The following is a 115,343-nucleotide window of genomic DNA, read 5'->3' as shown; positions in this document are numbered from 1 at the left end:
CTTATCTTTAAAAGGAATTCCCGGCTTAAAATTGCAGGCGATGCCGCTTTTGTTCGTATTTCTGGCCTCGCCGAACCACATTCCTTACCTCATAGAACCCTACGCCTTGCCCTTACAGCAATTCATTGCTGAAGCATCAGGCTGGATATTACTTAAGATTGGTATCAACGTGAGAGTGGAAGAAATTTATCTGTACGTAAACGAGCGCATTGTAGAAGTTGCTCCACACTGTGCAGGCTTGAAAATGCTGTTTACCAGTCTTTACGTCAGCTTAATTCTGCTGGATTGGACGGGAGTTTGGAGTTCCCGCAAAAAAAGCCTTTTGTTTTTAGTGATTACATCCATTATTAGCATCACTTCCAACATTTTTCGCAATACTTTGCTAACTTACTTTCACGGAACCAACAGAGAGGCGCTTTTTACTTGGCTGCACGCCGGATGGGGCGGAGATTTGTATTCTGCTTGTATACTAGGGTTATTGGTACTTCTCCTCAACGGGATGGAAAAGTATTTCCCCAATCAGTCTGGCAATTAATGAAACAGATGATTTCAGCACAGAAACTACTGCGGCGGTATCAATTATCTAAAATTATGGTACTGGTGTTTTTGCTGGTATTAGTTGGGGCAGTAGCAATTCCCGGCTACGCGACGGGAAGATGGCCTTGGACAAACCCGCCAACCCTTGCCAACCTCAAGCAATTAAGAAGTGTGCGCCAAAACGGGATAAAAATTCCTGGGTGGCAGGTTATAGCCGTTCAGAATAACGTCCAAATTGGCGCTCACAAATGGTTAGTTGAAGAAATTAAAAAGGATAAAACAATTGCCATTTTATTGCTGTTGCCTCAAAATTACCCCAAAAACCAGCCCCAAGTGGAATGGCTAGATATCGATGGATTTCACCGATGGCAAACCGATTCTCATCGCACTTTGAGGTTTACAGTTAAATTAGCACCAATACCCGACCAGCCACCGCCTACTGTCGAGGCGAGGTTTTTCCGAAGCTGGACTCCCCAACAAACTTTTGCTGTCGTGCAGTGGTACGCTTGGCCTAACGGGGGTTCTCCAGCAACCAGTCGCTGGTTTTGGCAAGACAGCATTGCTAGACTCTCGAACCGCCGCGCCTCTTGGGTTGCTGTCAGTATCATCCTTCCCATTCAACCGCAGGGCGATATTAAGATAGCTCAACCATTGCTGGAATCTCTTGCCGAAAGTGTCCAGGCTAAATTAATTACAGAAACTTTTCGGTTTGAGTAAGCCGGTAGGTGCAAATAAATCAGCCTAGGGCGTGGGCGAGTTTTGCCAAAATCAACTGCTTCCTAGTAAATATCTGGATTAAACTCCCCCCGAAAATATCTTATTGTTTTTTGTCGTCGCTATATTTAGATGAAACTTACCAGTCAGAGCATTATTCAAAATGTTACTTTTTTAAATCCTCTGAAAATGCGGGAAAAATCCACTATTAAAAATCGCCTCGCTTTTTCCTTGGTAGGTCTGTATTCAACTGCTTGGACTCTATCTTTTGCTGCTGTATTCTGGGGTTTTAATAGCAAAATTTTTTCGGAAACGGCTTTAGCTCAATCTGTTGTTCCTGGTTCCGAGCGACTTGTGGCACCACCGCCATTGCGTGTACCGCCGCCGCCGCCTGCCAATTTCAACCGGGATATTAACCCAGCTTTTCGGAATCGGCCCTACCGCCTGGGCCCGGGAGACCAGATTTCTGTTCAAGTTCAGCGCTTCCCAGAACTAGGTTTTACGGGTGCAATCAGCCCTGAAGGGGTAATTGTACTGCCGCTAATCGGAACAGTAAATGTGCGCGGTCTTACCGTCGAAGAATCACAGCAGCGCCTCCGGGAGCGCTTTGGCCAATTTATCAAAAATCCTCAAGTCTCGGCTGCTTTGCTGGTTCAGCGCCCCGTAGTGGTGACGGTGACGGGGGAAGTGGCCAGACCGGGTTTTTATCCGCTGCAAACCCCTCAGCTTCCTGCGGCTTTGGCGGCTGCTGCTGGGACTAATCCTACGGCGGAACTGCGGGCGGTGCGGGTGCGGCGGACTCTGCCGGGAGGTGCTGTCGCGGAGCAAGTTGTTGATATTTTGACACCGTTGCAAACTGGTATTGCTCCACCGGATTTGCGTTTGGAAGATGGAGATGCGATCGTCGTACCGTATAAACAGGTTACGCCCGATCGCAAATCCGATCGAGATTTAGCATCCAGGTACAGCCTCGCTGCTGCTGCTGTCCCCGTCCAAATCACTGTCACCGGAGAAGTCAGCAAACCTGGTTTTTACACGCTCCCGGCGGGTTCGGGTCGAATTTCGGCTGCTTTGGTGCTTGCGGGGGGAGTCACGGGAAAAGCCGATTTACGGGAGGTGCGAGTGCGGCGGACGCTGATGGACGGCTCCTCGGTGGAGGAACCAATCGACCTCTACACTCCCCTAGCAAACGCTAACGATTTGTTCGATTTTCCTTTGGCTTCGGGAGATGTGATTGTCATCCCGGAATTGGACGCTAGTAGCAAAAACCTAGACTACGACAAAGCTCTGGTTTCGCGGTCTACTCTGATTAAGCCCAGGATCTACGTTCGAGTTTTGAGTTACGCTAGTGGTGGTTTGACCTCGTTCTACGTAGAAAATGGCAGCAGGTTTTTAGATGCTCTCAACAACTTGCCTGTTAATCTTGCTGACTTGCGGAAAATAGCCCTGATTCGGTTCGACGAAAAGCAAGGTAGAGCAATCAACCGTTCGATAGATGCTAAAGCTGCGTTGGAGGGCAATGTTTCTCAGAACCCGATGCTCGAAGATAATGATGTGATTGTGATTGGTAGAAATTTGGTAGAGCGCATTGGTTATGTACTCAACACTTTTACTCGACCATTTCGCGATACTTTGGGATTTATTCTGTTCTTTGAGCAGTTGAGAAATGGGGTGACAAATCTGTTCGGTCCGACTAATAATGACAGGTAATCATTAGTTATTAGGAAGGGTTATTGGTTATTAGTTATTAGTTATTAGTTATTAGTTAGGATTTCCTCAAAATCAACAGTCAACAGTCAACAGTCAACAGTCAACAATCATTATGACTTTATCAGTTGTTAAACGTTATTTAATTGCTTTCGACCAATACAAGTGGGTGGGACTGGCTACTCTCGCGGTGACGGTGGGGGTGTCGGGAGTAGTGGCCCTGCAGCCAAAGCCGGCGCCAGTTTACGTTGCAATAGGTACGCTGGCCTACGACAGACCGAGCGTGATTTTTTCATCGACTACTACTAAAATTCAACAGGAAGGACAAGAAATAACTAAAGATATGCTGCTGGATACAAGGGTGGTTGAACCAGCAGCAGAAAAACTCATCCAACCCGAAGAAAAATCAAACAAAGAAGAAGCGGCAGAAAAAGTACAAGCTTTGGCTAAAAAGCTGGGAAAAGATGTGCAGATAAAGATGCCCAGTAAGAATAATGACCCCAGCGCTTTGATTCAAGTATTGTACAAAAATGCCGATCGCAAAAAAGCAGAAGCGGTAGTAAAGACGCTGATGTACGAAATGGTGGAACACAGCAAAAGTATTAATACTTCTAGACTGCGTGAGACGATCGCCCAAATTAACCAGCGTTTGCCGAAAGTAACTCAGGAACTTAGAGAGACGGAAGCAAAACTTGAAGCCTACGAAAAACGAGAAGGAACTTCAATTTTAGCAGCTCAGAGCGGTGCACTGCCGCAAGCGATTACCAGCAGCCAACAGCAGCAGCGGCAACTCCGCGTGCAGTTGGGAGGAATTGAAGCTCAAATTAACAGTTTGCAGGATCGTTTGGGATTGAATGTGGAGCAAGCTTACGTCGCTCAAGCACTCTCTGCCGATCCAATTATTGCCCAACTGCGAGTGCAATTGTTTTCGATCGAATCTCAGCTCAAAATTCTCCGCAGCGACTTGCAGGAGGAACACCCGAAAATTGTAGAATTGCTCAAACAAAAACTTGCTTTTGAGCAGCAGTTGCAGCAGCGGCAGTCTGAGGTACTAGGCGGTAACGGGGTGGCGGCCCCGCTCAGAAGTGCCGATCGAATTCGGGTAGACTCTTCTTTAGATCCGGCCAGACAGCAGTTAGCTCAAACTTTGATTGCTTTGCAAACGCAGCGGGATACGGTGCAACAGCAACTCCAAGGAATCGAGAAAACTGAACAAGAATTGCGTCGGGAACACGCGACAATCCCCAACAAGCAGTTAGAACAAGCCCGTTTGGCCCAGCAAGTGGCGTTCAAAAAAGCTCTCTACGACAAGATGCTGTCGGCTTTGGTAGATGCTGAGGCGGCGGTAGCTGAGACAACGGGGAGTTTGAGAATCGCCCAATTGCCGCAAACGGATGACGTTGAGTCAAACAAGAGAGGTTTGCCCGTGATGCTGGCGGTGGGCGGATTTGTGGGATTGCTGCTGGGCGGGGGGTTGATATTTTTGCTGGGGATGCTCAACGGCAAGTTTTACAGTTGGGAAGAAGTGCGGGCGGCTTTGGTGGAAAAAGAGGTGCCGATACTGGGAGTTTTGCCTGAAGTGACGGTGTTTGATTCCTACGGCGATGAAATAATGCCTCTGGCCCTGGAGGCAAATTCTCCCTATTTGGAATTTTACGAGCGGTTGCGTACTAATTTGCGCCGGATCGGGAACAAACCGGTGAAGGTGGTGTTGCTGACTTCGGCGGCGCCTTTGGAGGGGAAAAGTTTTAGTGCTTACAATTTGGCAATTGCATCGGCTCGATCGGGTAAACGGACTTTGCTAATTGAAGCAGATTTGCGATCGCCTTCTAACGTTGAATCTTTGAAAATTGCTGCTGATCCTTTGGCGACTGTGGAACCTTTGCACTATTACGGCAATATTAGCGAGTGCGTCCTTTTGGTTCCAGAGGTAGAGAACCTATACGTCGTGCCGAGTCCCGGCTTTTTGCGGCAAGCCTCGGCCGTACTAGAATCAAGCGAAATGCGGAGATTGTTTGAGGATGTTCGCAACCGCTTTGATTTTGTGGTTGTGGATTCTCCGGCTTTGAGCGAGTGCAACGACGCGCTGACGCTGGAACCGTACACGGACGGTATGATTTTGGTGGCGCGGCCTGGTTACACTTTGTCTAGTATGTTGTCTGAGGCTGCGGATCAGTTGCTGGAATCTGAGGAGGACGAGTCGCATAAATCTGGGCCGCGGCTGTTGGGAGCGATTATTAACGGTGCTGATATTCCGGTGAAGTTCCGCAACGATCTTGATGAATTGGAGTTGCCTTTGAGTGCGATCGGCGATCGGGCGATCGAAGTGCGATCGAGGCAATTACCGCAGCACTCAAAGCCTAAAAACAAGGCTATTAATAGTAAATTGAGCTAATTTATCGGGCTTGATTCTTGTAAAGCAATCCTCAACGAAATATGAATATATTGTAGGCTACCACATAAGTAGCTTATGCCGAAAGCACCGTTAACAGCCAGTCGATTGTAGATTGTAGATTTTAGATTTTAGATTTTAGATTCGACTCCACCGATGAATCTGGGAAGCTGAACTTTGGTCTAAAACTTTGTAATCTGGGCGACTCCTGTCTTCAAGGAATTATCAGTTTTTGCGCGAGTTCAACAGTAAACAGCCAGTCGATTTTAGATTTTAGATTTTAGATTTTAGATTGAAAAATCTACTCCACAGATGAATCTGGGAGCTGGAACTTCGGTCGAAAATTTTTCGCTTGTCAACAGTCAACAGTCAACAGTCAACAGTCAACAGTCAACTCTCATTACTCATTACTTGAAAATTTGTCATCGCACTATTGATTGGATTCCGGGCGTTTCTGGTGTTTAGTCTGGATAAACTGTTCCAAATCGGCGATCGCATCTTCAAAATCCGACAAATTAATTTTCGCCGGTCTAGTCTTCTTCGGCAAACTCGAAGACTGACTCGAAGGCTTAGCCGGAGGCGGTGGAGATTTCGGTTGTGCAGCTTGAGTGCTGTTTGATTCTATAGAATCGAACAATTCATCCAGGGACTCAAAAAATGATTGAGCCGAGGCCCGGCGTAAATCTTTCTGGTCGTCGTCATCCGTCATAAGCCACTCCATAGGGTCTAAAATTTGCCAACAAAGTCTGTCCGCCCCGGCGCGTGCAGACATGAAAACCCGACTAAAACAAGCAAGCGGACACAATTTAACCGGACGGTGGAATGCCTGCTGCTGAACTTGCTGCCCCCTATAAAACTTGCAGCGGGCATTGTCAGCCTTCAAACTATATTTAACTCTACACCCGCCTACTGAGTGATTGGAGACTTGGTGCAGACCCAGCTCAAAATCATCGACCCTGAAAAAATCTCAGTTAGGGCTCTTTCGTTGTCTAATTAACCCTAGTCTAGTCGAGAATAAGGAGACAGGACTTATGCAACTATTACCGCTGTTCAAGGGTTGCGATGGCAACGCGCCACCTCGAAAGGACGGAGAGACGGTATTTTTTGCTTGAGTCCTAAGATTTCAAAGGCATTAGGAGATTTTAAGGTGACTCAGGGATTTGATTACGATTTAGCAATTATCGGCGCTGGCGTGGGCGGACACGGCGCGGCCATACACGCGGTTAGCTGCGGGCTGAAAGTGGCAATTATCGAAGCAGGGGACATGGGGGGGACTTGCGTCAACCGCGGCTGCATTCCCTCGAAGGCGCTGTTGGCGGCTTCGGGGCGAGTGCGAGATTTGCGGAATGCCCACCACCTGAAGACTTTGGGTATTCAATTGGGCAGTGTGGATTTCGATCGCGGGGCGATCGCCAATCACGCTAATACTATTGTTAGCAAACTTCGCGGCGACTTGACCAACAGCCTCAAACGTTTGAACGTCGATGTCATCCAAGGTTGGGGCAAAATTGCCAGTGCTCAAAAAATTACCGTCGAAACCGATAAAGGCGAGAAAACTATTACTGCCAAGGATATTATTCTCGCTCCCGGTTCGGTTCCCTTCGTCCCCCCCGGGATAGAAATTGACGGCAAAACAGTATTTACCAGCGACGATGCTGTGAGGTTGGAATCGCTACCGAAATGGATTGCAATTATTGGTAGCGGTTACATCGGTTTGGAGTTTTCCGATATTTACACCGCACTGGGCTGTGAAATCACGATGATTGAGGCTCTAGATCAGTTGATGCCGACTTTCGATCCAGATATTGCTAAGTTAGCAGAACGGGTGTTAATTGCACCCCGCGATATTGAAACAAAAGTGGGTGTTTTGGCTAAGAAGATTACTCCTGGTTCGCCGGTGATTATTGAATTGGCTGATTTCAAGACTAAGGAAATTGTCGAAATTTTGGAAGTTGATGCTTGTTTGGTAGCAACTGGTCGGGTTCCTGTCAGTAAGAATTTGGGGTTAGAAACTGTTGGCGTGGAAACGATGCGCGGTTATATCCCAGTTAACGATAAGATGCAGGTTTTGGCGGCGGGAGAACCGGTGCAAAATTTGTGGGCGATCGGCGATGTTAATGGCAAGATGATGTTAGCGCATTCTGCGTCTGCCCAGGGAATTGCCGCAGTAGAAAATATTTGTGGCCGTGCCCGCGAAGTTGACTATTTGAGTATCCCGGCGGCGGCGTTTACTCACCCGGAAATTAGCTATGTGGGAATGACTGAACCTGCGGCCAAAGAGTTAGGAAAAACTGAAGGGTTTGAGGTCGGTTCTGTCAAGAGTTATTTTAAGGGAAATTCTAAGGCTATTGCGGAGGGTGAAACCGACGGTATGGCTAAGGTGATTTACCGGAAGGATACTGGGGAGTTGTTGGGAGTTCACATTTTCGGTTTGCACGCTTCGGATTTGATTCAGGAGGCGGCAAATGCGATCGCCCAGCGCGATTCTGTGAACACTTTAGCATTCCGAGTTCACACTCACCCGACGCTTTCGGAAGTGTTGGATGAGGCGTTTAAACGGGCTGCTGGAGCGGGTAGTCATTAATCTGTAGGGGCTGTTTTCTTGTTTTATATCCCCGACTTGTTGAATAAGTCGGGGATTTCGGTATACTGTTTTAGGGCGGCGGTAGAGTGCCGATCGCATTTTCAGCTAATTCTAGAAATTCTTCAGCTTGGGCGATCGATTCTGCTGCTTGATCGCTCGTAACGGCATCAAGTTCGCCGTAATCTCCAGCATTTCGCAATTCTTGTGCTCTGATGAGGTATTGGTGAAACTTAACAGGAACTCTTCCTGTACGAGCAAATTCTCTGCCAAAGGCACTAATGACTGCGGAATGTTTAGAAAAAGATAGTCCTTCACCTTCGAAAAATGCTTCGGCGATATAAAACATAGTGTAGTAGGCGCGAGAGGCTGCATAATCCGGGTATTCGCCCTCTAACATTAACTTAGCCGCTGAAAGGCTTTGACGAGCTTTTGCGAGTAAGTTTAATTGAGCCGATGTCATATTAAAATTCCCTCTTTACGGATATTTCTGAGCAAAGGGCTTTGATAATTAGTGAATTTTTCTTCATTCATAAACTGGCAGCTAATCACTTCATCATTTTGGAGCGACAAATCTGCTACAATCTGAAGAGTTCTATCAATTTCTTCACCCGCTTGAACTGGCGCTTTCAGAACTACTAAAACATCTATATCTGAGTCTGGATGTGCATCGCCTCGCGCCTGGGAACCGTAGAGCACCATTTGGGTGAGGCGATCGCCGTAAAGTTGCTCGAAGTGCGATCGTAATTGCGTCAGTATGTTCTTAAGTTTATCGTTAACGATCATATTTGTGGTAAATGATTGGAGGGCGATTCCCTACGAGATAGCTTCGCTTCACGCACTTTAAGCAGAATGCGGCAAATTAGGCTGACTTTTGGCAACAACAAAAGGAGATTGGACATCCATATCAATCAGGCAGTTTTCATCAATAACTGTCTAATTCATATCTAAAATCAGAGTCAGTTCGCCAATTTCATCATCGCCATCATCGCTAGCTAAGTTGTTTTCGCTATCGGATAAATCAGCTTTGAGTAAAAATTTAAGCTTAATCCAGTGAGAAGTCGGATGGTTGTTGATGATATTTGTGCCAATAGATCGCCCGATCGACTCTGCACAGATGAGATGAATAAAAGCAATTTCTTCATAAAACTTATTATTGCTATCCCAGTAACCTCTTATTTTGTAATTACAGGATTCTAAATGTTGGGTTGCGAGGCGATTTATATCAAGAGGTGCTAAGATTTTAGCGATTTCATCCCAAATTTGATAATTTGTCAAAGTTACTGAATTCATCAGCTTAATTCTCCGTGTTATACTATTATTAGTATTGGTAAGTTAAAAACCATGTCGCTCACACTAACCCAAGTCACCTATACTCAAGCTCAAGCCAATTTTGATGAACTGTGCGAACAAGTCATCAGCGATCGCGATGCGATCGTCATCACCCGCAAAGATGGCGAAAACATAGCCTTAATTGCTTCTGACGAATTATCAAGCTTGCTGGAGACAGTATACCTGCTGCGATCGCCCAAAAACGCCGATCGCTTATTGAGCGCTTTGGAACAAGCAAAAGCCAGAATTGTCAAATAGAAGAGAATATTCCTCTAGTTTAATCCGTCAGATATAATTCAAATCCTCTGGATATGTATAATTATATGCTAACAAAATTTGGTTTATCAAATTTCAAGGGATTTAAGCAGCTTGATTCAATTGAAATTAAGCCACTGACTGTGCTTTGCGGTATCAACAGTTCTGGAAAAAGTTCAATAATCCAGAGCTTACTTTTGATGAAGCAATCAAATGTTGATGGCAGCAAGCTTCCTATTGATTATTATATTCAAGAACCTGTAGTTTTTAATGGGCTGTACGTTCGTTTAGGTGATTGGGCAGATGTAATTAACAATCATGCAACAGACAAAGAGATTGGATTTTCCTGGAAATTATCAGGGGATTTCGATCTAAGAGATACAACTGGATTTTGGGATCAAAGAAAATCTGTTCAAATTGATGTAGGAGTGGAAGTAAAACTCTCTTATCGAGAAAACAAAACATTAAATACGTCCGATAATAAAAATAAATTATTAGTTAGCAAGTTTATTTTTAAAGACATGATAACAGGGTTTTTATTGGAAATAGAGCGATTTGGAGAAGATAAATATTTACTTAAATTAAAGAATGTTAAATTGAGAGATTTATTATTTAGATGGATGTATTGTCCTCCTCTATACCAGCTCAATCGTATAGATACAAGAAATTTCACGGAAACCAAATTTTTCAAAGAGACGGCGATTGATGAAGTAGTATTCGACCGCGTACAAGTTCAATTTGATGGAATACTACCAATGATTCTCTCAATCAATGAATTTGCCAAACAAAGTTATGCCAATCTAAATAAAGTTAACCACGATTGCATCAGTAGCAAAACAAAAGTACCGAAACACTTATCGAAATTTATTGATACCACCCTCCGTGAATTGAACACCTATATTCATAAAAAACCTGCACCAGAAAAAAAAGAAGGTTTTCAGACAATTTATGTAAGTCTTCTCATAGAAGAATTTTTTATACTTAAGGAAAAGGAAGGAATTCCACTTATGCAATATTATGATTCTTATCAAGTCACAGCCACTTATTTAAGAAATTTATGGTCTAGTGTTAGATATATAGGGCCTCTACGTGAAGCACCAAAACGATTTTACTTATTTGACGATGTGAGAAGAATTGATATTGGAATTAACGGTGAATATACCCCCTTAGTTCTTGCTGTTGAACAAAATCAGAATATCCCCAAATATTACAGATGTATTTATGAAGGAAGACGGATAAAAGAGTATAAACTGCGAGAGTCTGACAAAATGCTAGAAGCAGTGAACTGGTGGTTATCTGAATGTATGAAATTACCTAATATCACTTCTGTCGTTGGTTTAGGTGGAGTTCCCGGTCAAGTTAAATTAAACTCATCTGGCGTAGAAGTATATCTCCCAGATGTAGGATTTGGTGTCAGTCAAATTTTACCAATTTTAGTAGAGTGCTTGCGAACCAAAGAAGAAGAAACAATTATTTTAGAACAGCCTGAAATTCATTTGCATCCTTCGCTACAGTCAAAGCTTGCTGATTTTTTCATTTGCATGGCTAAGTCTGGTAAAAAATTAGTTATAGAAACTCACAGCGAACATTTAATTAACCGATTGTGTCTGCGAATTGCCCAAGAAGAGTCTGGTGAAGTTAAAGAGCTTTTAAATACTCTTTTCGTGAGTTTTGATGACAAACAAAAAACTTCTGTTGTCAAACCAATTCAAATTAATGAGTTTGGCGAAATCCAAAATTGGCCAGTTGGCTTCTTTGATGAAAATGATGCGCGGGATTTAATGGAAGCAACTTTAAAAAAAAGGATGGCCAAGTTTAGTCAATGAGAAAATATCTAGATCCCGTCTATTTAGCGGTCAGCGAAGAAGCATGGCAATCCAGACGTTACTTTGAAATTTTTCAGTCACTTAACTCATTATTGACAGATATTGAAGAGATCGAAAGAGATACGGATAATTTATATCAACTGGTTAAGTTCAAGTTTAGCGAAGGGCTATTCGCAGAAATATACAGAAATAATCCTTTCAAAAATCAGCCAGAAGTTCAAGAGCATTACACGAAATTTTTTAAAGATAAAATCATCCCGGAATTGTTTAGAAGATTTGAACTTTGCCCTGGCTTATGCACTCCACAGTCTGAAAATAGCCAATTTTGCAAATTTACTAATGAGTTAGTTCCTGAAGATGTCCTAAATGAATGGAATCTGTTGCTGGAAAAATGCTTTTTTTGTAACGATCCTGACTTACTATGCTTGGTAAGTCCCGCTGCTTCTCAGACGGTAATGGTAGAACCCGATGACATTTCAATTACTGAAAAAATGTTGGTAGCTAAAGATGTAAAACAGCTATTTGATGTAACTGATTTTTTGTCCCAAAATATAGTTGATGACAGTCTCCGAGAAAATCGCATCAAACAAGCTATCGGAATTTGCTACAGTCAATCTGTTTTACGGGATAGATGGAATTCGGATTTGACACCACCAGATTATGAATTTAATGAAAATTTTTGGCAAAGTTTAACACGAGGGAAGTTATTAAATGAAACTCGTTCCTATCAAGAGCGATTTATCAGATCCATGACTCAAATTGTCTACGATTTAGATATAGATATCCGCAAGCACAAATACCAAGGTGATAAAATCGTAGTTGGCCGTAAAAAATACACTAAATATAGCGCCGATGTCTTCAAAATGGGACAAAGTAATATTGATAAAAGATGTTCGAGAATTTTTTACTGTAAAGTTAGTAAAAAAGTCCATTTCTATGAGTATGAACCCGATCGCCATGCAGGCGAGTAGGTTTCAACGATCGCACTTTATCAACATTTTTTTATAATGGAATCCCATCCAATTTATCAATCCATTCTTCAGCTTCCGAAGTCTCCCAAACTATCACAATTTCTTCTGCCCATCTGCCTAAACTTGCACTTGGACGCACCCAAAACAGTCCCCAAATTTGTCCTCCCTTTGCCCAATATTCCTCCAAATGTCCAGGAATACTTTTGCAGTTATCCGTTACCAATAACCTTTGCGATGATTCCAAATAGCTGATGATTTCTGGATCGAGGGTTCCTAATGGCGGTGCATTTGCGTCGCCCACCCGCAAAATATCTATCTCCGGCTGGAGTTTTAAAACAGCACTTTTAAGCTTAGGCGGCAAATTTTCATCGAGTAAAAAACGAACTTTCACTTGAGTAGAAGTAACTCCTGTTCTCGCTGTGCTTTGATTGCTCTTACACGCTTTACTACATCAGAAGGTTCCTTAGCCAACCATTCCTGATAGCGTTCTTCCCGCCACTTCGCCAGCCGCAACATATAAGCATCCATCTGCCTCCGATTTTGCAGATAATAAGTTAGCGTCGCGTAAATTTTCTCTAAATTCAAACTTGGTAATTCTTCCAGAATTTGGTCGGGCGAATATCCATCCAAGTAATATTTAATTACATCGTCAATGCCGATCCGATGTCCTTTGATGCGGATGTCATCGGGGTCGAGAAATTCAAAATATTCTTCTAGTTGCATCGGTTTATCTCCGAATACTTAGTTAATCGCATCTTATCATAAATTGAAAAGGGCGATCGACCTTATATAATAGAAACTTGTTGCGATCGCCCTTTATCCACCTATCATGCTTCAAATCCGCCGTCGTCCCCCCAGCACATCCGTCTCCGTACTCTACTTAGGCCGATCGCACAGCAGCAGATTCAGCAACAATTTCTTCATCTTTGTCGCTCAAACCAGTTCCAAATTCAGTATATTGTCGCACTTGAGGATGCCTAAAACCGAGTACAATATCTTCTTTAGGAACACCTGCCGCCAGTAAATCAGTCGCCACTCCTTCTTCAGTATCACCATATTGAATCCAGATTTTATCGCCGATTAAATCAAGGTGGATTGGTGTGGCGTGAAGGTACTGGTTCTCATTCCAACCAATATCCAAAACTAAATATCCTCCTCGTTCATCATCAAATAACATTTGAGAATGATAGCCATCAGGTATAGTATTGCGGAAGTTAGCGTGTTCCTGAAGTATGGTTTTGATAATTTCTTGGTATCTCAATCGGGTATCCATTGAAGTATTGCCTCACTTTTTTATCAAAAATAATCAGTTTAACTGTCTGATTTTTCAATAACACCTCCCCTAACTCTATAGAAAATACACTATTAAAAACCTCCTCAGAAATAGCCAGATATAGTTTTCTATCGCTCTGCATTTCATTAAGCACATGGCGGTAAAGAACGTACTGTCCCAAAGCCTGTTCCAAATCTTTTACATCCGATCGTCCCACAAAGCTCTTGACCTCAACAACAATTTTTTGGGTTCCTTTTTCGGCATTAATTAGACGCTCTGCACCAAGTCGGCAGATAAACGCTTGCGACCAATTTGCAGGGGAAATGGATCGTGAGTAATTGTCCAGCCATCCTTTTCTAAGGCACGCTTAACTGTATCGTGATATATATCTTTAGCTGACACGTATTAGCTCTCAGGCTAGGAGGATTTACTGTAACCATTATATAATATGTTGAAACTTGTTACGATCGCCCTTTATCCCCCTATCATGCTTCAAATCCGTCGCCGTCCCCCCAGCACATCCGTCTCCGTCCTCTACCTCAGCTACCAAATCGCCGTACCCGACGCCGAACCTCAGCACATCCTCGAAGAAATCGTCTGGGAAAAAGAAGCTGAAGTGGCCCAAAAGCGCGATCGCACTCCCTTATCCGAACTTCACAAAAAACTCCCGTTTGCACCGCCAACTCGCGACTTTCTTGCCGCCCTTAAAAACGGCAAAACCACACCAGCTATCATCGCCGAAGTTAAAAAAGCTTCTCCCAGCAAAGGCGTAATTCGCGAAGATTTCGACCCAGTGGCGATCGCCCTAGCTTACCAACAAAACGGCGCTAGCTGCATCTCCGTACTCACCGATGAAAAGTTCTTTCAAGGCAGTTTCGACAACCTCGCTAAAATCCGTGCCGCCGTCGATTTACCCTTACTTTGCAAAGAGTTTATTATCTATCCCTACCAAATCTATCTCGCCCGGATTCACGGCGCCGATGCTGTATTGTTAATCGCAGCTATTCTATCTGACAAAGACTTACAATACTTTGTCAAAATTGTCAAGACTTTGGGCATGACAGCTTTAATAGAAGTTCACACTCTCGAAGAACTCGATCGAGTATTAACCCTAGAAGGCGTTAACCTGATCGGCATCAACAACCGCAACCTAGCAGACTTTTCCGTCAGCCTAGAAACCACCAGTCAACTATTAGCCTCCCGCCAAACCGAAATCCAAGAAAAAGGCATCCTCATCGTCAGCGAGTCAGGAATCCACACTCCCGACGACCTCGCTAAACTTGCCAGCGCCGGCGCCGAAGCCGTCCTCATCGGCGAATCTCTGGTCAAGCAGCCCGATCCAGGCGCTGCTTTAGCCTCCCTTGCCGATCGCCCTCCCAGCCAGTGAAAGGCGAGACCGCTTGACAAACCACCCTTAATTCTGATAAAAAATGATTAAGTAGGTAAATAATGAGAATTTCTAGCCTGCATCGACTCAAGCGCTACTGTAAAAAAGAAATAGCACTGAAAGCTATATTGCATAGAAATATTTTGCCAGAAAGCAATTAAATCTATTCTGTAAGCCTGTCGATCGCAAAATTTAGCGTGTACAACGCCCCCAGCCCCGAATATTCGATCGGCAAAGCAGGGGTTATTGTACGGTTAGAAAACAAATAAAAAATCGGGCATCTAATGTTCACCGTGATGCCTCATGCAATTGCAATGGGGTATCGGTTCGCTGAGGTATGTTAGCTTTCATGGAGCCAATCCCCCTTCCTTCGTACATTCATTATGAATTGCTACTTCAATTGTTAGAACGCAAAACGATGTTTGCTGTCAGTCCACAATCGCCGCAGCAGCAACAAGTTCACCAACTTATTATTACACTGCGTAAAGCCCTTGCCATTCAAAAGCAATTAGAACAAAGCTGCGAGCGATCGAACTTAGCGGTAGAACATCGCTGGTCTCTAAATGAAATTAACCAGAAGGGAGTTAAAAGTTAAAAAAGTTAGAGTAGCGACGTGACGTATCGTATTTGATTTATTCTATATAACTCCCACAGAAAAACTTAGGACAATATCATGGACAACAAATTAATGCTGATGATTCCCGGCCCGACGCCGGTGCCTGAAGCGGCATTGTTAGCGATGGCAAAACACCCGATGGGCCACCGCAGCAAGGAATTTGACGCGATTTTTGCAGAATGTACCGAAAACCTCAAATGGCTGCACCAAACTAAAAGTGACGTGCTGAGTTTAACGGTTTCCGGTACCGGCGCGATGGAAGCTGGGATAATTAATTTCTTGAGTGCGGGCGATCGAGTTTTAGTCGGATGCAACGGCAAATTTGGTGAACGTTGGGCTGAAGTCGCCGAAGCTTACGGTTTAAACGCCGAAATTATTAAAGCTGAGTGGGGCCAACCTTTAGACCCCGAACACTTCCGCGAAAAACTCGAAGCAGATACAGAGAAGCAAATCAAAGCTGTCATCATCACCCACTCGGAAACCTCCACCGGCGTCCTCAACGACCTCGAAACCATCAACCGCCACGTTAAAGCCCACGGTGAAGCTTTAATTATGGTCGATGCTGTCACTAGCTTAGGCGCTGTCAATATTCCGATGGATGCTTGGGGAATCGATGTCATTGCTTCGGGTTCTCAGAAAGCTTACATGATTCCTCCAGGTTTGGGTTTTGTGGCCGTCAGTCCGAAAGCTTGGGAAGCTTACAAAACTGCGAAACTGCCCCGCTATTATTTGGATTTGGGCAAATATAGCAAAGACGCTGCCAAAAATACCACTCCTTTTACTCCCCCTGTCAATATGTTTTTTGCCCTGCAAGCATCGCTGCAGATGATGAAAACAGAAGGGTTGGAAAATGTTTTCGCGCGGCATAAACGGTTGATGACAACTACTCGCGCTGCTGTAAAAGCTTTAGGTTTGCCGTTGTTTGCTGCTGACGATGCCGCCAGCCCTGCGATTACTTCGGTTATGCCGCCAGAATCCGTAGATGCTCAAAAAGTGCGGACTTTGATGAGAAAGAGATTTGACATTGCTCTCGCCGACGGACAAGACCATTTGAAAGGTAAAATCTTCCGAATCGGTCATTTGGGCTTTGTGTGCGATCGCGATATTCTAGCAGCAATTTCCTCTTTAGAAGTCGTGTTGCGAGAATTGGGTCATGAAGGCTCCACTCCTGGTGCCGGCGTTGCCGCTGCTGCCAAATTCTTGGCTGAATCCTAATCCAAGTTATTAAAGGATTTTGGATTTTGGATTCTTTCTAAAATCTAAAATCCTTTTAATATGCTTCGGATAACCAATCAAAGATTTTATCCAACTGTTCGAGAGTGACTAAACCGTATTGCCACAGAACCATCGGCAAGGAATTCGGGTCTTGATCACGCTGCCGCTGTTTGTTATCGCCGACACGTTCGGCGACAGCAATTGACGCGGGCGAAATTGCCAAATCTTCTTGTAAAAATCGAATTAATCGAGTGTATTTAGCGGGTGCCATGTGATTTCACCTCTAAGTATAGGACACCATTTTCTGATGTGAACCTGATGTTTGTGATGAGTAATAAGCCAGTTTTAAATTTGTCTTGTTACCGTCGATAGGTTTTAAAACGCTATTAGCGGTTGAACTGCCAAACGTAATGCTGAGTGCGAGCGCACAAGCTAACCTTTCCCAAAAAGTGAAAGGTTTTGCAATTTTGCTGATGTCTGCCCGATCGACTGGTAATCGCGATCGAACTTAAACTGAATACCTCGGCATCTTTGCAGCGCGAATCAGAATAAATTCTGCTACCTAAAGACTACTAAACCAAGTTCAGAGTTTAACTTCATCTGCCAAAATGCAGAATCCGCAAATCTACTTCGGGAAAATTAGTTAGATATTTCGATCAGACCCGAAACTGCTACCAGAAGTTAAGTTTGCCAATTACCGCCAATTAACTTGGCTCGTAGCATATTACTTTAGATAGGTTTAGTAGATTTAGCTCGATCGCCAGAACTTCCAGAGAATTTCTTTTCGTGTTGCTACACCTTGAGGCTGAGTATCGTCTCTCAGGATTGGTAACGAGTCGCTGACTCGTCTCATACCTGCGACCAACAATCTACAGCTTCCGGAAACAAGCTCAAGTCCTGACTGACTGAGATCGACATCGTAGCAAATCTTTCGGTGTTTGTACTGAATCTTACATTAATATTCTAATAGATTTAATCAATTTTTGTAAAGTTTCTAAATTTTCGCCGGTATTCCGAAGGCAGGGGGATCTCTGGGCGAGGGAAACCGGGGGATTGTTTATTGATCGAGGTTTTCGTTAAAAAACTCGATTTCAATACGATCGCCCACTTTGACACCTAGTTCAGCAGCCCGCCCGCCCCGGAGTTCAATAACTCGATCGACAGCAGTATCGGGCCCGTAGGTAGGACAAGGATCTTCAGTACAAGGAGGTGCAGAAACTTCGATCGCCTCAACCACCCCATTTCGCAGAAAAATCATATCCAGAGAAATCTTGCAATTTTTCATCCAAAAATTGACCCGCCGCGCCGCTTTAAACTCAAACAGCATTCCTCTGTCATCCGGCAAAGAAGTTCTGTACATTAAACCCATAGCCTGCTGTTCCGCTGTTTTCGCCACTTCGAGTTCGATTGGGCGATCGCCTATCCGAGCTCTAGCAGAAACAGGCAGCACTTGACCCGATGTTGTCGCCGTCGGAGACTGATTCGCCAAAATACCAGTAGCACCAGCATTCGCGATCGGTAAAGTCGGCGAACATCCCAGCAAAAATATACTTACTCCAATACCGAGCAAATTAGTTAAATAATTCATAAAGATTTTAGATTTTAGATTTTAGATTTTAGATTGGGCATAGGGCATAGGGCATGGGGCATGGGGCATAGGGCATGGGGCATGGGCATTGTTGACTAATGACTAATGACCACTGACTAATGACTAATGACTAATGACTTCTTCAAGCTTCCCGCATCACATAGCCAACACCGCGCACCGTCTGAATCAAGCGCTTTTCGCCCTCATCTTCAATCTTGAGCCGCAGATAGCGGATGTAAACCTCAATCACATTCGACTCGCCCAAAAAGTCGTAACCCCAAACATTTTCCAGAATTTGTTCCCGAGTCAAAACCTCGCGGGGATGTTCCATCAAATACTTTAGCAGCTCAAATTCCTTCATCGTCAGGTCGATCGCCCGTCCGTTGCGTAGGGCCCGCCTAGAGGCCAAATCCAAAACTAAATCGCCAAACCTCAATTGTTCGTTGCTGCTGTTATCCGGCTGCAAATACAAGCGCACCAACTGCAAAAACTCCTCAGTGCGGTAAGGTTTGAGAAAATAATCATCCGCCCCAGCTTCCAGACAAGCTACGCGATCGTCCACTGTATCACGACCGACCAATAGCAACACCGGCACCCGATTGCCAATACTTCTGAGGTAAGAACACAGTGACAGCCCCGACTCAGGGCCAAGTATGCGATCGATTACAATCAAAGCTGGCTGCAATTCACGGGCTAAATGTTGGCCGGTGGCGGTATTAGAAGCTACTACCGGTTCATAGCCGGAGGATTTTAAGTCGAGACTCAAGTGTCCGGCGAGAACTTCGTCTGTTTCAACTAGCAGGACACAGGGATTGCGATCGAGAGTAATTGCAGCCATTGAATTGACCGGTGGAGACCATAACTGTTCTAGCACGTTTGAGGGTTGTTGGCGGTTGACAGTTGACTGTTGTCAGTTGACTGTTGTCAGTTGACTGTTGTTTGTTGGCTGTTGACTGTTGTTATTTGTTATTTGTTGTTATTAGGCTTCTCCTAAAAAGCAGATTTTGAACAGACAAGATGCCTGTTCCACGATAATTATGGGAGATGTCTATTCGTTATGGGTTATTTGCGAGTTGCTACCCATTACCAATTCCCAATTCTATAAGGCCTCATGCCCCATGCCCCATGCCCCATGCCCCATGCCCCATGCCCCATGCCCAATTTAAATTATGACCATCATCGTATTCGGCAGTATCAACATCGACCTAGCAGCAAAAACTCCCCGGTTGCCACAGCCAGGGGAAACTATCATCGGTAGCAATTTTTTCACGGCTGGTGGCGGCAAAGGAGCAAATCAAGCCGTCGCCGCCGCCCGTCTCGGTACTTCCACCCACATCATCGGTCGCGTTGGCAACGATAAATTTGCTGAAGAATTATTGACAAGTTTACAATCTTATGGTGTAAACACAGACAATGTATTAATAGACCAAAACACTCATTCAGGAGTGGCAATTATCGCCGTAGACGAGACAGGTCAAAATAATATTATTGTGATTCCGGGCGCAAATCACAATGTCGGTGAAGCAGATATAGAACGTCTCAAAAAACTGTTAACAGCAGCTACATCCTTGCTGTTACAGTTAGAAATTCCCCTGGAAATTGTCCAAAAAGCTGCGAAAATTGCTCATCAAGCGGGGGTGCGAGTTATTCTCGATCCAGCACCGGCGAGGGCGGATTTGCCGATCGAACTTTATCCGCTAATTGACATTATCACGCCGAATGAAGTGGAAGCTAGTCAGTTAGTCGGTTTTCGGGTGAATGACACGGAAACAGCGATTGTAGCTGCCAAACACTTGCAGGAGCGTGGCGTCAAGAATGTTATTGTCAAATTGGGCGATCGCGGGGCTGTTGCTGTTACGGCGGATGAAACCTTTTTTGTACCGGCTTTTGCTGTGGAGGCGATCGACACTGTGGCTGCTGGCGATGCTTTTAACGGCGGGTTAGCCTCTGCATTAGATGCCGGTCTGTCCTTGTCAGAAGCGGTGCGGTGGGGCGCAGCAGCGGGCGCTTTGTGCACAACTAAAGTCGGTGCTCAAGTTGCTATGTGCGATCGGGCAACTTTTGATAATTTTTTACATAATAGACTTCTTGCATAAATCTTTGATTGATAGGTCAACCGCAGATTTTAAGCAGATAAACACAGATGAACGCAGATAATTTCAAGAGATGAAAGTGAACGACCACAATAGGTCTATTTTCTGTAAAAAAAATCAAAATCTTGTGGGGTGGGCTTCTAGCCCGCCCCAAATATGCAAGAATTTAAATCTGTAAACGCTTGTCCTAATTTGGCCGCTGAATAATTGTTTCAACTACCCGCCGCTTGACTTTTGGATCGATACCAATCAGCCGCACGTATTCGCCGCCGTGTTCCGCCAAACAAGTTTCTAAAGATGCAACCACATCTTTTTCCTGTCCACTGTTAATCGTCGCGCAACTTTGCCAAGAACCAGTTTTAAATCGGCGATTGTCTGCATATTCCATGCCTATTTTGCAGCCTCTTGCTAATAACTGTTTTACTTGTTCCAATACCTCAGAACTCAGCCGCGCCGCATGACCGTTACCACCTTCAGAACTTGGCTCAACGTAAGCCTTATAATATTTAGATGACGGGTCGTTTAATTGACTTTGCGTTGGCATAGCAGCCGGGGCATTGGGGGTTCCTTGAACGTTGAACAGGCGCGATTGGTTGTATTCATCTACTAAGCGCATTTCCTGAATCCGCTTTTGTTGACCCACCATCAAACTGCCCATTTCTATTAAATGAGCGAGGCTGAAATTCGGGTTCTGGAAATCTGGCGCTGCTTCCAAAGTGTTTACCAAACGCTTGGAAACTTGCTCAATTCCTATTTTGTGAATAAATTCGCGGATTTGTTCGTCGTAAATGCGCGATCGCAAAGCACTAAAAAAGTCGATCGCCTGATCGGCAAAATTATCGACTAACGCCACAATATCGGTTTTTGACAATTTGTCAGACTCAAAAATTCCCCCAACAATGCCAATTTTATCATCCCGGCTGGGTTCCCAATAAAACTTTTCCATCCGCCCGTCGCGAATCAGCGGCGCGTACAGCGTAGAAAAATCATTTCCGGTGACAATAATCGGTACTCGGTGCAGCGGCGTACTGTCATAACTTCCTGGTAACTGCACGTTAGTTGGATTATCTGCAATATTCATCAGAGTGGCATTGACCATCTGAGTATTGACAGTATATTGAGTAGTAGTATCGAACCTGCCAGCACCAGCATCCAAATCGTTAATAAAGATGGCGCACATCTCGCCGCGCACCCTAATTTGCTCCGCAGCTTCCCGGTAGCGCAAGCGAATTAAACGCGCCGGATCTCCTGCATCCGGGCTTTCTAATTCCCCACCAGATATCATCACCGGTTCAAAGCCCATCCGCCGAAAAACCAGTTCGGTTTGAAAAGTTTTGCCTTCTCCTTTGCGGCCGTGAATTCCCAAAATTAGGGGAACTCTTACCCCAGGTAAATTTAAAAAGTTCTTAGTGACGTGCACCGCAACTTTATCGAGAAAGTTAGGAGAAATGTAATAACTCATCAGTAGATTTGTGAGGGATTAATTGAGGTTACTGTTATGATTTTATGACAAAACTAACAGCCTGCACCGCTAACCGGGATTTTTACCGTACAATCGAGGTCTGTATATTATGTGTTAAGGAGCGATTCGTGAGTCCAGAAACCTTACTAAAAGAACCAAACGTGCAAGCCGAAGCCAGTCCCTTCAGTTCTGAGAGCTTCGACAGCTATGTAATGTCAACTTACGGGCGTTTTGCGATCGCCCTAGAACGGGGCCTCGGCTGCCGCGTTTGGGATACCGAGGGCCGCGAATATCTCGATTTTGTGGCTGGTATTGCTACCTGCACTCTGGGACACGCCCACCCGGCAATGATTGCAGCGGTAACTCAGCAAATTCAGACCCTGCACCACGTTTCTAATCTTTATTACATCCCCGTACAGGGCGAGCTGGCAAAGTGGCTTGTAGACCATTCTTGCGCGGACAGAGCCTTCTTTTGCAACTCCGGCGCTGAAGCTAATGAAGCGGCAATTAAACTCGCCCGCAAGTACGCCCACGAAAAATTAAATATCTCGAATCCGACAATCATTACCGCCGTGGCGAGTTTCCACGGCCGGACTTTGGCGACAATTACGGCAACCGGACAGCCTAAATATCAGAAGGGTTTTAGCCCTTTGGTTCCCGGATTTCACTATGTGCCCTACAACGATATTAGTGCGATCGAAAGTGCGATCGAGCAACTCGACAAAGACGAACGCCAAGTAGCTGCAATTATGCTGGAAGCGCTGCAAGGCGAAGGCGGAGTTCGCCCCGGAGATATCGCCTACTTCCAGCGAATTCGGGAAATTTGCGACGAAAAAGGCATTTTGCTGATTCTCGACGAAGTGCAAGTCGGGATGGGACGCAGCGGCAAATACTGGGGCTACGAAAACCTCGGCATTGAACCGGATATCTTTACGTCTGCGAAAGGGTTGGGCGGCGGTATCCCGATCGGCGCTATGCTGTGCAAATCTTTCTGCGATGTATTTGAACCGGGAAGTCACGCCAGCACTTTCGGTGGCAATCCTTTTGCTTGCGCTGTAGCTTTGTGCGTTTGCCAAACTTTAGAACGGGAAAACCTTCTGGAAAACGTGCAGCAGCGCGGGGAACAGTTGAAAGCAGGGCTCAACAAGTTGGCGGCCGAATATCCGCATTTAATTGCTGAGGTGCGCGGCTGGGGTTTGATTGTCGGGATGGAATTGCAAGCTGACATCGAACTTACATCCGCTGATATCGTCAAATCTGCCATCGCCGCAGGAGTTTTGTTGGTTCCCGCAGGGCCGAAAGTGCTGAGGTTTGTCCCGCCGCTGATTGTCACTGCTGCTGAAGTCGATCGAGCTCTGCAGGCAGTGGAGTCAGCCTTGCGTTCTCAAGCGGTACAGTAAAATCTACTGAGTTGCTTTTTGTTAGCTGTAGCGCTGAAACTCGCGCAATATCCTAGATAACTCACTTAGTCCAGGACACACTCTTCCTCAGAAACCGGGTTTCTTTCGAGATTTCTCGTTACTAAACCCCATAGTTTTCCAGAAACCCGGTTTCTTAGCCTAAGTCCGATCAGGGTAAAAGTAAACCCGCCCCGCTGCAAGTCTGTCGGGGCGGGTTTGTCAAGTTTAGAACTGTCTGTGAAACCCGCCCCGACAGACTGACGGCGTTTTGAACTGCGATTTTACTAAAGAGCAGCGCGCAAAATTATACTATTAGCCATTGCAGGTGCTAGTTTCGCTATGTGAGTGCGTGTTGCGACTTGTGAATCCTGCTTTAACTATTTCGCGCCCTTCCAACTCAACTGAGTACCGTTATAGTGGGAAGGGCGGGTGACGATGATTGCATCCTCAAGTAATTTCGCGTATCGCTTTCAAGAGAGAAAAGATGTAATCCTCGTCACAAAATTTTTCCGTAATGCTTTGATCGTCAACTGTATATTGTGAGAGAATAGAAGAACCAAGGAGGTGATGTTGATTGCTACACAAGGCTATCCAAGTTCGTTTGTATCCTACCCACAATCAACAAATACAGGTAGCTTCAACTTTTGGGTGTGCGCGTTGGTGGTCTAATTATGGTCAAAATCAATCAATTGAAGTTTATAAAAAAACTGGTAAAAGACTTAGCTGCTCCGGGTTCAACACACTTTTACCTGCTCTAAAAAAAACCGATGGAAGTATATGCTTAGGTGAGTTTTACAGCAATTTTTTGCAATTTACTACGCTCAACTCAACCACTGCCTACAATTTTTTTTTGGATGGATTTGCTGGGTTTTATAAGTTCCCATCTCAAGATAAAAAACAGTTTTTTCAGTATCCTCAAAACGTGAAAATTGTAGCGGGTAATAGAATTTTCCGGTATAGGGAAATAACTAAGCCCAAAATAAATAGATATAGATTAAGTGAGGGTAAAATTCATAATTCAATTATTAGTAAAAAATATTCAGGAAAATATCTGGCATCTATACTGACTGAAATCAAAGCTGAGAACCAGACAACAAAGGAAGGTAGGATTGCGGGCAGTGATTTAGTATTGAAATACTTTGCTATTGTCCCTGATGATGAAAAAGTATCTAAATATGACTTTAATGCTAAGCATTTTGCCAAGCACGAGAAGAATTGGAAGCGCAAGCAGCAAAAGTTTACAGACCAGCAGCAAAGAAGTAATTATGAATACAAATATAGAAAAGCTGTTGTCAAGGTAGGGGAACGGTTTAGGAATTCGTGGCAATATTTTATACATAAACTTAGTTATAAGTTGGTCAGCGATCGGCTCGCGGACATAGTAGAAAAGTTTTATTTCTGGGACATGATTCGCAATCACAATTTGGTCAAAGCAAGATCGGATGAGGTTTTGGAAAGTTTTACCAACTTCTTAGCCTACAAGTTGGAACGCAAAGGCGGGAACTTAGTCGAGATTGATAGAGGGGTTTCCAGTTCAAAACTCTGTTCTCATTGTTTCTATCAAATGACCGAGATGCCATTAGATATGAGGGAAGGGACTTGTCCTCACTGTGCTACCGATCGCGATCGGGAGCGGGACGCAGCGATAAAGATAAAAGCAGAAGGTATCAAAATACTAAAGGCGGAAGGTTCAGTCGTTTCTGCTTTAAGATGCGAGGTAAGACCAAAGGTTGGACGAAAGTCTCAGCTAAGGCACTCGCCTATGAGTACAGAAGCCCCTACTATATTCGGTACTACGATTTAGCGGTGGGTAGTTCACTTGGTTGCACGGAAGCAGCGCTCCTATGGTTAATAGTTTGGCGGAATGCACGATGGACGAACAGCGTCGCAAAACTGATGTTAATATGCTCCAAGTGCTGCTGGAAAATCCTGGCGACTCAGGAATAGATTTGATTTTGAGTACGAACCCAAAGTCGATCGACTTTGGGTTCGTGCAAACGCTTTATGTGGAAGAAGTGGCACTGACGCGAGAAAGCTTGCTGAAAGCTGCAAAATTTTTCCAAAGGGCGATCGCACCCTTAGAATCTGCAAAAGGGAATTCTAAATTGCCCGCAACCGGGGCAGCATATCTGGCTTTTTTAGCAGAAGTATTACAGGCAGTGGCGCCTAGCGCTGATTCGCAGCACCTGTACTCGCTGCTGAGAAACAATTTAGATAAACTCGACCAGAATTTCGTACAACTGCTGCGCTGCTGGGCAACTTTGGTGTTTTCTGCTGCCAAAGAATCCGAGAGAAGGCGGATTGCAGCCCTGATCGGCAATCTGAGCAACAAAATTGGGCGGTTTCCCCTCGGCAGCAAGGCTAATAACTTGGAAATCGAAATTGCCGGTTACGAAACAGTTGCTAAGGTGTTTACCCGCAAAGACTTTCCCCAAGAATGGGCGGTGATGCAAAACAATCTGGGCAACGCTTATAGCGATCGTCCCAAAGGTGATAAGGCTCAAAATATCGAACAGGCAATCGCTTGCTTTGAAAATGCTCTAAAAGTACGCACTCCCGAACATTACCCGGAACAGTGGGCGACGCTGCAGAATAATCTGGGCAACGCTTACAGCGAGCGTCTCAGGGGAGATCCGCCAGACAATCTAGAACACGCGATCGCCTGCTATCAAAACGCGCTGCGAGTTCGCAGCCGGGAGGCTTTCGGGCAAGAGTGGGCGAGCACTCAAAACAATCTCGGCCGTGCTTACAGTCGGCGACTGCAGGGCAACCGAGCCCAAAATCTGGAACTGGCAGTCGCTTGCTACCAAAATGCTTTGCAAGTCTACAACCGCAAGGTGTTTCCCCGGCGTTGGGCCACAACTCAAAATAATTTGGCAAATGCTTACTGTGAGTTGCTGCGGGGCAACCGAGCTGAAAATCTCGAATACGCGGTTACGTGCTATCAGAGAGCTTTGCAGGTTCGGACTCGGGAAGCTTTTCCGCAGCAGTGGGCGACGACTCAAAGGAATTTGGGCCGGGTGTTTGTCGATCGCATCAAAGGCGATCCGGTGGAAAATTTGGAAATGGCGATCGCCTGCTATCAAAATGCTTTACAAGTCTACACCCGCATCAAATTTCCTGAAGCCTGGGCTTCGATCCAAACTTATCTCGGTAGGATCTACAGTCGGCGGGTGAAAGGGGAAAAAGCCGAAAATATGGAAATGGCGATCGCCTGCTATCAAAATGCTTTGCTGTTTTGCAACCGCCAAAAATCTCCAGAACGCTGGGCAATGCTGTGTGCCTACCTCGGCCGCGCTTTCTGCGAACACCTGAAAGGGGAAAAAAACCGCAACCTCAAAAGCGCGATCGCCTGCTATCAAAATGCGGGCGAAGTCTACACCAGGCAGGCATATCCCAACCGCTGGGCAATGCTGCAAATTTATCTCGGTAGGGCTTATTCGCAACTGACGGAGGCGGAAAAATTGTCCCACATGGAAAGCGCGATCGGCTGCTATCACAGTGCCTGTCAAGTCTACACTCGCGAAACCTATCCTCACCGCTGGGCTGAAATTTTATTTTATTTGGGTCAAGCTTACCGAGTTCGAGGCGACTTGCTTCGCGCCTACGGGGTTTTTACTGCTGCTGTCGATACTGTGGAATTCTTGCGTTGCGAAGTTGGGGTTGATACAGTCGATTTTGGCGATTCCCTACGGGATAGCTACGCTTCACGGACGAGTACCGCAAAAGTCAAATTAACCCGCACCTGGGCTGGACTCTATAAATGCCTGGTGCAAGTTTGCCTGGAACTCGGCGCCAGCCTACCTGAATATTACGCTAAGGCTCTGGAATACGCCGAACGCCACAAAAATCGGAATTTGGTAGAACTGCTGGTTAAATGCCACTTGACTCCGAAAGCCGAAATTCCTGCAGCGGTGCGAAGCGAGTTGGAGTCGCTGCAACTGGAAATAGCGGGGGAACAGCGGCACCAAGAACAGGCAGAACCTGAGCCCAACACGACCTTGATTTCTGAGGGCGATAGCCAAGGTTTGAACAGCGGTTCTCTACTGCCGAACATGAACTTCATGCACTTAAATCAATTGTGGAAGCAGTTTGATAGGTTGATTGCGCGGGAGGTACAGGCAAACGACCCTTTCTTCAGCCTAGCTCACAAAGTTGAACCGATCGCTTTCGAGCAAATTCGCCAATTGTTGCCTGATGCCAATTGCGCTGCTGTGGTGTGGGCGAGTTTGGGCGAGTTGCTGGTTGCTTTTGTGGTGGTAAAGAGTGCACAATATCCCGCCGTTCACCTGTGTTCGCCGGAAAATGCTTTGGCAGCCGAAAGTTGGGGCCAGGAGTACCTCACCGCTTATTCAGAACAAAAAGGTCGCTGGATCAATCATCTCCAGACTCGCCTCAAACGCTTGGCGACGATGCTGGAAATCGATCGAGTGGTGGCGCTGATTCCCGATAATTGCGATCGGCTGATTTTTGTGCCCCACCGATTTTTGCACGCTTTGCCACTCCACGCTTTGCCTTTGGCGGGGAGAGACGGGTTTGAGGACGGTGGGGGAATTTTTAGGTCTGGGTGGAGCGATCGCAGCGGTTTTGATGTGGAAACCTACAGCCTTTCGGATTTTTCTCAAAGTTCGTCTTTTGGCGACGTTGCAGCGCCTGCTGCTTCTTTGATCGATCGATTTACCGGAGGAATTCGCTATGCTCCTAGCTGTCAGCTATTGCTGTTGAGACAAAGTGCACACGGAGCGGCTATTGGTCGGTACAGACCCGGTTTGCAGCACCTTTTGGCAATTCCAACTTTCACCAGAGATGCGTTCTACAGCAACATTGAAATTGGCACTATTTCCCAGTATTTTGCCAGTACAGAAGTTGTGCGCCATAAGCCGGCAATTAAAGAGGCTTTTTCCCAAGAAATGTCTGCGAATAATGGGGATTTTCCCCAGCAAATAGGGCAGTTGCAGCAGAAAAAATGCGCTCATTTTGCTTGTTTTAGTTTGCTTAATTTGGCTTGGCCACTGAAATCCGCAGTCTTTTTGAGGAATGATTCTCTGAGTTTGGAGGAAATTTTTAATCTGGATTTTAGACAATATTTTTTAGTTACTTTATCGGGTTGCGAAATTGCCGCTGGCGGAGTTAGCGGTGCTGGAGGAGATTTTGTGGGTTTGTCGGCGGGTTTGTTGTATGCTGGCACGTCTAGTGTGGTTAGCAGTCTTTGGAAGGTGAATGATGTTTCTACCCTGCTGCTGACGAGCAAGTTTTATGAAAATCTGGGACGGTTTTCTCGGTTGCAGGTGGGAGATGTGGCGATCGCGCTGGGGGACGCTCAAAGGTGGCTGCGGGATTTGACTGGCGAGGAATTGGAGGTGTTGCTGGCGGATTTTCAACCTCAAATTTCGCAAATGTTCGATCGGCTTTCTCAAAGTTCTCGCCTGATTGCGGAGGCTTCTTTGCAGCAAATTCGCAACCGCAAACCCTATCCTTTTGCCAATCCTTATTATTGGGCGGCTTTTACTGCGACTGGGGTTTAGTGATTAGTCATTAGTCATTAGTCAACAGTCAACAGTCAACAGTCAACAGTCAACAGTTATTAGTCATTAGTTATTAGTTATTAGTTATTAGTCATTTAAAAACCCGACACTGACAACTTATTTAAAATTGTCAGTGTCGGGTAAAAATTCAACAAATTACAGCAAAAATTTAGGATTTTTTGCCGAAAATTTGTTCTTTCAAGGCTTGAATTTCTTGACCTAATTGTTGCCGATTGGACGATCGCAGCAAATAGCGGTAGACAAACCACCCGGTGTATCCGATACCAATTAGCTCGAATGTGGGTGCTAGCAGGGGGATGTCGTTGAGTTCGTCTACTATGCCCAAAAGCACTTTCAAAGAGATAATCGAGGCTACAATTACACCGATAACAGTCAGGGGACTTTTGTACTGTTCGTAAAAGCTGCCGATGTAAGCGGGAAACTCGGACAAAATTGAGATAATTTGTTCTTTGATCTGCTGGACCTGACTTGGCGGTTCTTCGGTAATTATGACTTTTGTTGTACCGCTTGAACTGTCTGCTTCATTTTCGGCAGGAATTTCGGTGATGATAACGGTTGTTTCTGGTTCGTTTGATGAAGTCATTTCTCCACTCGCAATAGTTTTTTGCTGGTTGGCTGCAGGTATTTCAACTGCTGCTGCGGCTGTTTCAACTGCCGAAATATCGACTGCTGAAACCTCGGTGCCGACTGTTTCCACAGGCGATATTTCGACTGCTGAAACCTCTGTTTCGGCTGTTTCCACAGGCGATATTTCGACTGCTGAAACCTCCGTTCCGGGTGTTTCCACAGGCGGTATTTCGACTGTTTCCACAGGCGATATTTCGACTGCTGTCACCTCGGCCGCTGCTGTTTCCACAGTCGGTGTTTCGACTGCTGGCTGTTCTGTAGCAGGAGTTTCGGCGACTGTTTCTGCGTTTGGTTGTTCTGAAGTAGGAGTTTCGGCCGCCACACCAACACCAGGCAAATTCAAGTTGCTAATGGCATCAAGCAAACGGGTTTTAGCCGTTCCTCGCTGGTGAAGGATTACCCAAGATTCTATCAGGTCGGGGCCGTGCATTGCACCTGTCAGAGCGGCTCTGAGCGATCGCATAATTAGCCCTTTGTTAAGATTTTTCTCTTTACTGAGCTTTTTAGTGATTTTCTGAGCTTCCGCTGATGTCAGGGATGAATGACTTTCCATCGCTTCTACAACTGCTTGTAAAGCCTGTGCAGCCCCTGGTTGCTGCAACTGTGCGAGTGCTTCTTCTTCGTATTCCACCGTGGTGGAGAAGAATACCTTACACATATCCACAGCATCGGTTAAGCGAACGAGACTCGGGCCGATTAAAGCAGCTATTTGTTCGAGCCAGGGGCGATCGGCCTCCAAGTCAAACTCATAACCGCCTTTCTGCCACCAATAAGGTATCAGCAAATCTGTCAATTGCGGCACTGGCATTTTGTGCAGGTATTGACTGTTTAGCCAATTGAGTTTATCCCAATCAAATTTTGCACCAGCTTTGTTGACTCGATAGAATGTAAATAATTCTGCTGCTTCCGACAGTGTAAATATTTCCTGCGTTGAATCCGGCGGAGTCCAGCCCAACAAAGTCATGTAATTAACTAAAGCTTCGGGCAGGTAGCCCATATCTTTGAAGTCAGAAATCGAGGTTACGCCGTCACGTTTAGAAAGCTTTTGCCCTTGCGTGTTTAAAATCAGTGGCGTGTGGGCAAATTCTGGGATTGTCGCGCCCAAAGCTTCGTAGAGCAATATTTGTTTCGGAGTATTGCCGATGTGATCTTCGCCACGAATGACGTGGGTGATGCCCATGTCGATGTCATCGACAACTACTGCGAGGTTGTAGAGGGGTTGGCCGATGACGCCGCCGCTGGATGCACGGGCAATCACCATATCGCCGCCGAGGTCGCTACCTTTCCAGGTTACGGTGTCGCGTACCATGTCGTTCCAAGCGATCGTGCGATCGTCGTCAATGATAAACCGAATCACAGCTTGTCGCCCTTCGCCTTCAAAAGCTGCGCGCTGTTTGCTTGTCAAGTTGCGGTGCCGGTTGTCGTAGCGGGGGGCTTGTTTGTTGGCTTTTTGTGCTTCCCGCATTTCGTCGAGTTCTTCCGACGTGGTGTAGCAGCGGTAGGCGAGTCCATTGTCGAGAAGGGTTTGGACTGCTTGGCGGTATATTTCCAGACGCTGTGACTGAAAACTCGGGCCTTCGTCCCAGTTCATACCCAGCCAGGTGAGTCCTTCGAGGATGTTATCGGTGTATTCGCTTTTAGAACGTTCTACGTCTGTGTCTTCTACCCGCAGGATGAATGTGCCGCCTTGGTTGCGGGCAAACAGCCAGTTGAATACGGCGGTTCTGGCAGTACCGATGTGTAGGTTTCCGGTGGGACTGGGGGCTAGACGGACTCTGACATTCATGTAGATTTTTGCTTTTAGATTGGGGGCGATTTGCTGGTTGGGGGAATAGCTGATGTTTAAGACTTTAAATTTTATTATATTTGGTTGCCGAATTAACAGTTGTGCTTGGCAGGTGCTTTGCCTCGATTTGGTTGATATTCGACTATCGGGCTATCGGGCGAAAGTCTCCGGCAACTCAGCAGAGGGCATCTTGATGATAATAGCTTGCGGGTGGCCAAGAGTGGATTCACCTTTGGGACTATTTTTCACACCACAAATAACTGCTTTAGGAGTACCCAAGGCGCACCTGATAAGTATTTATCCTTGTAAAATGTTTGTGTGCGATCGACGACATTAAAATATATTTCCCTATGTCTGCTGCTAAAACTGAGTTTTCCGAATCTGTTGCACCCTCACCCGAGTCTGCTGCGCCTGCTTGGCAGATTGAGTTGCTGTACGACGGTGAATGTCCTCTGTGCGTGCGGGAGGTTAATTTCTTGAAAAAACGCGACGCGGGGCGAGGTTTAGTGTCGTTTGTGGATATCGCGGATGATGGCTACAACCCGGAGGCCCACGGCGGAATCGACTACGAAACGGCGATGGGTCGGATTCACGCGATATTACCCGACGGTACGGCAATTAAAAATGTGGAGGTTTTTCGTCGCACCTACGAGATTTTAGGGATGGGCTGGGTTTATGCTGTGACTAAGTTACCAGTGATCGGGGCGATCGCCAATTGGCTGTACGGAATTTGGGCAGACTGGCGGCTGATGTTGACGGGAAGGCCGGATTTAGCAACAATTATGAGCGATCGAACTCAGCGGATCGAGTGCGAAAGTCAGGGCCGCTGCCAACCCAACTCAAAATGAGTCATATTTAATAAGTGCGATCGACCTATCAGAAGATGTCAGCAGAAACAGACTGCAACTAACATTAAAGATGGACTACTATTAAAGGTCAAAAAAAATGCAAGATGCAGGCTATACAGTCTTCATGGGCTTCGGTGGTCTCTGGATAGTTATGGGAATTGCCGCTGTGATTTTCTTGTTCAAATCGGACGGTCAAAAACTTAGGTTTGGCAAATGGGGACTGCTTGTTGCGATTCCGATTCTCGTGCCCATCGTCCTGGTTTTGACATATCAGATCGCCCGACCCTTTATTTCCTCACACCTTTGATCGCTGCTGGGAGTCGATCGTCCGTGGGAGAAAGGAATTAGTTAAATTAAGTTTAGTATTATTGCTCATTTTCGGGCGATCGCAACTGCTCGATCGCCCATTGACGCAAAGACCTAATTATGGCATTGTCATCTTGAGTTTCTGCCATCTGCAAGAATTGATTGAGCATTGCTACAGAAAGGATGGGAAATGTCGGACTGCGATCGCAGGTAATATATTCCCGATTTTGCAATTGATAAATTTGTACAGTTTGTCCCCGATACCGCCAAACTTCAGGGATTTCTAGCTGTGTGTAAACTACAAATCGATTAGAAGAAGAACTGGTAATATCAACTTCAATTACCAAGTCTGGGGGAGGATCGGTTGAGATGTCCAGCCTTCTCCCTAGAATGCGATCGACATTTTGGATATAAAAACATGAATCTGGTTCTGCACCTTGTTCTAAATCTTCACGGTTGAGAGTCGTCGAACCAAATCCCTTAATCTTCAAGTCCAACTCCTCACTCAAAGCTGTAACAATCCGTTTGAGCAAACAGTTAATAGTTTCATGCAAGTCTGATGGCATGATTATTTCTAAGACTCCTTGAGAATAAGAAAACCGCGAGGCTCTCTTGTCTCCGGCTTCTGTTAACAAGCTTTGGTAAGTATGCCAACTGATATTAGATAATACCACCCGTTGCGTCGTTTTTTCTGGGGAGGAGTTAATGAGGGTAACTGTCAAACTTCCCTCCTCCTTACTTAATTCATAAAATACCAAAACCCTAAAATTTTTATTTTAGAACTTCTACTTTCGAGGGAACGGGACAGACGGGGCTCGAACCCGCAACTTCCGCCGTGACAGGGCGGTGCTCTAACCAATTGAACTACTGTCCCTCGTTTTGCCGTTTTTTCAGGCACAATTTCTATTATGCCTATAACTTCACCTTTTGTCAAGAGGTTTTTTGAACTTTTATTTGGAAGCCCAAAATTTGAGTCTCTTGCAGGGGACTGAAGTTGTTGTCGCTCACCAAAATCAGACCTCTGCTAGCATCCGCCAGCGCGGGGCCAAATGTCAACCCCTCAATGTTGTCTAGGGGAATTTTCAGGGTTTCCAAATCCAGCAGCAGGCGTTTTTGAGCGGGAGAAACCTCGCCCAGACGGCTTTTGAGGCTTTCGAGTGCTTCAATACGATCGCCCTTTTCCAGAGAAATCTCAAATAGTTTAACAGTAACTCCGGTTTCCAGGGAGAAAGCACGCTCTAAACTCAGCAAGCGGTTGTCGTCGATCGCCACCAAATCCACTAAACCGTTGCTAGTTAATTTTCCCACAGGATTTGCACCAGCGGGTAGCGGTTCGGTGATGTAGAGAAACGACGCTTCTGGATTGCCACTCACCGCATCGTAGCGCAAAATCCGGCACGGACTCCCGGTTTCCAGGGAAGGTACGGCGCCATCTTGAACCAAGGCGTTTTCGGTAGCTGTAAATAGGTATTTGCGATCGGGCGTTAAAGTTAAACTTTCAAATGATAGATTGTTGCGGATGCCTTTAGTGCCTTTGTCATCCGGCAAAAATAGTTCTGGAATTGCTAGCGTTTTCAGCAGTTTACCATCAAGGGAGAACTCTTTGATAAAAGGATTTATTTGGCGATCGGCATCTCCCTCAGAAGAAACAAACACGCTATTGCCAGTAAAAGCTATCCCTTCCGGATCTAAACTTAATTCAGGAAAACTTTTGCCGTTTTCATCTAATAAAGTAGTGACACCAGTAAAAGTAATTTGCTCTTTTTCCAGTTTACCAGATTGCAAGTTAATTTTGAGAGTATAGAAGCGCGCCGGAGCCTTGCTGCTGCGGTCATCAGAAATGGCATAATAAACTTGTTTGTCGGCATCATAACTAATGCCCGAAAGTCCGCCAATTTCCGTCCCCTGAAACGGAGAACCTGTAGGAAATATTGCCCTGCCGATAAAATCTATTTTCGTAACAGCGAAAGATTGAGCTGATTGATTTACCCAAATAGCAACAGTTGCTGCAATCAAAAAACAGACAATAAATATACTTGCTTTTGCTAGCTTTCGCATTTTACCAATAAATACATTATTACCTATCTTCCTCTTCCCTTTCTTCCTTCGCGCCTTCGCGGTTCATTAAATTTCAAAATCACGGCTCATGATTCAGCAAAAAATTGGTTAACCAATCTTTAACCACATAAGTAGCGCGACAGTCGTCCTCATTGTAGCGGACGATCGCCTCCAAGAGCGATCGATCGCCAGTTTTGAGCCAATCGTCGTACCAGCAGACGCACTGAGCACCATTAGCCTTAGCATCTCGCCAGTCAAAACCCAGCCAGCGGGCAATTGGTTTGAGTGCGTAACTTTCCACCGGCATAATAGCCTTTTGCGTCACTTGTTTGTGAATATCTACAAACCGTTTCAGCACAGGTTTCCACAAATAAGCAGGAGTATTGTAAAGTTTAGCCAGTCGCTTAAAAGTCTTGACTTCGTAGTCGCAAAAATGGAAAATCGGAGCAATAGGATAAGCCCACATTAATTCTAAAAATTGCTGCCAGATTGCACCTTCCTCTGCTGCTGATTCTGCTAAAAAACCGTGAAATTTTTCCGTATTGTTGTACCTGTCAACAACTAAGACTCCGTGGAGGTAATCTAAGTTTAACTCTGGTTCTGCTTCAATATCAAAGTAGAGTTCGATTGGGGCGATCGGCAAAAAGACTGATTGAGAATAGGGAATTGGTTTCTTGCGGAGAATTGGCGCAGGTATAGAAGATATCGCAGGTTTATTTTCTCTAATTTTTACTTCCTCAACTGCGATGTGATTCAAGATATTGTCTACAATATCTGGTACTATTTCAGATGAGTTAAGTTCTTCTGAATTCTCATTTCTACCTTCTTCTCGATTGTTAATCCGTGTATCCGTGTCAAAATCCGTGTCGTGCCTTCCTTCTTCCCTTCTTCCTTCTTCCTTATTCCTTCTTCCTTCTTCCCGCAACAGCGGTTGATTTAGCAAGTGCGATTGAGCTTGCTGCACCACATCAAAAGCAACTCTGTCGGGGAATTCTGGATACTCAGCCAGCAGTGCGGAACTAGCATTAGCGAGAGCTTCAACATCAGTAATTTCGAGAGTTTTTAGTCTAGCATAGCGGCTGGCAGTAACTCCCGGCAATAACGAAAGATGTTTAATAGATTCGGCTTCGGCGTGACAGAGAGTATACCAACCGCAAAGATTGCACTTTTGCCGGGAAATGAACACCTCTGGTTTATCCCGATTTTCTATCATCTGAATGCAGTTGTCTAAAATCTCGAACATCTGAGGATTTCGCTGGTCGAGATTTACCTGCCACAGCCCTTTTTTTCGCAGCATCAGCCACGCAGTATCGGGCATTGTTTCCTGTACGGAAGCTAAAACTTGGGCGTGAAAAGCTGCGATAATTTGATACTCTTGTTTTGGTCGCTTGCTAAGCCAAATATCCGCAGTAATATAACTCCAATCGCCAAATTTTGATTGTCCCGGCTGTTTGATTAATAAATGGGGGCGGCTGATCAGGGTAATGTTTGAAGAGTGCAGATTGGAGGATGAAATATCAACGGGAGTTTCGGGGATTTCGCCAAATTCTGGGAAATATTGACTGTCAATTCCTACCAGAGAAGTTGTTGCGCCGTTGGTTTTGCCGAATTCGCCCTGGATCAGAACTCCTCGGTAAATGCGATCGACCCCTTGCTGCATTAAACTCAATGTAGCGGCCGCGCCGGCTTCCCAATCCCCTCTAGGATAATATGGTTGTTGGTAAGTCTCGTTTTCCAAAGCTTGCTGCTGGTATGTGGCGCTGTCGCGCATCAGTTTCAGCAGAAAGTCGCTGGGGGGATCTAGTTGTTTCCAGTCTCCGCAGGTGTCTAAAAATGCTCGGAGATGGCATCGCTGATAGGAAAGTAGCAGTTTGTCAGTTATTAACATTTAGTATTCGCAAGGCATAGAATAATTAGAAGGAAAGCACGACACGGATGTGGACACGGATACACGGATTGATTATTTAGCTTGAGGCAAAAATCAAAGGATAGAAAGTTAACACCATCAGTTATTCAATATTAACGTTATCAATAATTACAAAAAAAAAATGACAAAGGACAATCACCGGCAACAATTCCCTGCTTTGGCCAATAAAGCTTATTTTAACTACGGCGGACAAGGGCCGCTGCCTGAGCCTGCTTTAGAGGCGATTTATGAGGCTTACAAACGGGTGCAGCTTGGGGGGCCGTTTTCGGGGGAGGTGGGGGCTTGGGTGGTTCAGGAGGCGATGCTGACGCGACGTGCGATCGCATCTGAGTTGACCGTGCCTCCTGAAACGATCGCCCTGACTGAAGATGTCACCGTCGGCTGCAATATTGCGCTGTGGGGCATTGACTGGAAAGCAGGCGACCATTTGCTGCTTTCTGATTGCGAACACCCCGGCATTGTAGCTAGTGTAATGGAACTTCAGCGCCGTTTCAACATTGAGGTTTCGGTTTGTCCGTTGGCGGCTACTTTGAATGAAGGCGATCCGGTGGCGGTGATTGCTGATAGTTTGCGGCCAAATACTCGGTTGTTGGTTATCAGTCACATTTTGTGGAATACTGGCCAAGTTTTGCCTCTGGCTGAGATTGTGAAAGTGTGTCATGAACCCCCCCTAACCCCCCCTTGCCAAGGGGGGGGACAAGAGGAGTTTTCCCTGGTTCAATCCGAGGGGGAAACAGATATAAAACCCCCCCTAACCCCCCCTTGCCAAGGGGGGGGACAAGAGAGTTTTCATGCTAAAAGTCGCAAAGTTAGAGTATTAGTTGATGCGGCTCAATCGGTGGGGGTTTTGCCTTTGGATTTGATTGAATCGGGGGTTGATTTTTATGCTTTTACTGGTCACAAATGGTGGTGTGGCCCGGAAGGTTTGGGGGGGCTTTATGTGAGTGCGGAAGCTTTGGCAGATTTGCATCCGGTGTTTATCGGTTGGCGGGGAATTGTGACGGATGCTAATGCTAAAGTCCTTGGGTGGAAGCCTGGGGCACAGCGCTATGAAATTGCGACTTCTGCTTATCCTTTGTATGGGGGTTTGCGGAGTGCGATCGCCCTGCAACATGAATGGGGTACGATCGAGGAAAGGTATGCAGAAATTTGCCGTTTGAGTAAGTATCTCTGGGAGGGTTTGTCGGAACTTCCCGATGTGGAATGTTTGCGGAAATTGGCGCCGGAAGCTGGTTTAGTGTCGTTTCGATTAACTAACGGGATGCCGCACAACAAGCTGGTCAATTTGTTGGAGAAACAGGGAATTATGGTGCGGACTATTCTTAATCCTGATTGTGTGCGGGCTTGTGTTCACTATTTTACAACTGAGGCGGAGATTGATAGGTTGGTTGAGGGTATTTTGCGTCAAGTTAGTTAAAAATTCCTGATAAGAGTCGGCGGTTAAAACCGCCACCACACAAATCAAGATACTTATGTTACAATAGTCATATTGAAAAAATATTTTTGATGTGTGCTAAGCAAAGACGTGAAAATTATTTGGGATTAATCGCAGAGGAAAATCAACCATGAATTTAGAGCAAGCAGTTTTAGATAAGTTGCGGGAATTGCCACCAGAGAGGCAGCAAGAAGTTTTAGATTTTGCTGAGTTTCTTCAACAAAAAAGTATTGTCAAACGACCGCTAAAAAGCGTCAAAGGAATGTGGGCTCATTTAGATATCGATATCACGGAAGAAGATATTGCTCAAGCTAGAAAAGAAATGTGGAAAGATTTTCCGAGAGAGGATATTTAATGACAGCCGTTGTAGCCGACACTCATACAATTATCTGGTATTTGCGGGAGACTGCTCGATTGTCGCCCGCAGCAATGACTGCTTTGGACGCAGCATTGGCTGGAGGCTATTCGATTTATGTGCCGGCGATTTCTGTGGTAGAATTAGGATATTTAGTGGAAAGATATCGATTGCCCGAAGAAGCATTCGATCAGTTAATCAATGCTTTATCCGATCCTGGGACTGGGTTAGCTATCGCGCCTTTGGATTTAATAACAGCACAAAATCTGCGTCAGATTCCCCGCGATGTGGTGCCAGATATGCCAGACAGGATTATTGCGGCTACTGCTTTATCTTTGAGTCTTCCGTTAGTCACCCGCGACGCGAAAATTCAAGCGTTAACTACGATTCAGACAATTTGGTGAGTATGAATCGAATAGTAGCGAAATATTTCTTGTGCCTTTTGAGAGAGAGCAGTAAATCAACCATTGCGATCGGGAAGTTTTCATTTGAGTAAAACTTTAGCATCGGCAGTTATTCATTTTCAGCAAGCCACAGCTCGATTTCTTCTCGGTTGTGCTCGTAATAATTCGCAACTGCTTGCAAATCTTGAAGGGTGAGCCCTGGATAATTATAGAGAAGTTCGGCTTCAGTTGCGCCCTGTTGTTGGTAGGCGATAATCGTCCAGACGGGAATGCGGGTATCGCGAATTCGCGCTGCACCGCCACAAATTCCTGGAGTTTTGTGAATGGGATGTTGAAGGGTTTGGACGAATTGCAGCGTTTGTGCTAGCAAGTCATCCGGCAGTGTTTCAATGGTTTGGAGAAGTTGTTCTTTGATGGTCATAATCGATATCCAGATGCAATAGCGGTTTACACATTGGCAGCTTCAATAATTTGCTCAGCAGCAATAGATGCGTCTATTTCCTGACAGTGGGCCGCATAAAAAGCGAAGACATGGTTCACTTGAGCTTCACTTAAATCATACTCAGCGGCAATTTGGTTTGGCGAAAAACCCCATTTCTGGGCTGCAACTACTACTGTTTGTACCCGCAAGCGAGTGCCGCGCAAAACGGGAACGAGTTCGCCGCTAGCGCCCCGCACATAGGTAATTTCAGGAAAAGTGCGATCGTCATTCCGCTGGTTGAGGGTAGCGACTTTTTCGGCTACAGCCCAGAGGATAAACTGATCGAAGGAAATGCCTTGGAGTGTTGCCAATTTTTCAGCTTCTTGCTGTAGCTGAACGGGTAAGTTTAAGGCGTAGGATGTCATTGATATAACTTCCGTTTGCTAAGAGAATTGCAGATGGGGCGGTGGTTGAGTTTAACAGTGTCTAAATTTTTCAAATCTTGGAAAAACTTTAGTTTTCATCTTAGCGCAATATCTCTAGGGGGTGTTGCGTAATTCCTAAGAATTCATACCTGCTTGTAAAAAAGTCGATCGCCCTTTCCCTAAAAACACCAAAGGACGATCGACTTTTCCGTCAATTAATGACTGTGCCCGCTATCGCTATGAGGATGCCCGTGCCCTTCATGAGAATGCGTGTGCTCGCGGTTCGCCACAGCCAAACTCGGATTAACAGCCACCGCACTTTCACTCAACAACGCTTCAATCTGCGGATTTGCCCACTCTGCTGCAATTTTTTCGTTGTATTGCTGCCATTTACCTCTAGGAAAACTCCCAACAGCAAAATCAAAAAATCCATGTTCCATAGAGAATATGCCACCGCGTTCATACATTATGATTAGAGGTTCGTAGGGTTCAGGTAAAGTAAATTCACTAACTTTTGGTAAATTTTTCACCCGATCCCAATGGAGGAACCACTCGCAGGTTTTCTCAATTATACCCGCCACATAAAACGGTGTCTCTGTGAAATGAGTCTTAAGCACTTTAACCTTAGTATCATCGGCACATTCTAAAGGGCAGATATGAGCAGCCACATCAAAAAACGGCCATTCATCTGTACAATCTAAAGCCTTTGCCCACAGTGCGGCACGCCTCAAGTATTCTCGCAAAAGGGTAATATGAGAGTTAACGCGACTATCGTCAGGCTCCCATTTAATTGCTAAAATTCGCTCTAGTGCAGTATCAGTAATTGTTTTTGCAGTCATATTTTTTCTCTAATAGCTTTAAGCAACTCATCAAGATTTGAGAGGTTGTCAGCAAGCATCAGTTCTTCCGCTGACTTACCTATTATATTAACCCAGTGGGAAAATGGGTTGGGCCTCCCAATATTGGGAGCTATATCGTGTGCTCCGAAATGCTCTGGGGTGGGCCAGTTGCCAAAACCGCATATTGGATGCTCTGTCCAAGCTTCAGGCGATCGATAAGGAAGTCCATCAGCCATTAGTGCTTGCTCTATGTACTCGTGGGCTATCAACCGCTTAAACTTGATAAGTTCTCTCGGTTGTAGCTCACCATTTTTTGCACTTATCCATAAGTCAGCAATCTCACCATCAGGTGTAAAATTAGCTCGGACACGGCTAATAGTATTTGTCTCGTCATTTGGAATATCAAGCTCGTGTTCCTTGATAAATATGTGTTCTTTGACTTGGCGGATAATTTGTTCAGAAATCTCTAGATAATTAGCAATTTTATATACATCATCCGTCATGGCGATAATTTCTGCATATTGACGGATTTCTTTCTGATTAGCATCCCCAAAATACTGTGGCACTATCCAATACCATTCTCATTACCTAACGAATCCCATTGTACTTGACAAACGATAAGTATCTATTTTGAAGATATCTGATGGCGGTAAATTGCACTCTACAGCACTGATAAAAAAGTCGATCGCCCTTTCCCTAAAAACACCAAAGGTCGATCGCCCTTTTCGCCCAAATTTCGACCTACGCACCCCAACAAAAGAAACCGGGTTTTTCACTAAATCTGCCATTTCCATGCAGTATCTTCGCAAAAAACCCGGTTTCTGAGCTCTCAGGCCCAAGTCCTATTAGTGACTGTGCCCGTGCCCGCCGTGAGAATGCCCGTGATCGCCATGAGAATGCCCGTGATCACCATGAGAATGCCCGTGATCACCATGAGAATGCCCGTGCCCTTCATGAGAATGCCCGTGCTCGCGGTGCGCGGAAGCCAAACTCGGATTAACAGCAACCGCAGTCTCACTCAACAACGCTTCAATCTGCGGATTTGCCCACTCGGCCGCCATTTTCAGAAACTCTGGACGGTCGTTAACGCAAGGCAATTTGCGGTAAGTTACTCCCTTACGCTGTTTCTGCAAAGACTCAATAACATGGTCAACATCTAACAAAGTTTCGTGATTTTCCGTCGCAAATCCGATCGGCATAAACACGATCGCAGTTGCACCCAGATCGATCAAATTCTTCGCAGCCAACGTCGCATCCGGCTGAGTCCATTCAATCAGCGGCGTGTCGTGGTTCAGCCAACCCACCGAAATCAAAGGATAGCGGTGCATCAAACGTTCACGCACGCGATCGTACAAAGCTTGACTTTCCACAATTCCCGAAGTAAAGCCCTTCGCCTTGTGCGGACAACCGTGATTCATCAGCACAATCCCAATCTGAGAAGGCAAATGCGCTACAGCTAAATCGTTCTTAATTTCCTCTTCAACCAAATCCGCCATTAGCTGGATGTAAGCCGGTTCATCGTAAAAAGAAGGAATGTAGCGCTGTCCTTTTACCCAATGTTCTTTGCCATCAAAGGTTTGTGCTAAAGCTTTATTCACCTGTTCGACAGCAATGCCACTGGTGAAAACAGAATCAACTACCAACAGCGGATAAATCAGAATTTTGTCAAATCCTTCTGCTTTAATTTGCGGAATTACTTGTTCCGGCAAAAACGGCGCGCAAAAGTTAAAAGCTTTGAACACTTTTACTTTATCGCCCCATTTCTCCTGTAAATTCTTTTCAATCCCAGCGCGCTGCTGTTCAAAAATTGCATTGTGCGGCGAAACGAATTGACCGTGTTGGTGACTCCACTCGTGCAAGTCAAAGATTGCTAAAATCTTCGCCAGCGGCGGATAAATCCAAAGCGGTACTGGCGCAAACTTTGCCGTAAGCAAATTTAAAGCTTGTTCGTTGTAGTTGGCAAAATCGTCGTAGCTTTCGACTTCGCCGTAACCCATCAGCAATACAGCAACGCGATCGTTACTTGCGGGTGCTGCAGATGTTTTGTACTCGATTTTTTCTGGAGAAGCAACCACTTTGTATTCCTCAATTTTATTTATTCTAAGAGATCCAAGCAGGATGAAGGGTGAATCTGAGATTTTTCATTGTTTGCGATCGCAGGACTGACGTGCGCGGGGCTGATTCCCGGTTTCTTCGCCCATACTTCCCGGTCAAACCTCTTATTTATCCTAGAAACCGGATTGATGGGCATCAGTCCTAAGTAGGTTTTTTAACCAAGAATTTCTTGATGGTACCAGCCACGTGATTTATCCGTGGAATCAATCCCAAATCGAAAATCCTCAAGAAAGAGCATTTATCCGTGGGGTCAATCTAAAATCTAAAATCTAAAATCGATTGACCCTGACCCGAAATTCGTAGGGCAGCTAAGCTGGCAGGCCTCTAATTTTCACAATCCTGTTTCTTTTAGCTTTTGTGGGCCGGGCTTCGACGCCGCCACAAAAGTTAAATCTAAATACAGAACTGCTTAAAACTAGAATCAGGCTTTGCTAAGCTTGACAGGGAATGGGGCCGGGGGGGATAAGTTTTATGTTTTCTTAAGACTCCCTCACCTTGCCTCAGATTAAAGCGGTTTGGAGCGTTCCCAGCATTTAACTTGGGGGGATACTCTTCAAACTTGACTCTATTATAAGTTTAACACCCTATCCCCTGGGGTAGTATATGATATAGTAGGTATATGATAAAGTTATGTTGCGAACTATATTAACTTTCTTGACGAACTATGAGACTGGTAATTTGCCCCGGAGTTCACGAACCAAAGCTAACCGACTGTTTCCTAGCGGGACTTTCGGGGCTTTGGGGAGTGGCAGCCGATCGCCAAAACCAGCAAATAGTCGATCGTGTCAAGATTTTTCCCGCTCATAAATATCCACCTTTCTCAGCTCTTGACATATTGCACTTTTTGTGCAGTCAAGAGTTAGCAGGAGAAAGTCTAGTATTTGTCAGCTTTTCGGCAGGAGTAGCCGGGGCGATCGGGGCGGCTTGGATGTGGCAGCAACTCGGCGGCAAAGTCGGGGCATTTTTTGCCTTAGACGGTTGGGGAGTACCTCTAGCGGGCAATTTTCCCATCCACCGAATCAGCCACGATCGCTTTACGCACTGGAGTTCGGCAATTCTCGGTGGCGGTGGAGAGAGTTTTTATGCAGATCCCGCGATCGAACATTTGGATTTATGGCGAGATCCCCAAACGGCAAAAGGCTGGCACGTCAGCCAAACCGCTGCCGGGATTGAGACTGTCGCACCCACAACCGCAGCAAAATTTTTAGTCCACCTATTGAAACAATACGGAGTCCAATCAGTTGTTTAATCTTAATTTAGTATCATCAGCGATCGCACCTATTGCCACCATCGCCAGCCTCGACAATTCTGTCACTTCAGCCACAACAAACACCATCAAACAGTGGTTGATATTTGGTGCCTCAGCATTTTTAGTCTCAATTCCAGTATTCGTGCAAGCACCGTTAGTGCGTTTATATCCAACCATCAGTTTGCTATCAACTATTCCCTGGTTCGTTCTGAGTTTAATTCTAATTTTCCGCCCCAAAACCCAACTTTGGGGAGATTTATTATTAGGATTTGCCGGATGCTGGCTGGCAGGTTCTATCTATTGGGGCTGGTTCAGATGGGAACCAATTTTACATCTACCTATAGAATCAATTGGCTTACCTTTTGCTATTTGGTGCTTGGGCAAATCTTGGGGAAAAGTGGGCAGCTATTTTTACTTGGGTTCCCTATTCGGTACTGCCATTACTGATTTATATTTTTATTTAACAGGTTTGATGCCCTACTGGCGACAAGTGATGCACGCGGAACCGGAATTAGCAATGCCGATTTTTCAAAGTGCGATCGGTCAAATTGAAACTCCTTGGGGCATAGGCTGTGCTTTAGTTTTAATCGCTGTGTTGCTAACAGTCGGTTTGCTGAGTTTGCGCGATCGAGAACTGCACTGGCGCGCTTTCAGCGGCGCTGTGTTAAGCACGCTTTTAGTAGACGGCTTGTTTTGGCTAGCTGCTTCTGCTGCTTAAGATTTATGATTAGTTTTTATGTTGGTAATTTTTGACCGCAGATGTGGGCGGATTGACGCAGATTAACGCAGATTTTTTGAGATTACCGACTTTTTTAAGAAGTTGGTAATCTGGGTATTTTTTTTAGCAGCCGCCTGTTAACTTGATATAAGTTACAGGATAGTTAGGATTAGTGGGATTCCCGATTAACCGCTGATTCCTACAGTCCACAAGCAAATCTAACTTCTCCAAAACCACCTGACCAATCAACACCTCATCACCTGTCACCAAAGCATCCTCGGTAGTCCTACGCCCCTCAATTTCAATTAATATAGCCTCCGTTACTCCTACGGTTTCCTGACGACCATCAGCATACTTAACAAGCTGCTGTCCTATAATTCGTAAACCTAGATGCTGTACCATCTCTGCTGAAATTACTAGGTAAACTGATCCTGTATCTACTAGAGCTTTTGTTTCACACTCACGCAACAGCCGAGGCGCAAGCAACCCCCGACTAATTAGAGCTTCATCTATGGCATTGGTCAGCTTTACCTGAGTCTTAACTGCCCCCATGTTCTTAATTCCATCCAATTCTAATTTATTTAATTCTTTCATATTAAATTTCCTTTTAATCTTTTGCTGCTTACATTATACGAGTTCGGCTAACCCAGACGCGATCGCCCCTCATTCCTATATGATTTAAAATTATCACTCAAAACTCAAAACTACTTAATCATGGCTTTCATTTCAATTCGCGGTGTAGAACATTATTACGAGTGGATAACGGCAGATAACAGTGCTGGGCCCAGCGGCAAACCCGTGATGGTATTTCTCCACGGCTGGGCGGGCTCAGCGCGCTACTGGGAAAGCACGGCACGGGCTATTGCTGATGATTTTGATTGTTTGCTCTACGATATGAGAGGTTTTGGTCGATCGCCCTTGCCGAAAGAGCCTCCTGAGTCCAGCTACGAACTCGAAACCTACGCCCGCGATTTAGCGGAATTATTAGAATCTCTGAATTTAAGTCGCGTCTTTCTCAATGCTCACTCCACAGGTGCTTCAATTGCTACTTTATTTCTCAACCTTTACCCCGAAAAAGTAGAAAAAGCAATTCTCACTTGCAGCGGCATTTTTGAATACGATGAAAAAGCCTTTACAACTTTTCACAAATTCGGTGGCTATGTGGTAAAATTTAGACCCTCTTGGTTGGCATCCATCCCGTTTGCCGATCGGCTATTTATGGCCCGGTTTTTGCGCCGTTCCCTGCCCACAGAGGTCAGTCTGGCGTTTCTCAAGGATTTTTTAATGGCAGACGAGCAAGCTGCTATAGGTACAATGGTGACGGCAGTCAGCAAAAGAGCAGCCGAGGAAATGCCCCAAGAATTTGCGCGGCTGAGTGTTCCCACACTGCTTGTTGCCGGAGAATTCGACCAAATTATCCCCGCCGTCATGGGAGAGCAAGCAGCCTCCCTCAGCAAAAAAGTAGAATTTGTTATAATTCCGAATACGGCTCACTTTCCGATGCTGGAGGATGCCGCAACATACTTGCAGCGAATTCGAGACTTTTTGCCAGCAGCGGCTTAGCTGAGTTATTGTTCATCTAATGTACGATCGGACACGCAAGCTTTGAGAACGGCTTTTGCTCCGATCTTAATTTTTAATTTCTAATTTCTTAAAGCGAAAGGTGGTACAATGAACGACCTCGACCAATACTATAAAGTGCTGGGACTGTTGCCGGGAGCTTCCAGAGAAGAAATTAGCCAAGCCTACAAGGATTTAGCGTTCATTTGGCACCCCGATCGCATCCCCAAAGACAATCCCAGACTACTACAGAAAGCTGAAGAAAAGATTAAGGAAATTAATCAAGCTCGCGAAAAATTGCGATCGATTCAACCAAGAGGTCAGAATCAGAACGTTCAGCACAAACATACTCAGCACAAACACACCCAGCAACAAAACACCCAGCACAAACACACCCAACACCAAAACACCCAGCAACAAAACGCTCAGTACAGAAACACTCAGCAACAAAATACCTACCAACAAAACGCTCAGTACAGAAATACTCAGCAACAAAATACCCAGCAACAAAACGCTCAGTACAGAAACACTCAGCAACAAACTACCCAGCAACAAAACGCTCAGCAACAAAATACCCAGCAACAAAATACTCAGTACAGAAACACTCAGCAACAAAACACTCAGTACCAAAACGCTCAGCAACCCAATACTCAGTACCAAAACACTCAGTACCAAAACGCTCAGCAACCCAATACTCAGTACCAAAACACTCAGCAACCCAATACTCAGTACCAAAACACTCAGTACCCAAACAATCCGTACAGAAATACTCAGTATCCAAACACCCAGCACCAAAACACCCAGCCACCACCGGCCACCCCAAAAGAACCCCGATACTCTTCTGAACCCTCTTCAGGAAAATATCCTGGAAATTATGCGGGAAACTATGGGGGAAACCCTGCTGGGCCCTATTCAGAGGCGTCCCGCTACCAATCGCAGCCACCGCCATCTCAGTCTTACCGCCAAGCTGGGCCGCAAGCTCCCGATTTGAGCGGTTCCAACTTCAAAGGAGCTTCCTTAAAAGAAAAGGATTTTTCAGGGAGAAACTTGAGCAATGCAAACCTGAGTGAAGCCGACTTAAGCGATGCTTTTCTACACAACGTCAACCTCACAGGCGCGAATTTGCACCAAGCAAACTTGTTCCGGGCTAATTTGTTAGGAGCTTGTTTGATCAATGCCAACTTGAGAGAAACCAACTTAATCGGAGCCGATTTGAGCGGTGCTGACTTGAGCGGTGCTGACTTAACAGGAGCGAAAATCGGTTACGGCGATCGAGTTATGGTCAAACTTACCCGGACTACATTAACAGGTACAATCTTACCCGACGGTACTGTTCATAGCTAACTTATTTAGTTTTTAGTGAGTGGTTGTAGACGCGGGTTTTACCCGCAATATTTGCTGCAATTCCAAATACAGAAAAATCCGCCCTTTGCGAATTTGGGATAAAAACTTATATACTGTCCGCTAGAACAACTGCAATAAAATTGGTTCGTAGTGAGGGCATTGGTCGTCAGAATTGTATGAGGACTTACATTCCTCGCTGCGTACCCATAAGGCTTAAATTACTTGATATCGTTTCGGGTTGGATCAAAATAATAAAATCAAGTCAACAGTCAACAGTCAACAGTCAACAGTCAACAATCATGAGGAGTGCAAGCGGAATTGATATGACATGATATTACACGATCGCGATCGTACAAACCGAGTTTTTTTACCCGGTTCAACAACTGCAACAAGGTCTTTTGGTTCATCAAACCCCGTTTCTATCTCCAACACGGCTAATCGAGATTCATATTACAGCAGCCGCCAAAATGGTTCCTGTTCTGTTTTTTCCCTCTGCCTTCTTCCCTCTTCCTTCTGCCTTCTGCCTTCTGCCTTCTGCCTTCTGCCTTCTGCCTTCTGCCTTCCCTTATTAATTACTTCCACCACGGCGATTGCGTAACTTTCGTCCAGCAGCCAGCATAGCGCCTCCCGCCATCAAACCCCCCACAGTCATCGGTTCGGGAACCGGCTCAGATTGAACCGTCCCCACGGAACCGCTTTTAATAAATACAGCAGAATCTAAATAGCCATCGCCCACATCTTTAATGCGGATGCTGAGAACATTCGTCTGATTTTGCTTGAGCAAACCCTCAAAACCTAAAACTTTAGTAAAACCGTCGAGCTTAATAATGTTAGCGGCAATACCTGTCAAACTTGGGTTGTCAATATAGTCGGGATGATCTTTAGAGCGATTATATGGATCTGGAACCAGATTATTAATCGTAACTGTTTTTCCGTCGCTCAATTTCGCCAAATTAGTGCCGTTCAGCAGCAGTTCAAAATCGTCATTAAATTCAGAATCGCCGAACTCAGGAAACTCCTCCGAAGCAAATACATATTCAAAGAACAACTTTTCAACCGTGCTATCAGCAAAAAAGCTGAGGTTTAGCTGAGTCAGATCCCCTTGTTCACCCTTAGCACCAAAGTCCGTGCTTAAATCGCTGTCTTGTGTCGTGAAGTTATCTTTCCGATTCTGACCCGGTATATTGGTGACTCTACCAGTGCTCAGAACAACACCTGATGTCAAACCGAAGGGGTCATTAGTGAAAGTACCAAAAGCAGCCGAATTACCCGTAATTGAAACAGAGAAATTACTCAATCCGGCTGTGTTAGTTCCCAACAAATTATTTTTCAAAGTCTCAGTGTTATTAGTTGCTCCTACCGAAAATGCCATGGCTGGCCCTGCCAACAAACTCAGAGCAGTAGTTAATGTAGCTGTTAAGGCAGCAATTTTGTGAGTAATTATCATAAATTTTTCCTGAAAGATACAAACCTGATTATCTGCACAACTTAATTTTTACATTATATAAGTATCAATGTCTAGTGGCTTTACAATAACTTTATATATAAGTGTATTTACGCTTTGTGTGGTTATTTTTTTGGGTAGTTATTGGCAGTTTGTCAGCCTATAAACCTCAGCGCAAAAATACGGAGGCAAAAATACAACTACAGAGAGTAATAATTTTATGACTTACGCACTGGCAACCCAAAAAACCTGGTTTTGATACCGTTGGCGATATCCAAAATGAGTCATGACTCATGACTCATGACTCATGACCTCGCCCAAAAAACGGGGAGCATTTCATATTTGTAAAAACACTTCTTCTGGCTTCTTCCTTCTGACTCTTTCCCCGCGGCAAGAGAGCCTCGCAGCAAGAGAGCCTCAAAACCCTAATTTCTAGCTAGCCTGCTTTCATTGAGATGCTCCCAAAAAACGTATACAAGCCCCAGCTTCCTGTCGTAGAGATATCAAAATTTTTGACCCTAGTTCAACCTCGCAGATTCATCTCTGGAGTAAATCTAAAATCGTTGAGTCGCCGAAGTCTCGCCCCCGTCTAAAATCTAAAATCTCTAATCGACTGACTGTTGACTAAAACCCCCTTGCTTCTCCTTCGCCGCGCCGATCCGCAGCCCCTTCCAACCAACCGTCCGCAGTCAGGACGATCGCATTGGCATTGCCCCAGCCGTCACCTTCGACAATCAGGTGTCCCCGCCGCCGCAACTCCGAAAGCGTCGCAGCCTCAAAACCTCCCTGTTCCACCCTCAGACGATCGGGCTGCCACTGATGGTGTATCCGAGGTGCAGACACAGCATCACCGACATTCATGTCGTAAACCAATACGTTCAGTACAATTTGCAACACCGTGGTAATAATCGTGCTGCCTCCGGGAGCCCCCGCAGCGAGGCGAAATTTGCCATTTTCTGTCACGATGACCGGCGTCATGCTCGATAAAGGAGTCTTCCCCGGGGCGATCGAATTTGCCTCCCCGCCCACCAAACCAAACAAATTCGGCACTCCAGGCGCTGCGGCAAAATCATCCATCTCGTTGTTGAGCAAAATTCCCGTACCCGCGGCCACGACTCCAGCCCCAAAACCGCCATTCACAGTAAACGTTAAGCTTACAACATTGCGCTCTTTGTCAACTACCGTAAGGTGCGTAGTTTCCGGAGACTCCCACAGGAGACGGTTCAAAGTTTCAGCGTCAACAGCCTTTACCTCGCTGGAGGGTCGGGCTTTTGACATTTGGATTTGCGATCGTCTCAATTTGGCATAATTCCTGCTAGTCAGAGCTTTGACCGGTACACTCACAAAATCCGGGTCGCCCAAATACTCAGCCCGATCGGCATAAGCAATCTTCATGCTCTCGGCCAGTAAATGTAGCGTATCTGGACTTTGCCTTCCCAAACTCTTGAGATCCGTATCTCCCAGAATATTCAAGATTTGCAACAAATGAACGCCGCCGGAAGAAGGAGGCGACATCGCGCAAATTTCATAAGTGCGAAAGTTGCCACAAACCGGATTCCGCCAAATCGGCGTATAGTTTTTCAAATCTTCCAGAGTGATAATGCCGCCATTTTTAGCCATATCGGCGGCGATCGCCCGCGCAATGTCCCCGGTATAAAAACTCTGCGGATTTTCAGCAATCTGCCGCAAAGTCCGCGCCAAATCCCGCTGCACCAAAAGCTCACCCGGCTGGTATAAAATGCCACCACGAGTAAAAACCTCCCGCGCCGCCCGGTTTTTTTTGAGCACATCCTGTCGTCGCTCGGTAGCCGTGGTAAACCGCGAACTTACCGGAAAGCCTTTTTCAGCCAGGGCGATCGCCGGAGCCACCACCGCAGCCCAAGGTAACTTACCGTACTCGCGGTGCACCGTATAAAGTCCAGCCACAGTGCCCGGAATACCCGCCGCCAAATGCCCGTCCAGACTTGCCCTTTGGCGCACCTTGCCTTGCTTGTCGAGGTACATATCCCGCGCCGCCCGTTTCGGAGCTCGTTCCCGGAAATCCAGCGCTTGCACAGTCCCCGTTTCCGCCCGTTGCAGCAGCAAAAAACCCCCGCCGCCGATACCCGCCGAAAAAGGCTCCACCACCGAAATCGCCAAAGCCGTAGCAGCCGCCGCATCCACTGCATTGCCGCCCTGTTGCAGCAGGGTCAGCCCTGCAGCGCTCGCCAGAGGGTGAGCCGAAACTACCATCCCCTGTTTGCTGCGCTGCTGCTGCAAGGTTGGCTGTAGCTGCTGCTGGCAGCCACCCAACACCAAGACTGTTAGGCAACAAGTATAAATTCGCACTTTGCTCAAGAACTTTGGCAACATTTTTTACGGGTGAGGCGAGGATTTTTTATAGTATACTTTTAGGAGCATCTTCCCTAAAACCTAGCGGTACTGAGTTCAACCGCAAATAAATTACCTGTTATGGCAGATGGGGAAACGATTTGACCCTGGGAGGCGATCGCGGTACAAGAGGAAGAGAGAAAAGAGGGACAGCTTATGGCAATTTAATAATTAAACAAGTTGAAAAAAGCATCTTTTTTGAGAATATACAGATTTCAACAAAGCTGATGAACGCAGAAAAACGGCGTTGCTGATTTACTGTAGAAAAAACTAAAGATGCAAATCATATAAACAGTATTCACAAAGCTTCGGAATTTTCAATTTATTTGTTTTCATAGCCTGATTAAGCAATGCCCAGCAAAACAATCAGTATTTTAGGTAATTGCTATGACCATGCAACACATAGCAGACTTAGAATAGCACTTTTTGGGCAGTTGTTCGACTGGTGAGTAAATCAATAAAACAGGATTTACCCAATCTTGCTCTCAAGTTGGATTAAATAATTATAATTAGGTTTGTAGTGAGGAATCAAAGTCCTCACTCGCCCGCACATCGCGTAGGAAAAACAATTTTATGCTCAGCGATTAACCCGAATCGAACTGAGTCAATCGATTTGAAATTTGAGATTTTAGATTAAAGAATTGAAGCATTGACCCCACGGATAAATGCGGGGGCTTGTATCCTGGATGCTTTCGGTCAGAAACCCGTTTTTTTTGTAGCTGTATAGTTATCAAAACAATCATTTTGCATGAGACCGGGTTTTTCTGGGTAAGTTCTATTAAAGTAAAAAGATGCGATCGAATTTATGACAACTCCAGTCGCGGGATAAAACCTTCAATCCCTTGCAGCAGAAGCCTTGGTGTCAGAAAAATTCCCCGCCCAATAATAGTCTGCACTCCGGCTGCTAACGGCTGTCCCCTCCTTATGGTAGATAACACTGAGGTCGGTAAGCCTGTTATATTGGCAGTATGTAGGCAAGTTTCGGGAATACTGGTACTTACAGGTAAAGGAGTCAGAGGGTCTGCTTCCAGACTATACTTCGGCCAATCACTACCAAACCACACCTAATGCAAGTTATGAACAGCGAAAAAGTCAGTGTAATCATTCCTGCATTTAATGCCGCCGACACTCTGGCCGAGACAGTTGCCTCCGTACTCAATGGTACCCACAAGAATCTAGAAATTTTAATTGTTGATGACTGCTCTACTGACGCTACTGACAAAGTTGCTGCTAAGCTGGTAGAGCAAGATTCGAGAATTCAATACTTCAGAAATCCCGAAAATTACGGGGTTTCTAAGTCGAGAAATTTAATGATGTATCGCGCCACAGGCGAGTATGTAGCATTTATCGACAGCGACGATACCTGGGAACCCAATAAGTTAGAAGTTTGCCTGAAAATGCTCGCAGACAATCCAGAAGTCAAAGCTGTGGCTCACGCTTTGCGGTATTTAGACAAGCGCGGCAACAAGTTGAGTTACATTCCCACCTATCCTACAACTAAAGCAGAAATGCAGGCGATTAAGGAGACAGGCGAAAGTCCTTGGGTTTTCCCGTCTTCTGTTGTAGTCTATCGCTATATTCTACTCCAAGAAGGCGGGTTTGCAGAAGATTGGCAGGTAGGAGAAGATACAGAGTTATTTACCAAACTTGCTCAAAAGTACGGCTTGCTAGCGGCGACAGAACCTTTGGGAAATTATCGAATTAGAGGGAACTCTCTCACAGATAAGCACTGGCTGAAGAAGCGTATAGCTTCTGATTGTGTCAAGGAAAACCAACTGCGGCGCTTGCGGGGAGAAAAAGAGTTATCGCTCAACGAGTACGAACAGGTACGCTTTAAGAATTTGCCGCTTTTGAAAAAGATTAACAAATTCCGAGAAGTTTTGGCACTGCACTACATGAGAAAGCTGGGACAAAGTTGGTTAAATCGGGAGGTTTTGCCGACTCTTGTTTACGGCGTCGCTACGACGGTGCTAAATCCTCAAGCTACTGTCCACAAGTGGAAATGGATGAAAACTCACGAAAAGTTGAGTCATCAAACGGCAGAAGGTATTGGTCATTCGGCAGAATTAAACCGCCAGCGATCGTCTGAAATCGGGGGGCTGTCCTAAAGGATGTTATAGTTGTATGCGGGTTTAGTCAAGAAATTAGGTGCTGCTAATAACGCCGAATCGAAGCCGATCGCCCAGGGGCTGATTAATAGGCGATAGTGGGGTTTTGAGCCGTATTTGACTGTTAATATTCTGTCGGGTCAATTACCCGCAATACCAGCTACAGCGGCTTGCAGCCGTGCGGGGGGAGACAATATAAAATTTTTTGAAAGTAGCGATCGGATGTTAGCCTTGATTTATTCTGCCACTAGCTTCAAGCCTATACAAGGCGCTAATAGCAGCTTTCCCGCGTCGTGCTATTTGCTGCGAAAACAGTTAGAATAAATAATGTATAAGTAAAAAGGAAAGTTTTGGGAATTAAAAAATGGGTAGCAAACCCCTTTTTGATGCAGAAAATACAAGCAAAAATTTATAAAACATTCTGCCTTTTACCTTTAGAGGACGATCGCCTTTTTACTTTGAATTAGATTGAATTTATGGACTGGCAAGAAATTTCTGGCAATTGGGTATTAATTCCTTCAAGACCGATCGCGATCGTACATTTTCTCGGCGGTGCATTTGTGGCGACAGCACCGCAAGTCACCTATCGCTGGCTGTTAGAGGCTTTGGGGAATCAAGGATATGTTGTAGTCGCAACGCCGTTTGTGAATACTTTGGATCATATTGCGATCGCCCGCGATGTCCTCAACAAATTTGAAAATGCCCTCGATCGCCTGCGCGCCTCTAAATTGCTCAAATCTTCCTATCTCCCCATTTACGGGATGGGACACAGCATGGGATGCAAACTGCACTTGCTGATCGGTTCTGTATTTGACATAGAAAGGGCAGGCAATATTCTGATTTCTTTCAACAATTATGCGGCATCCGAAGCAATCCCGATCGTAGAGCAAATTTCCCCCGTCTTTAACGTTGAGTTTACCCCGTCCCCGCAAGAGACTAATCGCCTCGTCCAAAATAGCTATCAAATCCGGCGCAATCTTTTAGTCAAATTTAACGGCGACAACATCGACCAAACCCTGCTGTTGACCAAACTGCTAAAAGCACGATTTCCCGACATGATTACCGTTCAGACTCTAGCGGGCAACCATCAAACACCGTTAGGTCAAGATGTTAGCTGGCCTGTGGGTCAAATTTTTACGCCCTTCGACGCGATCGGGCAGTGGGTTAAACAAGAAGTGTATCGAGAATTAAATGAATTAAAACGGACAATTCTGCTGTGGCTGAATCCTACGTCCCGCGTTTAAAAGCTTCTAAAGCCTATTAACCCGAGAGTTCCTCCGGCAGTTGCCAACCAAATATCAGCTTCATCGTTCGGGATTAAGACAGGGCGAATAATTTTTGACGATCGACAAACAGTTCCTGCCATCGGGCATTCTCACATAACTCATACTGTCTGCGATGTCTTTGATTAATTTTAGGCCCCGCCCACCCGGAGAGTGAATATCGACTTTTTCCGAAATATCTTTGATTTTTTTCTCTAAATCAAACGGATCGCCCGAGTCCCAAATTTTAATCTCTAAAGAGTCAGCGAACACCGCCACCTGAATGTCAACAGGCAAATCCGCTGGTTTGCCCTTGTGGGCGTGACGCACCGCATTCGTAAAGCCCTCAGCCAAAGCCAACTGACACCTTATCCACACACTTGTAGGAATTCGCGAGTCGTACAATTGTGCAAACCACGACAAAACCCAGCTTAATCCATTCAGACCTGTATTGACTTGAAGATCCGCTTTTTTTAGCATCGGCAACTTTTCGGAACCCTTTAATTCAATCACGCTCACCACACAAGTTCTTCATCGGCCGGTGGGCAAAATACAACGAGACAAAATACAACCAGATAAAATACAACGAGACAAAGTATAACGGCGGCAAAATTGAATGGTTGTTTGAGGATACTAGCTTTGGTGGGCCGTCGATCGATGTCTAATCCACTAATCGGTTAGCCACTATACCATAAATAGCATTTTCATGTCAACCAGCGCCTGTGGCAAATAAAAGTCTATAAAAATTTATATTCTGAGTATAAACTGAGTGAAGTTCGATCGCGCCAAATTTCTATCAAATTTTAACGTAAATTGAACTCAACGACCCGCCGTCAAAAGCAATTACCTCGAAAGCGATGTCAATCAACTATACTCAATCTCAGACAAGGGCGCTGACAGGATATATTTTAAATGACCCCCAGACCTTGAAAAACTTGTAGTACCTAAGTGCCCATGTTTCAAATTCTGGTTATTGACGATGATACGGCTGTTCAAGAACTGCTGAGAAGAACCCTGAAAAAACAGGGTTACGAAGTAACAGTAGCAAGCAATGGCGAAGACGGTGTAGCCCAGGCGCAAAAATTGCGTCCGGCCCTGATAATTTGCGATTGGATCATGCCGCGCTTGACCGGCATCGATGTGTGTCGTCGAGTTAAGGCAGATCCGGATCTGTCAACTACACAATTCTTTTTGTTGACTTCTTTGGGTTCGATCGCCGATCGAGTCAAAGGCCTCGACGCCGGTGCCGACGATTTTATCTCCAAGCCGATCGAACTCAACGAGTTACAGGCAAGAGTACGCGCGGGATTGAGGCTGCACCAACTCAGCCGAGATTTGAAAATAGCCAAGCAAAGTCTGGAAGCAGAACTAGCCGAGGCCGCGGAGTACGTGCAATCGCTGCTGCCAGATCCGATGACGGAACCTTTCAGCATCGAAGCAAAATTCATTCCCTCCCGGCAGTTGGGGGGAGATTGCTTTGACTACAACTGGCTAGATGCCGATTATTTGGCGATTTACTTGCTCGACGTAGCCGGTCACGGTTTGCGGGCGGCGCTGCCTTCGGTGGCCGTGCTGAATTTGCTGCGATCGCGCACGCTCCCCAACATAGACTACTACAAACCCAGCGACGTTTTGCGCGCCCTCAACACCACCTTCCAGATGAGCTACCAAAATGACAAGTATTTCACCATCTGGTACGGCGTTTACAACCGCATTTCTCGCCAGCTAGTTTATGCCAGCGCCGGCCATCCACCCGCAGTGTTGATTTCCCAGTCCCCTGCGAGCACCGCTAAAATCCAGCGATTAAAAACCCCCGGAATGCCGGTCGGGATGTTCCCCGACGCCCCCTATGTCGATAATTGCTGCGATGTCGAGGATTTGAGCACTCTCTACATCTTTAGCGACGGGGTATACGAGATCCACCAACCTGACGGCAATATCTGGGGGCTTGACCCTTTCATCGACCTGTTAGCAGCTTACAACGGTGCAAGTGCCGACCAGTTAGAGCTGGTTTTGAACTACATTCAAAAGTTGAACGCTAAAGCAGTTTTTGATGATGATTGGTCTTTACTCAAGGTAAACTTTGGCTAGCTGACTTCTTGCATTACATCTGTGACCAAATAGCAAGAAGGCAGCAGCCCAAGGATTTAGTTAGTTGAGAGAATTTTGCTATTAAAAGCATCGCGGGTCTGAAATATCTCGAAAACTCGATCCATGCTGGTGAGTTCAAATAAGATGCGGATTTGCTCGTTGATAGAACAGACAACTAATTGACTCCCAGCGGCCCGGACTGTTTTGAGCGCCAAGACTAAAGCGCCTAAACCAGAACTATCCATAAATGTCACATCAGTGAAGTCTATCAATACCACATCGGCTCCCGCTTCCACTAGGTCGCTAATCTCTTGGCGGAATTGACTTGCCTTGGTGCCGTCTAAAATGCCAGAGGGCTGAATAATTTTAACTACAGGACTCATATTTTGCGGTGGGAATGTCAGAATTTCTAGCCAGACTAGGCTAGTATAGCTGCGAGATGGACTCCGATCCAAATAAGAGAGGGGGAAAGTGCCAGAGCCTGAGAGCGGGAGAATAGTTTTGAGTGTAAAAGATGGTGCTCGTCGCGGATCGTAACGCTGATCAGAGTCGCAGCGCTTCGCCGGGAGTGAATTTTGAGAGAAAGACAATCTTTGTTCTGCCGAATGCCCTTCTGGTATTAATCAGACTGGGCTAACTTTGGCGCGGTAGAGTAGTTTGTCGCCTTGTCTGTAGCCTGTGTAGCGGACTTTGACGGGTTCTCCAGGATCTGCTGTTCCTTCCATGAGCTGATGCTGTTGGGGGTTGTAGGGAATCTCGGCTCCGACTGGAGCGATCGACTCCACTCCCCAATGCTCTAATAACTGCTCGACGGGCCGCAGCAGGGGCAGTAGTTTCTGAGCCCGCAAGTTGTGATTTTCCTGAGCTTTGCTCGCAGCAGTCGGCCACTGCAACATCCAAGATTCTAAAATTTGCACGCTAGATAGCTGGAATTCCTGCATCAAAGATTCTCGCTGCTGTTCGATCGAAGCTTGCAGGCGCTGATATTCTTGTTCTAGGGCTGTCGGTGGTGCCTGTTCTAACTCTACATAGTTTGGCGCCAAGGTTGCCAGCAGTTCGGTTAAGGAAATTTGTAAAGCTTGACTGATTTTGAGCAGGATGTCGGCTCGGGTTTGCAGGGCTAAGCCACGACGCAGGCGGCTTAGCTGGATCTCGGAAACTCCCGCTTTTTGGCTGAGTTCTCGATCGCTCGAAAGCCCCGCCTGTTCCATCAGGCGTTGCAGTTGAGGAGCATAATCTGGAATATTGGCAGTCACGAAAAACTCATCCAAATTAATAAATGGACATATTCTCGATCGTAAACTGTCACGAGCCTTAAGGAAATACATCTGTGGGGCGGACTCCCGTGTCCACCCTACAACTTTTTTTGTGGCTATTTGACGGCAACTTTTTCGGCGGCGACTGTTGCAGTTGTCGCAGAAGCTTGCAAATGCGCTTCTAGGAACCACAAACGCTTATCAATTGTCCGCGAAATTTCCGTGTAGAGATCCGCTGTATCGGCGTCGCCGAGTTCACCTGTTGTGTCGATGGCAACTCGCAGGTGTTGGGCGTAGGGTGCGTAGCGATCGGCCAAAGCCGTCACGTATTCTTTGCCGTCTAAAATGTCGAAAGGAAATTCTGGCAGGATCGAATCTGCGGCGGCTGTGCGGGCTGTTCCTACAGCCAAACCACCCAAAGCTGTGACCCGTTCGGCAACTAAATCGATGTATTCTTCGAGTTCTGTTGCCATTTCGTCAAACAGCAAGTGCAACTGGTAGAAGTCCATGCCTTTGACGTTCCAGTGAGCTTGTTTGACTTGAGTTTTTAAGTCCAGAGTCGTTGCCAGCGTGGCGTTGAGCAGCCCGACTACTTGAGAGCGGGTGGCTGCTGACATATCGATGCGGGTCGGGTAAAGATGTTGTTTGTGGTTGTTGGTAGTCATAGGTTTTTAGCTTGTTATTAGTGATTGTCGATCGAACTTCTTAGAAAGCTTTGGGCGAGAGAATATTTGCCTGTCCTGAATTTCTGTTGAGAGGCTCAGGCTAGGTGCATCTGCAACACGGCACGGGTAGCTCGGCGTACTTTACAGCGGATAGTTTCTAAACCGAGACGCTGGCAAGCTTCGTACCGATGGCAGCCGGAAAATCCGTAATACTGTCCATCTACTTCTAGCACGTCGATGGGTTCGTTTAAACCTACCTCGCGGATGGATTCCATGAGGGCGGCTACTTTGCTTTGGTCGTTGACTCGCGGCAGGGGGCGGCGAATCTGGTTGAGGGGAATTTCTTCTATCCTCATGGCGGCTCTCTTTTTTGCTTCTTGTTAAATCATACTCGTAATGACTTCGTTTTAGCAACAAAAATGTCAGGAAATTTTGAGATTGGCAGAACGGGGGCGTGCGATCGCCCGTTTGCTTGTAGTGTCGGGGGGTCGAGGGCGATCGACTTTGGGTGGGAAAATCAGCATTAAAATTGCTGTCCCATCAACATCAACTTGGTAGATCAATTGATTGTCCGTGTCTTGACGTTTAAATGACCTAATTTGAATGCCCTCAAGTTATAATTTTGTTACGCAAAGCTTAGGCTAGTCGTTGATTTACTGCATCGCCAATAAATTTGCTGCGATATAATGCCATGATAAAAACATCCCAACCAGATATTGTTGTGACAAGCCAAGATGGGGAATATTTGATGATCGTTGAGGTAAAGCTGAAAGACATCAGTATCAACGCTCAACTTATTGCACAGCTTAAACACACTATGGCATCTATTGGTTGTTCAGTTGGACTTGTCGTAACTGGTGAGCGTGTGATTCTCCTCCGCGACTCCTTAGAGAAGTATAATGGTGAGTCAATTGATGTAGTTGGTGAAGCGAAACTTCCAGATTCTTTGCTACCACCTGCAGATGAACAATGGAAAGCAAACCCTGGTATGGAGTTTGAATCGCGAGTTCAGCGATGGCTTGAGAAACTGAAGCTGACTGCTAGTATGGACAACCTCCCAAATGATTTAAGAAACCTACTTGCCGAACCAATAATGAGCCTTCTCCGAATTGGGGAAGTGAGGGCTGCTGGCCCTAGATGGAGTAAGAGTGCAAAGTGAAACCCAAAGCAGTTTTAGTGGAAACAAATTGGGTAGTGGATGTTATTGCTCCAGCACACTTGCAAAGTCCACAGGCTATTCAGTTGCTTCAACGCGCTCAGGCTGGTGAGTTTAAGTTATATGTGCCTGCAATATGCCTTACAGAAGCACGTGAAACCGTACCTCGAAGGTTTTCCCCACGCTCTCGCTCTGATGATTTACGCAAATTTGTGAGATGGGCAACAGATGAAGGTCGAGTGACCGCTGAGGATGCGGATGCAGCACGTCGGGTATTTGCTCTATTTGATGGATTAGTGGCAAATGAACTGACGAAAGTTTCAGAACGATTGAATGACTTAGCGAACCATCCTAGTCTCAACGTCTTTCCGCTTTCAGAGCCAATGCTGGAGCGCCAAATATCTATCGGTGCAATGGATGATCTCTCCCTTAAACCCTATGACTTAGCTGTTTTGGCGGCTGTGATAGTTAAATCTGAAGAATTACAGGCAGAGGGGCATCCCTGGGTTGGTTTCTGTGAGCTAGACTCCGATCTTCAACCGTGGGACAAATCCGGTGCCCGGAAACGTGTTCTTAGCGATCTCTACGATGATGTCCGAATATTCGTGTACGCTAACTTCCTACTAGAAGATGTAAGTGAGCTTCCCGATGGTTGGACTACTTCAATTTAGCAATTACCACCTAACTATTATTAGGATGAAAGTTTCCGCATCATACTCTAAATCATACCACTGCTACTTAATCCTATCAACTCAATCCAGCAATAATATTGACGCTCATAGCCAGAATAGCGGTGTTAAAAAAGAACGACAGCACGCTGTGAAAAAGCACGAGATACCTCGTGGAACGAGAAGTTATCTGCACGTCTGCAACTTGGCAAGTCATGCCAATACCAAAGGAGAAATATAAAAAATCTTTGTAGTCAGGTTCCTCGTCGCCCGGAAAATCCAAACCCCCCGCCTGTAAGTAACTGCCGTGCTGCTTGCTGCGGTTTTGGTAGTAGCTGCGGGCATAGTGCATCGTGAAGATAGTGTGTACCTGCATCCAAGACCCGACAATTGTGAGGACAGAAAGCCCCAAGTGCAGAAATAGCAAATTCGGCGACAGGCCTTTGGTATCGCGCAGCAGGAAGAAGATAGCTAACAAGCTAGCAAAAGCCGCTGCCACGATCGTACTTAAGATTGTTAAGCGGCCAGCATCCAACTGCTGAGCGTGGTGGCGCATCATTTCGGGAGTGCCTTGCAGCATCAGCATCCAAGTCAAAATCAGAAAACTGACCGCGCCCGCGTTCCAAATGCACAGCGTCCGAGTCAGGGGGAGATAGTCAGGCGGCAGCAACACAGCAACTGCCATAGCAAACAGAACAGACACAAACAGGCGGTGCCGGACGCTCCAGACCCAGTGCATTTTAGATTGGGAAACATTTTTCACAGTAATCTAGTGTAATTTACGCACAGTCAGGGTTAGAAAATCTCAACTACTGCCATCTTCGCAGGAACTCCCAAAAAATAGCTATGAATTGGCAACACTCAGCACAGGCAGGATTTTTCATGCCTTTCGATAGATCGATCGACCTCAACCTTCTAGGTACAGTGGGAGAAAATATAAATTGTGGCTTGAAATTATGGCATCCTCCCAACCCCTCAAAGGCATTGAATTGATCGACTGCGCCAAAGCTAACGCCCAACAAGGAATCGCTACAGCCGCGAAGCTTTGCGGCTACGGAGGCGACCTCAACACCTTCGAGCGGGAACTGAAAAAGGCTTGCCAAGACATCGGCGTCGAAGTCAAGGAGTTAAACGACTTGATTACGGCTCAGCAGATGATGAAACAAGGAATGGGCATTGAAATCGCTCCAGATACTCCCTCAGAACTCTAGCCTCAATCTCCACCGCACCAGTTTTAGAGCTAGGACGGCCCAGACACCAGTATTTTGAGTCTGCTAGCTGAGGCAGGCTAGAATGTTTTGCATGGGAACTTCCGACTTTAGCCAAGAGTCGCGTTTTCTCCGGGGAAGAGGGTGCTTTCTGGAGGGTGCACAGATTGTTAGGAGGACTGTCGTGTCAGATCAGCAAGACCGAATTATGCGTTTGTTTATAGAGGAGGCTAAGGAGCACCTCGATACTCTAGAAAATGGTTTAGTGGATTTAAAGTCCACGATGAAAGACCCCGAAAGCGTCCAAGAGATGTTTCGAGCCGCCCATTCCGTGAAAGGAGGGGCGGCTATGCTTGGCTTAGATAGTATTAAAACAACCGCTCACCGCTTGGAAGATTGTTTTAAGGTGCTCAAGGACGGGCCCGTCAAGCAGGTTGACCAAACGGCAGAATCCCTATTTTTAAAGGGAGTTGATACGCTTAAGGACTTGCTGGGGCGACTGGAGGGGCCTTTCGGCTTGAGGAATGAAGAGGGAGAAAAACTCGTGCAGCAGGTGATGCCTGTTTTTGCTCAACTGGAAACTCACCTCAATAAATTGGCGTCGGGTAAAGTGCAGGCTGCTGCTGGGCCTGGTACGCCCGCCGCTCCAACAGCGGGCGCTGTGCCGGCGAATTTTGCTGTTGAAGTGATGACTTTACTCAAAGAAATGTTGCAGGTGTTCAAGCAGAAAGAATCGCCTGCTAGTCGCTCTGAGTTGACGGCTGTGTGCGTTCGCCTCTATAAGTTGGGAGGTAAAATAGAGACTTGGCAAAATTTAGTAAAAACAGCTAGAGCAGCGATCGTTAATCCCAAAAACTCTTATAAAGTCTTAGCTCCGCTGATTATCAAAGAACTCAAGGAAGCTGGGGATTTGGTGCAAGGGGGGAAAGTCAAGACGATCGTTCCGAGTAAAAATTTGCTACTTTTGGCAGCAAGCCCAAAACCAGCAGAGGCAAGCGCCCCAGCAGCCCCAGCCTCCGCGTCGAAGCAAGTAGCACTTCCCGCCGAACCGAAGGCGGTAGTCAAGCTTTTGCTCAAAACTTTCAACAAAAAGCAACTCTCGGAAATCGCCAAGTTACTGGTTAACGCCATCAAATCCTCGAACTAGGAGGTGTTGCAGTAGAAGATAGAGTTGAGCAGCAACTCCAAAAAATTCACTCATTTGAGATTTTTGCCCTCTACCTTCTACTGTTGGGCAAGCCTGCGTTAGAATTAGTGGATATGTAGGCGTGCAATATTGTACCAGAATTAAAAATCGAGCAGGCTTTATAAGGCGGTAGCTGTGAAACCAATTCGTTCATTAGAAGATGCTTTAAACCGCTGTCAGGCGATGGGAATGCGCTTGAGCCGCCAGCGTCGATTTATTCTAGAACTTTTGTGGGAGGCAAAAGAACACCTCTCGGCTCGCGAAATTTACGATCGCCTCAACCAACAAGCGCATTCGATCGGTCATACTTCGGTTTATCAAAATCTAGAAGCTTTGTCGAGAGAAGGGATTATTGAGTGCATAGAACGCTCGGAGGGACGCTTGTACGGCAATGTCAGCGACTCTCACTCTCACGTCAATTGTCTTGATACGGCTCAGATTCTGGACGTTCATGTGGAATTGCCGATCGACTTGATCGAGCAAATTCAACAGCAAACGGGTGTCAGAATTGTAGACTACCGGATAGATTTCTACGGATATCGATCGGCCGAGTCCGCCACGGAAGCATCGAGTGTCAGCGATACGCCCAAGGCTTCGTAACCGATAAAGCCGCGGCTATTGGAACCAAAGCCGCTATTTTTGCTCGGCCAGTCGGTCGTATAAAATGATTTAAGAATTTAGCAGCGCTCGATCGGGTTTTTGACCGTCGCCCGCCGGAATTCGGCACAGTAGAAAAAAAGGAAAACAGAAAACTTAAACTCGATCGGCAAGTTTGGCGATCGGGAATAAAATTTACGACTAAACCCAAAAAATCAATCCTACCCCTACAGGTAAAAGTGTAGACCAAATCCGGCTTTAATACCCCTTTATTTTTAAATCGGCTTGGAGTTGAGCAAACTTTGTGTAATTGCGGTTTCAACCGCTGAGTCCGATCGTGGAATCTCTGAGGCGGATTTAATATGAGAGCTTAGTTGAATCCCTCCCACAATTCATGTGCAGAGTCAATTCTAAAATCTAAAATCTAAAATCTAAAATCTAAAATTGATAGACTGACGGGGCTTTATACTGTTTTTTCGGCTAAACGGCCCCGGGATCTGTGAATAACTGTGTGATAACTGGTATGATTTACGTGCTTCGAGAGCCTAAAATACTCGGAAGCAACCAGTGGGGCGGGACACGAACCTCACTATAAAACGCCCTAGAGGGAAAGATTGCCAGTACCTTGAAGGAAGTTCTCGATCTCCTTAACAGGAGTCAGAAGCCGACATCACAATCTATAGATTTGATGTGGGAGTGTCACATGAAGAGTGCGCATTACAGGACAGGCTGAAGTAATGGCGAGACGACAATCTGACCAATTCCACACACCACCGCAATACAACCCATCCCCTAAACCGACGGCACAGTTCAGTGCAGAGGTGACAGGCGATGCGAGTTCCTTCGTAACGGCCGGGCCGACCGAGGGGAAAAGAACTTTTTGGCAGTGGCAGCTAATCTGGCTGAGTCTCCTGGTGGGATTTGGAGTAACGGGGGCCGCTGCATTTCTGTGGTTGCTGACGATGCCGCCGCCGCCGAATTGCCAGCAACTGTCGCCACTGGCGGCGGACGGAGAACGACTTTATTGCGCTCAGCAAGCTGCTAAGTCGGGCAAGCTAGAACAGCTAGAATCGGCAATGGCATTGGTGCAGGCTTGGCCGAAAGAACATCCGCTATACTCGCAAGGTCAACATTTGATAGGGGAATGGTCGAAAGCCATTCTGGGATTTGCCAGGGCAAAAATTGAGAGGGGCGATTTGAAAGGCGCTCTGGAGATTGTTGCGAAAATTCCGAAAACCAGTCCGTCTTACCCCGAGGTAGAAGAGGCTGTTACTGCTTGGGAAAAAAATTGGCAGGAGGGCCAAAAACTCTACGAGACAGCCCTAGCAGCTTTGAAAAGTGAGGATTTAAAGAAGGCTTGGGATTATGCTCAAGCTCTGTTCAAGCTGGAAAATATTTTCTGGAGTCAGAAGCGTTACAACGAGCTGATCCAGCAGATTTCTTTGGAAAGAAACGGCTGGCAGCGCTTGCAAGAGGCTAGAGATTTGGCGAAGGACGAGACTCCGCAAAAGTTCGCTGAGGCGATAGTCCTGGCTCGCAAAATAGACTCGCAGCTTTTTGCCCGCGCTAAAGCTGAAAAGGAAATTGAGGGATGGAGCCGAATTTTGCTGGCAATGGCTACTAAGCGGTTGGGGGCGAAAGACCTACCGGGGGCGATCGAGGCTGCTTCTGTTGTGCCGCAGGATTCCCCGCTATTTGCGGAAGCTCAAGATTTGATGCAGTTGGGTAGAGCTCAGGCAGTGACTTGGAACCAGTCGATATCAACTCCGCTGCCACAACACATTTTTAGCTTGCTCGAAGGGCAGGGGGCTGCTAGCCAAATTGCTCCGGGTCGCCCTCTGTACAAGCAAGCTCAAGTTCAAATTGAAAATTTGCAGGTGCAGTTTCAAGATTTGCTGCGGCTGCAAGTGGCGAGCACGATCGCTAGTTTCGGTCAGATAGGGACGTTTGGACTCGCGATCGAGCAAGCGCAAACCATCGGACTTAAGCAACCACGGCGGGTTCACGCTCAAACTTTGGTGGCAGCTTGGCGCCGGGAAATTCAGCGGATCGAAGACCAATCTTTTCTGACTCTGGCGAAGCAGTTGGCAGAAGCGCAAACGGTTGAAGGACTCAACGGCGGCATGGCTCAGCTACTCCTGGTTGCTCAAAACCGCCCCCGCAGGATAGAAGCGCAAACTCTCTTGGCTCAGTGGACGAAACGCATAGAAGTTATTCAAGATCAGCCTTTTTTGGATGAAGCGATCGCCCTGGCGAAGCAAGGAAAACTTAGTGCTGCTATTGAAAAAGCTTCGGCAATTAAGAGCGGTAGGACTTTGTACGCGAAAGCTCAGGATAATGTCTATCAGTGGGTGAGCGAACTGCAAGTTGCTCAAGACAGACCGATTCTCGATCGAGCTGCGGAATTGGCGTCTCAAGGCAGTCTAGGAGCGGCGATCGATACTGCTTCCCAAATCGGTTACGGTAGGGCGCTGTATTCAGAGGCAGCAGGTGCGATCGGGCGCTGGAGTGCTGAACTCAGAGCCAACAGTGCGCCGCCGCCGGAACCCGCTCGCGAGTATGCGCCGGAACCCGCTCGCGATGAGGCGCCAGCTCCGCGACAGGAGGAGTACGCGCCAGCTCCGCGACAGGAGGAGTACGCGCCAGCTCCGCGACAGGAGGAGTACGCGCCAGAGCCAGAGCCTTACTATCCGCCTGCTAGACAAGAGGCCCCGCCACCAGAACCTTACTATCCGCCTGCTAGGGAGCCGGAACCTTACTATCCGCCTGCTAGAGAGCCGGAACCGGAACCTTACTATCCGCCTGCTAGGGAGCCGGAACCTTACTATCCGCCCGCGAGACAAGAAGCCCCGGCTCCGGCTCCGGAACCTGCTCCTCCGGCTCCGGCTCCGGAACCCGCGCCGCCCTCGATTCCTGAATCGGCTGGGCCTCCTGATGCTAATTTGCTCCCGGAGTAATTGGGTTTTCGCGCGATCGGTCTCTAAAATCTCAAATCTAAAATCAAGTGAGTAATTTCCAAGTGCTGACGATCGAGGGCGACCCCATTTTCCGGCTGGGGCTGCGAGTTGCTTGCGAGCAGTATCCAGACTTGCAAGTTGTTGCAGAGGTTTCAACCGCAACCGAGGCTTTGCGGGTTCTAGAAGCTCGATCGATCGACTCCTTTGCAGCCAAGAAGCCCGCTGATTTGGTAATTTTGGCTGTTGAGACCCTAAATTTGCGATCGGGTCAAATAGAGGCGGTGGCATTTTGTCGCGAACTCAAAAGTTTGTACCCCAATCTGCCTCTGTTGCTGCTAGGCGGGCCGCTGACAGCGGAGCTGTTGGCGGAGGTACAGGCGACGGGCGCGAATGGCTATTGTCCTAAAGGTAGAGATATTTCCCTGACAATCGAAGCTATTCGCGCGGTGGCATCTGGTAGCACTTATTGGGCGACGGATGCGGCAGCTAACTCGGAAATAGAACTAAATGCAGCGGTGGTTCAAACAGTAGAAAACTCCGCAGCAATTGCAGATAAAAATGCAGATAATTCGACAATTGATACGCCAGTACATAAAAAAATGCTGGCTTATTTTTGTCGTTCTGGACTACGGGAGATAGATGCAACTTTGGCGGTTGTCCAAGCTGATTTGCAAGAGTTCAGAGCCGCCGCACCGACAGATTTGCCCTCTATTTTAGATGGGGTTGTACTCAGCGGGCGCCGCAGAGAATTGCTCGCAGCTCGTTGGATTGTCAGTCAGTTATTATTTGAAGGGAAAGGGGACAAGGTAGAAGGAAGAAGGAAGAAGGAAGAAGGAAGAAGGAAGAAGGAAGAAGGAAGAGGGGAGAAGGCAGAGGCAGAAGGAAGACGGGAGAATTTGTTGAATAATTCTCAATCGCAATTAACGAATTCCCAAGTTTCGGCTGAATCTTTGGTGGTTGCAACTAATTGGCAAAATAGCTTGTTTGACTCGGTGACTGCTAAATTGCAGTTTGATTTGGTGAATTTGACTGGCTTGCCTTTGGAAATCGATATTTTGCGATCGGCCAAAAAGCGTGAATTAATGAGTTCCATCCTGCGGAAGTTAAAGGATTTGCTGGAGGAATTGCGCTTTTCGCAAGTGCAGCAAACTCAATTGTCTGAAAAAATGCCTGCTATTTTGCGGGATTTGTGGGAGGCAACAATCATAGATTTTTTTGGCAGATACTATACACTGCAAACGGGAGAAACTGGGGTTTTTGATGGCAGTCAAACGAGCTTGAAATTGGCAGAAAGTCAAGGTGCAAGCGCTGCTGATATCTTGGCAGGCAGCGGTGTAGAAGTTGTGCCGGTGCTGCTGGCAGATGCTGATGTAGTTGCAGCACAAATCCTTGACAAAATACCGATGACAGTTGATTTTTTTGCACATTTGCTATTTGAAATTCCGCTAACAGTTGACAATATTTCTTGTGTTGCTGGCAGCCCGGCAGCGATGCAGCGAGCTGAAGCTTTGTTGGAAAATTTGGCAATTCAAGTTGCTAGCGGAGTGGTACAGCCTCTACTAAATAATTTGGCAAATATTGAAGAAATCAAGCAAATTTTTTACGATGGTAAGTTGATTTCGACGCGAGAAATTGAGAGATTTCGGAATGATTTGTCGTGGAGATATAGCTGGGATAGATACTTTGTGGAACCGAAAGCTATTTTTGAAAGCAGGTTTTGGCTGTTTGTTTTGGGCGATTCAGGAATTAAGAAAATTTCTATTTATGCTCCGAGAAATCTGGAGTTAGCACAGTTATCTGGGTGGCAGTTAGCCTTGACTTTGGTGCTGGAAACCAGGGATGCGATCGCACCTAGAGTTCGCGCGGTTATTTCGCTGTTGGGTGCTGCTGTTGTTTACGTTTTGACTCAGGTTATAGGGCGGGGAATTGGTTTGATCGGGCGGGGAATTATCCAGGGGATTGGTAATTCTTTGCAGGATAGCAAGTTTGGGAAAAATGGGTAATTAGTTACAGGATATTCTAGGTATAATCGACCCGCGGGCAGTATTAATAGCATTCTATGAGCCGGAACGCAGAGCCTGAAGAATATTAATTAAGCTAGAGTAATCAAGCCAGTGAACATTATTATTAATTGGCTCTGAAGCTAATGTAAAGTTAATACCACAGATATTGGGCACTATGTTCAGGCAATCTTGTATAGCCTCTATTGAAGGATTGAGACCAATGAGTATTGGATACTGAGATGCTAGATTATTAATATCACTAATCTGCAACGTATCTGAATATTTTGGGCATTCGTGTTTTAGAAAAGACCAGGAGTTTTCTAAATCTGCGAGAAGATCGAGATGAAAATAACTGGCATTAAGACAATCTTCATTTTCAAAGCTACTAAATATCCAAGAAGGAGCATCATCGTGGGAAGCAGTAATACCCGAGTAAATTATCCTAACTTCGTCTTCCTTTAAAAAGTGCCTATCAATACTATGCAGTTCAAATTCTAGTAATTGAATTAAGTCAAAATTGTAATCCTTGATAAAGGATAAAGATTCTTCATTTAATGCCAGTTGACAACAGGCTTTAGATGATGATAAAGATTTACGAATTTCACAAGCAAGATTTTCTGATACCTGACGATTGTCATCAAATCTGACATCTTCACCAAGAGAAATGCTGACAATATCAACACCAAGGCTTTCAAGTTCTACAGCTTCTTCTACGGATTTGACTCTATCAACTTTGATAATAGGTTTCATGTCTTATTAATTAATGTTTATGGCTGGTGGTATGATAACTAAATGCTATCCAGTTGACAATCAAGCAATTGGGTCTCTTGCCCCCGGATTCATCGGTGGGAGCAATCTAACATTTAAAATGGGTTGACTTTTTATGAGTATTATGATATCGATAGATGCCGATCGCATAAACAGTTTAGATTTGTCTCCGGTGCGGACTGCGATCGAAAAGTGGCTGGCCGAAGGAGCGATCGCCCAAAACGAACAGCAGCTACAATTTGAAATTGAGTATCCGCGCGAAGAATTAGATCCGCGAGAAATTTCGGAAATTCCCGAAGTGCGGCTGTGGTTTATTCGCTTAGATGCTTGTTATCCTTGGCTGCCATTTTTGCTGGATTGGAAAGCGGGAGAATTGGCGCGCTATGCCGCGATGTTGGTGCCGCACCAGTTCCACCGCACCCAAGGTATTCAGTACAATCCTGAAGCTTTGGAAATGTTTTTGATGAACAAAATTTTTGTGTTGACTGATTGGTTGAATCAGCAGGGAATTCCCAGTAAATCGAAGTTGATGGCGATGTCGCAGATGTTTGGTTATGATTTGGAGGATGCTTTTTTTGATGTGATTGTACCGCACAAATAAGCTGTAAGTAAGCCCACCTAAATTGTATTTTTTGGGCGGGCGGGACGCCCACCCCACAAGAATTCGCTCAAACTTGACTGTTAAATTTAGATGCTTCCCACTATTGTGGGGTGTTGTATTTTTTGGGCGGGCGGGACGCCCACCCCACAAGAATTCGCTCAAACTGGACTGTTAAATTTAGATGCTTCACACAATTGTGGGGTGGGCTTCTAGCCCGCCCAAAAAGGCGTGGCGTAAGGTGTGCAGTGCGTACCCTACAAATAGCGTGGTAAGCCATCTTCACAATTTTCTCAGAATTTAGAGTTAGTTTAGATGGATAACGATCGCCCGATTCAATCGATCGAGGAAATTTCCCATGAAAACAGATTACCTCATCGTCGGCAGTGGTTTATCAGCACTGGTTTTCGGAGCTTTGATGGCAAACTCCGGCAAAACCGTACACATCCTCGAAGCTCACGAACATCCGGGAGGTTTTGGTCACACATTTACGATGGCCAACAAATACACCTTTAATGCCCAATTCCACTACGTTTGGGACTGCGGCGAAGGACATACAGTCAATCGAGTTCTCAAAAAACTCGGTCTCGATCGAGATGTCACCTTTGAACGGTACGATCCGAATGGCTACGACCACATGAGGATGCCTGGGTATGCGCTCGATATTCCCTCGGAACCAGAGGAACTGATCCGGCGATTGTCGGCGCTGTTTCCCGAAGCGGGCGAGAGAATTCGCCAATTCGTCAACGAAGTCGAGAAAACCGGCGAAGGACTAAGAAAACTCGCTCCTCCCGTCAAACCAATTGAATTGCTCAAAAATTTCGGTGACGTATTCTGTGCCGTCCAACATCTAAATAGTACACTTCAGGACGTTTTCGACAAGTTCCAACTCCCGCAAGCCGCCCAAACCCTATTAGCCCTGCAATGGCCGGACTTTTTGCTGCCTCCCAATCAGCTTTCTTTCTATGCTTGGATTGCCTTGTTTAGAGGCTATCAAGAAGGCGCATTTTACCCGACGCAGCATTTTGAATATGTCATCAATTCTTTAGTTAAAGTCATTGAATCCAACGGGGGGAAAGTTCTATTAAACCATGAAGTCACGAATTTTAGGGTGACAAACAAAACAGTAACGGGAGTTGAAGCGATGGATTTGACCACCCATCAAACCCATGAATTCACGGGCGACACGGTGATTTGCAACCTCGACCCGAAAAGAGCGGCCAAGATGATTGGAGAGGAACTGTTCTCTAAAACAGTGCGGCGGAAACTCAACTATGAGTATTCTGCATCTAACTACATGGTGTACTGCGTTGTCAAAGATATCGATCTCCGAGACTATGGATTTGGCAAGTGGAATACGTTTCATTCGGAACACTTGGATCTGAATGAAGCCTTTGCTCAAATGTACGATAGAAATGATTTTTCTCGTCCGAGTTTTGCAATTACAACGCCAACTTTACTGACGGAAGCGCGGCGGGATTGTCCAGAAGATTGTCAAATTGTCGAATTTCTGACTGTTGCTAATTACAGCTATTTTAAACAGCTTTGGGAGACCGATCGCAAAGCTTACAGACAGAAGAAACAAGAGATTCTGGACTCGATTTTAGATGTTGTTGAAAAAGACTATGTTCCGAATTTCCGCAAACACATGGTCTTTCATATTACCGGAAGTCCGACGACTAACGAGCGCTTCTGTTGGTGTCCTAACGGTAATTCCTACGGTTCCAGCCTGACGCCGCGCAACATGGGGGTCGATCGGCTAAATCACGAAACATCCCTCAACAATTTCTTTTTCTGCAACGCCTCCTCGGGCTATCCAGGCTTTGCGCCGACATTTTGGACGGGCGCGCTTTTGTATCAGCGTTTATCCGGCGATGCGATTTTAGGCTAAGGAAAATTAGCAATTGGTTATTTTCCTGTTTCTCTCGTTCCTTGGCTGTGCCAAGAAATGAATTTCTGGAGGCTCTACCTCCTCTTAAAAATCTCTAGTTTGTGCTCTCACTATCTCGTTCCTTGGCTCTGCCAAGGAATGAATTTCTGGAGGCTCTGCCTCCTCTTAAAAATGACGAGGGACAGCAAGACTGAAATGCGTTTCCAGGTATAACCGGGAAACGAAAATTTCTTCCTTCTTCCTTCTTCCGACGGACATCCGTTACATCCGTTACATCCGTTACACAATCCGTTGCCGAACTTCCTTCTTCCTTCTATCCTTTACATCCGTTACATCCGTTACAGAATCCGTTGCCGAACTTCCTTCTATCAATCTAGGAGTGAACTATGAGAATTGCAATTGTTGGGGGCGGAGCCAGTGGTATGGCAGCAGCCTACTGGCTCGATAAACAGGGGCATCACGTCACTGTGTTGGAAAGTCAGCCGATTTTAGGCGGACACATTCGGACGCTGAACAAAAACGTAGCGCCCAATCAATCTGAGTGCAATGAAATATTAGAAAATGGGGTGCTGGAATTTCCCACTGTGTTTTACAATTTCGTGGCTTTGATGCAGGAACTCGGCGTTGAATTAGAACCCGTGCAGATTGGTTCCGCGCTGTTTTTTAAAGATGGCACTCACTTTTTGTCGGCGGTATCTATCCGAAAGAATTTCACCGGAATCCAACGCCTGATCGAGTATTTGCGGCTGGATAGTCTGTACGCTCGTTCGGCGGGATTTATTTTGAAAATGCGGTTTGCTAAACAGCACGATTTCTACGATGTGCCGCTTTCTGAGTCTTTGAAAAGCTCCTCCGTCCGCAATTATTGGCTGAAGTTGCTGACGATGTACAGCTACTCGATACCGTTTGAATTGCTCGACAATTTCCCGGCAGAATTAGCGATGCCTGTTTTGCGCGAATATGCCTCGGTCAACTGGGTGAGGATTAAAGGCGGGGTGTATTCTTACATTGAAAAGATTTTGGAGCGATTTAAGGGCGATATACGGCTAAATGTGGAGATTGCCAATATTTTTAGAAGTGCGGATGCTGTAAAAATTGTGCTTTCTGATGGGGAAATCCAGGAATTTGATAAGGTGGTTTTTGCGATGCCACCCGACCAAGTTATGAGGTTATTGTCTGATCCGACGGAGGCGGAAACGAAGCGGTTTTCGGCGTGGAAAGCCAATTATGCCACCACTGTACTGCATTCTGATACATCGATGTACGATCGCTACGGTATCCGCAAGTTATCAGAATTTGATTTTTTCGAGACAGACAACGGATGGGGATATAATGCGAGCTTAAATCAGCTTTGCGGCATCTCCTCGCCACGAGAGTACAGTTTAGCTTTTCAAATTGAGGAGTTGATCGCCCAAAAGCACATTATTCACATTCAGAAACATCACACGCCACTGTACACTGTCGAGTCTTTTCGATATCGAGATGAAGTTATCGAGACTAATGGCGAAAACAACACTTATCATGCGGGAGCTTATTTGGGGGATGGTTTGCACGAAGGAGCCATTACCTCTGCTTTGCGAGTCGCGAAATTAATCGGGTGAGCTCAATTGTGATGCTACAAACTCTCGCAAATATCAGTAAATTTATTGCCAGTGCAACACTCTGACAAAAGTAATGATGTCTGCATCAAAAGTTAAACCAATGCGAGAGTCGTCCACTCGGATGCGAAATTAATTTTTGGCGTTGCCTAAGCTGCGACACCACCTGCTGCAGTTAAGTAGACATCATTGCTCAAAGATGGGGGCATTGTTGATCCGGCTAACTGAGTACCCTCAAAGTTGGTTCCCGTGAATGTTGCCCCGCTCAAGTCGGCTTCGCTCAAGTCTGCATAGCACAGCCTAGCCCAATCGAGGTTTGCCTGCACCAAAGAAACTCCCACCAGATTTGCCCTGGTTAAATCTGCTCCCATCAACTTGACGCCCCGCAACTGCGCCCCGCTGAGATTGGCAGCTAACAAGTTCGAGCCTTCTAAGTTTACCCCGTTCAGTTTGGCTTCGCTCAGGTTGACGCCATTGAGATCCGTCCTGCTCAGGTCGATGCCATTGATGTAAGCTTTCCTGAGATAGATGCCTGTTAGTTGAGCGCCAAAAAGCTTTGCACCGCTGAGTTTTGCCCCTCCGCAGTTTGCCCAGTTGAGGTTGGCTCCCGTGAGGTTGGCGCCCCGCAGGTTGATGAATTGCAGGTCGGCTGTACACAAATTGGCGTTCCAGAGGATGGCGCTCCGCAGGTTGCTACCGATGAGTTGGGCACCACTCAACTTTGCCCTGGGCAGTTTTACTTTGACGAGGAAAGCTCCGCTGAGATTGGCTTTTGTAAGCTCTGCGTCTGCTAGTCTGGCTTGGCCCATTTTGGCAAAACTCAGATTTGCCCTGTAAAGGTTTGCGCCGTTGAGTTCTGCTTTGGTCAGATGGGCCCGACTCAGGTTAGCTCCCGACAGGTTAGCCCTCGAAAGGTTTACACCAACCAACATAGCTCCGCTGAGATTTGCTCCGCTGAGGTTTGCGTCAGCAAAGTCTCTGTTTCCATTTTCGTACTCTTTGAGCAGCTCGGTTACTTCCATACGGGTCACATTCCTAATAGCGGAAATTTATTTAGAAATAAACACTCTTTATAAGTATTTTATCTCAAATAAAGCGGACTGGATCGCACTTTCAAGAAAGCTGACAATTAACTTTATATTTATACATATACTTTGTGCTTTTTCCAGAGTCCCGACTGTTTTGAGGTCATAGTCTGAAACCCTTGATTTACTTACCCTCTAGTGTGCTTCGGCAAGCGTGGCGATCGTACTGAGTTCCGTGAAACCGTTATTCTCAGTAGGTAAGCCATCAAACACTGTCCGAAGTGTTAATCAATAGTTAAAATCAATATTTTTGTTGTCCACTGTGGCTAACAGCTTTTTTAAACCGAGACTGCAAATTTGTTAGTTGTGTTTGCGTCAGGTGTCGCGAAGGCTGGCATGGTCATAGCTCGATATTTTATCTACTGTCATTTTTCATGAAAATTAGATGTAAAACAACAGCTTAATCAGCGAAAATTTTTCTCGGTTGTCTCGCAGCAGTTAGACGATCGTGCTTTTCCATATTTCCTGGAGTCATCGGGGTTAAAAGTAATTTGAGACATTTTACTTCTGAGGAATTTATCGATATGCCTAACGGTAGAGGGGATTCGTTCAAAACCTAGCGGATAATATACTGCAGATGGTACAAAACTAACAGCGAGTAATATCTGTATAGGCTCACCCGCTCTACTCGCAGTTAGGCAAATGTGTAAATCTATGTTATGCTGAGTCAAAATTGAGGAACGATCATGTCAAAAGAAAGAAAAAGCAACAAAGAAGTCAAAAAGCCAAAGAAACAACCTGATGGTGCTGCTAAGCCCAAGGATGACAAAAAAAATTATGGTAGCACCGAGGGCCGCAAGTAGAGAGAGCTGCTACTCTCGGACTTGCGATTAATTTTGTTCAATTGTCATTACTATCGATTTTTAACAGATTTAAATATCCTATTTTGGGATTATCCTAAAACAGGTTTATTATATCTAGGGAAGATGCAGTGCTAAACCCAAAGTATAATGAAATCTATTTTTAGCGATGAATATGAAACCTTCCGTTGCTGGATGATTGCGGCTCGTAAAGAAGCGCAACTAACTCAGGAGTCTGTTGCTAAATCTCTTAAAAAGCCCCAGTCTTTCGGGTAGTCATAAATATGTAGCGATCGGGGATATTACCAGGCTCTACATTCATTAGAGTGATGAATGAAATACCAAATGGCTCCAATATGATTCTCTAATTTTTTGGAGAAAGAAAGAGTTCGCCTTACAAGTCTTGAAACTCGTTGGCGTAAAGTATTATTAAACCTTTCAATATGACTGGTTTTACCACTTTCTTTGCCAACGGGTTTGTGACGTTTTGAGGCAATAACTTTTTCAGAAGATACCCAAAAATCCGTATAGCAAACCGCACATTGTCGATCAACAGGCGGCAAAGATTCCCAAAGCTTTTGTGCCGAGTTCCGGCTGCGATCTCCCATATAAACTCCAACAATTTCTCTAGTTTTTCTGTCTCTAGCCAGCCAGACCCATTGTTGATTATCTTTTTTTCTAACAAAAGACCATAATTCATCACATTCAATGATTAATTTTCCTTTAGCTTTCTCTGAAACCTTGACTTGGGGAGGGGTTTGGGCGTATTTATTATTTACATAATTTTGCAGCCAAGTTGGAGAAACCCCGACCGAACGAGCAATTCCAGCGAGAAAAAATTTTTCTAAGAGAAGTTTATCTATTAAATTCTTAGTTTGTTGAGAAATTTTATTTTTTGTAGAATTCTCAACAAACTGCTTGCCACATTGTTTGCACTTAAATTTTTGTTTTTTGTTGTGGGTACTGCCATTTTTTACGGTTTGTTGTCCTTGGCAGTAGGGAGAACCAGGTCGGCGATTTAAGAAATTAAAAAAATATTCCATAGCCAGTTAATTTACATCAATCTAAGAAATTGCTTTCTTTCAAAAAAGAACATTTGTGAGCAGTTTCATCAATAAAAATAATTAATAGCTTTAATAAGCTTTTCTAAAGCTATGACATCTATTTTTTGATGTTTTAACTTGAAAATAGCTGGGATTTTAGTTGGCAACTACCAACCACCACTACATATTTATGACTAACTCCTGGTTGCTGCATCCACTACCCCGCAAGCATCGTTTGCCCGTCGTAACGGCAATCCAGAGCGTTTCCATTCTCGTAATAACCATGCTTTTAAGGTAAGTTCATTAACTCTTACTTCTCTGACGTATTGAACGCAGACTTCTGTCACGACGGGGAACCTGCGAATTTTTTGTGTGTTAACATTTCCTGCGATATGACCTTTTCCCTTGTTCCAAATATTGGAATTAACATAGCGCCAACCATACTTTTCTAGAAGTGGATGCACAACAGCCCAACCAATCTCTGAATTCCAAAACCATAGTGTTGTGCATGGCATGGCTGCTTTTTACCATGCCTCGATATGAGGTTGATACCAATTAGGTAAATCAATGTGATCGGACGTGTCTCCTTCAAACCCAAGAATACCGTAAGCTCCATCTGAAACGATGACAGTAGGTCGCTCCCAATTGTCGTAGTGATGGAGACTATCGCCCAGATATAAAGCAACGTATTCGTCACTCCATGCAGAAAAATTCAAGTTGGTATTGAGATTAGCTTTTTTTCCACGACCAACAGTGCTAGTCGCCTTGCTTTTTAAGATGCTGGGAGAATTCGCTTCAGGGTTACATCGACTCATTTGTTGATTTACGTGGTTCTAAAAATTCAGTAACTAATACCTTATCCTATTTTGGGATATCTGGTTGGTAAGACCCGTACAGTGTCGAACCCTGAGAGACGACAGCCTCAGTGTTTCAATCCCTAATAGGGATTTATTGTGATTGTGGCAAAAAAGAGGTAAGAGCTCGCTCAACCCAACAAATCCTCAAAGGTAACTCTGGCCGCTCTACCCAGCATACAAAAATTTTATATTTAAGGGGAAATACTTAACTTTACTAAATATGTAGGTAAAGGCACAAAATGATGACTAACTATCTATCACACAGAAAATTGTGATATAATACACGAAATTTCGATCGGTGTAAATTCTACAGTCAAGAAACTGACTCGATATCAAATTTTTTTATGATTGATAAAAGTAAATTACCAGTATAACTGGAGGTCGTTGAAATGTATGGTTTAGTTAATCGTGCGATTCAAGACATGGTATGCGATCGTTTTGATGAAGCTACTTGGGACGAAATTAAGCAGAAAGCGCAAGTCCTAGACGAGCAATTTCTCATTTTAGAAGCTTATCCTGATGATTTGACTCATCGTCTAGTTAAATCTGCCAGTGAAGTGCTTGGCTTGTCCAGTGCAGAAATTATGCAGGCATTTGGCGAATACTGGGTTAAATTTACTGCTACTGCGGGTTATCAAGAAATACTAGATATGGCTGGAGATACATTACCCGAATTTCTAGAAAATCTAGATGATTTACATATTCGGATTGGGGTGCAATTCCCTAAGCTGCGACCACCATCTTTTGAATGTACAGAAGTTGCCCCAGATGCGATCGAGCTGCATTATCGCTCTACACGGGAAGGTTTCGCACCAATGGTAGTCGGGTTAGTTAAAGGTTTGGGCGATCGCTTCGAGACAGCAGTTGAGATCGCACACACTCAATCCCGTGAAGCAGGATTCGAGCATGACATATTTCGGATTGAGTACAGATCGGAAAAGATTGTAAATGATTCATGACTAAGCCGCTATATACACTGAATCCCCAGATGTTTTGCGATATATTTCCATTTCATATAGGATTTAATCAAAATCTGGAGATTGTCCAAGTTGGCGAGGTATTGCAACGGACTCATCAAATACCATTATTAGGTGAACAGATAGATCAACATTTTCAAATTCATCAGCCAGCGATCGCATTTAACTTTTTGACGATTCAGCAAAAACTCAAATCATTATTTATTCTGGAATCCAGACATAACTCTCTACGATTAAAGGGGCAAATGGTCGCTCTGAAAGAGGAGCGGGTGATCCTCTTTATCTGCTCTGTGTGGACTCCCGACTCAAGCCTACTCTCGAAATTAGCGGTTAAGTTGAAAGACTTTGCAATCCACGATCTGACTCCCGATTTTTTGTTTTTGCAACAAACTAGCCAAACAGCAATTCGGGAAGTTCAAAGCCTTACAGAAGAATTAACTAAGCAGAAAAATCAGCTTCAAGCATCACTAGAGGTTCAGAAAGAACTGACTTCTTTATCCCAACTTCAAGCACAAGATTTAAAGCAGGCTTTGAGTGAACTTCAACAAACGCAATCCCACCTAATTCAAGCAGAAAAAATGTCTAGTTTAGGTCAGTTAGTTGCCGGAATTGCCCATGAAATTAATAATCCGGTTAACTTTATTCATGGTAACTTGAAATATCTGCAAGAGTATGTCCAAAACCTAATAAGTTTATTACACCTTTATCATAAATACTATCCGCAGCCACCATCTGAAATTGAAGAAAAAGCCGCCATAATCGATATCATTTTTTTAGAACACGATCTTCCTAAAATTCTTAATTCTATCAAAATTGGCAGTGAACGCATTCGCAAAATAGTTAATTCTCTCAGAAACTTCTCCCGCCACGATGAAGCGGAAATCAAACCTGTAGATATTCATTCTGGAATTGAGAGCACTTTGTTGATTTTGCAGCATCGACTGAAATCTAATGGTGAAGCTCTAGAGATTCAAGTGATTAAACAATATGGTGAATTGCCTTTAGTCCAGTGCTACGCGTCGGCAATTAATCAGGTATTTATGAATATTATCAGTAATGGCATAGATGCTTTGCGAGATGCACAGAAAAATTGTGCTAACTGGAACAAAAAACCCACCATTATTATTCGGACTTTAGTTAATGATTCTCAGAATTTGGTAGTGAGCATTGCTGACAATGGTCTGGGTATGGAACAGTGGGTAATCAATAAGATATTTGAGCCATTTTTTACGACGAAGCCAGTGGGAAGTGGTACGGGTTTGGGATTGTCAATTAGTTATTCGATTGTGGTGGAAAAGCACGGGGGTAAGTTAAGCTGTATTTCTGCACCGGGAGAAGGAGCAGAATTTACGATCGAGATGCCGCTCTAAATTCAAACCTGTAAGTTGAAACTCAAGCGGGCTGAAGCCGCTGAGATTCTTAAGAAATTGCTTCCTATCCTAAGTTTTGATGAGCCGATCCCTTGACGCTTTTTTGGGCAAACAATGCAAAAAATATAGTTTGATCCCCATCGCCCAAATCTATCACAACGATATCTCTGTCACCGCAATATTACCCTCAAAACACACGTCAACATCAGTCCCCGCCGCCCGATCGCGATTCCCATATTCTCCGGCATAATAAAAGTATTCTCCCTCCACCCGGTAAACAACTGGCAGCGGCTGCGTTGAAGGCTGGCAAAACACAATTTCCGGTTCCGCACTTCCCGGCGCTAAATGTGGCAAATTCACATTCCAGAAACACCCAGACTTTGGTTCCCGGTTCACCAAATCCGCCAACACCCGCGATGTCCAGCGAGTAGCGACATCCCAGTCTATTTCGAGCGGCCTTTTAATTCGGTGGGAAATTGCGATTCCCGGAATACCGTGCATGGCTGCTTCGCGCACAGCCGCAACCGTACCCGAAATATACACGTCAACCCCCAAATTGCCACCCGCGTTAATACCCGAAAGCACCAAATCCGGCTTCGCACAAACGTGATGAAGAGCAATGCGAACGCAGTCTGCCGGTGTTCCCCCTACAGCATATTCCACGGACGATCGCCGATCGACATGAATCGGACTGTGAGCCGTCACTTGATGCCCGCAGCCCGACAATTGCCCCTGCGGAGCCACCATAATTGTTTTGCCGCTTACTGCTTGCAAAAGTGCTTGAATGCCCGGAGCATCGATGCCGTCGTCGTTGGTTAAAATTATCGTCATTAAAAATGTGTCGGTTTTATAGAACCGATTTGAGAGCGCAGATGCTGGCAACCTTCTGGTAGCTTTAGCCCAAATTGGTTGTTGGTTGGTGGCGATCGTCAGTATGAGCATTGCCACACATTTATTAGCTTACGTTATCACAATAAGTACGAGAGAGCCGATAATGAGTTAATGTCGATTCCAATCGCTTTGACGCAGGGGATGGGAGAATAGACATCAAATCTTTATCAAAGATAGTATCTAAGTTACAGTCTTCATTTCCCATTCATAAATCAAATACTTATCTACACTGTTACCATTATTACATTTTAACTCAGGAGAGCCACATGAAGGAACCCACTCAACACATGACTGAAGCTGTAACTCAAGGCTACTGTAAATTCCCAGAATCTAGTATGAAGGCAAGTCGGGATGAACTCGATGACCTCAAACTAAAGATTGAAGGGCACTTACCAGAAGACATCCAAGGTCACGTATTTATCGTGGCGCCAGTCGGTTCTGTTAACTCTGGCGGCCTCCCCTATCCAGACGGAGACTCACTGTTAAATGGCGACGGGATGATTTACCGATTTGACTTCGATCGCCAGGGTGAGGTGAGGGTAAAAACTCGCCTTGTTAAGCCACCAGATTACTACGCCGATAAGGCAACACAGCCGGGAACAAAGTATGGTGGATATCAATTTAGCAATTATGGCATCGCTCGGTTTTCTCTCTCGCTTGGCCTCCGTAATCAACTAAATACGGACTTTTTGAAAATGAAATTTGCTCAGGACTCACAGGAGCGTCTGCTAGTGACCTACGATGCAGGTCGTCCTTATGAAATTGATACAGACACCCTGGAAGTGGTAACACCAGTTGGCTCAAATCAAGAGTGGCGTGGACAACTTGATAAGGTAAACTTTCCGATTAATGCAAAAAAGTTTCCCTTCAAAAGTATTCTTAGCACTGCTCATCCTGCCTTTGATGCTTACGAAAGTAAAATGTTTACGGTTAATTATGGGAAATCAGCAAAGAGTTTCATAGAAGACATAGCTTGGATCAACAATCTAAATAAATTTTATGAAAAAGCTGAGCCATTTAGGTTAATGAAATCTGTGACTGAGTTTATATCAGATGTATTTCAGAAAAATGAGTTTCGTTTTTTGATTTTATTTCAAAATAAATTAAAAAAGCTCGTAAATTTGCTTGAAAATATAATTAAGATAGAAATGGAAGATTTCACTTATCTGATTTGCTGGGATGGTGTCGGTGAACTCAAACGATGGAAGCTGATACTGCCTGATGGTTCACCAGTCAAGATTGAACAAACCATTCATCAAATAGGAGTAACTAAAGATTATGTAGTCTTGATGGATACGGCTTTTACAGCCGGACTGTCACAAGTGACAAACAGTTACTTTACAGAGAATAAAGAACTAGAAACACTTTTGAGGCACTTACTCGAACGTCCGGCTTGTCCAGATTCTAAGTTCTACATTGTGCGTCGAGCCGACCTGAAAGCAAAACAAACTCCAGCATCGAGCCAGAAAGAAGTTGAAGTTGTTGTGCGACAAGTGGTGATTCCACTCCAAGCTGCTCACTTTCTAGTTGATTATGATAATCCCCAGGGAGAGATTATACTTCACGTAGCACATATTTGTGCAATGCAAGTTTCTGCATGGCTCAGGAAGTATGATGTTTCTGCCTACAAACCCCATCATCCTGTACCATCTTACCTGCATGGTATGGAACACGATGAAATGGATATCAGCCGTATGGGACGTTATGTAATTAACGGAGATACAGGAAAGCTGATTGAGTCAAAAGTTATCTGGGACTTTAGGTGTACTTGGGGTGTAGATCTCTACTCATATCTCGATCGACTGCCTACGGGCTTGCCTCCAGGACAGATGGAAAACATCTACTGGAGTTCTTTTGGACTTTGGCCACAACTAATGACAAAATTCATTTTTGATTTACACAAGGATTATAAGTATCAAGTAATTCCTAGATCAAAAGTTCTCAACCTCGCTAAGAAGGGCATACCACCTTGCTTGTTTCGATTGCATACAAAGTCAATGGTCATCGCCGATCGCTATGAGTTTCCTTGTGGGCATATGATGCTCTCACCACAGTTTGTACCGCGTGGGAATCGGGACAGTTCGACGAACGGTTACATTGTGTGTGCTGTTTGTTTTGAAGACAAAAATGAAATCTGGATTTTCGATGCTAACGATCTAGCAAAGGGACCCCTATGTCGATTACATCATCCCGACCTCAAGTTTGGGTTTACGTTGCACACAACATGGTTGCGACAGGTTGCCAGCCGCCAAGCTAATTACAATATCCCTGTAGAGCAGGATTACCAGGATCTAGTAGATAAAAACGATCCAGAGATTAAAAAGTTGTTTGAAGATGAGGTGTACCCCCACTTTTCTTGATAAATTCTCTATTAGACCTCTCCCATAACTCTTGTGGGGTGGGCGTCTAGCCTGCCTTATTCTCTATTTTCTGGAGAGGTCTATTAGCGATCGCTCAATACAAGGTTATTCAACAAGACGATCTTACGTTCTCATAAGGAGTAATATGAACCAACCAACTCAAAACCCAACTCCTGCAGTAACAGGCGGCTGTCCCCCAGTTCCCGAATCACTTGTCAAAGCTAAACGGGATGAACTCACCGACATCAAACTAAATATTACTAAGATGGGTGAGAAAGACTTACCAGATGACTTGCGGGGTCATGTCTTTATCATTGCACCAGTCGGAACCATTGAATCAGGAGGTCTTCCCTTTACAAATGGAGACTCATTCTTAAGCGGCGACGGTATGATTTACCGACTGGACTTCCAGCAAAAGGGTAAAGTTTTATTAACTACACGGATTATCAGGCCACCAGATTACTATGCGGATGAAGCAACCCAGCCTGGTGAAAAGTATGCTAAGTATCAATTCCGCAATCATGGCATTATCAGGTTTTCTTGGTGTCTTGGTTCTCGCAACGATTTAAGTATTGCTTTCCTGCCAATGAAATTTGCTGGGGACTCCCAAGAACGCCTGCTAGTTGCCTATGATGCGGGTCGTCATTACGAAATTGATACGGAAACTCTTGAGGTGGCAACTCCTATAGGCTGGAACAAAGAGTGGCGAGGAGAAATTGAGCTGAATTTTCCCTTGCAGTGCTTGAATTTTCCCTTTTCACCCGTGCTTAGCACTGCTCACCCCGTATTTGACGTTCGCAAAAGCGAAATGTTCACGGTCAATTATGGGATGTCATTAAAAACTTTTCTCGGCATCGTAACTAATACGGCAAATAAACTAGCGAAACAAGTAAAGAAAGTTTTTCCGCCAGCTAAAAATTATGTGGATAAATTCAAGCTTCCAGAAGATTTCATTTATCTAATTCGCTGGGATGGTAAAGAAGAACTAGAGCGATGGCAGCTAGTGTTGCCTGATGGTTCGCCCGTAAAAATTAAGCAAAGCATTCACCAAATTGGATTTTCTAAAAATTACGTGGTAATTGTAGATACCTCTTTCAGGACAGGGATAGAGCAGATAATTAACAACCCTTTTCCGAAAAACAAAAGGTTAGAAGAATGCTTGCGAAAAAAACTGGATGTCATGGAGTTAGCAACAACTCCTGTATATCTCGTACCTCGCGATCGCTTGACAAAAGGTCAAAAATCTGGAATTAGTGATCGCAACCAAGATGTGCCAACAGTGACTGTGCAAAAAGTAGAAATTCCCCTAGAGATAACCCATTTTCTCGTAGATTACGACAATCCCGAACAACTAATTACCCTTCATGCAGCACATACTTGTGCCTGGGATGTGTCTGAATGGATACGTGCCTATGATGACTCTCCTTTTGACCCTAAGTTACCTCGTCCACAGGGGATGGAACAGAGCGAGATGGACATCAGTCGCGTCGGACGCTACGTCATTAACGGAGAAACTGGAGAAATCGTTGAACAGAAGGTTATTCCAGAGAAATTTATCCCTGAAGCAGAAGAGTGCAGGTGCACTTGGGGAGTAGCACTTTATGCTTATCTTGACCGACTTCCTTCGACTCTCTATCCCACCATGCCGCCAGGAAAGCTTGACAATATCTACTGGATCTCTTTGGGACTCTGGAAGGATTTAGTCAGCAAGTTCATGGTTGATTTTTTCAAAGACTATCCGTCCAGAGAAGTGCCACTAGAGGAATTGCTCAGAATTGCCCAAGAAGAAGGCAGACCAAGTAGCTTGTTTCGTATGGATACTTCTTCAACTGAATCGATGAAGATTGCCGATTCCTATGAATTTCCTCCTGGTTGTATCGGTCTTTCGCCCCAGTTTATACCGCGCGGTGATGGTAACAGTTCAACGGATGGTTACATTACCTGCACTGTTTGGTTGAACAATACCTACGAGATCTGGATTTTCGAGGCTTGGGCCCTCAACCAGGGGCCGCAGTGGAAACTGAGCGATTCCTCTCTCAACTTTGGGTTAACTTTGCACACGACGTGGTTGCCAAGTATTGGACGCCGCCAAGCTAGCTACAACGTGCCTGTGAGGGAGGATTATCAGGAATTAGTGGCTCAGAAGCGATCGCAGGAGATTCAGGATTTGTTTGATGAAAAGGTGTACCCTCACTTTGAGAAAGAATTAAAATCGATCTGAGAGCAACGATAATATATTTAACAAGGTTAGAGGTCAAAGCTACTGTAAACTAGGTCATCCTGACCTCTAGTCTTTTTATATTTAAACAAAAAAAGTAAAAATATGATTATTCTCCCCGGCTACACAATTGTAGAGATAATTTATGAAGGAGACAGAACAGTTGTTTGCCGAGGAATCAGAGAGCGCGATCGCCAGTCAGTTATTCTCAAGATAATTAAAAATGAATATCCGAACATTGAAGAGATTACTTGCCTAAGACAAGAATACAGCATTCCCCAAAAATTAGACATCCCCGGAATAGTCAAGCCATACAATCTGGTTAGCTATCAGAATAGCTTTGCTTTAGTATTAGAAGATTTTGGCGGTCGAGCTATTAACAAATTATTGAGATTTAAAAACATTAAATTACAAGATTTTTTAATTTTGGCGATTTCTTTAGCAGAAACGATCGGTCAACTCCATAAAGTAGGGATTATACATAAAGATATTAAACCTAGCAATATCATCATCAACCCCGAAACGAGGGAAGTCAAAATAACTGACTTTAGCATCGCGATCGCCTTACCCAAAGAACAGCAAACTATTGTCAATCCCAACTTGCTGGAAGGGACTCTCGCTTATATGTCACCCGAACAAACGGGAAGGATGAATCGAGCAATTGACTACCGCACCGACTTCTACTCTTTGGGAGTGACTTTCTATGAAATACTGACCAACCAGTTGCCATTTACTACCACCGATCCGATGGAGTTGGTTTACTGTCATATTGCCAAACAACCAGTCCCACCTAAAGAGGTAGCAGAAATTCCTCAAGCGGTTTCAGATATTGTGATGAAACTGTTAGCAAAAAATGCGGAAGACCGATATCAAAGTGCGGCGGGATTAAAATTTGACCTGGAAACTTGTTTGCAGCAATTGCAGACAACTGGAAAGATTGAAAATTTTCCCATCGGTCAACGCGATCGCGGCAACCAATTACTCATTCCCCAGAAGCTTTATGGTAGAGAAACCGAAGTCCAAATTCTTCTAGATGCCTTTAGACGAGTCAGCCTCGGTGTCACCGAGATGATGTTAGTTTCCGGTTATTCCGGGATTGGTAAAACTTCAATCGTCAATGAAGTTCATAAACCAATTCTAGCAGCTAGGGGATATTTTATTGCGGGTAAGTTTGACCAGTTTAAGCGCAATATTCCCTATGCGGCTTTAATCCAAGCATTTCAAGAATTAGTTCGTCAGCTATTAACTGAAAGTTCCGAACAGATTGCTATTTGGAAAGAAAACTTATTAAATGCGCTATATAATAACGGTCAAGTTATTATTGATGTTATCCCGGAAGTCGAACTAATTATCGGTAAACAGCCTGAAGTTCCTCAACTGGGATCATCGGAATTCCAAAACAGATTTAATCGGGTATTTCAACAATTTATTCGCGTTTTTTGTCAACCCGAACACCCGCTAGTCATATTCCTAGACGATTTACAGTGGGCAGATTCGGCATCTCTAAAGTTAATCCAACTCTTAGTCACTGACCCAGATAACAAATATTTGTTAACGATTGGAGCTTATCGAGATAATGAAGTCAGTCCCGTTCATCCTTTAATTCAGACCATAGAAAAAATTCAAGAAACTGAAACGGTGGTGAATAATATCACCATTCAGGCGCTGGCTTTGGATAGCGTCAACCAATTAATCGCCGACACTCTGGATGCCAGCGTAAATTCAGACGAAATAAAAGTTTTTTCAGAGTTACTTTTTAATAAAACCCAAGGCAATCCGTTTTTCTTAACGCAGCTACTCAAAACGCTGTACTCCGAAAATCTGCTGGTTTATCAAGTAGATACAGACCGCTGGGAGTGGGATATTCAACAAATCCAAGCAATTGGTATCGCAGATTTCAATATCGTTGAACTGGTTGCCAGAAATATTCGCAAACTCCCTGAAACAACGCAGAAAGCATTAAAATTAGCGGCTTGTATCGGCAACCAATTTAACTTAGAAGTTTTATCAATTGTCAATGAAGAATCAAACATAGCGACGGCTGCTAATTTGTGGGAAGCACTGCAAGCGGGTTTGATTCTGCCGCTGTCTGAAAATTACAAAATTCCTCTAGTATTTGCCCAGGAAGAGTTGGCATCTATACGCGATATCAAAGTTGACTACAAATTTTTGCACGACCGCGTGCAGCAAGCTGCTTATTCTTTGATTCCAGAGTCAGAGAAAAAAGCGACTCACTTGAAAATTGGTCAACTGTTGCTGAATAATACAACAGAGCAAGAGCGAAAAGATAATATTTTTGCTCTGGTTAACCAACTGAATTTTGGCACATATTTGCTAACTAATCAGTCAGAAAAAGATGAGTTAGCCCAATTAAACCTGATCGCCGGACAGAAAGCAAAGGCAGCTACTGCATATGAAGCTGCTGTTAATTATTTGAATGTAGGTATAGAACTCCTGAGTCAAGATAGCTGGGAAAGTAGATACGATCTGACATTTAATTTTTATCTGGAAGCAGCGGAAGCCGAATATCTTAATGCTAATTTAGAACGAGCGGGTATCTTGTGCGATCGCACTCTCCAAAAAGCCAAAACAATCCTCGAACAAGTCAACTTATATGTGCTGAAAATTAGGCTTAACCTCGCTAAAAACCAGATTCAATCTGCGTTAGATAATGGGCTGCAAGTTCTAGAAATGCTGGGAGTGACCCTATCCCAATCACCCCCCCAAGAGTTAAATATCGAGGAGTTAGCGAACTTGCCAGAAATGAGCGATCGCTACAAGCTGGCAGCTATGCAGATTTTGCTTCTCATATTCTCACCTGCTTGTTTTGGAGATGGCAAGCTATCTCTACCAATTCTGTATACTATGATCGATCTTTCCAGTCAATACGGAAATTCTAGCCCATCTATTTATGCCTACTGTAACTATGGTGGAATCGTAACTTGGCAAATTCCAGACATAGATTTTGCCTATCAACTAGGTCAACTAGCTTTGAATGTATTAGATAAGCTGAATGCCAAAGAGTATCGTTGTAAAGCATCGCTCACATTTTGCATTACTATCCAACATTGGAAGCAACATACTAGGAATACTATAGAACCCTTGCGTCAGGCAATTCAAGACGGTCTAGAAGTTGGCGATATAGAATTTGCTTGTCATACGGCTGACTTCTACTGTGCTCACTTGTTTTTTGTTGGCGAACATCTTGAATTTGTGGCTGAGAGGTTGGAGCAATATATTGATTTTGTCAACAAATTTAAGCACGTATACCAGTTAAATTTGTTGAAAATATTTGGTCAAGCTGTATCGAATATTAGAGGAGATTCTGAAAATAAATGCAAATTAATTGGTAATGATTTTAATGAAATAAAAAAAATCCCGCAATTTATTGAAGAGCAAAGTGTAATTTGTTTGTTTTACTTGTACTTTTTTAAATCCCGTTTGTCTTATCTATTCAAAGATTACTATGGGTGTTTAGAAAATGCTGAATTAGCTGCCCAATATTCGCATTTTGTTCGCAATATAGTTCTTTTTGTTGAACATATTTTTTACTATTCACTTGCTTTAATTGCTCAGTATGCAAATAGTTGTTTTTCTGAGGAAAACGAGCATAGCAAACAACAATATCTGACACAAGTAGAAGAAAATCAGCAAAAGATGAAATATTGGGCTTCCCATTGCCCAGCCAATTATCAGCATAAGTATGACTTAGTAGAAGCAGAAAAAGCCCGCGTATTGGGGCAATCTTTCTCAGCAATGGAATATTACGACCTGGCGATAGATGGAGCCAAGGAAAATGGATATGTACAGGATGAAGCCCTCGCCAATGAACTAGCAGCAGAATTTTATTTAGCATTAGGTCGTCAGAAAGTAGCGCGTACCTATTTAATTGACGCTTACTATGCTTATATTCGCTGGGGAGCCAAGGCAAAAGTTAAAGATTTAGAAGAGCGCCATGCTGAATTACTCGCACCAGTCGTCAGTAGGAAAAATAGCCTGACGAGTGGAAGAGACGAAAGGATTATTCAGACCAGAACCACTGTCACTTCTACCAGTTCAGGTACTGCAAACGAGCTGGATTTATCAACAATTATCAAAGCCTCCCAAGCGCTCTCAGGGGAAGTTCATTTAGATAAGTTACTCTCCAATTTAATGAAAGTCTTGCTGGAAAACGCCGGAGCAGAAAAATTTTATTTCATCATACCTGACCCAGCAGGTAAGTGGAAAATTGAAGCTCAATGTACGGGTGAACGATGTGAAGTAATATCCAAGTCAGCGACTGAAAATCAAGTGATTCCTATCTCGCTGGTTAATTATGTAGAACGCACGCAAGAAACTCTTGCGATCGATGATGCAACCACTGAAACTAAGTTTGCCTCTGACCCGTATATTATTCAGCAGCGACCTAAATCTATCTTGTGTAGCCCCCTGATCAATCAAGGTAAGTTGGTGGGCATCTTATACCTAGAAAATAATTTAACAGCGGGGGCTTTTACGCGCGATCGCTTAGAAGTCCTCAACATCATTTCCGCCCAAGCTGCGATCTCCATCGAAAATGCCCGTCTCTATCAAACTTTAGAAGAAAAGGTGCAACAACGCACCGCCCAACTCGCCCAAGCCAACCAGGAAATTAGCTCCCTCAACAACAAACTTAAAGCCGAAAACATCCGCCTCAGTGCTGAGTTAGAAGTCACCAAACGACTGCAACAAATGATCTTGCCCAAACAATCAGAACTAGATAAAATTAAAGGATTAGAAATAGCTGGATATATGGAACCTGCCGATGAAGTTGGTGGCGACTACTACGACGTGCTAACCCAAAATGATCAGGTAAAAATTACCATCGGCGATGTTACGGGACATGGTTTAGAAAGTGGCGTATTAATGATTATGGCGCAAACCGCCGTCCGCACTCTCCAACAAATGAACGAAACCGATCCGGTGAAGTTTCTTGATGTGTTAAACCGCACCCTGTATGCCAATATCGAGCGCATCGACTCGTCTAAAAACATGACCTTGGCTTTGTTAGATTATCAAGATAGTAACTTCAGCCTCAGCGGTCAACATGAAGAAGTTATCGTAGTCCGTACTGATGGTAACATCGAACTGATCGATACAATGGAACTCGGTTTTCCCCTGGGATTAGAGGAAGATATTTCGGGTTTTGTTTCCCAAATTCAAGTGCATCTTAATCCAGGGGATGTAGTAGTGCTTTACACAGATGGAATTACCGAAGCTATAAATATAAATAAAGTGTATTACGGCATAGAAAGATTGTGCCAAGTGGCCAAAGAAAATCGCCACAAAACGGCTGAAGAAATTCGGGAAGCAGTAATCGATCATCTGCGGCAACATATTGACAAACATAAAGTTTTTGACGACATTACGTTGGTAGTCCTAAAACAGAAATAACGCAAGTTGGTAATTGGTAATTGGTAATTGGTAATTGGTAAATTGTTTGAGCGTCCGATGATAGTGTGTGGTTCATCTTCGATACCCTGTCAGTGCTAAATTGGGCGATCGGGCGAATTGGTATAATCAAAGGCAACATCAGCGCTTTCACAGGTCAAACGCTGCTTTCGATCGCAGCCCCAATGCCGCGACTGCCTCCGGTAAAAAAAAATTGTGTGTATCCGTACCAACTGACACCAAAACCTGGTGAGTATTAGAGGCGATCGCAGGTTGAATAGACAAAACTTGCACTTTCATCGTATTAACGAGTAATATCAAATCCCTTGGTATCGGAATTATTCATCTCTCTCTTCTCTTCCTCTGTGTCCTCTGCGGTCTCTGCGGTTAAATCATTCCAAAATTAGACATCTCATTAAAAGCTAAGTCTAAATCCCCCTTTCCTGCCAATAACAGTAAAAGGGAGATTTAGGACGATCGCTAAAGCGTCAAAGATTGAGGATTTGTCTCAATCAATTTCGCTAAATCTTGCAAGAAAGATGCAGCATCAGCACCGTAAATAATCCGGTGATCGCAAGTAATATTCACCTGCATTTGGCGCTTCACTCCCATCAAACCATCTTCATTAGCTACTACTTGCGGCCGCGAAGAGCCGATCGCCAAAATCGAGCCTTGATTCGGCGGCAAAATCGCGTCAAACTTGTCTACTCCAAACATTCCCAGATTGGAAAGAGTAAAAGTTCCCGTGCTGTATTCATCAGGCTTCAACTGCTTGGTGCGGGCGCGATCGACTAAATCCTTCCAAGTGCGCGAGAGCGAATAAATATCGAGGCGATCGGCATTTTGCAGCACCGGCGTAATCAAACCGCCGCCGTCCATCGCCACCGCTACCGCCACATTAATATCAGCGCGGTATTGAATTCCCGACTCCACATAACAAGCATTCAGCAGAGGATGTTTTTGTAAAGTTACTGCTACAGCCTTCGCCAGCATAGCCGTCATCGTGACGCCCTTCGACTTAATTTGTTTGTAGAGTTTGTCGAGATTATCAGTAGTAATTGTGTAACCGACGCGGAAAGAAGGCACGCTCAAACTTGCTTCCATATTCCGCACCACCGCATTTTGCAGCGCATTCATCGGTACTTTTTGGCCGGAAAGTGCGATCGCCGGGACTGGTGCGGGTGCGGGTGCGGGTTTGGCTGCTGCGGGGGCGGGTGCTGCGGGGGCGGGTGCGGGTGCTGCGGGGACTGTTACCGCTTGCTGAACGGGAGCTGGTTGGGCTTTGCCGGCGGCTGCTTCCACATCCTCTGCGACAATGCGACCGTTGGGCCCGCTGCCTTTGATAGAATTCAAATCTACTTTAAACTCTTTGGCTAATTTGCGAGCGCGGGGAGAAACGACGCTGCGGCCGTTTTGGCGGCTGACATTTTGCTGCAAACCTGCTGACGATGTAGCTGCACTCACAGGAGCGGGGTTGGGAGCAGGGGCGGTGGCGGCGGTTGGGGCGGCGGCTCCTTGCTGCTGAGCTGTGGCGATTTCGGCTTCTGTTTCTGCGACTAGCGCGATGGCTGCTCCCACCGGAGCAACTTCGCCCGCAGGTACGATAATTATTGCTAAATAGCCTTCGTAGAAAGACTCCACGTCCATGTCGGCTTTGTCTGATTCAACCACTACCACCGTTTCGCCTTTTTCTACTTTGTCTCCGGCGGATTTGACCCAGGAAACAATTTTGCCCTCTGTCATGGTAGAACTCAAGGCTGGCATGAAAACTTCGCGAATCATCTGTAAAAAGTCCTTTTGTGTTGGTAATAGGTAATAGGTAATCGGTATTTGGCAATTGATAATTGGCGACCGGCCACCGGCAATACTTATTATTATGCCAGTGTCTCGCATTCTGGATGTGTGACTGTTGACTCAAAATCAATTGCCAATTACCGATCGCCAATTACCACTTACCAATTTCTAAATATCACCTCGAATTTCTTCGACTATGCCGTCTCGGAGGAGAATTTCTACTTGCATTTTTTGAATCAAGTTTTCTCCCAGGCCGACAGTGAATGTGCCGTCAATTTGACCTTGACTCACTTCTTGTTCCAGGTCTAGCACCTGCACTTGCTGAAGTTGTTGCAGGTTTTGGTTTTTCTGTTCTAGCAGTTCGCTTTTTCTTTGATTCACCTGCACTTGAATGTTTTCTATTTGCTGCATTACTTGCGGGCCTGGGGGCTGTAGATTTTGCTTTTGGATTTCTGAAACCATCCGCTGCCCTTGCATTTCTAACTGCTGTAGCTGAGAGTCTATTTGGTTGATTTGGGCTTGGAGTTGCTGTTGAGCTTCTTCTTTCCAGCGGGGAGTAACGACGACTTTAACGTTAATCGATCGCTTCAAGAGTAATTGTGGTTCCATAAAGTTGTTGCTTGTCAATTAGGAATTAGGCATTAGTCATCAGTCATTAGTCATCAGTCATTAGTCATTAGTTCGTAAACATTTGCTAAGGGCTGAGGACTAAGAACTGAGAACTGAGTAATGGGACTCGGGACTTGGGAAAAGTTTTCCTTCGCTATTCCCCAAGTCCAGCGAATATTTCAAAACATCCCGTCAATCATATCGCGGTAGTGTTGCGTCACAACCGGGCGCTTAATTTTCAGGGTCTGGGTCAACATTCCATTTTCCATCGAAAATGGCTCCTGAATCAACCGGAACGGGCCAATGCGATCGTCCGCGCGGTATCCGGGGCGATTTTGCACCTCTCGGTTCAATTCTTTGCGAAATAAATCTTGAATTGTCTTGCTATTCCAGTCAATTTCGTGTAAAGGGGGATTCTGAGTTTCTGCCCATTTCTGCACGGCTTCTGCATTGGGGACAATTAAGGCACCGACGGATTTCTGGTCTTGACCTACTAGCATAATTTGGTCGATGTAGGGGCTGCGGACGCAGGCGTCTTCTATGGGCTGGGGTTCGATGTTTTCGCCGTTGCTGAGGACGATCGTATCTTTAGCCCGCCCGGTCAAGATTAAGTCATTTCCCGGTGTCAGCCAGCCCAAATCGCCGGTGTCGAACCAGCCTTCGGAGTCTATGGCCTTGGCAGTCGCTTGGGGATTGAGATAGTAGCCCTGCATAATTTGCGGCCCCCGTGCCAATACTAAACCGCGCTGGCCTGTTGGCAATTGCTGTCTGGTTTCTGGGTCTACTATTTTAATTTCCGTATGGGCTAGAGGCTGTCCTGCGGAACCTTTAAGATTGTGCCAAGGGCGGCGGACGGTTAAAACCGGCGAAGTTTCGGTTAAACCATATCCCACTAATAAACCGATATTCGCTATTTCAAAGAAATTGTCTATATGCGCGGCCAAAGAACCGCCACCGCTAATCGCCCATTTTAAGCGTCCCCCTGTAGCTTCCCTGACTTTTTTGTAAACCAGTTTTTCGGCGAGGGCGTGGACGGGCGTCAACAGAATGCTTTTGATGCGGGCGATTAGTTTTTCGGAAGCAGAAGCCGATTTCAAACTAAGAGTTAATCCTTGGAAAATGCGGCGGTTCTCGATGTATTGCTGGCTGGCAGATAACAGGAAATTTACCAATTTTTGCTTGTTTGCTGGCTGTTCCCGAAATTGCTTTTGTACGGCCTCGTAAATCGATTCCCAGATGCGCGGAACGCTGACCATGTAATGGGGTTTGTAAGTTTTAAAGTCTTGTTTGAAATAGCGAATATTGGTGTAAATTTGGGTGCATGCTTGGGAAAGCAGGAAGTATTCGACACTGCGTTCGTAGGCGTGCCAACTGGGCAGAATGCTGAGGGCAGATTCGCCGGCTTCGGGCTGGAGAATTGTGCCCAAGGTGGTGAGTTGGTGCAGCAGGTTCCCGTGAGTCAGCATGACGCCTTTGGGTTTGCCGGTGGTGCCGCTGGTGTAGAGGAGGGTGGCGAGGGTTTGAGGCTTGTGGTTGGTGGGTTTGAGGGGACGGTTTGCCCCTGTGGTCATGACTTGGGAAAATTTGACTGTGCTTAGGGTTTGGCTGGTTTCCGGTTCTTCGTCGGAGAGGAGGACGATGAGTTGAATGGGTAAATCGGGGAGGCGGTGTTGCAGTTTTTTCAGTAATGCCAGGTTTTCGACTACCAAGGCGGTGCTGCCGCTGTCTTGGATGATGTACAGGAGTTCTTCGGGGTCGGCGGTGGCGCCTCGAACCGCGTTGGCCGCCCCGGCCATCATGATGCCTTGGTCGGCTATCAGCCAGCGGGGGCTGTTGTCGGCGAAGAGGGCGACGCGGGGAGGGACTGCTTCTTCGGGATTTGGTTCGATGCCGAGGGCTTGGAGGCCGGCGGCGAATTGCTGGATTTGTTGGTACAGGTCGGTGTAGGTAAGCTTGATTTCTGGCTGGCTGTGGGGGTCGTGGAGGGCGACGGTTTGACCGAATTTTTGTTTGACGATCGCCCAAATTTCGGGTATCGATTGGATGGAACTGTAATCGATTAGACGGCTGAGGTTAGCGCGTTCGCGATCGGTGATTTGAGATGATGCGTAAGATGCTGTGCTGTTCATAGGGTATTTTCCTGAGTTTATGGAGATAAAGTTATTGGCTATTAGTTTAATATCACAGTTATTTTAGAACTATCTGGCAGTGTCGTGACAGTTTGCCAACCTGCCATTATCGATTGAGAAAATTAGAGATGCAAGATGATGAAATTTATAGTTGCATAGAAACATATGAATTTATCAAGGTTGATAGTAATTGCTTTAAGTGCGATCGGTCTAATATCATGTGGAAATAAGCCTTCCAAGTTAGTCGCCGATCCGCAACTGGGAAACAGTGGACGAACATTTGCCGATTGGTGTCGCCAAAAAGCTGATTTGAGTCCCGAAGCTAAACATACTGTTGAGGAGCTGTTGAAGATAGCCGGGACTACTGAGTGCGATGCCGCCGATCGAAAACTTTCGAGTCTCCCGGGAGTCGGACTGATTGATGACCATAAAATCAGCGATATCAAACCGCTAGAATCCTTGACTAACCTGACTGTGCTCATCCTCATTGGCAATAAAATCAGCGACATCAAACCCCTAGAATCCTTGACTAACCTGAAGCATCTTGTCCTCAGCAACAATCAAATCAGCGACATCAAACCCCTAGAATCTTTGACTAACCTGAAGGAGCTTGGTCTCAACAATAATCAAATCAGCGACATCAAACCGCTAGAATCTTTGACTAATCTGACTGTGCTCAACCTCGAAAGCAATAAAATCAGAGACATCAAACCCTTACAATCCTTGACTAAACTGACTCGGCTCCACATCAGGGGAAACCCGATCGCACCCAAGACTTGTCCTCTCAAGCCCGAGTCTATCTGTCAGTGGTAACTCTGAAATTAAATGCTCAAACTTTTATGAATGGGGTGGCTTTTTCAAACGCGATCGATAATCCCCTCCCACAGTTCGGAAATAGGATGCAATTTGCCTTCTTTAATTTGCTGGAGGGAGGTGCGGAGGCTGGCTAAGACGAGTTCGGCGGGTTCGTCATCCGGATCTGCGGGCGGAGTGACGATATGGCGGCTGATTAATAGTTGGTAGAAGTCGTCCACAGACATTACAGCGAGTTGAGCGGATCGATCGAGACTGAGGCTGTGCTGATTAAAGTACGATCGCGAGTTCGAGTCGCACATCGGCTTCAGTCAGGGGGAGATTGTCGGGAAGGGCGATCGTAATTTGCATGATTTATACTACATTTTAATTTCAATTGTCTCTGAAGTGCGATCGTTACAGATTCATTTAACTTTGATTCATGCGCTGTATACTTCAAGATTAAAACGAGTAGATATAGCCTTTCTCAAAAAGATGAACCATGAATTAGAATCTCCGTCCGCGACGGTCGGGGAGTATGTCAAGGATGTCGAAACAGCCTCATCAAACAAACGACAAAAGGTAGTTATGGCGATCGCGCCCCAGAAATATTCTCCCCCCTCCTCCCCTTTCCCCAACTCATTCACTGCCCGCGCCTTGCGACTCACCAAGCAATCTCACGCACTATACCCCCTTCCCCTATCTCCTTTGGGGCTAATGGAAGTTTCCGTAATTTATCTTAACTATAAAACTCAAAACTCAAAACTCTTCACCAGCCCCTATCTCCCTTCAGACAGAGGGCAGCCTTCGTGATTTCCCTTATGATCAATATAAGGTTAACTTCTAAGTACCCTTGTTAAAAATAAATTGTGCAAACAATAGGGGAAAAACTAATGAATAGTCAAGAAAACCCGACCCACACGGGCAGCGAAAATCAAGTCACGCTACCAAAATCTAGGGAAATATTGCTCGGCGAGGAAACAGAAAAAGCTCTCGGTCAGCAAAAACAAGAAGATGCTCAAACTATGCGCGCTGTCGAACAGTTGAAAGAAGAACTTCAGCACAAAATAGATGAAGAATGTCATCACAAGATAGATTAAAACTAATAGGTTTTTTTTTAGGGTGTGGGTAAAATGTGGTCTTGCCCACACTCGCCATGGGCAGGCAAAAGGCAGAATTAAATAAAAAAATTTAAATTAATTTTTTTTATTGCTTAAAAAAACAGTCTTGGGTGTACGGGAGACCATACACCATCTTTTTTAAGATAACTATAGCAATCCTAAATCAGTTGTAAAAATATGTATGGGTAGTACCAAGAGTGCCTACCCCAGCCAAGGCGGGCCACCACGGGGGGTTGGCCCCTACAAGAATTACACAAATCATTTAGGATTGCTATACTTCATTGCAACCAGCATAAGCTGTCGCGCATTTAAATTGTATATTCAGGGCGGGCGGGACGCCCAACCCCTACTCCCCACAAGACTTTTATTTTTTTTGACATACAATTTCAATGCCGCAACAGCTTAAAAGGTAAAAAAACAAAAATTAAGTAGGAAAGTCGCAGTTGGTTCAAGACCGAAAATATCTGTTCCATATTCCCTATTCCATATTCCCTATTCCATATTCCCTATTCAATTTATTATTCATTCTTTCTTCCTAGAGGTAGAGTGCAACGCAGCTCCTAGTTACCTATGATGAGTTTAAGTAAAAAATGTCAAATTAGATACAGATAGGGAGAAACCCATGAGCGTTGAAGATAGAGCAAAGGCAACTGGCAAAAACATCGAAGGCGCTGCTCAAGAAGCCCTAGGCAATGTTACTGGCGACCCGAAGGATAAAGCAGAAGGCAAAGCCAAGCAAAAACAAGCTGAAGCTGGTCATGCCATCGAAGATGTCAAAGATGAGCTCAAAAAGAAACTAGACTAAGCCTCATACTAATTGAAAGGGTCGAACAACCTGACCCTTTCAAGTATTCAGATTGTTTTCAGAAGGGAGGAAAAAAGGTGAGTTTATTGCAGCAGAGTCGCAAAATAATTGCGGGCTTACTCTTGGTATTAATGCTGGCTATTACTACTGCCTGCGCGCCCAGCGTTTCAGCCCAAAAACCGACTGATGTACCTGTAGCAATTGGCGGCAGTCAGGGTTATTACGCGCAGCTAGAACGTGGCAATACCGCCGCAGGTCAAGATTTTGGTCAATGGGTAACAAAGACGGCTAAGGGCTTGGTTCAGGATGCTTACGTGCGCGACAATAACAAATTGGGAGTTGTAATTACCCCGCAAGTCCGTCCGACTGAAGTGAAAGATTTGGCGAAATCTTTAGCACAAGGTTTTCACCGCAATTTCCCAAATCAGGATGTAAGTGTTTTGGTTTACGCTCCTGACAAAAAACTGATTTTGACTGCTAAGTACGACCAGCAATCAAATCAGATTGAATACAAGTCTTGACCTGGTTAGCAATCTTAAATGATAGCCGCGTGGCGGTTTAATATTCCGCAGTTTTTTGAAGGCGAAACCATCTCAATTTAAGACTGAAATGTTGTGTAGATTGGAAGAGAGTTACCATGAGTAGCAGCGATAATTACAAGCGTCAAATCATGAACGATTTAGCCCAGGGCGATCGAGAAATGATGCCGGAGACAACGGGTGAAGATTACGAAAACTTTGACGATTTTGCTCAGAGAACTTCGCCTGCTCAGCGCAAACAATTATTTGGGCGTTCCCTGAATCACGACTCCCTCCCGCCGGCTCAGTTGGAACCGGAATTGCAAAAGGCGATCGCCCAAATTAAGCCCAATGAACGCGACGATGTAGCGCGGGAATTCTTCAAGCATTTGGGCAAGAGAGGATTGGACGATCGCCAATTGGAAAAGCAGCTAGGACTTTCTACTCACCACGCCAGCCGCATGAATGCTGACGATGTTACCAAGTTGGCCTCGTTCACCTATCACAATCACCCGGATATTTTCCGAGAAGTGCTGGCAGAACAGCCGAGTTTGATGAAGTTTTTGGGAAATCCAGTTGTTGCTGGTATTTTGGGAATAGTTGCTGCTAAATGGCTCAACAACCGGAAATAATCGAGCAAACACTTGCACTATTGACTGCAAATCTTTTTGATTACAATTATATCAATTCCGGCTGCGCCGGAATGATATAGAGGACACGGCAGTGCCGTTTCCCTACCGCGATTAGTTGTAGGGAGACGGTACTGCCGCTTTCTGATTTCGGGTAATATTAATTCCGATGCAACCAGAATTGATATTACTAATTATTCCTCACATATAAAAATAGCTGCACAGCAGTCAACAGCGGTACACCTGACAGTCCGCAAAATTAAATGTAGGATTAAGTGTTGCCGTGAATCAGAAAAAAAAGATGAACGTATCCACTATTTGGCGAAAACTCCGCAGCCAGCAAGCCTTCTGCTTGGCTGCACTCCTCGCAGGTTGCCTTGTATTTATCGGTTGTTCCCCCGCCCAGTCAGCGGCTGGCAATTCAGTCGATCCCAAGTTGAAAGAGCAAGTCTTGCAGATTATCCGCGAAAACCCGCAAGCAATTTTAGATTCGGTACAAGCGTACCAGCAACAACAGCAGCAGTCTCTCAAAGCAGCGCAGGAATCATTTTTGCAGGAGATGAAAACTAATCCCAAATCTTCGATCGGGGATTCTCCCACCACGGGTTCAGCTTCGCAGCAGATTGTACTTTTAGAATTCTCTGACTTTCAGTGTCCGTTTTGCGCGCGCGCTCACGATACTGTCAAGCAGTTTATGGCAAAACACCAGGACAAAGTTACTTTAGCTTACAAGCATTTCCCCTTGACTTCTATTCACCCTCAAGCGCTACCGGCAGCTAAAGCAGCTTGGGCGGCGGGCCAGCAGGGCAAATTCTGGGAATATTACAGCGCTTTGTTTGAAGGGCAGAAAGATTTAGGCGAGCCATTGTACGCATCGATCGCCCAAAAGCTCAATCTAAAATTAGATAAATTCAACACCGATCGCAACAGCCCCGCTGCCGAAGCCGCCATTGCCAAAGACGTGCAACTCGCTCAACAACTGGGCATTCAAGGGACTCCATTTTTTATTATGAACGGTCAAACTTTCTCCGGGGCGATCGAGCTTTCTGAGATGGAAAGCATTCTGGCATCTGTCTCGAAATAAGTAATTCGTGACTCTGGGAAACCGAGTATAAAAATGCGTTCCCAGCCAAAGCAGGCTGGGAACGAGAAAAACCAGAAAAACTCGAAAAATCTTTGATTAAACCGCAGCCAACTCAGGAGTCGGACGCTTGCTGTGGCGGATACCCTCGATCGCCGCTGCGTAATCATTCGCCTTAAACACCGCAGAACCAGCGACGATCGCATTTGCGCCCGCTTCCAGAACCTGCCAAGTATTGTTCCCCTTCAAACCGCCATCTACCTCAATCCAAGGATCGAGGCCCTTGTCGTCGCACATTTTACGCAACTGGCGAATTTTCGGCAAAACAGCCGGGATAAAACTTTGACCACCAAAGCCCGGATTGACGCTCATAATCAGCACCAAATCGCACAGTTCCAGCACGTACTCGATCAACTCCAAAGGCGTCGAAGGATTCAGAACCACACCAGCCATTTTGCCCAATTCCCGAATTTGGCCGAGGGTGCGGTGCAAGTGAGGCGAAGCATTATGCTCGGCGTGAACCGAAATAATGTCAGCGCCAGCCTTAGCGAAGTCCTCGACGTACTTCTCCGGCTCCACAATCATCAAGTGGACATCGATCACCTTCTTAGTAACAGGGCGAATTGCCTCAACAATCAGCGGCCCGATAGTAATATTAGGAACAAAGCGACCGTCCATCACATCTACGTGAATCCAGTCAGCCCCAGCTCGATCGACAGCTTGAATCTCTTCTCCGAGACGGCTAAAATCGGCTGATAATATGGATGGAGCAATAACGATGGGTTTTTGGGATTGGGTCATGGCTAAGTCTGTTCTCCTGACTGCTGTGCTGTATCCAGTTTATCAAAATACGGGTCTCCGGGTCGAAAACTTGCCAACGATCGGTCGCGAGATTGGGAGGGCAGAAAAATTTGGCCTGTGACAGACAATTTTGGCGATATCCCCAGCCCGGATCTCCGAATTTGGGTTTAGGAGATCAATTTTCCCTCTAACAAATAACTTTTGTGCAAAACCCAACCTTCTGCAAATTTTGAGTAGCGAATTGTCAGTAACGAGCGGGCTAAAGCCACGCTCGCTTGTAAGAGAAATCGAGCAAGCTATGCTGACCAGACCCCTCGCAAGAGGAGACGTTATTTAGGTCACGACACCGGCGAATGCGACGCCAGTTTTGGGCTCTGTCACCTGCGATTAAACAGTTTTAAAGTCACTGAAACAGTGTCGCAGGTCTAACAAGCCTTGATAACCAGGTCGAGGCGAACATTACCCCGCAAGGGAGACTGAGGCAACCATACCTCATCGGAGGGGCAACCATACCCCTCCAACCCGAAAGGGGAAAGATTCAAGGCGATTGAAATCGCCGAGTCGTTTTCCTCTCAGGACTGAAGTCGCTGAGTTTCCCACTTACCGAGTTTTTTTATGAAAAATACAGATCCCTTAGAAAATCCTGAACTCGATCGTGCCAGTCTGTTTGTATTAATGATCCCAGTCATCGGCTTTTTCCCCGCCCTGTGGACTCTTTACCGCCGTCAGGGTAGTCCCGAACGCAAAGCCATCAGCCGCTTGGCAATTGCCCTTGCTTTTAGTTGGCTCTTAGGACATATTCTTTTAGAAGCTGGAGCGATTTCTGCGGAATCTCCGACACTTCCCATGTTATTAATGAGTAGCCTGCTAACAACCAGCTATTTCATCGTTGCTCTGGGACTGATGGTTCGCCTCTGGAAGCGTCAACCGCTATGGTTACCCGGAATTAGTCGCGTAGCCGAGCAAGTAGTAGGCAAACATTTATCATAATTTAGGGTTATTTTAAGCCCCTACCCTATTGATTGATTGCGTCTTCAGCTTGATACTACATATTGCCATTATCTTTTTTATTTTTGTTGTGTGTGAGGAAGCCAGTGCCAGCTCAAAAAATTCCTAATCAAGACCCTATCCAACAATCAACTGCTCAACCTGCCACCAAAAAAGCTTCCCAGCCCCATCGAGGCCGCTGGCTGGGTTTTGGTTTTGGTTTGGCTGGAGTAGCCATGCTCTCAGCCACAGCCGGAGCATTGCTAGCCGTCTCCCTTTCTACAACGCCGCTTCAGCAACAAAAGTTGAGCCCTGAAGAAGCGGCGGTGTTTTCTCAAGGCGACATGGCAAAGCTCAGCATGAAAATGCCGGAGCTGACTCGGCCAGTTAATATTTTAGTTTTAGGACTTAAAGTTCTGACCTCTGACATCGAAGGAAGTGTCAACAAAAATGTCGGACACGAGGTTTGGGAAAACTCCTTTAAGGGCTTAACCGATACCATGCTGTTGGTTAGGTTTGACCCTCAAAATAAAAAGTTAAGCGTGCTTTCCATTCCGCGAGACACCCGCACCTATGTTGAAGGCAGGGGCGAGGTGAAAATCAACGAAGCTAATTACTACGGTGGCCCGGCTTCGTCAGCGAAGTCAGTCAGCGGACTCCTGGGCGGTGTGGGAATTGACCGCTATGTCACAGTTAATATTCATGGCATAAAAAGTTTGGTAGATGCCCTTGGTGGTATTACTATTAATGTCCCTAAAGACATGAAGTATACCGATGAAAGCCAGCATTTATATATAGATTTAAAGGCTGGCAAGCAGAAACTCAACGGCGAACAAATCGTGCAATATTTGCTTTACCGGCACGACGATTTGGGCGACATCGGGCGGGTGCAGCGCCAACAATTGTTGATGCGGGCTTTTGTGGAACAGGAAGTAAATGTAGGTTTGCTGTCTCGCTTGCCGAAGATTTTGTCGGTGATTCAGTCTCACCTTGACACGAATTTGAGTATAGAAGAATTGGTAGCTTTGGCTGGTTTTGCTACTCAAACCGATCGCGCTAGCGTGCAGATGTTGATGGTTCCCGGCAAATTTAGCGATTCTAAGGACTACAAGGCAAGTTTTTGGTTGCCAGACCAATATGCCATCGAAACTATGGTGGCGGAACATTTTGACTTCGGCCAAAATACTTGGACAATTGAGAATGCTGATTCGACTTTTCTGAATGTGGCGATTCAAGATAGTACCGGAGATCCATCGGCTGTTGAAGATTTTGTCAATACTCTGACTCAAGCCGGTTATCGGAATGTTCAGGTTTATAAGGATTGGCCAGAACCGCTGGAGGTAACTACTCTAGTAGCTCAACAGGGCGATATTAAAGGTGCTCAAGCGATTCGCCAGTTTTTGGGTTTTGGAGATGTGCTGGTTGAGAGTACCGGTTCTTTGCAGTCAGATGTGACAATCAGATTGGGTCAGGATTGGTTGGAGAAAAAGGCTCAGTCCGGCGGGGCGGCTAAGTCTTTTTAAACTGGATTATAACTGGGGTATTTGTAGGGACACAGCATTGCTGTGTCCTCTTATTTTCTGTTGGTAGAGATGGAGGCGATCGCTTTTTTGTCGATTTACTGATACTATATTTTTTGGTGATGCTCAATCACGATCGCCATAGCGATACTTCCCTCCGCAATCTCAACTGAAACAATAATCAACGAGGGAAAGCTTAAGATATTTTATAAAGGTAGGGTTGATGAACAAGGGTGCTAAAATAGACCGACAGCGGGAACATCAGGCAAATGAACGCACCTTTCTGGCATGGTTACGAACTTCACTCGCTTTAATTGGTTTTGGATTTGCGATCAGTCGGTTCAGTTTATTTCTCCGTCAATTTCAAGCTACAGTGACTCAGCAAGAAGTTTCCTCCCCTCCCTTCTTCAACTCAGAAACTTTAGGGCTGAGTCTGGTCGTTTTTGGGATTGCGGTCATTGCCTTAGCAGCATGGCGTTATAATCGAGTTTTCTGGCAAATTGAGCGAGGTGATTATCGCCCAAATCGTGTGCTAATTTGGATTCTGACTGGAGTTGTAATGATTTTAGGAACGTTAAGCATTCCGTTGTTGCTATGGCGAGATCGCGGAAATATAGCTCCCACTTCAACTCCTAAAAATTCTCAATTCTAAGTTAACCCGATCGGTTAGCTAAAGTGAAAATAACCCCAACCATATCATTAATATTTTGTGCATCTAGATTGTCTATGGTGTTCGAGAGATGGGGAGAGAATTTGACGATTTTCGATCGGGTGATCGAAATATACAATTTAACGGCAGTACAACTTACAAGCGGAAGCAAGTGAAATGAAGCCACCGCACCCACAACCAACCTAAAAAACTCCCCACAAAATAAGAGATAAAATCTGACCAACTAAAGTGATTTCCCAAAATCAGCCTTCCGGGTAAAGTAGCTCGCATTGCTTGTAAAAACGGAGGTGTCCACAGTTGGAGAAACTCTACTCCGCAGGTAGCTAGACACACAGCTACAGCCGCCCTAATTGGGGACAATCGCGGCAATATCAGAACTACCAGCAAAATCCAAAATACCTCATAAGCTATGCTCCCAAAAGAGTCGTTGAACCATTCCGGTGCAGGGCCGCGAGAAAATCTCACTACGTAACCTAAAGGGATAATCACGATTATACTGATGAGCAGGGTAATTCGATATTTTAAAAAACGGCGATGGCGAGATATTGGGGAAGTCATTAAATTTGAGACAAGTTTTTTGGTTCACTTTAACGCTTTTGCTGTAGTATGGCTTCAACTCTCCCAACAGTGACATGAGATGAATGATTACATCGATATTTACTGCGAACGTACCATGCCTGGTTTATGGAGTGAACCACTAAATGCTCTATCTAATATTTCTTTCCTCATTGCAGCATGGGCTATTTTTCAATTGACTCGGCGACAGCAAAAAGTAGCCATCGGTATTTGGATATTGATTACTTTAGCCACCAGTATTGGTATTGGAAGTGCCCTATTTCATACATTTGCGACACAATGGGCGAGATTACTAGATGTGATTCCTATTATGCTCTTTCAGCTTGGGTTTTTATGGCTCTATAGCCGTCAAGTAGTTAGGATGAAATATGGATATGCAGGAGGATTGCTCGTAGGGTTTTTCTTTGCCAGCAACTTCAGCAATAATTTTACAAATGTTCTCAACGGTTCTCTTTCTTATGCTCCTGCATTTTTAGTATTACTAGGGCTTGGACTATATCACTATCAACAGCAAAAACGTGAGCCCTTTGTTCTATTAGCAGCATCGGGGGTATTCCTGTTAGCCCTTTCATTCCGCACTCTCGATCGAGCAATTTGTCCTTACTTTTCAACCGACACTCATTTTCTTTGGCATCTTTGTAATGGTATTTTGCTGTACTTATCAGCAAGAGCATTAATCCTAAACAGGTCTTTGATGGACTAGGGAGCTATTAACTTTAAAATCAGAATTAGCCAAAGTCTTAGCTAAGCTGCTTCACTGCTATAAGGTTAATCGCGATCGCCCACAGGTAAACTCAGTATAAACCCTGTTTGACCAAGTATTGCTGCATCTAGTTTGATATCGCCGCCGTGGGCCCGTGCGATTTCCCTTGCTAAACTTAGCCCCAATCCCGATCCTTCTATTTTTTGGATCTGAGTCGAGTCACCGCGATGGAAGCGCTCAAAAATACGATCGCGCTCCCTCAAAGAAATATCTTGAGAGCTATTGACAATTTTGACAATTACTCTTTTTCCCTGACAGTTAGCCTGTAACCTGAGCCAACCCTTCGGTAAATTATATTTAATCGCATTACCAACTAGATTTTGCAAAACCTGCACCAGCAAATCGCGATCGCCCTTGATATATAAATTGGGAGCAATTGCCATTTGCACATCTAAATGCGGTGCTAGCAGTTCCATATCTTCGGCAATTTCCGATAGCAAAGCCGACAGATTCACCTCAACCAAATGTAAACCCATACGTCCGGCATCGGCGTGAGAGAGTAAGAGAAGTTTACGGGTTATTTCACTCAAACGGCGCACTTCATCCAATAAATTACTCAGGGTTTGCTGCACCTCAGAACCCGATTCAACTTGATGCAAAGCCCGTTCTAGTTGACCTTGCAAAATTGCCAGAGGAGTCTTTAATTCGTGGGCGGCATCTCCACTAAAACGAGAAGCTTGTTTAAAACTTCGCTCTAGACGTTCTAACATCTGATTGAACACAAAAATTAATTCTACAAACTCTATATCCGTTGCTCCGTCAGGGACGCGCCGATCGAGTCCTTGTACGGTGACATTGCGAATTGCGATCGTGAGTCGCCCAATGGGATACAGAATACTCCGCGATATCAACCAGGCTCCACCTGCTACGAATAACAGCACTACGGGAATAGAAATTAGAAAGATATTGCCAATCGATGCCATTTCCCGATCGATCGCTTGTAAATTAACAGCGATCGCTATTTGAGTCTGAGGAGAATGAATCGCGCCCACACGCCAAACTGCCCTGCTAGTACGCTGGGTTGCTAGCTTAGCTTTGAAAACTCGAGGAAAATTGGGTCGATCGAATTGAGGAGGCCGATCGCGCGGGGGTCTTCTTTCTCTCGGTGAAAATGAATCTGGTCGATCGGGAGGTGGCGGATTGGGAGGTGGTGGATAGAGTGAATCTGGTGGAGGGGGAGGTTCTAATTGAAAAGGTATTCTGGCAGGATCTGGAGGGGGCTGGGGCAGCGATCGCCATAATGAATTAGCATCAAGTCCATCTTGCCACTGGCTCGATCGATAGAGCAAATTACCATCTCTATCAGTCACCAGCAAAGCCGCGGTTGTTTCCCCATCATTCATGCCCAAAACTGAGGGCAAAGAATCACTATAAACATCCCATTGCGTCGATTGCGGGCGGGTAGATTGGATTAACTGATTCTTGATTTCAGCATCAAGACGTTTGACCTTAGCATCGTAAATCAACCACCACGAAACAATACTAAAGCCAATCAGAGCAACACTTGCCAGAACAGCAGATAATAGAGTAATCCGAAAGCGAAAAGATTGCAGTTTCACGATGGGGAATCTGGTTTGCGAAACCGATAGCCAACGCCCCGCACGCTCTCAACCCATCCTGTACCGCCGATCGGTTCAATTTTCTTGCGAATGCGTTGAATACATACATCTACCACATTCGTATTCGGATTAAAATCATAACCCCAAATATGTTCGAGGATTTGCGTGCGGGTGAGTACCCTACCGGGCGATCGCATTAGATATTCCAACAGATTAAACTCGCGGCTTGTAAGTTCTACCGCATGGCGATCGCAAGTAACTTCTCGCAGAATGCGATCGAGCTTAACTGGGCCAACGCTTAGAATATTTTGCCCGCCGCCCGAAGCCCGCCGTACCACAGCATAAATCCGAGCCACTAACTCCTCAACAAAAAACGGTTTAGCTAAATAGTCATCAGCACCGAGATGTAATCCTTCAATGCGATCGTCGAGTTCATTGCGAGCAGTTAATAAAATCACCGGTACGTTGCGTCCAGCCTTTCGCAGATGTTTGAGGATAGATAATCCGTCTTTTCCCGGCAAAACAATATCCAGGACGATCGCGTCGTACTCGTTATCCATCGCCCGATCGTAGCCATCATTGCCATTATCGCAATAATCCACCACAAAACCTTGTTCTTTCAAGCCGATACAAACAAAATTGGCAATTTTTTCTTCATCTTCAACGTATAGAACATTCATAGATTTACCGATTAGGTTGCGATTATACCGCGAGCGGGGATTTACTTAAATTACAAAACTGTAATCCATCCGCAGTGTTGCAGGTAATGTTTGGGGATTGTGATGTAGTTACAAACATTTTTAGGTCGGCGATCGTAACTCTCATGAAAATTGCTTCACTACTCGCGTTACCTGCTACAGCCTTGCTGCTGGGATTTAGCAGCTTGACTTTTCCCGATCGGACTACAGCTAATTCTAATACTCTACTCGCCCAGAGCCAACCCGAACCCACTCAAGCGCCCAGACATCCGCCCCGTATAGATTTTGCCGCTGCGGCCAAACAATTAGGAGTCACCGAAGCCGAGTTAATCGAAGCATTGGGCCTACCCGCCAAACCGCCCGAACCGCCAACTGAAAATAATCGCCCGCCCAGCCCACCGCCCCGTCCTCGTTTAGATATTCCCGGTGCAGCGAAAAAGTTGGGAGTCACCGAAGCAGAGTTGATTAAAATTTTGGGCATTCCACCGCGCCCACCGGGCGATCGTAATTTACCTCAAAATTCGGAAAAACCCTAATTTCTCCAGATTACAAAACTGTAATCCTAGGACAGGGGTAAATGTCATATTCAACCAACTTAATGATTGTAGAGACTAAATCCAAGGCAGATTGAGAACTCATTTCTTTAGCCTGACAACAGATTCAAACTTAGAAAACTAATCCGGGTAATTACATCATGCCAGCACTATTTCCTAATTCAATCAATGCACCAGGCAATCCTCCCCAAAATCAAGGCGCACCGGGCAACCCACCTCCCCAAAATCAAGGCGCACCGGGCAACCCACCTCCCCAAAATCAAGGCGCACAACTTACGAATTCTGCTTTACCTCCCCAAAACCAAACTCCACCCCCTCCGCCAGCTAACAGTATTAGCACCACAGCAGGAAACGACAATATTACCGGAGATAGTTTAGATAACTTCATCCTAGGTAGTAGCGGCACAGATACCATAATTGGAGGATTAGGCACGGACACAATGAGCTATCTTTCCCTTACCAGCAGCATTAGTCTTGAGGCGAAAGGTATTGTAGATAAAGGCGCAGCAGGTACAGATACCCTGCAAAATATAGAACAAATAATTGCTCCTTTAGGACAGAGTAATACCATCGATGCTTCGACAGGTAGCGGCACAGCTTCTATTAATGTGGATTTGTCGCAGAATCGTTTGGCTGTTAACAATCTACCCGGTATCGGCACTCTGAATTTTACGGTAGAGAATTTCGTTAACGTCACAGGTACTCCGAATGTAGATGTCCTTACCGGAAACATCGAAAACAATTCTTTAGTAGGAGGGGATGGTAACGATACACTCTCAGGTTTGCGCGGCAATGATACCCTGATTGGAGTCAATCCATCAAGTGCTACACCGGGAAGCAATGAAACCGATGTACTGATTGGGGGTCGAGGTAGAGATATTTTTGTTCTCGGTGATGTCACCAAGACATACTATCAGGGAACAGGAGTTGCACTGATTCAGGATTTCCAACAAGGAATCGATCGCATCCAGTTACGCGGGAGTATTTCTGACTACAATATTGTTGGTAACTCAATCAATTTGGCTGGTACATCTGACCAAATAGCTGTCATTCAAGGCGGCTTTACTCCTGATAGTTTCCTGTTTGTTTGAACTATCAAGTTTTAACTGGTTAACTGGTTCCCCGGCTCCAGCCGGGGAACCCATATCTAGAGGCTCTGCCTCGCTTGGGAAGGAAATGGAGGCAGAGCCTCCCGATCAGCGTTACCAGGCTGGAGCCTGGTAACGAGTAATTCTTCCAGCACCAAAAGAGCAAAAGCACTAATTTTCTGTAAATACCGATCGCCCTTTAATCCAATCGAGTAAAATAGGATTGACCAATTCCGGCGCTTCATCCTGGGGACAATGGCCTACTCCCTCCAAAGGAATAAACTTTTCAACAGCCGGAAACTTTGCCAATTCTCGCCCCAATGCGATCGGTTCCCAAGGGTCATCTGTCCCCCACAAAATCAAAGCCGGACAGCTCAAACGCGGCAACAAATCCTCCGGTAGCGGGCCTTGAGAATAACTGATAAATGCCACAAATACTTCGACTGCGCCACTGTCTTTGGCAGGTTCCAGCAGCATATTTACCAGTTCGTCGCTGACAGCTTCAGGACGGCGATATGCTTGCAAAAGCACTTTTTTTACTGTTTTTGGCGTTGCTAATTGTTTAAAAAATAATTGACTTATCAACTTGACATTTAAAACTTTTTGTGCGATAGGCGCTCCCATACTGCGATACCAAGGCAATTCGGCGCGTTTGCGATCGTGCAGCAACCGCAGGGAACAATTGAGTAAAATTACCCCAGAAGCAATGTCGGGAAAATCCACAGCCGCTTGCATTATTGCCACACAGCCGATCGAATTTCCTACCAAAAAAGCCGGCCCGCCCGCAACTTCCCGACAAAAATCAGCAATTAGCTGTCCCCAAGTTTCAAAAGTATAGTCAATCTCAAGTTTGGGCGCGGGTTTAGCAGAACCGCCAAAACCGATGAGGTCGATCGCATAACAGCGGCAATCAGCAGCCAGCGCCGGCAAATTCTTGCGCCAGTGGCCCCAAGACGCACCAAAACCGTGGACAAACACCACCGCAGGCCCCTGGGAACCAGCAGCCTGGTAGCAAATGGGAAAGCCTTTCCACAGCCAAGTTTGAGGTGCAACAGCAGTTGACGAAGTGGGAGTAGAAGATGTCATGCGATTTTAGATTTTAGATTTTAGATGAATGCAAGGCTGCAAAGAACTCAAGTCATTACTACAAACCGTATCGCAATTCGAGGCAACCACGGGGAGATGGCCCCCACTGCATAAATCCTCACCCTTCCTTCTTCCTTCTTCCCTCTTCCCTCTTCCCTCTTCCTTCTTCCTTCTTCCCTCTTCCTTCTTCCTTCTTCCCTCTTCCTTCTTCCTTCTGACTTTGCAGTTAGAGCCGATATTATGTCACGATTAAACCTGCTGACTTCTTTGCTGTATTAAAATTTCCCTTATGCCAACGATCGTTTCCACTGCAGTCGTACCGTTTCTGGGGTCAGAAATCGTACCAGACTACGACACCGCCAAAGTAGTAATCTTGCCAATTCCCTACGAAGCTACCACCACTTACCGCCGGGGGTGCGAAAACGGGCCGGCCAAACTTCTAGAAGCTTCTCATCAACTCGAGTGCTACGACGAAGAATTGGATTCCGAAGTTTGCTACGATGTCGGAATTTATACACAAGAGCCGATCGCCGATACCCGCAACAGGCAACCAGTTTCATCCTCAGAAATGCTGCAAGTCACCCAAGCAGCAGTCTACCAGCTAGTCACCGAAAATAAATTTGTGATCTCCCTCGGAGGCGAACACAGCATCACTGCCGGCGTTGTCGAAGGTTATCGCCAAGCATACCCGGATGAACCTTTCACAGTCGTGCAAATCGACGCCCACGGCGACTTGCGACACGAATACGAAGGCTCGATTCACAACCACGCCTGCGTGATGCGGCGTGTTGTAGATATGGGCTTACCGACACTGCAAATCGGGATTCGCGCTATCTGCAAGGAAGAAGCCGACTTGATTAAAGCAAAACAGCTAAACGTGATTCGAGCCAGAGAAATCGCTACTCAACCGGATTGGGCAGATCGGGCAATTGCCAGCATAACAACTAAGCGAGTATTTTTGACGATCGACTTAGACGGCATCGATCCGACTTTAATTCCAGGGGTGGGAACACCCGAACCGGGCGGGTTAAATTGGTATTCCCTCACCGGATTTTTGCGTCGCGTCTTCGAGTCCTACGAAGTAATCGGGTGTGACATTATGGAATTAGCACCTATTGTAGATTCTGTAGTCTCAGAATTTACCGCCGCCAAATTAGCATACAAACTTATTGGATACCAAGCTCTGGCTCAAGGTTGGCTAAAGCCAGGCGAGGAATAAATCGCGAAGTACGAATCACAATAGGCTGTTGGCAAGGCTAGAATTAAGCTAAAGCCAAACCACAGCCAATTTTATTCGTGCTGACAGTTTCATCTTTCATGCTGGCAAATACTGCTCTTCACCTCCTGAAAACATGAGTTTAATAGTTGATACAACGGGTACTCCCATTAACGGCTACGCTCCCGATTTTGAACTGCCGGGAGTTGACGACGAAGTTCACCATTTAGCTCGATATTTAGAAAAATTTCGGGCGATTGCGGTGATATTTATGTGCAATCATTGCCCTTACGTGCAGTTGTATCTCAATCGTATGAAAGAACTTCAAGCAGATTTTCAAGATCGAGATGTTACTTTAATCGGGATTAATGCTAATGATGCAAACCAGTATCCCGACGACAGTTTTGAGAACATGAAAATTTTTGCCACCAACAATCAACTCAACTTCCCGTACATCCGAGATGTTGCTCAAGATGTGGCTGAAAGTTTTGGGGCTTCTAAAACGCCGGAGGTTTTTTTGTTAGACCAAGACGGCAAACTGCGCTATAAAGGTTTAATTGACGACAACGCTGACGATCCGGCGGCGGTGCAGGTCTCTTATCTGCGAAGTGCGATCGACCAATTGCTCAACAGTCAAACCGTTGAGCCTTCAACTACAGAGGCGATAGGCTGTTCCGTCAAATGGCGAGCATAGGCAGATTTAAAATTAACGTTCCGGCACTAATTATTAACTGGTTCCCTGGCTGTGCCTGGGAACCTATCTCCAGAGGCTCTGCCTCGTCAAAGAGTGGAGGCAAATTCGAGGTACACCCTCCGCATCTGCTTTACCAGGCAGAGTCGGGTAAGGAGTAAAAAGATTCAAAACAATTTTCTGTGAACTTAAAAAGTAGACGTATTCCCAACTTAATTCTCGCAGTCGCCTTCATGCTAGCACTGCTAATTAGTTGGAACTTATTTAATAACTTTTCCTCAGTCGATACGCTGCAGCGCACCTCCTTAAACGTATCCGCTGCTATCAGTCTCTCGAAAGCTTTAGGGGAAATCAAAACTGTTTATCAAAGCAGTAATCCGAATTTTACTATTATTTATAATTTCGGTGCTTCCGGCGCCCTCGCACAGCAAATTCAGCAAGGAGCACCAGTAGATGTATTTTTAAGCGCCGCTACACAACAAATGAACGAATTGCAGCAATCTAACCTGCTAATTAACGACACGCGCCGCAATTTGCTAACAAATCGCCTAGTTTTGATTACCCCCAAAAACGGCTTGGCTTTGAGCGATTTTAAACAGTTGACAGATGCCAAAATCAAGAAAATTGCGATCGGCGAACCCAAGAGCGTACCTGTGGGCCAATACGCTCAGGAAATGTTAACTAAGCTTGGATTGTGGCAGCAACTCCAGCCAAAATTAGTGCTAGGAAATAACGTCCGCCAAGTGCTGACATTTGTCGAAAGCGGTAACGTTGATGCTGGCATAGTTTATGCGACTGACGCCACAGCCTCCGACAAAGTAACTGTGCTGCTAACGGCTGCCGAAAATTTGCACTCGCCCATTGTTTATCCGCTGGCAGTTATCAGAAACAGCCGCAATCCCGCTGCGGCGAAAGCGTTTGTTGACTTTTTGGCGGGCGATCGGGCTAAAATAGTATTTCAGAAATACGGATTTGGGATAGTTCGATAATTAGGCGTAAAAATTATAAATATTCATAAACCCTTCTTCACCTTCTTCTCTTCCTTCGTGTTCTTCGCGTCTTCGCGGTTCGTTAAAAAAAACTCCTTCACAAATCATTTAAGACTGCGATAGTTAATCCCAAATATGGAATTTGACTTATCTCCGCTCTGGATTTCTCTTAAATCATCTGCAATTGCGACATTTTTTACTTTCTTTCTGGGAATAGCCGCCGCCCGGTGGATGCTTTCAACTCGCATCAGAGGTAAAGCTTTGATTGAAGGGATTTTCATTTCTCCCTTAGTTTTGCCGCCGACAGTAGTGGGATTTTTGCTGCTGCTGCTGTTTGGGAGAAATGGGGCGATCGGGCAATTTTTGCTACAATTCGACTTAACTATAATTTTCACTTGGCAAGCCGCCGCCATTACTGCCACAGTTGTCTCATTTCCCCTCATGTACAAAACTGCTTTGGGAGCTTTTGAGCAAATTGATGCCAATCTTCTCAATGCTGCTCGAACTTTGGGAGCCTCGGAGTGGCAAGTCTTTTGGCGGATTATGTTACCGCTAGGATGGCCGGGAATTTTAGCAGGAACTATTCTCGCATTTGCTCGCGCTTTGGGTGAATTCGGCGCGACGCTGATGTTAGCGGGGAATATTCCCGGACAAACTCAAACTATCCCGATGGCAATTTATTTTGCTGTGGAAGCAGGGGATATGAGGCAAGCTGCTATTTGGGTTTTGATTGTTCTTAGTCTTTCTTTGAGCGTGCTAACTGCTGTTAATTTTTGGACTGATTTACAAAGGAGATCGCCCAAACCGAATTCGAGCCACAGACTGCCATCTAATATTCCCAAAACCGCGTTTTATCTTACCACAAAAGACCAAAAACAACAACCGGAAAGCGGACTTTGTTTAAGCATTTTTAAACCTCTTTCCAGCTTTGCCTTGGATGTCGGCTTCGATATCGGCCCGGAAGTGCTGGGAATTTTGGGCGCGTCGGGTTCCGGTAAGAGCATGACTCTGCGCTGCATCGCTGGTTTGGAAACTCCCAGCAGCGGTAAAATTGCAGTCAATGGCAGGGTTTTATTTGACTCAGCACAGGGTATTAATGTAGCTTCTAAAGACCGCCGGATCGGTTTTTTGTTTCAAAACTATGCTTTATTTCCTCACCTGACTGTTGCTCAAAATATTGCGTTTGGCTTGCAGCATTTATCTGAAATCGAGCAAAAACTTCGGGTAAAAGAACAGCTAATTTCGGTGCAAATGTCGGGACTGGAAAACCGCTACCCGCACGAACTTTCGGGGGGCCAACAGCAGCGGGTGGCTTTGGCGAGGGCGATCGCCCCTTCTCCCGAATTGCTGCTGTTAGACGAACCGTTTTCTGCTTTGGATACTCACTTACGCAGTCAACTGGAACGCGAGTTAATGCAGACTCTGGCTAATTATCGGGGCGTTACTTTGTTTGTCAGCCACAATTTAGAGGAAGTTTACCGGGTGTGCAAAAATCTATTGGTGTTGGCAGAGGGAAAGCCGATCGCCTTTGATACCAAAGAGAACATTTTCGATCGCCCTGGCAATTTCACTGTCGCCCAGTTGACGGGCTGTAAGAACTTCTGTGCCGCTAAACCGATCGCAGAAACTCTCGTGGAGGCGATCGACTGGGGCTGTACTCTGACGGTAGTCGAACCAATTCCCAAATCTCTAGTTTTTGTGGGAATTCGGGCTCATCAACTGAGTTTTGTTAGCGGGTGCGATCGTGAAAATACTTTTGCTTGTTGGATCGCCTCGACCGTGGAAACTCCGCACCGGGTGACATTATATCTCAAATTGCACTCGCCTCCCAATAATTCCCAAGATTATCACTTGCAAGCCGAAGTTTTCAAGGAAAAGTGGAGGGCTATTAAGGACAATCCTTTTCCCTGGTATGTTCATATCGAGCCAATTAGGTTAATATTAATGGAAGCATGAGTTAACTAGCAATATACCGTTAACCGTCAAGACTCAACAGTTAACCGTCAAAACTCAACAGCTAAATACATATTAACCAAACATCAAATCATGACTGAAAAAGTTCAAAAAACCGACGCAGAATGGCAACAGCAACTCACGCCTGAACAATTCAAAGTTGCCCGCAAAAAAGGAACGGAAAGAGCTTTTAGCGGCGAGTATCACGACAACAAAAAGCCCGGAACTTATAAGTGCATTTGCTGCGGAACAGAGCTATTTAAATCAGAAACCAAGTATGATTCCGGTACCGGTTGGCCGAGTTTCTACGCTCCAGTTAGCGAAGAAAATGTCAAGTGCGAGTCGGATAACACCTTGTTCATGCGCCGCACCGAGGTACTGTGCGCTGTTTGCGACGCTCATCTCGGTCACGTATTTAACGACGGCCCGAAACCTACCGGTCAGCGTTACTGCATGAATTCTGCTGCTCTTAATTTCGTCCCCAAGGATTGAGTCTTTTAAGGGCGGGCTAAGAGTGCCAAACCCCTACTCCCCACAAAAAATCAATCCGGTTGTGGAACAGGCAT

At 45.4% G+C, this 115,343-nt stretch carries 107 protein-coding genes, 1 tRNA gene and 2 pseudogenes (1 of these 110 running past the window's edge); 60 read left to right on the top strand and 50 right to left on the bottom strand.

Annotation, left to right across the window (positions count from 1 at the left end):
• The 4 genes from crtB to QUA43_RS00830 form a co-directional block, all read left to right on the top strand.
• On the top strand, positions 1–535 hold the 3' portion of the coding sequence (crtB, locus tag QUA43_RS00845; protein ID WP_333370344.1) for a cyanoexosortase B. The gene continues 341 nt to the left of window position 1, outside the view; the window shows 535 of its 876 coding nt (coding positions 342–876); its start codon lies off the left edge, out of view; its stop codon occupies positions 533–535.
• Positions 535–1,254 (top strand): cyanoexosortase B system-associated protein, encoded by a 720-nt coding sequence (locus tag QUA43_RS00840; RefSeq protein WP_333370188.1) that lies wholly within the window; start codon positions 535–537, stop codon positions 1,252–1,254. Before crtB ends, QUA43_RS00840 begins: the two co-directional genes overlap by 1 nt.
• A gap of 129 nt (positions 1,255–1,383) precedes the next feature.
• Positions 1,384–2,961: a polysaccharide biosynthesis/export family protein gene (locus QUA43_RS00835; protein ID WP_333370186.1), complete on the top strand. Its 1,578-nt coding sequence runs from the start codon at positions 1,384–1,386 to the stop codon at positions 2,959–2,961.
• Between the two features lie 112 nt (positions 2,962–3,073).
• Positions 3,074–5,353, top strand: coding sequence for a lipopolysaccharide biosynthesis (locus QUA43_RS00830; RefSeq protein ID WP_333370184.1), 2,280 nt, complete (start codon positions 3,074–3,076; stop codon positions 5,351–5,353).
• A gap of 427 nt (positions 5,354–5,780) precedes the next feature.
• On the opposite strand, the gene QUA43_RS00825 is transcribed toward QUA43_RS00830, so the two are convergent.
• A complete protein-coding gene (locus tag QUA43_RS00825; protein ID WP_333370182.1) occupies positions 5,781–6,122 on the bottom strand; it encodes a hypothetical protein in 342 nt (113 codons plus the stop codon).
• A gap of 375 nt (positions 6,123–6,497) precedes the next feature.
• Between QUA43_RS00825 and lpdA the strand changes: the two genes are divergently transcribed.
• Positions 6,498–7,934 (top strand): dihydrolipoyl dehydrogenase, encoded by a 1,437-nt coding sequence (gene lpdA / locus QUA43_RS00820; protein WP_333370180.1) that lies wholly within the window; start codon positions 6,498–6,500, stop codon positions 7,932–7,934.
• 70 nt (positions 7,935–8,004) lie between these two features.
• Here lpdA and QUA43_RS00815 read toward each other — a convergent pair whose 3' ends face one another.
• From QUA43_RS00815 to QUA43_RS00805, 3 genes are all read right to left on the bottom strand, one after another.
• Entirely contained in the window at positions 8,005–8,394 is a 390-nt protein-coding gene (locus QUA43_RS00815) for a HEPN domain-containing protein (RefSeq protein WP_333370178.1), read from the bottom strand.
• Positions 8,391–8,717 carry a nucleotidyltransferase domain-containing protein gene (locus QUA43_RS00810; protein ID WP_333370177.1) on the bottom strand — a complete coding sequence of 109 codons (327 nt, stop codon included), beginning with the start codon at positions 8,715–8,717 and terminating at the stop codon, positions 8,391–8,393. The genes QUA43_RS00815 and QUA43_RS00810 overlap by 4 nt, the downstream gene beginning before the upstream one ends.
• Before the next feature lie 150 nt (positions 8,718–8,867).
• Positions 8,868–9,224: a hypothetical protein gene (locus tag QUA43_RS00805; protein ID WP_333370175.1), complete on the bottom strand. Its 357-nt coding sequence runs from the start codon at positions 9,222–9,224 to the stop codon at positions 8,868–8,870.
• A gap of 51 nt (positions 9,225–9,275) precedes the next feature.
• On the opposite strand from QUA43_RS00805, the gene QUA43_RS00800 reads away from it, so the two are divergent.
• The 3 genes from QUA43_RS00800 to QUA43_RS00790 all read left to right on the top strand — a co-directional run bounded on the left by QUA43_RS00800 (position 9,276) and on the right by QUA43_RS00790 (position 12,315).
• Complete coding sequence (locus tag QUA43_RS00800; RefSeq protein ID WP_333370173.1) at positions 9,276–9,521, top strand: type II toxin-antitoxin system Phd/YefM family antitoxin; 246 nt, start codon at positions 9,276–9,278, stop codon at positions 9,519–9,521.
• A 65-nt stretch (positions 9,522–9,586) separates the two neighbouring features.
• Complete coding sequence (locus QUA43_RS00795; protein ID WP_333370171.1) at positions 9,587–11,344, top strand: DUF3696 domain-containing protein; 1,758 nt, start codon at positions 9,587–9,589, stop codon at positions 11,342–11,344.
• The gene (locus tag QUA43_RS00790; RefSeq protein WP_333370169.1) at positions 11,341–12,315 is read left to right on the top strand and encodes a hypothetical protein; all 975 of its coding nucleotides are present in this window, start codon (positions 11,341–11,343) and stop codon (positions 12,313–12,315) included. The genes QUA43_RS00795 and QUA43_RS00790 overlap by 4 nt, the downstream gene beginning before the upstream one ends.
• A 31-nt stretch (positions 12,316–12,346) precedes the next feature.
• Here QUA43_RS00790 and QUA43_RS00785 read toward each other — a convergent pair whose 3' ends face one another.
• From QUA43_RS00785 to QUA43_RS00770, 4 genes and pseudogenes are all read right to left on the bottom strand, one after another.
• Entirely contained in the window at positions 12,347–12,706 is a 360-nt protein-coding gene (locus QUA43_RS00785) for a DUF5615 family PIN-like protein (protein ID WP_333370167.1), read from the bottom strand.
• Positions 12,703–13,038 (bottom strand): DUF433 domain-containing protein, encoded by a 336-nt coding sequence (locus QUA43_RS00780; protein WP_333336566.1) that lies wholly within the window; start codon positions 13,036–13,038, stop codon positions 12,703–12,705. Before QUA43_RS00780 ends, QUA43_RS00785 begins: the two co-directional genes overlap by 4 nt.
• Before the next feature lie 157 nt (positions 13,039–13,195).
• A complete protein-coding gene (locus QUA43_RS00775; RefSeq protein ID WP_333370165.1) occupies positions 13,196–13,588 on the bottom strand; it encodes a XisI protein in 393 nt (130 codons plus the stop codon).
• Positions 13,530–13,990, bottom strand: a pseudogene (locus tag QUA43_RS00770) (XisH family protein). Before QUA43_RS00770 ends, QUA43_RS00775 begins: the two are co-directional and overlap by 59 nt.
• Positions 13,991–14,075: 85 nt before the next feature.
• Here QUA43_RS00770 and trpC point away from each other — a divergent pair.
• From trpC to QUA43_RS00755, 3 genes are all read left to right on the top strand, one after another.
• Positions 14,076–14,975 carry an indole-3-glycerol phosphate synthase TrpC gene (gene trpC / locus QUA43_RS00765; protein ID WP_333370342.1) on the top strand — a complete coding sequence of 300 codons (900 nt, stop codon included), beginning with the start codon at positions 14,076–14,078 and terminating at the stop codon, positions 14,973–14,975.
• A 349-nt stretch (positions 14,976–15,324) separates the two neighbouring features.
• Complete coding sequence (locus tag QUA43_RS00760; protein WP_006632049.1) at positions 15,325–15,570, top strand: DUF5340 domain-containing protein; 246 nt, start codon at positions 15,325–15,327, stop codon at positions 15,568–15,570.
• Between the two features lie 78 nt (positions 15,571–15,648).
• Entirely contained in the window at positions 15,649–16,806 is a 1,158-nt protein-coding gene (locus QUA43_RS00755) for an alanine--glyoxylate aminotransferase family protein (protein ID WP_333370163.1), read from the top strand.
• A 55-nt stretch (positions 16,807–16,861) separates the two neighbouring features.
• On the opposite strand, the gene QUA43_RS00750 is transcribed toward QUA43_RS00755, so the two are convergent.
• The 3 genes from QUA43_RS00750 to nblR all read right to left on the bottom strand — a co-directional run bounded on the left by QUA43_RS00750 (position 16,862) and on the right by nblR (position 19,232).
• Positions 16,862–17,077: a DUF2949 domain-containing protein gene (locus tag QUA43_RS00750; RefSeq protein ID WP_333095284.1), complete on the bottom strand. Its 216-nt coding sequence runs from the start codon at positions 17,075–17,077 to the stop codon at positions 16,862–16,864.
• A 786-nt stretch (positions 17,078–17,863) separates the two neighbouring features.
• The gene (locus tag QUA43_RS00745) at positions 17,864–18,394 is read right to left on the bottom strand and encodes a DUF192 domain-containing protein (RefSeq protein ID WP_333370162.1); all 531 of its coding nucleotides are present in this window, start codon (positions 18,392–18,394) and stop codon (positions 17,864–17,866) included.
• A gap of 142 nt (positions 18,395–18,536) precedes the next feature.
• A complete protein-coding gene (nblR, locus tag QUA43_RS00740; RefSeq protein ID WP_333297208.1) occupies positions 18,537–19,232 on the bottom strand; it encodes a response regulator transcription factor NblR in 696 nt (231 codons plus the stop codon).
• Between the two features lie 331 nt (positions 19,233–19,563).
• On the opposite strand from nblR, the gene rbsK reads away from it, so the two are divergent.
• Positions 19,564–20,490: a ribokinase gene (gene rbsK / locus QUA43_RS00735; protein WP_333370160.1), complete on the top strand. Its 927-nt coding sequence runs from the start codon at positions 19,564–19,566 to the stop codon at positions 20,488–20,490.
• Positions 20,491–20,674: 184 nt separating this feature from the next.
• Here the strand turns inward: rbsK and QUA43_RS00730 are convergent, their stop codons facing one another.
• On the bottom strand, positions 20,675–21,949 hold the full coding sequence (locus QUA43_RS00730) for a ribulose bisphosphate carboxylase small subunit (RefSeq protein WP_333370159.1): 1,275 nt from the start codon (positions 21,947–21,949) through the stop codon (positions 20,675–20,677).
• 128 nt (positions 21,950–22,077) lie between these two features.
• Here QUA43_RS00730 and QUA43_RS00725 point away from each other — a divergent pair, with 128 nt between their 5' ends.
• The 3 genes from QUA43_RS00725 (at position 22,078) to QUA43_RS00715 (ending at position 28,874) form a co-directional block, all read left to right on the top strand.
• Positions 22,078–23,349 carry an aspartate aminotransferase family protein gene (locus QUA43_RS00725; protein ID WP_333370156.1) on the top strand — a complete coding sequence of 424 codons (1,272 nt, stop codon included), beginning with the start codon at positions 22,078–22,080 and terminating at the stop codon, positions 23,347–23,349.
• Between the two features lie 574 nt (positions 23,350–23,923).
• Complete coding sequence (locus QUA43_RS00720; RefSeq protein WP_333370154.1) at positions 23,924–25,153, top strand: transposase; 1,230 nt, start codon at positions 23,924–23,926, stop codon at positions 25,151–25,153.
• A 40-nt stretch (positions 25,154–25,193) separates the two neighbouring features.
• Positions 25,194–28,874, top strand: coding sequence for a CHAT domain-containing tetratricopeptide repeat protein (locus QUA43_RS00715; protein WP_333370152.1), 3,681 nt, complete (start codon positions 25,194–25,196; stop codon positions 28,872–28,874).
• Positions 28,875–29,043: 169 nt separating this feature from the next.
• Here the strand turns inward: QUA43_RS00715 and QUA43_RS00710 are convergent, their stop codons facing one another.
• Complete coding sequence (locus QUA43_RS00710) at positions 29,044–29,478, bottom strand: CAAD domain-containing protein (RefSeq protein ID WP_333370341.1); 435 nt, start codon at positions 29,476–29,478, stop codon at positions 29,044–29,046.
• A gap of 387 nt (positions 29,479–29,865) precedes the next feature.
• Positions 29,866–31,308, bottom strand: a pseudogene (gene gltX / locus QUA43_RS00705) (glutamate--tRNA ligase); the annotation flags it as partial.
• A 350-nt stretch (positions 31,309–31,658) separates the two neighbouring features.
• Here gltX and QUA43_RS00700 point away from each other — a divergent pair.
• Complete coding sequence (locus tag QUA43_RS00700; protein WP_333370150.1) at positions 31,659–32,156, top strand: DUF393 domain-containing protein; 498 nt, start codon at positions 31,659–31,661, stop codon at positions 32,154–32,156.
• Positions 32,157–32,521: 365 nt separating this feature from the next.
• Here the strand turns inward: QUA43_RS00700 and QUA43_RS00695 are convergent, their stop codons facing one another.
• The 4 genes from QUA43_RS00695 to QUA43_RS00680 form a co-directional block, all read right to left on the bottom strand.
• Complete coding sequence (locus QUA43_RS00695) at positions 32,522–33,184, bottom strand: Uma2 family endonuclease (protein WP_333370148.1); 663 nt, start codon at positions 33,182–33,184, stop codon at positions 32,522–32,524.
• Positions 33,185–33,262: 78 nt separating this feature from the next.
• Positions 33,263–33,336 (bottom strand) — tRNA-Asp (locus tag QUA43_RS00690).
• Between the two features lie 56 nt (positions 33,337–33,392).
• Positions 33,393–34,520, bottom strand: coding sequence for an esterase-like activity of phytase family protein (locus QUA43_RS00685; protein WP_333370146.1), 1,128 nt, complete (start codon positions 34,518–34,520; stop codon positions 33,393–33,395).
• 79 nt (positions 34,521–34,599) lie between these two features.
• Entirely contained in the window at positions 34,600–36,408 is a 1,809-nt protein-coding gene (locus tag QUA43_RS00680; RefSeq protein ID WP_333370144.1) for a TM0106 family RecB-like putative nuclease, read from the bottom strand.
• 160 nt (positions 36,409–36,568) lie between these two features.
• Here QUA43_RS00680 and QUA43_RS00675 point away from each other — a divergent pair, with 160 nt between their 5' ends.
• From QUA43_RS00675 to QUA43_RS00665, 3 genes are all read left to right on the top strand, one after another.
• Complete coding sequence (locus tag QUA43_RS00675) at positions 36,569–37,864, top strand: aminotransferase class V-fold PLP-dependent enzyme (protein WP_333370142.1); 1,296 nt, start codon at positions 36,569–36,571, stop codon at positions 37,862–37,864.
• A gap of 148 nt (positions 37,865–38,012) precedes the next feature.
• Complete coding sequence (locus QUA43_RS00670) at positions 38,013–38,237, top strand: DUF2281 domain-containing protein (RefSeq protein ID WP_333370140.1); 225 nt, start codon at positions 38,013–38,015, stop codon at positions 38,235–38,237.
• Positions 38,237–38,641, top strand: a complete 405-nt coding sequence (locus QUA43_RS00665) for a type II toxin-antitoxin system VapC family toxin (protein WP_333370138.1) — start codon at positions 38,237–38,239, stop codon at positions 38,639–38,641. Before QUA43_RS00670 ends, QUA43_RS00665 begins: the two co-directional genes overlap by 1 nt.
• Before the next feature lie 109 nt (positions 38,642–38,750).
• Here the strand turns inward: QUA43_RS00665 and QUA43_RS00660 are convergent, their stop codons facing one another.
• From QUA43_RS00660 to QUA43_RS00635, 6 genes are all read right to left on the bottom strand, one after another.
• Positions 38,751–39,062, bottom strand: coding sequence for a DUF433 domain-containing protein (locus QUA43_RS00660; protein ID WP_333161745.1), 312 nt, complete (start codon positions 39,060–39,062; stop codon positions 38,751–38,753).
• A 26-nt stretch (positions 39,063–39,088) separates the two neighbouring features.
• Complete coding sequence (locus QUA43_RS00655) at positions 39,089–39,487, bottom strand: DUF433 domain-containing protein (RefSeq protein WP_333370136.1); 399 nt, start codon at positions 39,485–39,487, stop codon at positions 39,089–39,091.
• Positions 39,488–39,702: 215 nt separating this feature from the next.
• A complete protein-coding gene (locus tag QUA43_RS00650) occupies positions 39,703–40,326 on the bottom strand; it encodes a hypothetical protein (RefSeq protein WP_333370134.1) in 624 nt (207 codons plus the stop codon).
• The gene (locus QUA43_RS00645; RefSeq protein WP_333370132.1) at positions 40,323–40,892 is read right to left on the bottom strand and encodes a hypothetical protein; all 570 of its coding nucleotides are present in this window, start codon (positions 40,890–40,892) and stop codon (positions 40,323–40,325) included. Before QUA43_RS00645 ends, QUA43_RS00650 begins: the two co-directional genes overlap by 4 nt.
• An 18-nt stretch (positions 40,893–40,910) precedes the next feature.
• The gene (locus QUA43_RS00640; RefSeq protein WP_333370130.1) at positions 40,911–41,114 is read right to left on the bottom strand and encodes a hypothetical protein; all 204 of its coding nucleotides are present in this window, start codon (positions 41,112–41,114) and stop codon (positions 40,911–40,913) included.
• 57 nt (positions 41,115–41,171) lie between these two features.
• Positions 41,172–42,401 carry a ferrochelatase gene (locus QUA43_RS00635; RefSeq protein ID WP_333370128.1) on the bottom strand — a complete coding sequence of 410 codons (1,230 nt, stop codon included), beginning with the start codon at positions 42,399–42,401 and terminating at the stop codon, positions 41,172–41,174.
• Positions 42,402–43,105: 704 nt separating this feature from the next.
• On the opposite strand from QUA43_RS00635, the gene QUA43_RS00630 reads away from it, so the two are divergent.
• Together QUA43_RS00630 and QUA43_RS00625 are read left to right on the top strand one after the other, a co-directional pair.
• The gene (locus QUA43_RS00630) at positions 43,106–43,690 is read left to right on the top strand and encodes a hypothetical protein (RefSeq protein ID WP_333370126.1); all 585 of its coding nucleotides are present in this window, start codon (positions 43,106–43,108) and stop codon (positions 43,688–43,690) included.
• Positions 43,683–44,408 carry a DUF3120 domain-containing protein gene (locus QUA43_RS00625; RefSeq protein ID WP_333370124.1) on the top strand — a complete coding sequence of 242 codons (726 nt, stop codon included), beginning with the start codon at positions 43,683–43,685 and terminating at the stop codon, positions 44,406–44,408. The genes QUA43_RS00630 and QUA43_RS00625 overlap by 8 nt, the downstream gene beginning before the upstream one ends.
• A 123-nt stretch (positions 44,409–44,531) precedes the next feature.
• Here QUA43_RS00625 and QUA43_RS00620 read toward each other — a convergent pair whose 3' ends face one another.
• Positions 44,532–45,002 carry an aspartyl protease family protein gene (locus QUA43_RS00620; protein ID WP_333370122.1) on the bottom strand — a complete coding sequence of 157 codons (471 nt, stop codon included), beginning with the start codon at positions 45,000–45,002 and terminating at the stop codon, positions 44,532–44,534.
• 120 nt (positions 45,003–45,122) lie between these two features.
• Here QUA43_RS00620 and QUA43_RS00615 point away from each other — a divergent pair, with 120 nt between their 5' ends.
• Together QUA43_RS00615 and QUA43_RS00610 are read left to right on the top strand one after the other, a co-directional pair.
• Positions 45,123–45,971 (top strand): alpha/beta hydrolase, encoded by an 849-nt coding sequence (locus tag QUA43_RS00615; protein ID WP_333370120.1) that lies wholly within the window; start codon positions 45,123–45,125, stop codon positions 45,969–45,971.
• A gap of 108 nt (positions 45,972–46,079) precedes the next feature.
• A complete protein-coding gene (locus tag QUA43_RS00610; RefSeq protein ID WP_333370118.1) occupies positions 46,080–47,312 on the top strand; it encodes a pentapeptide repeat-containing protein in 1,233 nt (410 codons plus the stop codon).
• 450 nt (positions 47,313–47,762) lie between these two features.
• Here the strand turns inward: QUA43_RS00610 and QUA43_RS00605 are convergent, their stop codons facing one another.
• From QUA43_RS00605 to ggt, 3 genes are all read right to left on the bottom strand, one after another.
• Entirely contained in the window at positions 47,763–47,897 is a 135-nt protein-coding gene (locus QUA43_RS00605) for a hypothetical protein (protein ID WP_333370117.1), read from the bottom strand.
• Positions 47,881–48,759, bottom strand: a complete 879-nt coding sequence (locus QUA43_RS00600; RefSeq protein WP_333370115.1) for a choice-of-anchor L family PEP-CTERM protein — start codon at positions 48,757–48,759, stop codon at positions 47,881–47,883. The genes QUA43_RS00605 and QUA43_RS00600 overlap by 17 nt, the downstream gene beginning before the upstream one ends.
• A 621-nt stretch (positions 48,760–49,380) precedes the next feature.
• Entirely contained in the window at positions 49,381–51,108 is a 1,728-nt protein-coding gene (gene ggt, locus QUA43_RS00595; RefSeq protein WP_333370113.1) for a gamma-glutamyltransferase, read from the bottom strand.
• A gap of 1,094 nt (positions 51,109–52,202) precedes the next feature.
• On the opposite strand from ggt, the gene QUA43_RS00590 reads away from it, so the two are divergent.
• The 3 genes from QUA43_RS00590 (at position 52,203) to QUA43_RS00580 (ending at position 54,478) form a co-directional block, all read left to right on the top strand.
• Positions 52,203–53,234, top strand: a complete 1,032-nt coding sequence (locus QUA43_RS00590) for a glycosyltransferase family 2 protein (protein WP_333370111.1) — start codon at positions 52,203–52,205, stop codon at positions 53,232–53,234.
• A gap of 117 nt (positions 53,235–53,351) precedes the next feature.
• A complete protein-coding gene (locus QUA43_RS00585) occupies positions 53,352–53,558 on the top strand; it encodes a hypothetical protein (protein ID WP_333370109.1) in 207 nt (68 codons plus the stop codon).
• Between the two features lie 152 nt (positions 53,559–53,710).
• Positions 53,711–54,478, top strand: coding sequence for a DUF1350 family protein (locus QUA43_RS00580; protein WP_333370107.1), 768 nt, complete (start codon positions 53,711–53,713; stop codon positions 54,476–54,478).
• Positions 54,479–54,538: 60 nt separating this feature from the next.
• On the opposite strand, the gene QUA43_RS00575 is transcribed toward QUA43_RS00580, so the two are convergent.
• Entirely contained in the window at positions 54,539–55,009 is a 471-nt protein-coding gene (locus QUA43_RS00575; protein ID WP_445301934.1) for an ATP-binding protein, read from the bottom strand.
• 441 nt (positions 55,010–55,450) lie between these two features.
• Between QUA43_RS00575 and QUA43_RS00570 the strand changes: the two genes are divergently transcribed.
• Positions 55,451–56,587, top strand: coding sequence for a SpoIIE family protein phosphatase (locus QUA43_RS00570; protein WP_333060566.1), 1,137 nt, complete (start codon positions 55,451–55,453; stop codon positions 56,585–56,587).
• 56 nt (positions 56,588–56,643) lie between these two features.
• On the opposite strand, the gene QUA43_RS00565 is transcribed toward QUA43_RS00570, so the two are convergent.
• The 5 genes from QUA43_RS00565 to QUA43_RS00545 all read right to left on the bottom strand — a co-directional run bounded on the left by QUA43_RS00565 (position 56,644) and on the right by QUA43_RS00545 (position 59,071).
• Positions 56,644–56,970: an STAS domain-containing protein gene (locus QUA43_RS00565; protein WP_041623653.1), complete on the bottom strand. Its 327-nt coding sequence runs from the start codon at positions 56,968–56,970 to the stop codon at positions 56,644–56,646.
• Positions 56,971–57,210: 240 nt separating this feature from the next.
• Positions 57,211–57,915: a helix-turn-helix domain-containing protein gene (locus tag QUA43_RS00560; RefSeq protein ID WP_333370103.1), complete on the bottom strand. Its 705-nt coding sequence runs from the start codon at positions 57,913–57,915 to the stop codon at positions 57,211–57,213.
• A gap of 44 nt (positions 57,916–57,959) precedes the next feature.
• The gene (gene dps / locus QUA43_RS00555; RefSeq protein ID WP_333370101.1) at positions 57,960–58,508 is read right to left on the bottom strand and encodes a DNA starvation/stationary phase protection protein Dps; all 549 of its coding nucleotides are present in this window, start codon (positions 58,506–58,508) and stop codon (positions 57,960–57,962) included.
• A gap of 95 nt (positions 58,509–58,603) precedes the next feature.
• Positions 58,604–58,864 carry a sulfiredoxin gene (locus QUA43_RS00550; RefSeq protein WP_333204641.1) on the bottom strand — a complete coding sequence of 87 codons (261 nt, stop codon included), beginning with the start codon at positions 58,862–58,864 and terminating at the stop codon, positions 58,604–58,606.
• 66 nt (positions 58,865–58,930) lie between these two features.
• Entirely contained in the window at positions 58,931–59,071 is a 141-nt protein-coding gene (locus QUA43_RS00545) for a hypothetical protein (RefSeq protein WP_333370099.1), read from the bottom strand.
• 128 nt (positions 59,072–59,199) lie between these two features.
• Between QUA43_RS00545 and QUA43_RS00540 the strand changes: the two genes are divergently transcribed.
• Both QUA43_RS00540 and QUA43_RS00535 read left to right on the top strand, forming a co-directional pair.
• Positions 59,200–59,667 (top strand): type I restriction enzyme HsdR N-terminal domain-containing protein, encoded by a 468-nt coding sequence (locus QUA43_RS00540; RefSeq protein WP_333370097.1) that lies wholly within the window; start codon positions 59,200–59,202, stop codon positions 59,665–59,667.
• A complete protein-coding gene (locus tag QUA43_RS00535) occupies positions 59,664–60,335 on the top strand; it encodes a hypothetical protein (RefSeq protein WP_333147630.1) in 672 nt (223 codons plus the stop codon). The genes QUA43_RS00540 and QUA43_RS00535 overlap by 4 nt, the downstream gene beginning before the upstream one ends.
• A gap of 76 nt (positions 60,336–60,411) precedes the next feature.
• On the opposite strand, the gene QUA43_RS00530 is transcribed toward QUA43_RS00535, so the two are convergent.
• Positions 60,412–61,095, bottom strand: coding sequence for a DUF1345 domain-containing protein (locus tag QUA43_RS00530; protein ID WP_333370095.1), 684 nt, complete (start codon positions 61,093–61,095; stop codon positions 60,412–60,414).
• 193 nt (positions 61,096–61,288) lie between these two features.
• Here QUA43_RS00530 and QUA43_RS00525 point away from each other — a divergent pair, with 193 nt between their 5' ends.
• The 5 genes from QUA43_RS00525 to QUA43_RS00505 all read left to right on the top strand — a co-directional run bounded on the left by QUA43_RS00525 (position 61,289) and on the right by QUA43_RS00505 (position 68,283).
• Complete coding sequence (locus tag QUA43_RS00525) at positions 61,289–61,543, top strand: hypothetical protein (RefSeq protein WP_333370094.1); 255 nt, start codon at positions 61,289–61,291, stop codon at positions 61,541–61,543.
• Between the two features lie 82 nt (positions 61,544–61,625).
• Positions 61,626–62,687: an Hpt domain-containing protein gene (locus QUA43_RS00520; protein ID WP_333370092.1), complete on the top strand. Its 1,062-nt coding sequence runs from the start codon at positions 61,626–61,628 to the stop codon at positions 62,685–62,687.
• Positions 62,688–62,861: 174 nt separating this feature from the next.
• Complete coding sequence (locus QUA43_RS00515; RefSeq protein ID WP_333326549.1) at positions 62,862–63,326, top strand: Fur family transcriptional regulator; 465 nt, start codon at positions 62,862–62,864, stop codon at positions 63,324–63,326.
• A 734-nt stretch (positions 63,327–64,060) separates the two neighbouring features.
• Positions 64,061–66,280 carry a hypothetical protein gene (locus QUA43_RS00510; RefSeq protein ID WP_333370090.1) on the top strand — a complete coding sequence of 740 codons (2,220 nt, stop codon included), beginning with the start codon at positions 64,061–64,063 and terminating at the stop codon, positions 66,278–66,280.
• Between the two features lie 47 nt (positions 66,281–66,327).
• Positions 66,328–68,283 (top strand): DUF3685 domain-containing protein, encoded by a 1,956-nt coding sequence (locus QUA43_RS00505; RefSeq protein WP_333370088.1) that lies wholly within the window; start codon positions 66,328–66,330, stop codon positions 68,281–68,283.
• A 54-nt stretch (positions 68,284–68,337) separates the two neighbouring features.
• On the opposite strand, the gene QUA43_RS00500 is transcribed toward QUA43_RS00505, so the two are convergent.
• Positions 68,338–69,033, bottom strand: a complete 696-nt coding sequence (locus QUA43_RS00500) for a hypothetical protein (protein WP_333370086.1) — start codon at positions 69,031–69,033, stop codon at positions 68,338–68,340.
• A gap of 133 nt (positions 69,034–69,166) precedes the next feature.
• On the opposite strand from QUA43_RS00500, the gene QUA43_RS00495 reads away from it, so the two are divergent.
• The 3 genes from QUA43_RS00495 (at position 69,167) to QUA43_RS00485 (ending at position 73,141) form a co-directional block, all read left to right on the top strand.
• Positions 69,167–69,652 carry a CRR6 family NdhI maturation factor gene (locus QUA43_RS00495; protein WP_333370084.1) on the top strand — a complete coding sequence of 162 codons (486 nt, stop codon included), beginning with the start codon at positions 69,167–69,169 and terminating at the stop codon, positions 69,650–69,652.
• 355 nt (positions 69,653–70,007) lie between these two features.
• A complete protein-coding gene (locus QUA43_RS00490) occupies positions 70,008–71,540 on the top strand; it encodes an NAD(P)/FAD-dependent oxidoreductase (protein WP_333370082.1) in 1,533 nt (510 codons plus the stop codon).
• Positions 71,541–71,926: 386 nt separating this feature from the next.
• Positions 71,927–73,141: an FAD-dependent oxidoreductase gene (locus QUA43_RS00485; protein ID WP_333370080.1), complete on the top strand. Its 1,215-nt coding sequence runs from the start codon at positions 71,927–71,929 to the stop codon at positions 73,139–73,141.
• Positions 73,142–73,287: 146 nt separating this feature from the next.
• Here the strand turns inward: QUA43_RS00485 and QUA43_RS00480 are convergent, their stop codons facing one another.
• The 4 genes from QUA43_RS00480 to QUA43_RS00465 all read right to left on the bottom strand — a co-directional run bounded on the left by QUA43_RS00480 (position 73,288) and on the right by QUA43_RS00465 (position 76,881).
• Positions 73,288–74,160 (bottom strand): pentapeptide repeat-containing protein, encoded by an 873-nt coding sequence (locus QUA43_RS00480; RefSeq protein ID WP_333370078.1) that lies wholly within the window; start codon positions 74,158–74,160, stop codon positions 73,288–73,290.
• A 1,165-nt stretch (positions 74,161–75,325) separates the two neighbouring features.
• Positions 75,326–76,066 carry an IS1 family transposase gene (locus QUA43_RS00475; protein WP_333370076.1) on the bottom strand — a complete coding sequence of 247 codons (741 nt, stop codon included), beginning with the start codon at positions 76,064–76,066 and terminating at the stop codon, positions 75,326–75,328.
• 194 nt (positions 76,067–76,260) lie between these two features.
• Positions 76,261–76,581 (bottom strand): hypothetical protein, encoded by a 321-nt coding sequence (locus QUA43_RS00470; protein WP_333370074.1) that lies wholly within the window; start codon positions 76,579–76,581, stop codon positions 76,261–76,263.
• A gap of 9 nt (positions 76,582–76,590) precedes the next feature.
• Complete coding sequence (locus tag QUA43_RS00465) at positions 76,591–76,881, bottom strand: hypothetical protein (protein ID WP_333370072.1); 291 nt, start codon at positions 76,879–76,881, stop codon at positions 76,591–76,593.
• 431 nt (positions 76,882–77,312) lie between these two features.
• On the opposite strand from QUA43_RS00465, the gene QUA43_RS00460 reads away from it, so the two are divergent.
• Positions 77,313–77,882: a heme NO-binding domain-containing protein gene (locus QUA43_RS00460; protein WP_333370070.1), complete on the top strand. Its 570-nt coding sequence runs from the start codon at positions 77,313–77,315 to the stop codon at positions 77,880–77,882.
• A complete protein-coding gene (locus tag QUA43_RS00455; protein WP_333370068.1) occupies positions 77,879–79,270 on the top strand; it encodes an ATP-binding protein in 1,392 nt (463 codons plus the stop codon). The genes QUA43_RS00460 and QUA43_RS00455 overlap by 4 nt, the downstream gene beginning before the upstream one ends.
• A 153-nt stretch (positions 79,271–79,423) precedes the next feature.
• Here QUA43_RS00455 and surE read toward each other — a convergent pair whose 3' ends face one another.
• A complete protein-coding gene (surE, locus tag QUA43_RS00450) occupies positions 79,424–80,101 on the bottom strand; it encodes a 5'/3'-nucleotidase SurE (RefSeq protein ID WP_333370339.1) in 678 nt (225 codons plus the stop codon).
• Positions 80,102–80,427: 326 nt separating this feature from the next.
• Here surE and QUA43_RS00445 point away from each other — a divergent pair, with 326 nt between their 5' ends.
• The 4 genes from QUA43_RS00445 (at position 80,428) to QUA43_RS00430 (ending at position 90,408) form a co-directional block, all read left to right on the top strand.
• Positions 80,428–82,521: a carotenoid oxygenase family protein gene (locus QUA43_RS00445; protein WP_333370066.1), complete on the top strand. Its 2,094-nt coding sequence runs from the start codon at positions 80,428–80,430 to the stop codon at positions 82,519–82,521.
• A gap of 145 nt (positions 82,522–82,666) precedes the next feature.
• On the top strand, positions 82,667–84,742 hold the full coding sequence (locus QUA43_RS00440) for a carotenoid oxygenase family protein (RefSeq protein ID WP_333370064.1): 2,076 nt from the start codon (positions 82,667–82,669) through the stop codon (positions 84,740–84,742).
• Between the two features lie 102 nt (positions 84,743–84,844).
• Positions 84,845–90,151 carry an AAA family ATPase gene (locus QUA43_RS00435; protein ID WP_333370062.1) on the top strand — a complete coding sequence of 1,769 codons (5,307 nt, stop codon included), beginning with the start codon at positions 84,845–84,847 and terminating at the stop codon, positions 90,149–90,151.
• A gap of 65 nt (positions 90,152–90,216) precedes the next feature.
• The gene (locus tag QUA43_RS00430; protein ID WP_333370061.1) at positions 90,217–90,408 is read left to right on the top strand and encodes a hypothetical protein; all 192 of its coding nucleotides are present in this window, start codon (positions 90,217–90,219) and stop codon (positions 90,406–90,408) included.
• Between the two features lie 220 nt (positions 90,409–90,628).
• Here QUA43_RS00430 and QUA43_RS00425 read toward each other — a convergent pair whose 3' ends face one another.
• From QUA43_RS00425 to QUA43_RS00415, 3 genes are all read right to left on the bottom strand, one after another.
• Positions 90,629–91,930, bottom strand: coding sequence for a dihydrolipoamide acetyltransferase family protein (locus tag QUA43_RS00425; protein WP_333370059.1), 1,302 nt, complete (start codon positions 91,928–91,930; stop codon positions 90,629–90,631).
• A gap of 180 nt (positions 91,931–92,110) precedes the next feature.
• Positions 92,111–92,551, bottom strand: coding sequence for a YlqD family protein (locus QUA43_RS00420; RefSeq protein ID WP_006631983.1), 441 nt, complete (start codon positions 92,549–92,551; stop codon positions 92,111–92,113).
• Between the two features lie 179 nt (positions 92,552–92,730).
• Positions 92,731–94,680, bottom strand: coding sequence for a long-chain fatty acid--CoA ligase (locus QUA43_RS00415; RefSeq protein ID WP_333370057.1), 1,950 nt, complete (start codon positions 94,678–94,680; stop codon positions 92,731–92,733).
• Between the two features lie 165 nt (positions 94,681–94,845).
• Here QUA43_RS00415 and QUA43_RS00410 point away from each other — a divergent pair, with 165 nt between their 5' ends.
• Complete coding sequence (locus QUA43_RS00410) at positions 94,846–95,493, top strand: leucine-rich repeat domain-containing protein (RefSeq protein WP_333370055.1); 648 nt, start codon at positions 94,846–94,848, stop codon at positions 95,491–95,493.
• 44 nt (positions 95,494–95,537) lie between these two features.
• On the opposite strand, the gene QUA43_RS00405 is transcribed toward QUA43_RS00410, so the two are convergent.
• Entirely contained in the window at positions 95,538–95,795 is a 258-nt protein-coding gene (locus QUA43_RS00405; RefSeq protein ID WP_333370053.1) for a hypothetical protein, read from the bottom strand.
• 570 nt (positions 95,796–96,365) lie between these two features.
• Between QUA43_RS00405 and QUA43_RS00400 the strand changes: the two genes are divergently transcribed.
• From QUA43_RS00400 to QUA43_RS00380, 5 genes are all read left to right on the top strand, one after another.
• A complete protein-coding gene (locus QUA43_RS00400) occupies positions 96,366–96,572 on the top strand; it encodes a hypothetical protein (protein ID WP_333370051.1) in 207 nt (68 codons plus the stop codon).
• A gap of 643 nt (positions 96,573–97,215) precedes the next feature.
• Positions 97,216–97,398: a CsbD family protein gene (locus QUA43_RS00395; RefSeq protein ID WP_333254282.1), complete on the top strand. Its 183-nt coding sequence runs from the start codon at positions 97,216–97,218 to the stop codon at positions 97,396–97,398.
• A 77-nt stretch (positions 97,399–97,475) separates the two neighbouring features.
• On the top strand, positions 97,476–97,919 hold the full coding sequence (locus QUA43_RS00390) for a hypothetical protein (RefSeq protein ID WP_333370049.1): 444 nt from the start codon (positions 97,476–97,478) through the stop codon (positions 97,917–97,919).
• A gap of 116 nt (positions 97,920–98,035) precedes the next feature.
• Positions 98,036–98,548, top strand: a complete 513-nt coding sequence (locus QUA43_RS00385; RefSeq protein ID WP_333034605.1) for a hypothetical protein — start codon at positions 98,036–98,038, stop codon at positions 98,546–98,548.
• A 298-nt stretch (positions 98,549–98,846) separates the two neighbouring features.
• Positions 98,847–99,629 (top strand): DsbA family protein, encoded by a 783-nt coding sequence (locus QUA43_RS00380; protein ID WP_333370047.1) that lies wholly within the window; start codon positions 98,847–98,849, stop codon positions 99,627–99,629.
• A gap of 96 nt (positions 99,630–99,725) precedes the next feature.
• Here QUA43_RS00380 and rpe read toward each other — a convergent pair whose 3' ends face one another.
• Positions 99,726–100,427: a ribulose-phosphate 3-epimerase gene (gene rpe / locus QUA43_RS00375; RefSeq protein WP_333370045.1), complete on the bottom strand. Its 702-nt coding sequence runs from the start codon at positions 100,425–100,427 to the stop codon at positions 99,726–99,728.
• Between the two features lie 615 nt (positions 100,428–101,042).
• On the opposite strand from rpe, the gene QUA43_RS00370 reads away from it, so the two are divergent.
• From QUA43_RS00370 to QUA43_RS00360, 3 genes are all read left to right on the top strand, one after another.
• Complete coding sequence (locus QUA43_RS00370) at positions 101,043–101,417, top strand: hypothetical protein (protein WP_172192965.1); 375 nt, start codon at positions 101,043–101,045, stop codon at positions 101,415–101,417.
• Positions 101,418–101,521: 104 nt separating this feature from the next.
• A complete protein-coding gene (locus tag QUA43_RS00365; protein WP_333370043.1) occupies positions 101,522–102,937 on the top strand; it encodes an LCP family protein in 1,416 nt (471 codons plus the stop codon).
• Between the two features lie 220 nt (positions 102,938–103,157).
• A complete protein-coding gene (locus QUA43_RS00360; protein ID WP_333370041.1) occupies positions 103,158–103,586 on the top strand; it encodes a DUF202 domain-containing protein in 429 nt (142 codons plus the stop codon).
• 153 nt (positions 103,587–103,739) lie between these two features.
• On the opposite strand, the gene QUA43_RS00355 is transcribed toward QUA43_RS00360, so the two are convergent.
• The gene (locus QUA43_RS00355) at positions 103,740–104,162 is read right to left on the bottom strand and encodes a DUF2809 domain-containing protein (protein WP_333370039.1); all 423 of its coding nucleotides are present in this window, start codon (positions 104,160–104,162) and stop codon (positions 103,740–103,742) included.
• Between the two features lie 79 nt (positions 104,163–104,241).
• On the opposite strand from QUA43_RS00355, the gene QUA43_RS00350 reads away from it, so the two are divergent.
• The gene (locus QUA43_RS00350) at positions 104,242–104,883 is read left to right on the top strand and encodes a ceramidase domain-containing protein (RefSeq protein ID WP_333370037.1); all 642 of its coding nucleotides are present in this window, start codon (positions 104,242–104,244) and stop codon (positions 104,881–104,883) included.
• Positions 104,884–104,948: 65 nt separating this feature from the next.
• Here the strand turns inward: QUA43_RS00350 and QUA43_RS00345 are convergent, their stop codons facing one another.
• Positions 104,949–106,502 (bottom strand): ATP-binding protein, encoded by a 1,554-nt coding sequence (locus QUA43_RS00345; protein ID WP_333370035.1) that lies wholly within the window; start codon positions 106,500–106,502, stop codon positions 104,949–104,951.
• Positions 106,499–107,182 carry a response regulator transcription factor gene (locus QUA43_RS00340; RefSeq protein ID WP_333370033.1) on the bottom strand — a complete coding sequence of 228 codons (684 nt, stop codon included), beginning with the start codon at positions 107,180–107,182 and terminating at the stop codon, positions 106,499–106,501. The genes QUA43_RS00345 and QUA43_RS00340 overlap by 4 nt, the downstream gene beginning before the upstream one ends.
• Before the next feature lie 143 nt (positions 107,183–107,325).
• On the opposite strand from QUA43_RS00340, the gene QUA43_RS00335 reads away from it, so the two are divergent.
• Both QUA43_RS00335 and QUA43_RS00330 read left to right on the top strand, forming a co-directional pair.
• Positions 107,326–107,736, top strand: coding sequence for a hypothetical protein (locus tag QUA43_RS00335; RefSeq protein ID WP_333370031.1), 411 nt, complete (start codon positions 107,326–107,328; stop codon positions 107,734–107,736).
• Positions 107,737–107,894: 158 nt separating this feature from the next.
• The gene (locus QUA43_RS00330; protein WP_333370030.1) at positions 107,895–108,845 is read left to right on the top strand and encodes a M10 family metallopeptidase C-terminal domain-containing protein; all 951 of its coding nucleotides are present in this window, start codon (positions 107,895–107,897) and stop codon (positions 108,843–108,845) included.
• A gap of 168 nt (positions 108,846–109,013) precedes the next feature.
• Here QUA43_RS00330 and QUA43_RS00325 read toward each other — a convergent pair whose 3' ends face one another.
• On the bottom strand, positions 109,014–109,928 hold the full coding sequence (locus QUA43_RS00325; protein ID WP_333370028.1) for an alpha/beta fold hydrolase: 915 nt from the start codon (positions 109,926–109,928) through the stop codon (positions 109,014–109,016).
• 289 nt (positions 109,929–110,217) lie between these two features.
• On the opposite strand from QUA43_RS00325, the gene speB reads away from it, so the two are divergent.
• The 5 genes from speB (at position 110,218) to msrB (ending at position 115,269) form a co-directional block, all read left to right on the top strand.
• Positions 110,218–111,147 carry an agmatinase gene (gene speB, locus QUA43_RS00320; RefSeq protein WP_333370026.1) on the top strand — a complete coding sequence of 310 codons (930 nt, stop codon included), beginning with the start codon at positions 110,218–110,220 and terminating at the stop codon, positions 111,145–111,147.
• 133 nt (positions 111,148–111,280) lie between these two features.
• Positions 111,281–111,838, top strand: a complete 558-nt coding sequence (locus QUA43_RS00315) for a thioredoxin family protein (RefSeq protein WP_333370024.1) — start codon at positions 111,281–111,283, stop codon at positions 111,836–111,838.
• Between the two features lie 179 nt (positions 111,839–112,017).
• Complete coding sequence (gene modA / locus QUA43_RS00310; RefSeq protein WP_333370022.1) at positions 112,018–112,824, top strand: molybdate ABC transporter substrate-binding protein; 807 nt, start codon at positions 112,018–112,020, stop codon at positions 112,822–112,824.
• Between the two features lie 135 nt (positions 112,825–112,959).
• Positions 112,960–114,780, top strand: coding sequence for a molybdate ABC transporter permease subunit (modB, locus tag QUA43_RS00305; RefSeq protein ID WP_333370020.1), 1,821 nt, complete (start codon positions 112,960–112,962; stop codon positions 114,778–114,780).
• A gap of 90 nt (positions 114,781–114,870) precedes the next feature.
• Positions 114,871–115,269, top strand: coding sequence for a peptide-methionine (R)-S-oxide reductase MsrB (msrB, locus tag QUA43_RS00300; protein ID WP_333370018.1), 399 nt, complete (start codon positions 114,871–114,873; stop codon positions 115,267–115,269).
• The last annotated feature ends 74 nt before the right edge of the window (positions 115,270–115,343 follow it).

This window comes from Microcoleus sp. N9_B4 (assembly GCF_036701635.1).
Taxonomy (GTDB): Bacteria; Cyanobacteriota; Cyanobacteriia; order Cyanobacteriales; family Microcoleaceae; genus Microcoleus.
This window is presented reverse-complemented; position numbering and strand designations above follow the sequence as displayed.

Coding starts and splice junctions, on each gene's coding strand:
- QUA43_RS00840 (WP_333370188.1), top strand. CDS start 535: ATGAAACAGATGATTTCAGCACAGAAACTACTGCGGCGGTATCAATTA.
- QUA43_RS00835 (WP_333370186.1), top strand. CDS start 1,384: ATGAAACTTACCAGTCAGAGCATTATTCAAAATGTTACTTTTTTAAAT.
- QUA43_RS00830 (WP_333370184.1), top strand. CDS start 3,074: ATGACTTTATCAGTTGTTAAACGTTATTTAATTGCTTTCGACCAATAC.
- QUA43_RS00825 (WP_333370182.1), bottom strand. CDS start 6,122: ATGTCTGCACGCGCCGGGGCGGACAGACTTTGTTGGCAAATTTTAGAC.
- QUA43_RS00815 (WP_333370178.1), bottom strand. CDS start 8,394: ATGACATCGGCTCAATTAAACTTACTCGCAAAAGCTCGTCAAAGCCTT.
- QUA43_RS00810 (WP_333370177.1), bottom strand. CDS start 8,717: ATGATCGTTAACGATAAACTTAAGAACATACTGACGCAATTACGATCG.
- QUA43_RS00805 (WP_333370175.1), bottom strand. CDS start 9,224: ATGAATTCAGTAACTTTGACAAATTATCAAATTTGGGATGAAATCGCT.
- QUA43_RS00800 (WP_333370173.1), top strand. CDS start 9,276: ATGTCGCTCACACTAACCCAAGTCACCTATACTCAAGCTCAAGCCAAT.
- QUA43_RS00795 (WP_333370171.1), top strand. CDS start 9,587: ATGCTAACAAAATTTGGTTTATCAAATTTCAAGGGATTTAAGCAGCTT.
- QUA43_RS00790 (WP_333370169.1), top strand. CDS start 11,341: ATGAGAAAATATCTAGATCCCGTCTATTTAGCGGTCAGCGAAGAAGCA.
- QUA43_RS00780 (WP_333336566.1), bottom strand. CDS start 13,038: ATGCAACTAGAAGAATATTTTGAATTTCTCGACCCCGATGACATCCGC.
- QUA43_RS00775 (WP_333370165.1), bottom strand. CDS start 13,588: ATGGATACCCGATTGAGATACCAAGAAATTATCAAAACCATACTTCAG.
- trpC (WP_333370342.1), top strand. CDS start 14,076: ATGCTTCAAATCCGTCGCCGTCCCCCCAGCACATCCGTCTCCGTCCTC.
- QUA43_RS00760 (WP_006632049.1), top strand. CDS start 15,325: ATGGAGCCAATCCCCCTTCCTTCGTACATTCATTATGAATTGCTACTT.
- QUA43_RS00755 (WP_333370163.1), top strand. CDS start 15,649: ATGGACAACAAATTAATGCTGATGATTCCCGGCCCGACGCCGGTGCCT.
- QUA43_RS00750 (WP_333095284.1), bottom strand. CDS start 17,077: ATGGCACCCGCTAAATACACTCGATTAATTCGATTTTTACAAGAAGAT.
- QUA43_RS00745 (WP_333370162.1), bottom strand. CDS start 18,394: ATGAATTATTTAACTAATTTGCTCGGTATTGGAGTAAGTATATTTTTG.
- nblR (WP_333297208.1), bottom strand. CDS start 19,232: ATGGCTGCAATTACTCTCGATCGCAATCCCTGTGTCCTGCTAGTTGAA.
- rbsK (WP_333370160.1), top strand. CDS start 19,564: ATGACCATCATCGTATTCGGCAGTATCAACATCGACCTAGCAGCAAAA.
- QUA43_RS00730 (WP_333370159.1), bottom strand. CDS start 21,949: ATGAGTTATTACATTTCTCCTAACTTTCTCGATAAAGTTGCGGTGCAC.
- QUA43_RS00715 (WP_333370152.1), top strand. CDS start 25,194: ATGGTTAATAGTTTGGCGGAATGCACGATGGACGAACAGCGTCGCAAA.
- QUA43_RS00710 (WP_333370341.1), bottom strand. CDS start 29,478: ATGACTTCATCAAACGAACCAGAAACAACCGTTATCATCACCGAAATT.
- QUA43_RS00700 (WP_333370150.1), top strand. CDS start 31,659: ATGTCTGCTGCTAAAACTGAGTTTTCCGAATCTGTTGCACCCTCACCC.
- QUA43_RS00685 (WP_333370146.1), bottom strand. CDS start 34,520: ATGCGAAAGCTAGCAAAAGCAAGTATATTTATTGTCTGTTTTTTGATT.
- QUA43_RS00680 (WP_333370144.1), bottom strand. CDS start 36,408: ATGTTAATAACTGACAAACTGCTACTTTCCTATCAGCGATGCCATCTC.
- QUA43_RS00675 (WP_333370142.1), top strand. CDS start 36,569: ATGACAAAGGACAATCACCGGCAACAATTCCCTGCTTTGGCCAATAAA.
- QUA43_RS00670 (WP_333370140.1), top strand. CDS start 38,013: ATGAATTTAGAGCAAGCAGTTTTAGATAAGTTGCGGGAATTGCCACCA.
- QUA43_RS00665 (WP_333370138.1), top strand. CDS start 38,237: ATGACAGCCGTTGTAGCCGACACTCATACAATTATCTGGTATTTGCGG.
- QUA43_RS00660 (WP_333161745.1), bottom strand. CDS start 39,062: ATGACCATCAAAGAACAACTTCTCCAAACCATTGAAACACTGCCGGAT.
- QUA43_RS00655 (WP_333370136.1), bottom strand. CDS start 39,487: ATGACATCCTACGCCTTAAACTTACCCGTTCAGCTACAGCAAGAAGCT.
- QUA43_RS00650 (WP_333370134.1), bottom strand. CDS start 40,326: ATGACTGCAAAAACAATTACTGATACTGCACTAGAGCGAATTTTAGCA.
- QUA43_RS00640 (WP_333370130.1), bottom strand. CDS start 41,114: ATGGCAGATTTAGTGAAAAACCCGGTTTCTTTTGTTGGGGTGCGTAGG.
- QUA43_RS00630 (WP_333370126.1), top strand. CDS start 43,106: ATGAGACTGGTAATTTGCCCCGGAGTTCACGAACCAAAGCTAACCGAC.
- QUA43_RS00620 (WP_333370122.1), bottom strand. CDS start 45,002: ATGAAAGAATTAAATAAATTAGAATTGGATGGAATTAAGAACATGGGG.
- QUA43_RS00615 (WP_333370120.1), top strand. CDS start 45,123: ATGGCTTTCATTTCAATTCGCGGTGTAGAACATTATTACGAGTGGATA.
- QUA43_RS00610 (WP_333370118.1), top strand. CDS start 46,080: ATGAACGACCTCGACCAATACTATAAAGTGCTGGGACTGTTGCCGGGA.
- QUA43_RS00600 (WP_333370115.1), bottom strand. CDS start 48,759: ATGATAATTACTCACAAAATTGCTGCCTTAACAGCTACATTAACTACT.
- ggt (WP_333370113.1), bottom strand. CDS start 51,108: ATGTTGCCAAAGTTCTTGAGCAAAGTGCGAATTTATACTTGTTGCCTA.
- QUA43_RS00590 (WP_333370111.1), top strand. CDS start 52,203: ATGAACAGCGAAAAAGTCAGTGTAATCATTCCTGCATTTAATGCCGCC.
- QUA43_RS00580 (WP_333370107.1), top strand. CDS start 53,711: ATGGACTGGCAAGAAATTTCTGGCAATTGGGTATTAATTCCTTCAAGA.
- QUA43_RS00570 (WP_333060566.1), top strand. CDS start 55,451: ATGTTTCAAATTCTGGTTATTGACGATGATACGGCTGTTCAAGAACTG.
- QUA43_RS00565 (WP_041623653.1), bottom strand. CDS start 56,970: ATGAGTCCTGTAGTTAAAATTATTCAGCCCTCTGGCATTTTAGACGGC.
- QUA43_RS00560 (WP_333370103.1), bottom strand. CDS start 57,915: ATGTATTTCCTTAAGGCTCGTGACAGTTTACGATCGAGAATATGTCCA.
- dps (WP_333370101.1), bottom strand. CDS start 58,508: ATGACTACCAACAACCACAAACAACATCTTTACCCGACCCGCATCGAT.
- QUA43_RS00550 (WP_333204641.1), bottom strand. CDS start 58,864: ATGAGGATAGAAGAAATTCCCCTCAACCAGATTCGCCGCCCCCTGCCG.
- QUA43_RS00540 (WP_333370097.1), top strand. CDS start 59,200: ATGATAAAAACATCCCAACCAGATATTGTTGTGACAAGCCAAGATGGG.
- QUA43_RS00525 (WP_333370094.1), top strand. CDS start 61,289: ATGGCATCCTCCCAACCCCTCAAAGGCATTGAATTGATCGACTGCGCC.
- QUA43_RS00520 (WP_333370092.1), top strand. CDS start 61,626: ATGTTTTGCATGGGAACTTCCGACTTTAGCCAAGAGTCGCGTTTTCTC.
- QUA43_RS00510 (WP_333370090.1), top strand. CDS start 64,061: ATGGCGAGACGACAATCTGACCAATTCCACACACCACCGCAATACAAC.
- QUA43_RS00500 (WP_333370086.1), bottom strand. CDS start 69,033: ATGAAACCTATTATCAAAGTTGATAGAGTCAAATCCGTAGAAGAAGCT.
- QUA43_RS00495 (WP_333370084.1), top strand. CDS start 69,167: ATGAGTATTATGATATCGATAGATGCCGATCGCATAAACAGTTTAGAT.
- QUA43_RS00490 (WP_333370082.1), top strand. CDS start 70,008: ATGAAAACAGATTACCTCATCGTCGGCAGTGGTTTATCAGCACTGGTT.
- QUA43_RS00485 (WP_333370080.1), top strand. CDS start 71,927: ATGAGAATTGCAATTGTTGGGGGCGGAGCCAGTGGTATGGCAGCAGCC.
- QUA43_RS00480 (WP_333370078.1), bottom strand. CDS start 74,160: ATGGAAGTAACCGAGCTGCTCAAAGAGTACGAAAATGGAAACAGAGAC.
- QUA43_RS00475 (WP_333370076.1), bottom strand. CDS start 76,066: ATGGAATATTTTTTTAATTTCTTAAATCGCCGACCTGGTTCTCCCTAC.
- QUA43_RS00470 (WP_333370074.1), bottom strand. CDS start 76,581: ATGCCATGCACAACACTATGGTTTTGGAATTCAGAGATTGGTTGGGCT.
- QUA43_RS00465 (WP_333370072.1), bottom strand. CDS start 76,881: ATGAGTCGATGTAACCCTGAAGCGAATTCTCCCAGCATCTTAAAAAGC.
- QUA43_RS00460 (WP_333370070.1), top strand. CDS start 77,313: ATGTATGGTTTAGTTAATCGTGCGATTCAAGACATGGTATGCGATCGT.
- QUA43_RS00455 (WP_333370068.1), top strand. CDS start 77,879: ATGACTAAGCCGCTATATACACTGAATCCCCAGATGTTTTGCGATATA.
- surE (WP_333370339.1), bottom strand. CDS start 80,101: ATGACGATAATTTTAACCAACGACGACGGCATCGATGCTCCGGGCATT.
- QUA43_RS00445 (WP_333370066.1), top strand. CDS start 80,428: ATGAAGGAACCCACTCAACACATGACTGAAGCTGTAACTCAAGGCTAC.
- QUA43_RS00440 (WP_333370064.1), top strand. CDS start 82,667: ATGAACCAACCAACTCAAAACCCAACTCCTGCAGTAACAGGCGGCTGT.
- QUA43_RS00435 (WP_333370062.1), top strand. CDS start 84,845: ATGATTATTCTCCCCGGCTACACAATTGTAGAGATAATTTATGAAGGA.
- QUA43_RS00425 (WP_333370059.1), bottom strand. CDS start 91,930: ATGATTCGCGAAGTTTTCATGCCAGCCTTGAGTTCTACCATGACAGAG.
- QUA43_RS00420 (WP_006631983.1), bottom strand. CDS start 92,551: ATGGAACCACAATTACTCTTGAAGCGATCGATTAACGTTAAAGTCGTC.
- QUA43_RS00415 (WP_333370057.1), bottom strand. CDS start 94,680: ATGAACAGCACAGCATCTTACGCATCATCTCAAATCACCGATCGCGAA.
- QUA43_RS00410 (WP_333370055.1), top strand. CDS start 94,846: ATGAATTTATCAAGGTTGATAGTAATTGCTTTAAGTGCGATCGGTCTA.
- QUA43_RS00405 (WP_333370053.1), bottom strand. CDS start 95,795: ATGTGCGACTCGAACTCGCGATCGTACTTTAATCAGCACAGCCTCAGT.
- QUA43_RS00400 (WP_333370051.1), top strand. CDS start 96,366: ATGAATAGTCAAGAAAACCCGACCCACACGGGCAGCGAAAATCAAGTC.
- QUA43_RS00395 (WP_333254282.1), top strand. CDS start 97,216: ATGAGCGTTGAAGATAGAGCAAAGGCAACTGGCAAAAACATCGAAGGC.
- QUA43_RS00385 (WP_333034605.1), top strand. CDS start 98,036: ATGAGTAGCAGCGATAATTACAAGCGTCAAATCATGAACGATTTAGCC.
- QUA43_RS00380 (WP_333370047.1), top strand. CDS start 98,847: ATGAACGTATCCACTATTTGGCGAAAACTCCGCAGCCAGCAAGCCTTC.
- rpe (WP_333370045.1), bottom strand. CDS start 100,427: ATGACCCAATCCCAAAAACCCATCGTTATTGCTCCATCCATATTATCA.
- QUA43_RS00370 (WP_172192965.1), top strand. CDS start 101,043: ATGAAAAATACAGATCCCTTAGAAAATCCTGAACTCGATCGTGCCAGT.
- QUA43_RS00360 (WP_333370041.1), top strand. CDS start 103,158: ATGAACAAGGGTGCTAAAATAGACCGACAGCGGGAACATCAGGCAAAT.
- QUA43_RS00355 (WP_333370039.1), bottom strand. CDS start 104,162: ATGACTTCCCCAATATCTCGCCATCGCCGTTTTTTAAAATATCGAATT.
- QUA43_RS00350 (WP_333370037.1), top strand. CDS start 104,242: ATGAATGATTACATCGATATTTACTGCGAACGTACCATGCCTGGTTTA.
- QUA43_RS00340 (WP_333370033.1), bottom strand. CDS start 107,182: ATGAATGTTCTATACGTTGAAGATGAAGAAAAAATTGCCAATTTTGTT.
- QUA43_RS00335 (WP_333370031.1), top strand. CDS start 107,326: ATGAAAATTGCTTCACTACTCGCGTTACCTGCTACAGCCTTGCTGCTG.
- QUA43_RS00330 (WP_333370030.1), top strand. CDS start 107,895: ATGCCAGCACTATTTCCTAATTCAATCAATGCACCAGGCAATCCTCCC.
- QUA43_RS00325 (WP_333370028.1), bottom strand. CDS start 109,928: ATGACATCTTCTACTCCCACTTCGTCAACTGCTGTTGCACCTCAAACT.
- speB (WP_333370026.1), top strand. CDS start 110,218: ATGCCAACGATCGTTTCCACTGCAGTCGTACCGTTTCTGGGGTCAGAA.
- QUA43_RS00315 (WP_333370024.1), top strand. CDS start 111,281: ATGAGTTTAATAGTTGATACAACGGGTACTCCCATTAACGGCTACGCT.
- modB (WP_333370020.1), top strand. CDS start 112,960: ATGGAATTTGACTTATCTCCGCTCTGGATTTCTCTTAAATCATCTGCA.
- msrB (WP_333370018.1), top strand. CDS start 114,871: ATGACTGAAAAAGTTCAAAAAACCGACGCAGAATGGCAACAGCAACTC.